A 115343-nucleotide genomic window follows, 5' to 3' on the forward strand; every position below is an offset into this window, starting at 1 on the left:
CTTTCTTTAATATCTACAGACATTGTATAATGAATAGCTTAATTCAAGCAAGAATACTTTGCACTGTATATCCATTATCTTGTCACTTGTTGAGTTACCCCCTATGCTATGTTGCGTTAAACTGCCCGTTAGCGTAATGAACTCTGTCAAATGCCCCGAAGCGTGAACATGGTGTTATCTGAAGAATACGACTTTCTATGAAACACCAACACTTCTTTTATTTAACTTCTTAAAAGCAGAGTATTCACTATTTGATCTAATAAAATTTAATATCAAATTGGCGCATTCGTTTGGTCTCAAGGTTTCAGTATTTAGTTCAATATCATACTCATTAAGGCAATAAACTATATCATACTGTGAGATTGCTAATCCACTCTCTCTATCTCCCCTTAGTTTTTCTCTTCTAATAAGTTCCTCTTGAGCAGCCGACCGACTGCCTTCAGTATTTGCCGAATCCATTGGGACCAATATATTGAGGTAATCTGTCCACGTGGAATCTGCAAATCCAGTTCCTTTACGATAAACGTGAAATTATAGGCAATATCGATTTGTTGCGCTGTAATACATTCCATAGCGTCCTCTTAATTGGCCTTCGCTAGTAAATAAAGAAAGTACGGAACACTGATGACCGTAATGACGATTCCCGTCGGCACATCTCCCCCCAGGCTAACCGTGCGCGTAATCGTGTCAGCCAGCACCACGACTAATCCCCCGGCCAGGCTGGCAGTCGGAACGAGTAATTTGTGATTGGGCCCGACAAGCTTTCTTGCCATATGCGGAGCGATCAAGCCAACGAAGAAGAAGCTTCCGCCCACGGCCACACTGCCAGAGGATAAAGCAACAGCAGCGATCGACAACCCCAAAAACTGCCGCTTCACGGCAAGACCCAGTCCTTGTGCCGTCTGATTGCCCAGATGGAGGGTGTTCAGCATGCGAGCCTTGTAGAAAATATAGCCGAGTAAAATCAAGACCCATGGTGCCAGTACTGAAATATAGCGCCAATCAGCGCCCCACAAGCTTCCCGCCAGCCAGTGCAGCATGAAGTTCATCTGCGAATCATCCAGCTTGAGTGTCAGGAAGGTGGTCAGCGCCCCATACCCACTTCCAAGTGCGACCCCGGTTAAGATCAAACCGATTGGCGAGATGTCTCGCCCACGGCGATACGATAGTAAGAAGATCAATCCCGCTGCCAACAGTCCGCCAATAAAGGCCAACAGTGGCAGGACAATAAAGGAGCTCTTTCCTGTCGATGCGATGAATACGACGAAGAACAGGACAAACAAACCCGATCCCGAACTAATCCCCAGTGTCCCCGGACTAGCCATGTCATTGCGCAGCAAACTCTGCATCACGACCCCAGCCGCTCCCATTCCCATACCTACCAAGATCGACAGTGCGATTCGTGGCATTCGAAAATCGAACACGATCAGATTTTGCTTGTCAGTACCGTTTCCCAGGAGAACGTTCAGCACTTCTAGCGGTGAAAGATTCATTTTACCAGAATTCATGCTAATGACAGCAAACATAAGGATGAGCACCATAAGTACTACATTGACGATGATGCCCCGTTGCACCGTATAACGCTGATTGGTCATTCAAATTCCCTCCTTTGCCTGCGAGCCAGGAAGAGAAAGTACGGCACACCAATGATAGAAAATATAATGCCAATCGGTGTTTCGAACGGCTTATTGATCAAGCGTCCAACCAGATCGGCCGATACGGTCAGCAACGCTCCATATAGCGCAGCCGCCGGAATAATGTACCGATAGTCGACACCGACCATATATCGCACAATATGCGGGGTAATCAGACCAACAAAACCGACCGGGCCAACCACGACAACAGCCAATCCAGTCAGCACTAGCACGATAATCGTTGATAAACCCTTGACCAGTCCGCTGCGAATACCGAGTCCACTTGCCACATCATCCCCCAAACTGAGCAGTGTAATGGAAGGTGATAGCGCCAGCGCCAGCAGTACACCACCAACAAATAGCGGTGAGATAATCAGCAATTCCCCCCACTTGGCCCCGGCTGTACTGCCTGACGTCCAGAATGCCAATGCTCGGCCAAGGTTGTAATTGATCGCCAAATACTGACTGAGTGCACCAAACAGCATGGAGATGGACAGTCCTGCTAGTACTAACCGCTGAGGTGTCATCCCACGCTTGCCCAGTGACGCGATGAAGTAGGTCATCCCGGTCGCGAACGCTGCTCCCAGACAAGCAAACAGTATCATCAGCCCATACGAATAACCCGGCAGAAAGGCCAGGCAAAGCGCAATCGCGAATCCTGCCCCAGAGCTGATCCCCATCAGCCCGGAGTCGGCCAGCGGATTGCGCGTCGTCCCCTGCATGATGGCACCACAAACCGCAAGGCTGCACCCGACGATCAGATCGGCTACGGTGCGCGGAAGACGTAAGGCTTGAATTATTTGATGTTCAGTGAGCGTTGGATCAAATCGGAAAATAGCCTCCCATGCAGTCGCTAACCTCATATCGGCGGCGCCGAAGCTAATCGACGCGGCCGACATGAGAACCGTTAATCCAAGCCCTACTACCATGTACATGGTGAAGTTCACCGCCCCACGGCGTTTTTGTTCAGGCTTGTTTTTCATCGCGGCTTCCTTACCTCACCTATTCACAGTCTAGTTGAACCCTTATTTAGCTAATGTTATCAATTGATTGACAATATGATCAATCAGAGCACTGGAAGTCATTATATCCGTGGACCAAGATAGCGATGAACCCACCGTTACAATCCGATTATGTTCCACAGCAGGTAGCGATTTCCAAACCGCATTATCAGCAGGAACTTCATTATCTCCCAAGGAGATCAGATAATCCCCCACGTAAGCGGCCAAGACCTCCATAGAGATATCTCCCCAATATTTATTTGCTTCAATAATATCAGTTTGAACTTTTGGCGGTGCCTTCATTTGAAGCTGATTATAAACAAGCTCGCCAACCGCATGCTTGTCTCCAGCGACGGAGTTATTTTTATCACTGAATTCTCCCATAGTAATCGTCATGTCTGAAAGACCTGCATTCTGAAGGGATAGCTTCGCTTCCTCGATTTTTTTGGCATAAGCATTCAAAACAGCCTTAGCCTCTTCCTGCTTATTCAAAACATCGCCTATAAAATGGATACGCTCTTCTGTAGTCATATCACCATAAGGGACATAAATTGTCGGGGCAATTTTGGATAAATCTTCATATTTTTCATCGCCCCATGCTAATATGATCAGATCAGGCTCAAGAGTCATGACATCTTCCGGCTCCATAGCGATTTTAATGGAGTCTGTAATTTGCTTAGCAAAAACAGCCTCTGTCTCGGTGGTCCTTGCCGCTCTGGACACACCTAGAGGAGTTACGCCTAAGGCAACCACATCACCAACCAAATAATCAACTACAATACGCTGAGGGTTGTTAGGCACCTCAACATCACCAAATACTGTGGATATCGTTCTGGTCTGCGAGACTGCTTCCGATACTTCCGGTTGTGTCGTCTGTTGTGTCTGCGCAGGCGTTGGATTTACTGTTCCCCCGTTATTCGCTGGCGTCCCTGACGTACATGCCGACAACAACAGCATCAAGCTCATCGCCGCTGCCAAAATCATTTCTTTACTTCTTGCTTGTCCAAACATTGCTGATTCCCCATCTCTATAAGACTTGACTAGACTCGCTAGTTCCCTCTCATTGTAATGAATATGAGAATCGTTATCAATACCATCAACCTGCATGGATAGTGCGTTTATTTTCCGATAATCACTTGGCGTCATCTTGTAATACTTCTTAAACATCCGAAACAGGTTTTTCTCATCTGCAAAACCAGATCCTGTTGCGATCTCTTTAATGGTTGCTTCTGTATGCTTCAAGTCATGACAGGCAGCTTCAATCCTCCTCCGAATGAGGTACTCCTGTAAGCTCATCCCTTCCTTCTTTTTGAACAGCCGCGTCAATTGCCCACCACTGATCCCAAACGTATCGGCAATTTCTTGAAACATAATCGGCTCCCTGTAATGTTTATCGAGATATATCTTGGCAGAACAGGCTGGATCTGGCTGGAGATACCGAATCTCACCACCCTCAAAATCTCTGTACACCCCATGAATCAATTGATATAAAAAACTTTTGGCCTGTAGCTGATCCATCGCATTGCCGCGGTTCCAGCCTTTCAGCATCAGTTGAAACCAATCAAGTAGCAAGATGGGATTACTTGGTGTATAACCAAACTGTTGAACAAATGGATTCACTTGCTCCAGTAATTGCTGCAGGTACTTCTTGAAAAAAAGAGGTAATTCTGCTTTATAAAACACCATAAAGGCCTTCACAGGCTCCCCTTTAGGCGAAATACTGAGCAGGCTCCCTTTTCCGCCGTGAACTAAACCGAAGCGTTCCATTCCAAATGTGGTTTCATTCAGTTGAATTTGCGCTTCTCCTCCACATGCATAGATAAGCATGCTACAAGGCATTTTATACTGCTCCAACGGGTATTGGGATGCTACATTCTGAAAGCGTACATCTATTAATGTAATGATCGAACGTGTCCAAATTCGGGCCATCGTATCGATCATCTCCGGTGTAAATACCTGGCGTGCTTCTGCTTCTTCTTGCATCTATTCGCGCTCCCTTATCTCACTTTTTTCCAATTTATACACCAGTCATAAATTGATTTTGATTATCAATATCATAATTCATGAGGTAAGTATATCATCATTAAGTGACATTGGGGAACAGGCAACAGGCAACAGGCAACAGACGTTATACTTTTCATTATCCGGCTAATGCTAGGAGTGGGGTTTTCTATCTAAAAAAGGTTCATCAGATATAGTAATCTAATGAACCATTAATTGTTTTATTGGTACCGGCGAAAGGACTGGAACCTCTTTCCCACTCGATTTTGATATGAAATGAACCAGAAAGTTCATTTATGTTGGTCACATTGCTCTTTAATTTTAATGGATTGACGGATTCAAGTGAGACAAATATAGCTCTACTTGTTACATTTCCAACAGCTTTACGTATTAACAAGGGAAATACTTTACTGTGTTTATTCATTAAGCTGAAGTAAACGTTTGTTATACAATTTTAGGAGGTTTGATATGCCTGATTTGTTGTTGTTGCTATTCTTGTTTAACTTGTCCTTATTTCTTCTGCACGAAATGGATGCAATTCGACGTTCGGAATGGAAACTATTTTTCGTTCTACGAGATATGGATGATGCAAAAGCCTATAAAGTGTTCACCTTTATCCATCTCCCCCTGTACACCATCATACTCGCTTTACTTTTTAGCCAATATCAGATAATTACGTTTTGGGTGCTAGACATCTTTCTCATGATCCATGCGATCCTGCACTTATTTTTCGAAAAGCACTCCCGCAACGAATTTAAAAATACATTCTCTCGTTTCATCATCTATTCGATGGGAATTCTTGCTGCTATCCATTTATTATTGATTGCGAATCCGTGATTTTCTCCCTTAACTTCCATCCAAATTGATTCTTGGCGAATGTACAGGATAGTAAATACATTCTTAGCCTGCTTTTTTTTGTCATTCAACTATCGTATCCCGTTAGCGTAACGAACCAAGTTGGGTGCTCTTAATGTTCGTCATGCCTGTATATCTGCCCATCAATAGAATGTTGTAGCTGCCTCACAGCGCCCATTGCTTGGTTGGCGTCTAGCGTCGCGGTCAGTCGATCACGCGGTAGTGAAGATGAACAACGCCGCTTCGGAAGCGGCGCTCACCGAGCAGCTCGAGCCGCATGCGGAGGTTGTCCGGCAATGCTCGCTTACCTGCACCCAAGACGATCGGATTAAGAAGCAGATGACACTCGTCAATCAGTCCCGCTCTCATCGCCTGCCCAGCAAGCTCGGGGCCGCCAATCATGATGTCGGCTTCTAAAGACTCCTTCAGCCTCCGGATCGCATCAGGATCGAATTCACGCTCGATCCTAGTCCTGGCGCTAGAAACCGCCTGAAGCGTTTGGGAATACACAATCTTCTCAGCCGCTCTCCAGATCTGCGCAAATTCCCACATTACCTCCGGTTGCTCGCCGCTGGTGCTCGCCGTCTCCCAGTACACCATTGACTCATACATTCGACGCCCATATAGGTATGTGCCAATCGGCCGCTGGAAGTCAGTCCAGAACGCATACGTCTCGTCATCGGAGATCGTCCACTCGATATTGCCGCGCTCGTCCTCAATGTACCCGTCCAGAGATAAGTTAATAGGGTAGATCAGTTTAGCCATTTCAATAACGCCCTCCAATTTTCAGTTTCCAATAAGACCAAGGGGTGCTTGTTCTGCCGATTCAGATTGTGATGAACGATTTGTTTATTGAACTAAATACTCCTGTTAGTTAGATGACTTTAGTCAACTTGATGTCCATCCATTGTACCCAATTCTTACCGTCGTTGGACAGCTCCCAACTACCTGTTAAGGTGTTGCTATCTTCGCTAAACATTCCTGTGAATCGCTCCGATTTCCCCGAAATTGTCCAGGCACGGTCGAGTAGGTTCGCTTTGTATGTACTGAAATTGCCTTGGTTGTCATATGAGTGTGTGATGTAATTCTGACTGGAAGCATCATAGCCAATGATCTCAATAGCCTTAACCTCATCTTTTCCCATATGGCCATCAACATGATGAATAAGAAAATAACCACCAGGCAACCATTCGTAGGTATCTACTGCTACCAGCTGATCAGCTGGCCCGGACGGACCCGCTATAATCACACCCTCTGTATTCCATTTCCCTACGAAGACATTCAAGCGTCCCATTGCAGGATCAGGTTTAGACGGATTTTGTGGAGTAAGGGCATTATCATTCTCGGGTTCACTGATATTGTTTGTTGCCATTTTGATTTCTCCTTTCATGCGAAGTTCCTTATATCATAGCATGTAACAAATGTTATGATTTCTTATCAATTGCTCAATTTATTACCCAGGAATTTTTGTGATCGTATTCTGGTGAATTCCCTTTCCATCTGGATCAATTTCCTTAGATTTAAGTGTGACTGTTCTGTAGGAAACAACCATAAAAAAAAGCCGGCAGCAGTTTGAACCGCAGGCTTTTTTATTTGCCAGTTAGACCCCCTCATAAGTGAAATACGATTGTGATTTTAAGAGTTGTCTTCATCGTACTTAGAGGGCTCAAGCTGAATAAAATTCAAATGTTTCATTCGGTTTATGACAGATAATACTTCATTAATTCTTGGTAATTCAAGCCATCTTTCGAAACCAGGAAAAAAGGAAGAAAATACAATATCTACTCCTTCTCTCTCCATATCTTCGAGAGCTTTTTTGATCTTTTCATGAAGAAAGATGAGGCGATCCTGATTACTTATAGCCATTTTTCGAATTAAAAAGGCAATAGCTGCAAGCTGGGCGTGTGATGTGATATTGTAAAGCCCTCTGATATCAATTTGTTCATCGCCTATCATCATGTATCCCATGGTTGAAACCATCAGCTTTTCTGTACCACTGCCCTGTGGATAGCTCGAAAAGTGATCGGTGGTTATTTTTCTTTCTATCTCCCATTTTGTAGGGGGGATACGTTCGTGTGGTTTGTCGTGTTCACATAAATTTTTTGCTTCCTGGGTTACGTTTTTTGGCACAAAATTGTCCATCAGGATGATTTGATCGGCAACGGATAAAAATTCACCGCTACCTCCAATAACAAGAACGGAAGATACGTGGGCAGCCTCATAAAGCTCCCTGACACGTTCCGTAAAAGGTGTAATGGGTTCATGCTTGATTAATGAACGCATTTTGATGTCTTGAATCATAAAATTCGTCGCACTTCTGTCTTCATCAATAAGAAGAAGCTTACACCCGACGTTGATTGCCTCCATAATATTTGCGGCTTGAGATGTGGAACCTGAGGCGTAGTCAGTCGAAAACTGTTCAGCCGAACTATTGGGTATCCATTTTATGAAAGGCGTAATATTGATATTTTTTATGGAACGGCCTTCCTCTGCAGATATTTCCATTGCACTTTGATCTGTAATCACAAATTCTCGCCCGTCGCCTATAGTGTGATTGTAAATCCCTGAATTTAGTGCATCCAGTAATGTGCTTTTACCCGAATAACCACCGCCGGTGATGACCGTCACACCCTGTTTTATTCCCATTCCCAGCAAACCACAAATTTCAACTTCATCATCTTCAGGGGATGTAAAAGGCAAGGCACCCTCCAGTGGCCCGCTGTTATCTTTATTTCTTGGCAAAATGCTGCCATTCGCAATAAACGCACAATACTCACTGGATTTCAGCCATTCGCGAATCATATTTTGTTTGTTTACCCATTCATAAGCAGTATTTAATTTGATGAGATCAAACTTGGCAATAAACTTCTCCACTTCTTTTGGAAGCATTTTGCAGAGCATACGCATAGCTTTATCATTATTCCTGAATGGAAGTTGAACTGTAATCATTAAGCATAGATACCATTTTTCCCAGCTGACTTCGACAAAGGATGCATTACGCTGCAACACCACATTGGTTGGACGAAAACAATAAAAAGCACCATTTTCTTTATCAGGACGTGACCGGTTATAAATCAATTCATTTAATGCCTCAATATGATCAACCCATTCTCTTAATGCAAAATCCGAGAGAACAACTTGATCCCTATTTTCATCTAAGCCGAGATGGTCAAAAGGTATTTTTATGATGATACATGGTTTATCCAGTGTGAGTTTATGTGTCCGTTCAATGTAATAGGCAACATCATTATTCCAATAGGCTAGATCTTCATAAATAAAACTGTATGATGACTGTCCAGATTGTAATGAGCGAAAATTTTGTTCGAGTCTTTTAATAAAGTATCATCCTTTCATATTTGGAAAGCGGTGAATAACGGGAAACGATGCCGAAGTTGAAACGATATCTCAAGAAGGGGGCCCCTTATCCTTTGGAACAAGATAACGACGAAACGGATCGACCCCTAATCTCCAGGTATGAGCCTGCTCAAACATAAACCGGCACTGTTTGAAATTTTCCGCGAAAAATGAATTCCATCCTAAGTAACTTAAGTTCAATACATATTCCCCCAAACCACTATTATTGCCTTGACCAACCCTTTTGTCCAAAAAAAATGACAGCCACTCCGTAAGTGGCTGTCATAGACCGGCAAGAAAGCTTAAACGCTCCTTCTGCCTAAATATAAAAGCCCTGAGAGTGAATCCTACCCTCAGAGCCTAGTGTATTCGTAAAAAATAACTAAAAAGCAACATGAGGATAAGACGTATATTTTTTTGTTTTTTTCATTGTCCTCACCTCGTTACGATTTATTTTACTGCAACATAATTATAACATTAAGATTATCCACAATATAAGGAAAGATTAATTATAATTAACTCAAACCCTGAAATAAGTAAAAAAGATGCCCCCATAGGATGAAAAAACAGGACACGATAATATGGTTTTATTAGTGTAAATTAATAAGTTCGGTTCAAACAAAAAAGTAAAGGATCAAATCGTTACTTTCTTTGCTGTAATGACACATGTACCTCCTTTGTCTCATTCATGATAATTCTCTTGCAGCGGTAAAGCACTTTTTCTAAGTAGAAGTTGTCCTATTTACTATACTATGTAATCTTGTAAAGGTAATTTATTCGCGTCAGGTTCCCCATAGTATGCTGATTCCTTGCAGGACTAAAAGTTCTGTCTTATCCAAGAACGTAATTTTTCGGCATAGAAAGAGCGTTCCTCTGGATCGGATCTGTAACCCTTTGTAAGATAAAGTTGATCGTTTTCATATCTCGGATAAACATGAAGATGGTAATGCCACACGTCTTGGTTGCCAGCAGGCTCATTATGTTGCCGTGTAGAAATCCCATCACAACCATACGTACTTTTCATCGCAAAAGCGACCTGCTGCGCTGCTCGATGTATTTCAGCTGCATATTCCACGGGTAGATCATATATGTTCTCGAAGTGTAGATTTGGCACAACTAGTGCGTGTCCCTTATTGTTTGGCCACCACTTACCCGCCATAAAAGCTGTTACATAATCATTCTTATAAATAATATCTCTTTCTCTTGTTTCCTGAGTTGCCCCACTACCAGAAATAATTCTACAAAATGGACATTCATATCCTTCAGGTTTATGTGTAAAAAGCATAGCTAACTTCATCAATCCCTTCGTCAATTAATTTAGAGTGGTCCAAAATATTCCATATATAATTTATTCACTACTTTACCATAGGCATATTTTGTTGTATATAACTGCCATTTAGTTCGACGCGGTTGCAAGACGAAGCGCGGCGACCTTACTGAATTTATGTGGAATGAAAGCCTCCCTTGAATCGTCAAATACAAGGCGGTATTTGCTGCTCACACCACCTTCCGGACAGTACACATAAAAAAAACGATGCCATTTTTTTCTACCCTCCTCCCATCATAATTTTCCACAAAAAAAGGACATTTCCCTTCCTCCGAAACGGATGTCCACATATGATGTGTAGCACTATATGAAAATACAGTAGATTCGATCTCAAAAAACTACTCCGTCGGACAGTCTCCTAGGTAGTGGCTTAAACGTGGATGTTAAGTATATAATGATAATTGATAAGGAGGTGCTGTATCTAAATGGAGTTTATAGAAACAGGACTAAAACTATTTGTGTATATAATAGTTATTTCACTTTTCTTTGCTTTGGTAGGGTTCCTAGTCCAAAAATATCTAATTGACTTCTTCCAAGGTTTTTCTAAAATAATAATAAAAATATTTAGTTCTATGAAAGAAATTTTTAGAAAAACGGGCTGATTACTCATCCCATGGGGAATGAAGGACATGATGGCAAAAGTTGGGGCGCTTATATCCCGGAAGAAGCAGTTCGCACACGTCGGCGTTAATCGTTCCGTAGGTGGTTTCCGGTTTGTGTTTGAAGCCTTCCAAGAATGCATGTAAGATGTTGTGTTTGAACTTGTTGCGAGGAAAAGCCTCGATGACTTGCTGCCGCGCTTCTGCTGAAATGAAATCGAAGTTCTTCCCGACCACATCATAACCGACGCCAAAATTCATAAGCGCCGCTTCGGTTTCCTTATACTCGACGATTCCGATGCTTGTATGCAGGGCAACAGCATCCCATACAAGCCGAATGGAATCTTCTGGGATGCCGCGACTTTTAAGAAAATCGCGGTAGCCGAAAACAGAAATACCCTGTTCGAGTGGTTCCACAGAAGGTCGTCGGCATGCTCACGCAATAATTCAGCAGTTTCAACGGCTAGTTTACTATCGGGAATCTTTATATCAGCAATTACATTCGTCATCGACAACTTCCCCCTTATTCATTCGTTAACATATTATAGGACTGGATTGTTGCGAGATCAATGTGCAAGTTTCTATTACAATGATAGATCAACTAAATGAAAGCTTGGAATGCCGCTCAATCACGGCTATTTTATTCATATACCATAACCCAATATTTTTCTTCTGAATTACCTTCTTCAACAACTTTCTTCCAACCATTATTTTCATAGAATTTCATGGCCTTTTGATTTTCAGACACACACTTCAATCTTATTGGTTTATTCATTTTTTCTATGGAGGCAGTAACCAACTGACCACCAACACCCTTGCCTGAGAAATCAGGGCGAACAAATAAATTATGTATAAAATTATCTGGCAAGTAAAAAGAAGCAAATCCAAGAATTTCAGCATCTTCCTCTGCTAAAATTATATACTCTCCAATAGTATGCTTATCAAAATCTTCTAAAGTCATTTCTTCTATATCCGCCCAATAAAAACTTTTACGACGTGATTCTAAGTATATACGTCTTAAAGCAGGGTAGTCTAATTCACTTGCTACTCTAATATTCATAGTTTTAATCTCACTTTCTTTACACAGATAAATAATAACGTAATGATATAGAATTATTCCATCTATATATTTTCCGGTTAAAATTTAGGTTGCCTCCTTCCACTAAACTACCCGTTAGCTTTATGAATTATTTAGCGGAAAGGTCATCAATCGCTTGAACAGCTAGTTCCAACGCTTTAATTCTTCTTTCTAAAAGCGTTCTTTGGGGGCTACCAGCCTTTGACTTAACATAACTGTTTTCAATTGATGGAAATAAACCAGTAATAACATTGCGAGCATCTGCTAAATCATCCTGGGTGTAGAGATGGGGTTTTTGATTCCAAACGTTTTCTAGCGTGGCTAAGCCGATATAAATAGCTGTGAGTCGTTTCTTTACTAGGCTAGTATTTGTTCCATTTTGAGTCATCTGGGACAAAGCATTCTCGAGTTTACTGATGGTCGATTGTAATGATATTATTGATTCCGTTTTATCTAACTCTGTTGTGTGATTAATTACAATATCGTCTTTGTTCACCGCTACGAATCCTCCTCTAACCCTACTTTTTTCACTTCGTAAACACTATACCACATATTGGAATAGCCTACCCTTTCGTATTATGAGATTGACCAGAAATTCAAAGTTATAGTTTACCATCACCCGCACCCTGAATGTCCGCCGCGAGCTCGTGTGGCGCGCCTGGACCGAGAAGGTATGCATTTAGAGAGAACAAGCTCCTTTATCTAAATTAGATAAGGAGCCTGTCGGTTTTTCAGATATTATTTATTTACTGCTATTGTTTAAGCCGGAATAAGCCACCATTCGCTTTGATGAACCGGAGATCCCCATTATTCGGCTGCGGGATGTCATCCCATGTTTTATTCTCACCATTGAATTGTGGCAGCCATGGGCTTAGTGCCTCAAGCATTTCATCAACCATTTGCCAGACTTGCTCTGTTGAGCAGACGGCCGCCGTCAGCGGATCGTGCAATACGGCCTGCTTGAGCAACTCACGATTGCCGGTTAAGGCAGCTTCAACAGTCATTTCCTGAACGTTGATGCTAACTTTGCATGTGGCGGCACATGCAAGTGGGAGCTTGCCAACCGTCGTAGGATGGATACCGCTGCGATCAACATAACACGGGAGTTCTACTGTTGCTCCATTCGGCAGATTTGTAATATTCTCGCGATTCTCAATATTGAAGTGGCCCCGATATACCTTGCCTGTTTCCAGCGCCTCGATAATATAGGAGCCATGCTCCTCGGAACGCTCCCCTAGCGTAATGAACTCCAATTCACCGTTCATCCATTGTGGATATTGCTCTTTATAGATCTCATTGCGCTCCAGACAATACTCCAAATACGCACTGGTTCTACCGCCAATCCATTCGTCGTGATAGATCCACTTATCGATTTCGAGCGGGTTTTTACGGTACCAAGGCAAATATTCGCTCAGATGGCCGTTTGATTCTGTCGAATAGTAGCCAAACCGGCGCAGCACATCAATCCGGCAAGGCTCGGATTTGGATAAATGCGGATGCTTCTCAAAACCGTCCAACAAGTACGGAAGCATATCTTGTCCTTTGTGTGATACTTGAATAAACCAGGTTTGGTGATTGATTCCTGCACAGATGAAATCGACTTCATCCTCAGGCAGCCCAAGTACATCCGCAAGCTGTTGCTGGCTGTGCTGCACACCATGACATAAGCCAATGACAGGAATGCCGCCCGCTCTACGTAAGGCCCATGTATTAATTGCCATCGGGTTGCAATAGTTAAGCAAGAGAGCGCCGGGAGCCAGCTCGCGCATATCCTTGGCCAACTCCAGCAATACCGGGATAGTTCTCAGCCCGAAGAATATGCCTCCGGGTCCGAGCGTGTCTCCAATGCATTGATCAACGCCATATTTTAACGGAATCTCGACATCATACCGATAAGCCTCGAGTCCACCGACACGGGCCGTGCACAATACGTAATCCGCATCTTTAACAGCTTCACGTTGATTCGTTGTGGGTAATATTGTAGCTGGAAGACCGTTTTTCTCGATCATCATCCGGCAGAGATTCGTGACCATATCCAGATTTTCCTGGTTAATATCCATGAAGCGGAATTCGGTGTCCCGAAATGCCTCCACGGCAAGAATATCCATTAACAATCTGCGTGTGAATCCGATACTTCCAGCACCTATCATCGCAATTTTCAACACAAATAATGCACCTCTTTTCATTAAATGGACAATCAAGTTCGTGAAATCTTATCAATAAACCTAAGCCAACTCCAAGCCTAATCCCCTTAAATCAGCAAACGTATTATTCTGCTCAGCTTCGTATAGTTTCCAAATCACCCTTAAACCCTGCAAGCTTCTAGGACCATCCGTGTCTGGTCTCGTTCCGTGGATGATACAATCCAAAAAGTGCTTGGTTTCATACAATGTCAGCTTTCCGGGTTCGATATCCATAAGAATTTCAGTTGTTGAACGATTCTCTAGATCACCATGCTCCTCTTTGATATCCGAGTGCAGATACATCTTTCCTTCTCCTAAATGGATTTCGATCAGCCCTTTCGTACAATGAGCGTGGATACTGTAGCCGAGACGCGTACCACGTGCTCCCCATGTTCCAAAATGATACCCCATCACTCCATTCTCGAACTCCAGCACTACGTTGCTTGTTCCTTCTCTTTCCATCCAAGGTGTCCCGAAATTCGTCCCCAAATGGATCCCTTTGACTGGATTTCCCAGCATCCAAAGCATAAGATCAACGTAATGGCATCCATGGCTGAAAAACTGCCCTCCGCCTAATTGTCGGGCCGAAAGTCCCCAACTTCCTTCCGGAGGACGTGTATATTGCTCTGTCCATATAGATAGTTGGAAGATATCTCCGTGCGTTTTGTTATCGATCAACTCTTTCAATTTTATGATGACAGGCCAGAAACGTACAGGGTATGCGGTCATGAGCACCTTGCCCATCCGGTCTGCCATACTAATCAGTTCCATGCACTCCTCTTCCGTATTGCACATTGGCTTCTCCATCAATACATGCTTACCCGCTTCTAGGCAAGCCATTCCTACTTCAAAATGCAAATCATGTGGTATAGCAATTAAAACAGCATCGACCTGATCCAAAAGGTCATGAAAATCCGTAACCGCCACCTGTACATTTAACATTTCAGCCATCTTCTGCGCCTGCTCTAGCACGATGTCACAAGTTGCTGTTACAGTCATCCATTCACTTAAGGCAAGTAATCCACTTGTATGCGAATTGCTGGCCATTCCACCGCAGCCAATTACACCTAATCTTATTTTTCTCACTGCCATCGTCCTCCCATAGTCCATATCTAAATTCCGAATTTGATTTATTTATAAAAATTTGCACAATCGACTAATGCAGCATCCAGTAATGACAGCAACTCTATTATTCAACCTCATGTTGTTCTTTCCAATTCCAATCAAAATCATCGTAAGGATACATCGGCCTTTGAATGTGCTGAAAGGAAAGCGACTTCAAATTAGCGGTGCTTGCCCCCGGCGTATCCAGGATGTAGATTTCGTTGGAAATTTTCTCATATGACGAGCGGAATTGCGTAGCTGATTTCACAAGCACCAGATTATGCTCCAGCGGTTCCAGCCCTACACTGAGATACATTGCGGGATCTCCCGTGTGTACAGCGTTCTCCATTATGAGCAGTGAAATTCGCCCAATCGCTACGACGGCGTTACAGCCCATATTCGCTTCCAGATTCTCGATAAAGCCACCCCCGTACCGGAATTTCCCATCGCCAATGAACGTGACGACGACATCTATTTCCAGCGGCTCTCCCATGTCATAACTGATGCTGTGCCCTAACTTCAGGCGCACTGTATTGCCTATTCCTGCTGCTACAGCTAAGTTAGCCGCACGGGCATCCACCATCGAAATAAGAGCAGAATACATGGTTTCGGCACCCTGTTTAAGTAATTGCCGTAATACATAATTGCTGTCTCCCGGAGATCCCGCACCTGTACTATCCGCAGAATCCGAGATGATAATGGGTCCGGTAGACGGCCTTTTATTCAAAATATCCAGTATTTCCGGCACACTCAGCAGGTCAACTTCGAACTGCTCCCTCTTGTTCCAGAACAATTCTGCCAGCCTCTCCGCTTCGCTTTGTGCCTCTATCGCATTTTCGCCGACCGTAACGATCGAACATCCCATTTCCTTTACATCTAACCAAGGCTGAACAGCAAACAGGGATGTATTAAATAAACCTAATCTTTGCTCCCCAGTTTCTGCCTCACTCCATAGCTCTGCCATTGGTCCTTGGCAAGTCTGATGATTCTCTGCCTGGACAATCATGGGTATTTTCACAAAACCGATAAACGGATTGCGTTTCCCTCGCACAATATCGAATAACAGGTTAGCCGCTTTGTATCCTGTCTCCAAGAAATCAATATGCGGGAATGTCCGGTAACCAATAATTCCGTTACACTCCTCACCATTTTCTTGGTAAGATTTGCATGCGAGTCCAAAGAAATTACGATCGGCGTCACAGGGCCAACCATCTCCCTCAGTTCGGATAAAATTTCCCCCGACGCATCATCCTCATCTTCGGCTACCCATGCCCCGTGCATGGCAAACAATAATCCGTCGCATGGCAAATATCGTTGTACACGTTCATATAATTGGTTCTTGAGTTCATTTAACGAAGCACGGCTAATTTTGCCGGATGATACCGTTTGTGTGTAAACAGTTCCCAGCAGCTCTGCCCCCTGTTCATTGGCGGCTTTGTTGAATCCGCTTAATTCATTTATTTCCGTTTGCACGGCAAGCAGTTGCTCGTCAACCCTGTAATAGTTGCGACGGAAGTCTTCGATTGTGCTCGTTGCCTTGCTGAAAGTGTTGCTTTCCTGTATTATCCCGCCTACAATGACTCTCAAGAATAGGTATTCTCCCCTCAACTATTTCAACTATTTAATCTACAGCCCGCAAGCGAAAAGTTTCAAAAGACAAATGCTGAGGAACACTGCTGCCTTTAAGTGTTAAACGAATACCCCCGTCCGGATGATCGCTTGCCATGTAATCGGCCAATTTCCATTTCCCGTCATGTCCGAGCTGCTCTAGGGAAACGATTCCTCGTTTTCCGGGCAGCCAAAGTACCACTTGCGGAAACTCCTCGATTCCGAAATAACAAAGTCCGAGAACGGATTCATCGCCATCCTCCCACCATACTGGATATAACTCCAATATCCCTTCGACCATAACCGGGAAATTACAACGGGTGACCTTTTGGATCATCTGTGAGAAGATCCATTGACGCCCTGTGTCTTTCATTGGTTTACCATTGTGGGTTACAACCGCAATAGGATATGGCGCTTCTGCTACTACTACACCATCGGAAATCCAATTACCCTGCGTATCGTAAAGCGCTGACAATACCTCTCCGCCATGCCCTGCCTGTATCGTATTCATTGTGTTGTACTCTACATTCCATCTGGTTACCAGGTTTTTATCCTTCAACCATTGGGGTGCATTGCTGGCCAAAGTCCTTTCTGTCTGTACCTTGCTATGAAACGGTTCTGCCTTAACTTGGATCGCCTCGCCCGTAACAATTCCACGTTCATGTAATGACCTATACGACTCAGGGTCCATAATACTCCCACGCTGCAGTAAGGTTTTTAGCTCTTCATCGCTATAGAGCTCTGTCGTTCTCCCTGTAAATATCATCGGGGAAGCATCCGTTGGGGCTTGCGGGATTCCCATTCGTGCCAAATTCACATTCCAATGCGGGCTTAACCCCTCTTCAGTCAGATCCTGTACCTCGGTAAGATGGGCAGTAAATGATAAAGAAGCACCTTTTCGTACCTTCCCTTTCGTAACGGCTGCGACTTGAACCAGATAGGGCTTCAGTTTCCTTAACATAGGTACGACGTTTCCTGATGGGTCATGCATTCCAAAAACATTATCCAGGACACTTAAAGTCAGCAATCCATTGGTTGAAATGGTATTCAGATATAACTCCAATCCCAGCGCACGTGCTGATTTAATACCGGTTGCAAAAGGGTAATTCTCTACCTCGCAGCAAAGTCGTATCGGCACATCAATCATTGCTGGAATAGGATCTGCGACTGTAATGATCTTATGGAGCAAATCGAGTGGCCGCTCGTCACGGTACCCCCCATTGCCGCCAGTACGCAGCCAAGGACGTGGAGAATTTTCAGTACTAAGTGAAGACATCACTTGATTCAAGTTGATTCCACTCAATTGAAAGGAATAGGGTGCACAGAACATCACACCCATTCCCACGTTGGGATTAACCTCAGCTACGGTGTCACGCAGCTTTTGGGTAAATTTCCGCATGGATTCCCCCTGCACTTCAAACCATGTTCTGCGAAAATCCCTATCTGCCTGTTGTTGAACAAGCCGTTCGTATACTTCATGTCTCTCGTAACGGCGACCAAGCTTCGCTGCCAAGCGTTCCATATGTTTCTCACAGAAACACTGCAGCGTATCTGTACCTTCTCTTTGAAACAATCGAAAATCATCATCGATCCAAATCGATTCAACATCTAATTGCGCATACATTGCGAAAGCTTTACTAATATACTCATGGAAGCTTACATCCAATGGACAAGGACAGCCGACTGATTGGTTACCGTGACCGTCCATGATCCAGCGGAAATGATCCATGCCTGCAGCCGGCTTAGCTTCCCCATGCCCAAGCGTCACAAAATAATTCAGCATAGGTATCATCCCATGAGCACGCACTTCAGCAAAGCGCTTAGCCAGCAGCTCCACGATCTTTCTAATAGCCTCCTCATTCGGATGAGGAGGCATCTCTCCGTGGCCGTTAAAGGCCAGAATTGCATCCACCTGTGTATCTTTTGCAAACTGCAAAGTTTCCTGCCAGAGCCTCTCATCTTCAAGTAGCGGCAAACCCGGACGCAAAATGTATTGAACTAGTTTCTTTTCCGGATCCATAAGCATGAATGTAATCACCTTCGTTTTAATTATTTTCTATTAACCGCATTAACAGGAGCATCCGTATCAAAATGGCTGGAGCGATTCATGATGTTAATTTTGATTTTTTTCTTCAAATATAGTCTCATTATAAAAAAAAATAGACTCGATAACGAGTCTACAATCTGCTGAAATGTATCATTATTTGACGAATTTCATTTATACTTCCTTCTTTATATTGGAAATCGACCTGTTAAAATCATAATGAAACCCCCATAGGTAAGGAAACCCTCGACGTGACTCGCTAAGGTTTCCTTACCTATACTCTCAACTAAATACAAAATACAAAACTAACTATACACTAATTGGATAACTAACCTGCTGCCCGATACTTCAATGAAGTACTTCTTTCAGTAAAACCCTTATGAATTTAGAAAAGACTTCTGCTTCCTCATAGTGAGGCATCTGGGTCCAGTAGTTTAGGATTTATTGTTCCTGAGTCGCTCGATCAGATCATTAATAACTAGATGATTTAAGCCAATTCTCCCACTGTTCACTAAGGTTGAAACGCCTTTGACTATGCATTTCCATATCAGAATCGATAATCTGAAAAGGAGGATCCGGATTAAAGGAATGATTCGTCACTTCCTTTAACGCAATTATTCTTCCCCAGAAATGTATGTCAAGATTTGCTAGGGAGTCTCTTCGCAGGCCCATAACCAAAGCAGAAGTGAAGGAGGAGAGTTTAGTCATTCCGGCTATTTGTATGGCTAGCAGACTAACGTCAAGGTCCTTATCTTCAAACCTTTTGATGATAGCTTGGATATAAGTGCCCCATAGTTCTGGATGGTGAAGTATGTGGTAAAGTGCGGCAGAACGAACTCTAGCGTCGATGTCCTGTAAGGCATTCGTCAAATAAGCAGCATCCAAGTAATATTGTTCCTGTGCTGTTTTACATAGTGCCACAGATCGTACGATTGGTGATGTATTGACAAATGCATCGCTCAGTAGTTGCAAACTTCTTTGTGAAAATGGTGTATCAAGTGAAAAAATAACATTCATTGCGTTATCTGCATCGTATTCTGATAATTTCTTCTCTGGTATTGAGCATACCCCCTGCCAACGGGAAAAAGGCGATGACCTATTATTTAATACAGGTCTGCACGTAGAAACCGAAGCCCTGACTGAAACGACTCCTGACCGTAAATCCGACCAGCGCTCATTTTTGAATGAACCACTGATCAACGCATGTTTTACTTGCTCATTTGTCCACTCTGGATGTGCCTGCCAAAGACAGGCGGCAGCACCGAGCACAATTGGTCCTGCAAAAGAAGTGCCATCTATACGGGCATAGCCTTTAGGGACGTTATCAAAATTTTTGAATGGATGCGCAGCTAACATTTCAAGGTCTCCCCATGGAAGTACCAAATTTTCTGCGGGAGCTAATATTTCTGGGATCCATTTTCCTTCAAAAGTTACGCCTCGTGCACAGGGGTATGAATACGCATCCGCTAATCCACCGACATTAGGGATGACAACTCCGCCTACAGATAACACAGATGGGGCACAGGCTTGCGAACATAGACTCGCTGCATCTGTAGAATTTCCAGTAACGGATATTACAAGCATACCTAACTCCGATAATTGCTCACAGAGGACCATACTCTCCTCCAACTGCCATGGCAGCAAAGGATGATGCGGCCTTGTATTGAAGGCAACGAAAAGTCCCTGGATACCGAGTTTCCATCCGGTATCCCTAACCCATTCCAACGATTCCTTAAGAGCAAAATCCTCTACTCCTGTCTTGTATGCAGAAATTAGATAGAGCTCTGCATGTGGAGCCATGCCTGTATAAAGACCATCGGAGAGAGTCCCTGTACCAGCGGCCGCCGCCGCCGCCCAAAGCCCGTGGATCCCTTTCTTCCAGGGACCAGTATAATCGGCTACGATTAACTCAGGTTCAGTAGCACCATGTGCGATACGGACTATAAAACTATTACGCGTTTCGTTTGCAGATATGTCTGGATGGCTAGGGAAATTTGCGTCTATAATAGCAATTTTTACTCCTCGCCCAGTAAGATCACTTGGGACATCCAGAAATTGACGAATAGATGGCCAATTATTTTGCGTAGTCCATTCCTCCATTCAAATGTCAGCATTCTCCAACCAATTAATAACAGTTTATCAGGTTAATCGGATAAATGTCATAGAAAGAAAGATTATAATTAAACTATGCTGCCGTTAGCTAAATGACGCTATAGCCATACATCACGTAGGAAAATCTCTAATTAATCAAGTCGAGATGCTAGCAGCCACTTACCATTAACATATTCAATTTTTATGGTTAATGGATCAGCAGGATCGTCAAGTACTGTTCTATTTAGCTCGATTTCTGCAACACGACCTTTTTGTCCCTTTAGCTTGGCGGAATCAATTAGAAATGTTGTTGCCCATCCACGTCCACCAGTTTCTATGTCTACATAAAGCTTTCCATCATAATCCTTATATCGAGGACGGTCTCCTTTTTCAGGTGTAAGGTAACGAGAATAGAATACTTTTTGGGCGATATCTTTCGTAAATACTTCCTCGACCGTTTTTTTTAAATCCGCTACTGTTTTGACTTTTTCGTCCAGCACCAGGACATACCCAACGTCACCTGGAATCGTTTTCGTCTCATCGACTTTGAACTCATTAGATGTGTTAAACAATCCAACATGTATATTTAATGCCTTCGGTATAAGCTGGTTGAGAATATCCTTTACCTCCTTATCAGACAGTTTTACTGTAGAGTCTACTTTAGTATCTGTTTTTGTGACTTCAGTGTTATGTTCCTTGTCTCCTTTTTCAGATGCCATTTCGCAACCCACACAACCAATAAGTAATACTAAAAGTACTAATAATAAAAAAAGTTTAGTCTGTATTCTTTTCATAAAAACCACCTCTTCCATAATTTATAATGTTACAATTTTCTTGTTTACTAATAAAGAGGGAAAATCGCAGTGAGATGGCTTAACTGGCACATCGGCGCATAATCAAGCAGCCATAGTAAATGCTCCCAACTAAGCACTTTTCAAAAACGCTTAGTCAGCCTGACGAGAGCTTCTGTCCGGTTATACGCCGGCATTGGAGCAGCCAAAGCTCTCCTTCTGCGAAGGCCCATTCAATATCGATGTCCGGGCCAAAAGTATCCTCGCACTTTGCAGCCAGACGGTTCAACTCGCTGCATTGCTTGGCGGTCAGACATAGCGAGTACGCGGCATTGTCTGCCAACTTATGTTGAATCGTACCTTCGTACTGGCCTAATCGAACCGCAACCTCTTTCATGCTAGCCGTCGCTTCCGTAATTCCCCCATTCCGGTTCATTCTGAAGTAATCCGGCGTCACATATCCAGAAGCAACCGCTTCGCCTAGTCCCCAGGTTGCCTCTATTACTCGTTCATCCGCATTCGTGACAGGATTGCGTGTAAACATTATTCCCGACACGTCGGAAGCGATCATTCGTTGTACGATGAGCGCTACTTGTACAGCAGCCACAGCCGCAGTCCCAGCCTCGTCTTCATCTACTGCAGTTGCTCCCTCTCCTCGCCTCATATAGTTACGCAATCGATTCGATTGTGCCGAATTCCAAACGTACCGAATCGCTCGCTCAATTCCTTCGGCGGTCGTCACGTTCAAGCAGGAATGAAACAGTCCAGCATAGCTGGACAGTTCACCATCTTCTTGACTAGCGGACGATCTGACGGAAACTGCACCTAAGGAGTCTAACATAGTCCGGATTTCGCTTTCCAAATTCAGCTCTCCCCTTGCAAATTGCTGAACGGCGGAAGCTGACAACAGATACCCTGTTGGCACCGGCAAACGGTGTTGAAGCGCCTTACCCAAATTCACCGCTTTACGCCCGAATAAATCAACCTCGGTCGCCTCATATAAATGTATCAGATTCATTCATTATCACATCCCATAACGATGCCAGAGATCGCATCTATACGAATTTTTTGACCGTTTATAACAGCTTCTGTTGCATTTCCGCAGCCGACAATACACGTGATGTTAAACTCCCTCGCCAAAATAGCAGCATGGCAAACGATGCCGCCTCGGTCCGTGACAAGTCCTGCAATAAGCTCAGCAACCTCGATGAAATCAGGTGTCGTCATCGTAGTTACGAGAATATCACCCTGTTTTACGTTCCCTAGCTCATCCTTCCTCACTATGACTGCAGCTCTCCCTTCGGCATGACCGGGACAGGCAACTTTTCCGCTCGCAAGAAATAATTCTTCTACAGAGACATTGCTATCTGCTGGTTCAATCTCTTGCCGCTCATTCAAGAGTGCGCGAAGCTCCTTACTCCAAGGCGCTTCGTTGGCATATTTCCCAATCGATTTGCCTAACGCTGCATACAAATGCAATTCGTACATCGCCCGGTCAAAGCACATAATCAATTCGGATGACGTGAGTTGCTCCTGTCTGCCAAGAACTTTGATATAGCTGCTTTTATACGCTGGAATATGCTCGATAAAAACTTCCAATACCGGCGTCGTCTGAGCAATTGCTTCGCGCATCTGCAACTCAAACAGCGACGTCCGTTCAAGCTGATACCTATGAATTTTTTTGTATACATCACGTACCAAAGGCTTAAGCAGTTCAATCTCTTTCTGATACCATATTCTGACTCTGTTGAAAATAACCATCTCCTTTTCATACTTCCAATTAAATCAAAACAAAAAGCCACTGAAAACAAACCAGTGGCTTTAGCGCGCGGAATCACTCTATACTCCAGAGTAGACCCGCACAGATATAAAGCCCTGAGGACAGGAATATCCTCAGGGCTTATTTCGAGATAAGCGAATTAGTTAAATAAAAACATCGCGAGGACCTAATATGATGTTGTTGGCGCTTCGTTTGAAGTTTTTCATTGACCTCACTCCTCAGGGTTAAATTTTTATCAATACATGGCATAGTATACACTTCCAAATATTACCTTGTCAATAGATGCCCCTACTCTCCGAAAAAGGCTGTAAACCAATGAAGCCTGCTCCACCTATATCAAGCTATAACTACCTGTTAGCGTAAAAATAATGGCCGCTCTACAGAAGAGCGACTATTTGAACTTACTTTTTCTCTCTTCAATACAATACAACTAAAGTAACATAAAAAAAGAACCATCCCTAGAAACCCTAGAACGGTTCTTTTTTAATCCCATCTAATATCATAACGTTCATTAGGAAGGTTTAATATATGGCCATTATTGCTGCTAACCCTATCATTGTTTAACCATGTTTGGCCGGTTTCTCTAGTGTCTCTAGTTCAAACTGTTTCACCACTAGCAAAGCATTGGTGGAAGTATTGACTTTCCCTATTCACCTTGTGATATTGATTCGATCTTTGGGAGCTTTCAAAGGAACAATCAGCTCATGTTCGACACCTCCGTGTTTAGCGCTGTGAATGAACAAGATTAGCATCAAGTTAGACTGCGAGGCTTTTTCATAACTGACATCGAAGCGAAAACGGCCCCATTCCGGCGCGCTCACTCCAGCCATCTCGTTCCCTTCGGCAAGTATGGTGTGTCCGTCTTCTAGCGTCCAGCTAAAAGCGGCTTCGAATACGCGAGCTTCGCCCTCAACTGTGAAAGTGGGGCCAGCTTCTGTCCCCAACTGGGGCGAAAATACGCGAAAAGCATCATTTTCCACCACAGGAATCGAGACGGATTGTCCGGAGCGGGCGTCAATTTTCAGGGTGACGAATTGATCGACCATTTCGTGCTGGACGAGTTCTATATTCCAGTTTCCGTTCTTCGCATCGAGTGAGACTAATTTGATAGCCCTTGCAGCGGTCGGCTCGGTCAGTGATTGCAGTGCGGCTTGTACGGCTTCAGATTGACCGATCATGTCTTCTGGAACCACTTGCGTAGCATCATGCATGATGATTTTGGCGGCAGTGGTCTGTGCCGGGTACGATTCTTGGACTGCCCCTGAGTGCCACGCTTCCACTTCTGCGCCGATCGCCATATTCTCAGGCTGAACGTTCTGGCCGCCGCTGTTCTGCAGTACCGTCTGCTCGTTCACCGTGAACCAAAAGGCATCGATATAGGCAGAGCCATTTTTTTCAACGTAAGCCGTGATTAACCAACGGTTCCCTTCCTTTTGAATAATGTTCCCCTTGTCAAACACTTTGACCGATTTGGTCTCCTTTACGGATACAGGGCTCACTGTAGAGTCCCCCGAAACGCTTCCCTGGCCACATGATGCCAATAGGGTAGCCATACAAATCAAAACGAGAAAAAGAAACCCTTTTTGTTGTCTCATGTTCCTCAACTCCTTTGAAAGTCAGACGTAGCATGATTCTCAAAAGTTTCAGAATCGCTAATTCTAAACGATTATTACAGAATTCTGCTTATTAGCAAGGAGAAAGTAGCTAGTTTATATATTTTACATGAGTACCCTTATACAAAACTGATATTGCCGCTGCTATAAGGATCATACCCATAAAAGCAGGTGCAGCATGACCAAGTGATACATAGATTTGACCTCCAATGATAGGCCCAATCATTCTTGCTAAAGCCTGAATAGATTGGCTACCTCCTTGAATCCTTCCTTGTTCACTAGCATCGACAGACTTGGAGAGCATCCCATTGAATGAAGGGCCAAAGATCGAATCACCAAAACCAAATATAAACATTCCAGCGATAAGAAGAGGATAGAATGAGAACAAAGCAGATAGCGCAATAAAACTGTAGCCTACAATCTCTGAAACCATTCCAAGAATTGCTATCTGTTTATCACTAAGTTTTATCAGAAGCTTTGGCATTATGAATCCTTGTGAAATGATGTCTTGGATGCCCATAATTGAAAACATAAGTCCGATTAGTGCAGGCTTCCAACTAAAAGTATCCATTGTAAATTGCGAAAAAACTGCCTGTAAAGATCCGTTGGGTATCCAAAGTAAGAACGCTGAGATAAGTAGCCTTTTTAAGTTTTTCATGGAAAGTATGTTTACAAGCTGTGTAAATGGATTCAGTCTTACGAAGGTAATCTTTTTCAGCCTATTATTCCTGTCAAGGCTCTCAGGCATAAAAAAGAATCCATAAACAACATTCAATAAAGTTACTATTGCTCCAAAATACATGGGTACAGAATAACCAGACTTGGCAAGTAATCCGCCTAGAGTTGGGCCAATGACGGTGCCTACCCCTACTACCGCACTCACCCATCCAAAGTATTTTGTTCTCTGTTCTGGAGGAATGATATCTGCAAAATAAGCGAAGATAGTGCCTATGCTGCCGCCTGTTATACCTTCTATTATGCGTCCAGCAAATAGTGCCCATAGAGCTCCTCCTATGCCAAAAACAATGTACCCGATTGCGGAACCCAAAAGGCAAACTAAGAGCAATGGACGACGGCCATATTTGTCGCTCAAAGCTCCAAGTCCGGGGGCCGCAAAAAACACGCAGAATGCATAAACAGAGGTCAGCAACGTAACAACTATAGCTTGTTCTCCCGGATTGCTTGTATAAGGCTGTACTAAGAACGGAACGACAGGCATTATGATACTGAAGCCTATTCCGCAAAGAAACACAGAGATAAGCCCGAATATTAAAGCGTGTTTATCTATGGTTTGTTCTGTGTTCTGTTCATTGTGGGATCTAGATATGGACATTTAAATTCTCTCCTCAAAGGTTGCATTATTGATTCCTTGGCAACAAAATCATCGTATTACAATTTTGTTTCCTTGTCAACAAATTAATGCCAATAAAAAGGCAGCCCGTTCTCAATAGAGCCCGGCTGCCTGTGTTTCATTTTCAGTATTCAAATTTATTCCGACTTCATATCTATACCCAGTTTCTCTATTTCTGTATCCAAATGCCTACTATACTTTTCCATGAAGCTAAGCATACTGTCAAATTGTTCCTCGGTCACCTGCTCAAATATGGCTTTATCCCGCTCTTGAAACTCTTTGTGCAGGTCCTCATGGATTTTATAAATTGCTTTCCCTTGCTCAGTAAGACTAAAATAGATTTCTTTCTTGTTATCCGACTTCTGGTAGCTGTTGATAAGGCCTTTTTGTATGAGCTTCTTAGTTAATTTACTTATGGCACCGCGAGTCATATAAAAGGACTCCGCAAGTTTTGTCACGTTGGATTCTACATTTTTTTCAATGTATTCGATGCAATGAACCTCAGAAGACTTATAACCCTTAAGACTGTCTTCCATCTTATCCTTATTAAGCCAAACCATCTTGTTATATAAGTCCCTAAACCTCACTATGACCTGTTCTTCTTTGTTCATGGCCTGTCCTCCCCACTTTTACAGAGTTCAACTTCCTATATCAATTCTATAGTGGAAAGCCGTATTTCTTTGTCGCTCACATAAATCCCTCTTAATTATAACCTCCTTATTATAGCATATTTTGTTATGTTCATTATTGTTGAATGTCGATCTACCCCTTTCTTTCGCATGGTGGAGAGCTACGTGGGTTTCATAATTGTGAAGAATACGCTAATCAATTCACTTGGGGTTGAACCTGTTTCAGTAAGGTTGTTATCTTTTCAAAATCATTCAATTCCCCTACCAGCATCTCCTTAATGATTCCATTCTCATCGATAAGCAATGACAAAGGCAGACTAGTAACTTTATATGCTTTTTTCACGTTCTCCTCTAGATCTAACAGGATCGGGAACTTCAGATCATAACGATTTGCAAACTTTTGTACAGTTTCATTTTTTTCTCCCACATTGACAGCTACAATTTCCACACCATCAATAAGCTTATAAGCCTCATTCATAAGAGGCAGTTCATTTACACAAGGATTGCACCATGTTGCCCAGAAATTTAGGATAACTCCTTTCCCCCTATAGTCGGTTAACTGTATTTCTTGACCATTCAATGAGGTTAACGCAAAATTCGGGGCGGTTTGGCCTACTTGAATCACTTTGCGAACCTCGCTCTTTGTCTGCAGAATTGCATAACCAATAGCATAAAGAACAAGGATAAGCAGAAATGTTTGCATGCCTTTTGACCTTATTATTTTCTTCATCTTAATCCCCCTCTGTCCCAATTTTCACAATTCTGTCAAACGCATACCTGAGAATGAGTAATTAGAGTCATATGTGATTTCACAAAAGTTACCTTATAATAAAAATTATTTTGTAAAAATTGTGTAAAAAGGGAGCCGTAAAACATGAGCGCTAGGCCAACTGAGCATTTCAAGCCTTCAACACCACAAGCCCGCAAGAAGACTGCAGCCAAATGGCTGCCTTACCTTTATCAATCCGTATGGAGGTGGCATTTTTACGCCGGAATCATTTTTGCACCGTTCCTGATCATTCTGGCATTCAGCGGATCCATGTATTTATTCAAGCCGCAAATTGAGGGATATCTTTATAAAGATATGCTGACCGTACGGGAAGTGGGCTCGGCGGCTATGCCGTATACAGACCTGATCGAGAAAACCGTTCGTGCCTACCCTGGAACGAGCATATCCTCTATTACGCTTACCGATAATCTGGAGTCTACGATCAAACTATCCGCCAGCCGAAACGGAACTGCTACGACGATGTACGCCGACCCATATACCGGAAACATTACCGGAATGCTGAATAGCGACAAAACCTTCTCTGCTTTCTTCAAAAAAATGCATAGCCAGCTTCTCTTGAAGGGTACCTGGGCGAACCGACTGGTAGAGCTTTCCGCTTGTTGGGCGGTCATACTGACGGTTACAGGACTATATTTGTGGTGGCCGCGAAACAAAGCTGCGATCTGGGGCACCATTCTGCCCAGACTCGGGAAACGTGGCAGTCGTACTTTCTGGAGGGATATCCATGCCGTCCCCGCTTTCTGGCTCTCGCTCTGTATGCTGGTTCTGATAGCCAGCGGCCTGCCTTGGTCTGGTGTCTTAGGCGGACAAATCGACAGGCTGGCAAATGCGACAAATACTAATTATCCGCCATTCGCATTGAGTTTTTTGGCGAAGCCGGAATCTGTGACCGTTGCGAAAGATATAGCGGACGACGTACCCTGGGCTGTGGAGAATGTCCCTGTCCCCGTTTCGGCAAGCGGTGGTTATTTACCGCTGAATGTCAACGAAATTGCTTCCATTGCCGACAAGCAGAGTGTTCGCAAGCCTTATACTATCTCCATGCCGCAAGGCGAAACTGGCGTGTATACGATCTCTACCGCCCATGAAAGACCCGGACGGGACGCCACACTGCATGTCGATCTATACAGCGGAGCTGTGCTCACAGACGTCCGGTATGGAGATTACGGCATCATGGCCAAAGTCATTTCGTTAGGTATCGCTCTGCACGAAGGCAGATTATTTGGAGTCGTCAATCAAATGCTTGGACTACTGACCTGCATGGGAGTGATTCTTATTGCAATCAGTTCCTATTTCATGTGGCGAAAGCGCAAGCCTGACGGCAAGCTTGGAGCTCCAGAAAAGCCAAAGGACAAGCGATTTACAATCGGTGTACTGGGTATCATGCTGATCTTTGGCATCCTGATGCCATTAGTAGGCTTATCTATTCTGGTCATTCTGATATTGGATTTGTTAGTAATTCAAAGAATTCGGCCGCTTAAGCAGTGGTTCTCAGCATAGGAGGAGATCATTTCATGTTACCCATACTAAAACGCACTGCAACTGGTCTAGGAATGTTCGTGATTGTGGCTATTCTTGGCGGTTGTACAGCTAATGTCAGTTCAGCAGATAAGAACGGCCTTATCCCACACTTGACAGTTGATCTGCAAGTTGCTGCGAACATCGAGTCTGGAGATGTCAGAACCTTCTCGATTGAGGTTAAGCAGGGTGACCAGCCATTCGAAGATGCCGAACAGGTTGAATTTGAAGTTTGGCCTGAAGAAAACAAAGAAGCAACTATGATCTTGTCAGGTCAAAAGAAAGGACCTGGAATCTATTCGGTGAATCAAACGTTTGCTGAAGAAGGGCTATATATTGTAAAATGCCGCGTAACTTCAAAAGATTATCAGTTGATGCCATCTAAACGTTTCGCGGTTGGAGATGTGGCTTTACAGCAGTTGGTTATAAAGGAACAACAAAGCGAACCTGGAGCGCTTGCTCCCACCGAAACCGGTGGCCATCATCATTAGCATCATCATTAGGCCTGGAAGTATGAAAACGGGCAAAAAGGCATTAATGAGCTGCACTTGAAGCCAAGTAGAGCCGCAACGTGCGCAGGGAACTGTGCGTTTAGCGGCTCTTTTCTGTTATTTGCGTTTACTTGTGATACCAAACAATTCGGCAAATGCATCCTGTAAGCCCGTCGAACCAAGTTGTCCGCGTATTTCCTCCCCTGTACCCTCCAACTCTACAGAACCTCCGCGAAGGAAGACGATATGATCGGCTAGTACCTCTGCGATTTGCAGCTGGTGAGTTGAAAATAAAACCGTTTGTCCATTAGCGGCCGCTTTGTGAACGAGTTGAACGAAAGTTTCCATCCAATAGGGATCCAGACCATTGGTCGGTTCATCCATCACAAGAAGCGGGGAACGGGACAATAAAGCTTGAGCAAATAAAATCCGCTGCCGCATTCCCTTGGAGAAGGAGGAAACAGGCTTGGTACCGGTCTCTTCAAGTCCGACTTCGGCCAGCACCTCAGCTGCGCGTTGTTCAGTCAGTCCTCTTAATTTCGCCCAAAATGTCATGGTCTCTTTGGCAGTAAGCCCTGCGCTGAAGCGATAGTCATCCGGCATATATCCAATCAACTCCGCAAAGCGTTTACGGTTATCCTTCCAGCGCAGCCCGCCTACTGTTATATCGCCCTGATCAGGCTGCAGAATTCCTGCTATCATACGCAAAATCGTACTTTTACCAGCACCATTTCCTCCACACAAAGCAAGAATCTGCCCCTGTGCAACCTGGACATTCAAATCTTGGATAATGACTTGTTTTTTTAGAATTTTCTGAACGCCTTTTATCTGTACGAACACTTCAGACACGCGTCCTCCCCCTTTCCCACAACCAATTGGCCGTACCTGCTGCGATACCGATCCACAGAATAGAGACCGCGATGAACCCAAGAGTTCCGGCTGGACGGCGAATCCATTTGATCCATTCATAATATTCGGGTCCAAGTACAGAGCCTCCTCCGAGCTTCACCACAACAAACAAACGCGATAATTCAGCCGGGTTCAGTAAGGTAAGCACGGAAATGGCTGGTTTGACCCACAAATAAGGCATCATGCCCAGCGAGGCAATAAGCAGCGGCGGCCAGCCGATAATGGCAAAAAACCATATGGCCACAGCAACCGTCAATGCTTGCCACCGATTTCTTGCCAAGGTGCCTACCAGAAAGGAAATGGCCAGAAAGAGCAAGGCGAGACTACTGGAAAAGACCAAAAGCAGCAAATAAGTCTGGATTTCGAAATCGCTGCCCGTGATCCAGCCGACTAATCCTGCGAACCCAAAGCCGAGGGCGACGATGGCCAGGAGTACAACCGCAAGACCCGCATATTTGCCGGTCATAAACGCCCCTGTGCTGATTGGATAAGTTGAAAGCAGCTCCCAGTTGCCATCCTCCTTTTCTCCAGTCAAAGAAAAAGCTCCAAGCATTAAGGTCATTAAAGGCAGCAGATATAAAATAAGGTTGAGCATCGTACCGGTAACGCCAGAATAGCCCTGTACGTAGCCTTGCGCATTTATCAGCAGCAGACACAGCATAAATAGAGAAAAAAGACCCATAAATGAATAGGCCCATGGATTGCGAAATCCCATTTTAATTTCTCTAACTGCAACATGTAGGATGTCATTCACGATTGATTTTCCTTTGTACCGTGATCCTTCTCCGCATCTTTTCCTTCATTATGACTGCTGTCAGGACTCTCATGGCTGCCTTCCGAGGATTCATGCTCGCCCATATCCATCATGTCACGATTAACCTCCCACTTATGGGCGGCGAGTTCTTCCGCAGTCATCATCTTTCCTTTTCCCTGTTCGTCGATAAATGCCTTGGCAGCGGCCTCTTCCTCAAATGAAATGATACCGTAGGCCATCGGTGTTTTGTAGGAAGCATCGTAGACATAATATGCCTTTTCATAGTTCAGCCATTGTCTGCTGCCGTAATCGCGAACAAAGGAAGCGCCGATCGTATCTGTGCCATTTTTAACCTTCCATTCATTCATACAGCCGATATCATCAAACTTGAGCGACTGGCCATCCTTTGTAATGATTTGTGTGGCAAAAGCATCATCTTTAATGGCCATGTTGCAGATCACACAGCGATCCGTGTCTTCATTGATGGCTTGTGGTTGATATTCCTTTTTCCCGCATGCGGCAATAATCACTGTGATTAATATCAGGAACACCAACAAGCTTAACTGTTTCATTTTCATATTTTTCGTCTCCTTGCTGCTAGTAGAAGTGAGATTGTTGAGCTCGAGAGCAACATTCCGATCAAACCTGTCTGGACGCCAGAGGAGCCCTTGTCATCCAAACGTGTGGAAACGGGCGGCACCATTAGTGGTGAATAATCTGTTGTCCATAAGCTTTGCTTCGATTGATACAAGCTTTCAAGAAACATCATGCCAGGCGATTGAAAAAAAAGCTGAAAGGCAGGTCTTTTCTTAATTAAACCCTGAAAAAAAGGGTTAATGCCATAGCTGATGTCGCTTTTCCCGTCCCCGTCCGTGTCAATTCCGCGAAACGAGTCCCAGAAGTTTCCCGTTATGTCGTTGTTCGTGCTGTTTTGTGCCTGTGCATCTGCGACATTTCCTGAAAAAAGGTTGCCGTTAATAGCATTCAGCTCGGAACCAAGGAGCTGAATGCCGATAAAATTATCGATGACCTCGTTGCTTTCAATACGATTGTTTGCTGATTCTTCAACAAACAGGCCAACACGGTTTCCTTCTACAAGGTTCTCCCGGATTAAAGTGTTATGTGCATCGTAAAGCAGAATACCTTGGGAGTTGACGTTCTCATTTTGTTTCGTAAAGGTATTGTTCACTACTTCTACATCCTGGGTTGCCATGACCATGGCTCCCGTGATGTTCATATGACTGGAATTTTCACGAATGATAGTCCCCTTCGTATACATACAGTGAACTCCGTAGCGCGATAGCTCGATATGATTTCCAATCACCATATTTTCATCGCTGTTCTCCAGATAGATCCCATCATGCACGCGTTTGATGATATTACCGGTCAAACGGTTGCGATGTGCGTTATACAGATCGATGCCATTTCCTTTATTGGACATTTTGACAGCTTCTCCCTCTTCAAGAAGACTCCATGCTATGGTATTCTCAAGGACTTGTCCTTCATTTGCATCCTGCATCACAATTCCATAGGATCCGGTTCGAATATCCAACTGCTCCAGCAGTACTCTATCGCCTGTAACCAGAACGGAAGGAGCTTGTTTAATAGCATCATCTCTGATGTGAAGACCGACAACTGCCACGTTATCGGTGTCGATGTGAAGCGCAGGCTGATCACTGTTATTGGTCAGAACAACCGTGTTATCCTGCTCTGCCTCCAAACGAAGCGGCTTGGTAATGACCAACGGCCCTTCATAAGTACCCGGAGGCAGAGTAATCGTTTCTCCGGCCTGCGCACGATCGATTCTTAGCTGCAGCTTCTGCTGATCAGCCGCCGTTGTCTTAGAAGGGATTCCGCTAAACACGATGCCTGTCAGGAACAGAGCTAGTACCATTTTCTGAATACGTATCATTGCACGTCCACCTGTTTTTTCTTGGTGATATGAAGGTCGTCTACATATAAATGGAGATATACCTCATAAAGCCCCGCTTTTTCGAACGTGTATGTTCCCATAAAGACGCCATTACCTTTGTTTTCTGCATCTACCATCTTAGGCTTGTCATCCACCCGGATATCAAACGTGACTTGGGTCGAATCGGCAAACTCAGCTCCCGTGAAATCTGCTTTAAGCTCCACCGGTTTTCCAGAGACTGCAGGAGCAGGTACGGTTGATAGCGATACCTCTATGGCCGAAGGATCGATTGGAGCTGGCTCTGAAGAACACGCGGTTAGCAATCCGATAATCAGCAATGCGGCCAAAAGCAAATGGAGTGTCTTGGTCATCCACTCACCACCCCTCTGAACAATATTGTCCGATCTAATTATATCAAGTGGATATGATTCATCCAATGACTACATCGGGCTATATCTATCCAGAAAAAGCCATGAGTTTTGACAAAGCAGCAACAATTCTTGGCCCTGCGGCGTGTATGTTGGATGGAATATTATGGGTGGATTTGTATATAGACGGCTCATATTATTTATATTTGGGGAGGGCTTCGACATGGACAAGAATTCTGTTTATAAAACAAACAGCTTCTATTGGGATACAAAAGGAAATGACTTCTTAGAAGCAATCGTGCTTCCTTTTTATGGAGCATATGTCTCAGAAGAACAATGCCAACTTTTTGGCGATGTCTCAGGGAAAAAGATGCTGGAGATAGGCTGTGGAAGTGGCCAATCCTTGCAATATCAGGGGGAACGCAAAGCATCTGAACTATGGGGTTTGGATTTATCTGAAAACCAAATCGAAAAGGTAAGGCAACATTTGATGGCGTGCGGTCTTTTCAGCAAAATTGATCTGTTCTCCGATAGCTTAATCAATGACTAGCTTTAATACATTGCCATTCAAATTCAACATTTCCCATAGTTCTATCTAATCTTTATCTGAGCATCCAATCGAAATATTATAGACATTCAGTTAAACATCCAATGCCATAAGTTCCAATTTAACCGGGAAGCTATATCCCAATGACGCTAACAACATCATAGCTTCCTTATCCTGTTCATTCACCAACGTCTCAACTTCGTTTCGACCGTTCTTAATGTGGTACTCAAAACCCTTTGTTATGAGAAACTTACCCAACCCTTTATTACGCCATCGCGGAATTACGAATAATCTATCAACTGCACCAGTTTGCCAACACATAACGCTGCCAACAAGTTCATCGCCTTCAAATGCAGAAATGGTATGTAACTCTGGACCACCCATCATCCATTCCAACATATTTACACTTCTGTATACAACACCTTGATAAAATTGATTTTCTAATTCGGTATATTTAATTCTTTCCTCTTTGGATTCCATCGGATGGAAATTGACATTAACTCCAACAGGTGTTCTGACTTCAGGTATGGGTTCTTCAAGTGAACGCTGTGCTTTATAATATGTTTGATAAGGGAGAAAGCCCTTTTCTTCGCAAAACCCTCTATCACCATAAAAGTCTTTCCACGCAACCAACTTTGTTTTCTTGTTTAGATTACGGAATTTTTCACAGGTATTTATGAATATAGGGTAAAGAGCCATTCTTACGTCATTCATACGATTTAAAGCTAATTCATTAGTAGGCATTTCGATTTCGAATACATCATGATCATCAGCTATCCCATGTCGTAAGTATCCCACACAAATTAATATACCGTCCTCATTAAATACACAACTCATTCTTTGATGACTGTAATCTTTATTGTACTTAAAAAGTATCCACGCTTTGTGACTTAAATTTTTAACGGTATCCTCTAATTCAGTACAATATGGACGAACGTGTAATGCCATCCTAATGTCCTCCCTGAACGGTGTTTTTTCAATCATAGCAAAGGAAACAGTTTAAAAAAATATAAAGTATAATTCTGAATCATTTATTACACAAAAAATCACACCATGAGATCTGATGTGATTTCTATGACCTATTTTTTTGAATAAATGATCTTTTTAATACTATCGTTGGAGAGACAGAATTGTTCAGAGAGTTCATCTATCGTTGCACCATCGATATAATGTTGACGTATTGCTTCATTTCTGAGGCTTAAATGTTTTCTACTTCCTGAATTTTCGCCCCATTTCTTTCGTTGTCCTTCAGGGGTTGGGATGTAAACCATGCTTCCGTGGATATATTTCTGTATTTCCTTTAAAAGTTCTTCTGGAAAAATGATATCTGCGTTTACATACTTCATGATAGCTCTGCTCCTTAAAATTAAATATAATTTAAGGTTGCAAAGTCTATCCTATAAACAATTATCACAAACGCTGATATTAAGGCGGTAAAATAAATTCTGGCTCCACACAAACAACCGCCGTTGTTTATAGATCAAGACTTTGCATGGAGCAGATCGTAAATTTACCCATAATCTGAGACCTCTCTTTCAAAAATCAACAGTGTCTAATTCTATGCCAAATATTACATTCGATAATATTTGACTGATTCCTGCACCTAATGTAAATGTTACTATTTTATCATTGAAATTTCTCAAACTCGTTTTTTAGCCAGATCTGATTTAATTGAGCTTCTTGAGATACAATTACTGTTCAAGTCCTTCAAAATTACATCGCCAATCAGACACCCATGCGGGAAAATACCCTAAACGTTGAGCTACTCTCTGTGAAGCAATGTTACTGGCGATTACGTCATAACTAGGTATCTCTCCACGTTCCAAAATTTCAAAAGTTAACCTGTTTACAAGATAACTAGCTAATCCCAAATTACGATATTTGGGTAATACTTCTATGCCAATTTACCACAGTTTTGCACAGGTTTTGCTTGCTCCTGCCACACCAACAATTTCCCCATCTTGCTTTGCAAGCATAGCTAGATCAGTCTGCCAGGGAAGATTCGTATCATATATAATAGCTTCATTGAATCTTGTAACATCAAATAAACTGACCACTTCTTCTCGCTTAATCAGTTCAAATGAAAAAAAATTCGGCGGTGACATCGGCTTAATTCTTTTTACATCAGGCAGAAAATGCAAGTAGAGACCTCTGATAAATGGTAAGGAGAACTGCCCTTTAGCTTAACGCCCCACGAGCCTAAGACATTTATTCAATTATCGGTCCGTGTTAGCGGAACGTTTAAGCTATCTCTCCTCAGTTCTAGGGTTTGTGAACAAACCGATAATTTCTATAATCTCGGCTTCAGCAACACGTCTTGGTCCCTCCATGAAATAACCTTTTAGTCCTACTTTAATATCATGAATATGCCTTTCCTCTCGTGCTTTAGGAAACATTATCCACATCCTAGCGGTACCTAATTCTAATACTGAACGTGACTCATTAATAATTATTTCTCCGTTCTCGTCTTCGAACTCTGGGTGAATCACTCTCAACTCTATCTTTGTCTTTAAAAAATCACCTTCTAAAGCAAAATCACTTCTATAGCCTTGTCGAGGAAGTGTTTTCCTACCTCCTTCTTCTTGCGTAAAAAATCTATACTTCACTTTAAAATCAGGTGGAAACCCGCGAATTACTTCATTCGATACCCACAAATGAATACCCCCCAAAATGTTTTTAATAAGTTATTCTCTGCATTAGAGTTATTTCCTTTATTTGTAACCTACCCGTTAGCTTAATCGCCGTTTTTGTCATTCTCACAAATAGATCTTCAATAATCCCATCGCCATCTTCATCAACCCAGACCATGATGCTTTGGCCTCTTCCCTTACAATAAGGGGTGTTACCAGCATACGTATGAATATAAATGTAAAGAACCCTCTAATTTCGAGAGTTCTGTTTTATGTGTGAGTATAATTTGTTGAACTATAGTTACCCGTTAGTGCAAAAATTTTTAAAACACGAGCCCTCGTACAACTAAACACGCCTTTGAAGCTTGACATTACATTCTGACGTTGTCGCAGTGACGTACTCTATATAATTCACAGAGCCGTTAAAATTTAAATAAGCTTCATAACGCATGCGGATAGCGGGTAAAGTAATCAAATCCAGAACATTTTCCTTTGGAACCCACCTGCACTCGCTCGTTTCATCAGAAGTAGTTAACTCTCCACCCACAGCTTTGCACACGAAATCAAACATGACCTTCGTAGGAACATCCGTCACACCGTCATACCACTTATGGATCGCTGTATTCGAAACAACACTAATTATATGGCTAACAGTGGCGTCTATTCCACTTTCCTCTTTGATTTCACGAATCACGCCATCAATCAGGTTTTCTCCAACTTCAGTTATCCCACCAGGATACACCCAACCATCGTCATGGGCTTTTACTAATAGGATATTTCCATTTCCATCTTCTACAATTCCGCCTGCCGATACAATATGTGTCGGAAACGCCATTTCAAGACCCCCTAATACGGTATAGTTGTATATTTATTCCACATGTTTCCTGTACTTTCCTGCTTTCGTGAATTTATATGCTTGAAAGTACTCACGAAACGATTGAACTATCCTGCCCGTTAGTGGAATGCATCGCTAATAACTCTTTAAAGCTTTGTGGGAATAGAACAATCCGATCAATACTCCCCCCCACAGTCAGGCTGCCGGAAAAATAAATTCGATGGCCTTTTTACTTATTTCACTTTTAAAATCTAAGCTGAATTATAATTTATCTAACAGAATATCTCATGTATTTACCTTTTTCTAGTATTAGTATAAAATATTTTTATATCAATACAAAAAATAAGCCATGCGAGGGAAATCGGCACACGGCTTTCATTATTATATGTATTATTAATATTGAAAACTAATTGCCGGGTAGTTGGATGCTGCTCCAGCCGCTTACATTGCATTGGCCTTCATTATTTCGACCCACAGCAACCACCGTGCCGTCCGATTTAAGCCCGACGGTATGAACGCAACCCGCCGCAACCGCCACAATATCGCGCCAGCCACTTACATTGCATTGGCCATGCTCATTCCATCCGACAGCCGCCACAGTACCGTTCGATTTAAGGCCGATGGTATGATTACTACCCGCTGCTATCGCCACAATACCGCGCCAGCCGCTTACATCGCATTGGTCACGCTTATTCCAACCCGCAGCCACCACCGTGCCATCCGTTTTAAGCCCGACGGTATGAAGGTAACCAGCAGCTGCCGCCACTATGTCGCGCCAGTCGCTTACATTGCATTGGCCATACCGATTATTACCCACAATCGTCACCGTGCCGTCCGATTTAAGCCCGACGGTATGCCAGTCGCCCGCCGCAAACGCCACCATATCACGCCAGCCACTTACATTGCATTGACCTTCATTATTTCGACCCACAGCAACCACCGTGCCATCCGATTTAAGCCCGACGGTACGACGCCAACCCGCTGCAACTGCCACCATATCGCGCCAGCCGCTTACATCGCATTGGTTATGCTTATTCCAACCCACAGCCGCCACCGTGCCGTCCGTTTTAAGCCCGATTGTATGAGAATTACCTGTATGAGCACTACCCGCCGCAAGCATCACAATACCGTGCCAGTCACTTACATCACATTGGCCATATTTATTATCACCCACAGCCGTCACTGTGCCGTCCGATTTAAGCCCGACGGTATGACGATAACCCGCCGCTATGGTATCTTTGGGAATTGCTGCAAATACCTTGCTGATCCGAACTATGTCGTTAATCTGGCCTTCCTCGCACAATTTTTGGATGCGCCGTTCTGAAGTGCTCCACTTCAACGAAGCTTCTTTCGGTGAAATGTAATCCATGGTTTACCTCCTTGAAAACAATCGATTAAATGTCTTCTAATAAGACAATATACAACAGGGCTCAAATCTCTAATAAACCGAAGAGTAGTACTTCATAATGAATAGTGTGGTGTATATAGAAAGAAAGCGAGGAAGTTAAAAACCATGAGTGAGCAAAAAAACAGAAGCAGACATTTGATTGATCCAGAAATTATCCGTGCTGTTGATTTATTTCCAACCACTGATCTTTATGAATCATTGTTAATGGAATCACTGAAGGCGCTGAATTTACTTTAAAGAGAATGAATAAAAAAGGATAATTAGTTAAAAAGCGAATTTTACCGCAAACGGCTTGCAAAATCAACACCGACAGTGGCCAGAACGCCTACGGCGATTGTCCATACCAAGACACCGATAGTCATCCATAATGTCACATAACGCCTGGATGCTCCCGATACGAGCGAAATAAACGCCCCAATATGATGGCCGAATACGAGAGGCCCAATCAGCGCAACACCAGGCACGCCGTATTTATTGAATAGCTTGCGAGCGAGTTCCATTCGCTTGCCGGAACGTCCTTCCTTCTGGTTAGCATTTCGGCGATGACGTAGTTTTTCGTACAAAACTATAATAGCCATAATAGACAGCCAGTTTCCAACCGATGCTGCTATGATCGTTGGAACGGCCGGAAAACCGACAACAATCCCTACTGAGGCCGCAATATAGCCTTCCAGAAAAGGCACGAGCGAGATCAGAAACACAGCCCCTAATTGAATAAAAATATTCGCTTCCTTTACTCCTTCTAATAGGCTCCCAATATCCATCTTCCACTTCCACCCTTCGAATGCTGCCAGTATAACAGCACATATGTAGTATCGACCTCGTTCCTTCCGGTACGATCTGTAGCCGATTCAACCAAAATAAAACAGTTCTTCAAACTTCTTGCCCAAAGCTATACAAAGAATCAAGGCCAGTTTTGCTGTTGGATTAAATTGTCCTGTTTCAATGGAACTAATGGTATTCCGAGAAACGCCGACTAATTTTGCAAGCTGTGCCTGGGATAAATTTTTTTCAGTTCTTACTTCTTTCAAATAATTTTTCAGAATCAATTCATCTTCCATCGGCTCACCCTATCTAATTTGCATAAGTTGTTATCAATTTAAAAATATGGGCAACCGATAAAATCAGCGTTACAAGTGTATAGATAATTGAAAGCACAATATCGCGTCTGCGTTTCATACGGATTGCTTTGACGATGAAACCGGCGGCGGAAATAGAAAATATAATGGCATATAAGCCAAAATCAAAACCATCTCCAAGCAGACTTTGCGTCACAAAAAAGATGGTAGCCAATATTATCGCAGTAATAGAACCAACATTTCCCGCATTTATCTGGACTTCTATTTTAAATAAATCCTTATCCTTGTTTTCTTTTCTGCTTTTCGACAAAATTTCATCTTTGTTAATGAGAATCCCTCCTAAAATATTTGCCAAGTTTTCTTGGCATACAATAAATATATACATGCCAAGTTTACTTGTCAAGCGTTTTGTAGGGTTTCCGCGTGTAATACGGCGTAGCTGTTCCAATTACCTTTTCGTCTTTACATGCAACTGCAACATAGTAGTTTGGCTGTGTCGAAATATTCTCTAACTGATTTTGCATCTTTTCAATGTTGGAATCAGTTCAATAAAATCAATGAATAATTCCGAACGAATGCTGTGATCGGTCAAGTATCTATGTTCTTGTCATTTTCGGATCGCATGGGTGGAGAAAACGATGTCCCGCGGACCGATTGAATTATCACCAAAAATCCCCTCTACCTGAGGGGATTTTTTCTAGTGCAATGCATTACGTCTCTCCTAACATTTTCTACAAACGCTAATGATAGATGAAGATGACGGAGAGAACGGAGTTTTATCCCAGTCAGCATATTGATGTTCGACGCGAAAGCCGTGATGGGTTAATAAAGAATGCAGCGTATCCTGATTCGTGAACCGACAAGCAATTCGGGAAGTCGTTCGCTTATACCCCCAATCCCGCATCGTGACCCAATGCATGATATGCTGGCTAGCATCGTAACATTGTGTGCCTGATACCTTGACGTTATTCCCATCCTTATCAATAAATGATCCCCATTCTGTCTCTTCTTGATCGGATAAATCCGTTCCCTCCGGATTACGGGTCTCAAATGCAAAGATTCCATGGGGTTGTAAATGTTTGTGAACGGTTGTGAGCAAATCGATTTGATCTTGATCACTTAAGAATGCCTGAAATGCATTACCAGTCAAATAAATCATCGAAAATCGCTTGTCCGATTCGAAGGTACGGGCATCGCTTTCCATAAAAGTAACAGTCAACCTTTCCGCCTTTAACCGCGCATATGCGAGCATCGCTGAAGAGATATCTACACCGGTCATCGTTATGCCGGCTTTCGACAGGGGTATTGTTGTTAAGCCTGTACCACAAGCAAGTTCTAACACTTCCCCAGGACTCGATCTAGCAAGCTCAAGATAGAACTGATATTTGTCCATTTCACCGTCAAATTCAAGATCGTAATTTACAGGATCTTGATATTCTTCAAGATTGCTATGTTCAATCAACGCCATTCCCCCTTTCATTTCTTGTCATAACATTTCGAATTGCAAAAAAAGAATCTATTGAATAAAATAAACAAAATGTTGCATTGAGGAAAATAATTTCTATAAGGAAGAACATGTGTTTATATAGACGCAGAAAGGATAATCGAAATGAAAGCCCTATCGCCAGACATCGCGCTTAACAGTATTATTTTACTATTTTTTTGATAATCCGTTTGGTGATAAATGGTTATAATCAATTTTTATCGAACCTTACATAACTATTCTTTAAGTCGATAATCACTACGCTATCCTGCCCGTTAGCGTAACAACAGGCTGCCGCGGCAGCCTGTTGAAGTTGAGCTATCGTTCCCAGATAGCTTAAGCTACAATCAGGACAATCTTAGTATAATTCTCCTTCATCCCCTTGTACTTTTGCATTAAGTTCACTGGCAATTTCCTTCATCTTATCAATCACATCGCCTTCATCGGCTCCTGAGACTGTAAGTTTACCATTGGAATAACTGAAAGGAACCCATGCATCATCAGCTTCCCAAATAAAAAAATCACCGCTTATTGAAATTTGGATTGGACCAGATTTTGAAAATGTATTTGAATACTCAAAATCATTTTTAGCCGCAAATATAGTCTTTAACTCATCAAGTGAAATGGGGATTTCCGTACTCTCTGTCCAATGATTTGCTCTCGTAATATGAATATCATAGCTCATAAACTTATTCTCCTTTGGATTAAACTTCACTTTAATTATAACTATATAAAGTAAGTATTCAATCAAGACTACTGTTACACTAAACTGCCCGTTAGCCATCCATGCAGCGCAAAATCAGCGCTGCACCACAGAGGATGAAAATACTATACTGGAAGTACTGCTAGGAGAGGAAGGTCGATGAACTATGGTGCGTTAGAGCCCATCCGTTAGTCTGGCTCCAGCGACCACGGGCACCACTGAATGTTGCTCCCTAGCGGGAAGCACTCATAGTAGATTAATCCTATTCTGGTTGTTGCACCAGCCTCCAATCTTGACAGCCGAAGAAAGGAGTGCTTGGCATGGATGTAATGTGAACGGTCGTGCGGTATGGATGTCCATAAGGACAATATTACGGCATGCATCATGACACCTGAAGGAAAGGAGATTCAAACATTCTCGACTACAACTGTTTTCCTGCTTAAGCTAGTGGATTGGATAAAGCTGCACGGATGTACATGTGGCCATGGAGAGTACGAGTGTATACTGGAAGCCAATTGTGAACTTAATCGAAGCAGAGGACACCTGAATTTTTAGTTGTCAACGCTCAGCATATGAAAGCAGTACCTGGGCGTAAAACCGATGTTAAAGATGCAGAGTGGATTTGCCAGCTCCTTCGTCCTGGATTGATTAAAGCCAGTTTCATTCCAGACCGTGATCAACGGGAGCTAAGAGAGCTCGTTCGGTATCGCAGGAGCATTATCGAAGAGCGTGCCCGGCATCAAGCTGGGCTCTGTTGTTTCAGATATTATGGGCTTTTCATCCAAAAACATGCTTCGCGCGATTGCCAGGTGGCATTGACGATCCTGAAGAACTTGCCGGCATGTCCCGACGTACGCTGAAACGGAAGAAGCCTGAACTCGAACTAGCTCTTCAAGGTTACACAAGCCCCCATCAGCGACTGCTGTTAAAAACCATTTTAGCTCACATCGATTTTCTAACGGAACAAATGGATATGCTGGATCAAAAAGTTGCGCGGCGTTTAAGTCCATACTAAGAAGACATCGAGCGACTGGATTCAATTCCCGGCATATCGACACGCATGGCTGAACAAATCTTAGCGGAAATCGGAACAGATATTAAAAACCAGTTTCCGAGCGCGGCTCATATGTGTTCCTGGGCAGGACTTGTTCCTGGCCACAACGAAAGTGCGGGCAAAAGGAAATCAGCTAAAACCAAAAAGGGCAATATATATTTGAGATCAGGCTTAACGGAAGTACAGCAGCGCGAAAAGGAAGGAAACGAGCAGGAATTGGAGTCGCTCATGCCATGTTGAGAATCTCCTATTACCTTCTAACTCGCAAAGAAATGTATGTTGATCTAGGGGGAGACTACTTTGATAAGCAAAGGCAACAGTCCATTGCGCGGCATGCTTTACGCAGACTTAAAGGACTAGGCTACTCCGTTACCATCACTGAACCCGAAGCCTCTTGAATCTATATAAAGCTGCAATCAAAAGATATTCAGGCGCTCTCCCCTTTTAAAAAAAATGAACGAGCTGCGTCTTCTTTAGTGCTGCCTTTTTCCATACTTTGGTGCAATGAATTTTCATAGTAGTTCAACGGAATCCGCCGTGTGCTTTGTTAATCGTTATTCCAAACAAGCTGCCCTTTTCTTATTTTTGCAGCATATATGATTTGTCCTGTATGAAAATGGACCTCTCTAAACATTGCCATTATAAGATTCAAAGCAGTCGTCTCGTTACTCACTTGACTGAATGTAAGGGGGGGCAGATTAAGGAAGGGTTGTGACATTAGTAACTCAGGAATGGACTTGAGATGTTCAAGATATTGTATAAGAATATCAAAAGAGGCTCTGGTCTTTGTTATCGCTTGCTCTTTAGACATTTTTAGCCCTTTTTCAAATTCCTTATCTCTATCTCTTGTGTCAGGAATATCTAAAAGAATTGTTTCAATTCGTGAGTGTACCGCACCTCTAATATGAGCAACTAAGTTAGCGATGCTGTTACTTTCTGGTGTCGGGGAAGAATTAATATCATCTTCAGACAACTGTTCAATCGCTTGGAGAGTCCATTTCTTCTCTGACCTGAACTTAACTAACATGCTTTCAATAAGCTCTAAGGCAATTTCCATTTAACGCCCTCCTAGTAAAAGTTTCCATCTGTTTAATACTACCAAACAAACGCTCCCCGACACAATGGTCAATTAACATTACCGTTACCACGCTAAACTGCCCGTTAGCTTAAATGGCTCTATAACAATACACTTCGGCAATCGGTTTATATTCTTGGTATGTATCGGCAATCGGATCATATTCTTGACATGGAGAAATGACAAGAATATAATCCAATAAATTAAAAAAGCAACCAAAATTATAAGTTTCGGATCGATCACTCTCCGTTCTGTTCCCACTGGTGCCAGTTAAGAAAACAGCAGCCGGTCAATGACCGACTGCTGTCGAATGAAGCTCATAGCGGCAGCTTCATCTTATATTTCCTTGACTGCTTAATGAGAAAAGTGAAGTTATACATCTAGTCCTAACTTATCAATGAGAAAATCACCTTGCTCGATTTTCAATGTCTTCTTTTCAATGCTATATTCCCATCCGGTTTCAATTGCATATATTATTAAACGTTCACAGTTCTTTGGCTTATGTGGAATGAAGTGCCAGCTGCCTTCCCATGTAAATAATACTTCGAAATATGAGGTTTTTGATGAATAAACCTTGAAATTCACGAATTTATTACTAGGGATTTCATTAATAACGCAGTGGAATTGAGAACCATTTACCATTATCTTTTTAGTTCTTTTGCAGAATGTCTTCCCCATTAATATGACCCTCCTGAATACGACATTTTTCAAACATGACGAGTCATACTGTTACTTTGAAAGTATAGCACACATGGGAACTGCCCTGCACTTAATGAATAGGCAGCCGATCGAATGGCCGGCCGCCGCTATGTCATGATTAAGCTATCGTTCCAGTTAGTTTAATTGGTAATCAGCCATTTCCTACTCTTAACTGATTCCTAACTGAAACATTAATTAAATGCTATTTCCTTAAAAATATCAGCTACCGCATCCACAGTGCTATTCCAGAGTTTCTCGCCTAGTACCTCTGTTGCCTGAGTTGGGTCGCCAATAACACCCGTTTTAGAGTATTTATAAAAATCAAGATTAGGGTCTTCCCAATCTGGCTCATCACTGTAAGGGTTGTATATTTTGTCCTCCCTTACAGTTTCTTTCCGCTTAAACATTGCCAGCGACGTAGTAAAACTATCCGCATGTCCTCCAGGTAAATTTGGGTCTCCATATTTGCACCAGACATCGTAAAATGGATAGTGCGGAATATAAGTGACTGAAACCCCATTAAAATCGCTATTAAATTTTTCTGCTACATGGTCCAAATGATGGCCCCCGCAACCTCGAAAAATCACAATTTTCTTGAATCCTTGCTGAGCAAGTGACTTTAGTACAGAATAAATCAAACCTTCATATAAATCCTGTGGAATATCTATAAAGCCATATCCGTAATTTCTGTGTTCTGGTGTTGGACCAAACGGTAACGTGGGAACAACCAGATATTTCGCACCATATTTTTCGTATGCTCTTTCTGAGGCAGAGATTGATAATTCAGATGCAAGCCAGGTGTCGAAATCAACACTTGTGTGTGGACCTTGTTGTTCGGTACATCCAGTAGGAAGAACTGCCATGTAACCTTCTTCAACCATTGCTTTTATTTCTAAATATGTAAGTTTACCATACTCAAAAGTCATCTACATTCCCCCATAATATCAGTACACTATACCATAATTATACAATTACAACCACAACTAAACTGCCCGTTCGTTTAACGGTAAATTCCTTGTTTCATTTTGTTTTTATTAAAAAAAGTGACAAGTCATCATCAACACAAACTTGACTTCCAGGTTCAACAGGCAAGTTATTGTACATTATTCCTCTCCCATCGGGGATAAAACCACGCTTCATGTACAGTCTTTGTGCAGTTCCATAGTTAGCATAAAGTCCAAATCCAATACCAATAGTATTTGACATAGCGAAAGCATCTTCTTCAAGAGCCTCAATTAATACACTTCCTATCCCACGTTTCCTGAATGGCGGGATGATGTCAAAGTTTTGAATTTCAGGTATGTCGTTTTCAGAAAAGTAAGGATATTGCGATTTATATACTACATGTCCCCATCCTACAAACTCATTCTCATAAAACACTAAGAGTGTAACTCTTTCTTTATTTTTGTTTTCTTCCCAACAACTCTTTACATAATCAAGAGGTTTGCTTATGTCATTACCAGATAACCCCTTATGTATAATATCAATATCGCTCTGTGTCATTCGACGGATTTGTAAAGGTACACTCATAGTGTATTTTCCTCCCAAGTAATTAGATGAATCCATTAATATAGTAACATACTAGTTAGGACTAAACTGGTAAAGAACAAATATTGTTGAACTATCCTGCCCATCAATTTACTGATTTCTGCAGCTCTGGATCATACACCTCACATGACTGCGCCATTCCTAGTGAATAATTTGTATGTATAATGAACTTGACAAAGGATCTAGTTTTGATTACATTATGTATAGTTTAGTTTACATTTTATGAATTATACATTAATTAGGAGGTCAATATGTCCTATCAAGAGAAAAAAGTTTATGTTTCCATCATCAGCAGTATACTCATCTTCACCCTCTACACTTTATACGCGATAAAAAATGCCGAGGAAGGCAGCATCACTTCGGCCAGCGACTTCAGTTTTTGGGGTTCCTTCATTCTCGTGCTGCTCCCGGTGTCGATTGTAGCTAAGGTTATCATTCATATTGTGTTTGTCATCTTCAATAAGATCGCCACGAATGAAGATGAGCCTTCTTTTGAAGATGAGTTTGATAAGATCATCGAGTTGAAGGCAGACCGGATTTCGCTTTATGTGTTTTTCTTCGGGTTTATATTATCCATGGTTCCGCTCGTTACAGATATTCCAACTTACTTAACGTTTCTTGTGTTGATCTGCTTCGGTTTTTTATCCGATCTACTGGGACGTATCGCTCAATTATACTTTTATAAAAAAGGAGTTTAACATGGGAAAGGATTCGATTAGCAATCATATACGGAATCTTCGCTTTCATCATGATGAGATGACCCAGCAGCAATTAGCAGATAAGGCCGGGGTCACCAGACAAACGATTGTTGCTATCGAGAAGGGGAATTATTCACCTTCATTGGAGTTGGCTTTTCGCATCGCGCGTGTTTTCGGAAAGTCTATTGAAGAGGTCTTTCAATATGATGATAAGCAATAAACGTGGATAGCCTCTTAATTCGCACGTCCCGCAAACATCCGCCAAGGGTAGGTATTATTTAGGAGGTTAATTATGTTGAGGAAGAGTACAAATTCAGGTAGAAGGTCTGCAGTAATTACTGGGGTGTTATTAATAGCCGGGTTGGTTACAGGTATATTTAGTGTTGTTCCGGTTATAGATGGAGCAGACTACCTTGTCAAGGCCTCTACAAATGAAAATCAAGTACTAATAGGAGCGTTTTTCCAGTTGTTAATGGTTATTGCTTATGTTGGTATTCCAATTTTGATGTATCCGATTCTAAGTAAGTATAATAAAGGTTTAGCTCTTGGATCTGTTGCTTTCGGCATCATTGCGGGTGTGTTCATTATTATAGGTGTAATCATTCTTCTGTTGCTATTGACATTGAGTCACGATTTTGCAAAAGTTGGAACTTTGAATGTATCGTATTTTCAGGACCTGGGTGAATTGTTACGGGAAGGCCGTGATTTGGTGAACCATGTGGCAACGACACTGGCATTTGTTGTGGCTATGTTCTTATTTAACTGCATATTTTACCAAATAAAATTAGTTCCACGTTGGTTGTCAGTTTTGGGTCTTATTGGGTCTACTTTGTCCATACTCGCAAGCTTATTATTTATGATTCGCTTTATCGGCTTGGATGCAACCTATATGATGTTGAACATTCCAATAGCCTTTCAACAATTGGTTTTGGCTATATGGCTAATCATTAAAGGATTCAACCGGGCGGAACAGGATTCTATTTCCAATTAAGATGAATGCACTAGAAAAGAGGTGTAACTGAAATGAATAAATCAGAAAAATATTGGGACAAAACAGCAAGTAAATATGATCAATTAGAGATGAGGGATGGAAAGACTTACATCCAGATAATAAAAAGAACGAAAACGCATCTCAAAATAAGCGACTTTGTTTTGGATTACGGCTGTGGGACTGGATTGATATCAAATGAAATTGCAGAATATGTGAAAGGGATTCATGCTATTGATATATCTTCTAAAATGATCGGAATTGCTGAAAAAAAGGCGGAAGAACGAAACATAGCAAATATAAACTATTCTCATTCGACCATTTTTGATGAAAGGTATAAGAAAGGCTCATTTGATGTCATCCTGGTCTTTCATGTCCTGCATTTGTTGGAAGATGTACATATCGTTCTACAAAGAATTAATGAACTGTTGAAGCCAGGAGGATTATTGATTTCTGCAACACCATGCGTGGGAGAAAAAATATTTCTAAGAAACTTGTTATACTTTGCAGGTAGAGTTGGTTTAGTGCCGAATATAAGATCATTTAAAATACGCAATTTAGTCGATACAATTGAGGAAGGGAATTTTTCAATTGTCGAATCGGATTGCTTGAAGAAAAGTACTCAGGAATATTTCATTGTTGCTAGGAAGACTCACTGAATCACCGTTATTGTTCGTCCGCGCTGGGGCCGTACATCCCTGGAACGGATATTCCGAGCAGTCGGAGATAGACCGTCAACTGTCCCCGATGATGATAAACATGATTGAACATCAGCGTGCGCGCCATGTCGATCCGGGGCGCTTCCAGGACGGTCTCCCCCTTACTGACGAGTTTCCAGTTATCCCTTAGTCCGTCTTCCCCCCACTCCCGAAGCTTGCTCTCGGCGAGAGACACGCTCCATTCCAGCGCTTTGAGCAATTCTTGGCGAGTGGTTGGCTCTGGCAGCGGAACGACTGGAACTTCGCTGACCGCCTCGTCCAGCAACAGAGCCAGCCCTCCGGGCACTCCCGCTGCGTGTAGGGCGAGCTGTCCTAAAGACATCGATCTCGGGTGCGGTCTCCAAAAGAATTTGTCTTCCGGGATCCTTTCGAGAAGCGACCGCATCGATTCGGCTTCCCTTTTCAATTCGCCGATCCAATCCTCAATAACATTCATGGTGATCTCCTCCTCTGGCCAAGGCCGTTTATCACCTTAATCCTATCACGTCATGCACGCGAACGTTTCTTACGGATTGCGGAAATCGAGAAAGTTGTTGTTCGAGGAGTAAGCTCTTAAATACGTTCAACCTATTTGTTCTCGACATGTTCCCTTCGATTATAAAAAGCGAGATAAAAATCGTGACTATGCACTTTGGCTTGGTTTTTTGCGTATACTCGTTAGCTCAAAAGCCTCTTTAGGAATCCCCAGTTCTATGGCTTTCTTCTTTTTTATCACCATGGCCTGCTGTAAGCTAGTGGCTTGAAATTCAATTGTGTTACCAGATGTATCCTCGAATGCATAGTAGCTCTTTTTATTTGACATTAACTAAGCGCCTCTCAATCTTTTCATATGATTTTTGCACGGCAATGCTCGCAGTTCATTAAATCATTATATCCACGCATCCTGTTTATAAACACGAATTGGGAATTATTGAGAGGTGTACTACAGAGTTTGTACAAAATCAGCCTTTCAGTAATCTCTCTGCAAAATTATCTTTAAAATCAGCAACTCGTTTAGATATTCCTGTAGCAATTTCAAGCATAAATAAAAGTACCTCAGTGGGTGCTAAAGTAATATCCTGATTTATTTTCTCATTATCTAGAATCCATTCTACTGCCTTGGTTTGTGGTAAGCCTGAAGACAGATGTAAGATTTCATTGAAATTGCGTGGATAGTTGTCGATTATTATATATCGCTCAATTCGCAAAGCCACACATAACGGCTTTAACACCCATCCTTTTAATCGTCCATCCACTAAATTTTCTACTGGCTCCTGTGCAGTTATGTAATGACGAATACTCATTATAACTTCGGAAATTATATTTTCAAATAAAGGAATGAATTCTTCTTTGGAAGGTTTTGTGCCAAAGTCTTCACCATATAACACTTTTGACTCAAAGTATTTAATTGGAGTAACAAAGGCTCTACCAAACCCTTGACGAGTATATTCATCCAGCGTCAGACATTGGAGATTTAATTCAAATTTGCTATATAAAGAAGGAAGATTTCGAACGATCTTACCTGTTGCAATTAATTCCCATGATGATAAATTTTCAAATAAACAATAAACATCCATATCAGAATCTTCTGTATTGTCTCCACGCACATAACTACCACACAAAGTGATGGACTTTATGTTATTGCCAAAAGTCGCCGTCATTTGATTAACAAATTGAGTAAGTAATTTTTCGGCGTCCAAATAATCCCTCCTTATTCTTCCATCGCCGTATTTTCAATTTTGTTCTCTTTTATTATTATTCCAGCGATTTGTAATTTTTGAGACTAACTTCTTTTTTTGGGGTTGGAGATAAATATCTTGGAGTGAAATAATGGAATGCCACGAATAACAATCACTGTCCCCAAATAAACAGTCATCATATATTAGACTAATAAGTAATTCCTGACTATATTCATCATTAAGGTTGATCATATTAGAAACCTCATTATATATATCCATTTCATAATATAAAATATGGTCCGCTGCTCTTTCAATGGTTATTTGTCCTGTTAAGCTAGAAAACCAAGCATAGAATGATTTCCTGCTTTCCGCAAACCCTTCTACTCCTTGATTATCTGGTTTAAATAATTTTTGGAATAGTTTTTGCTCAGTTTCTAAAATCCCATTATGATCAACCAAAAAGCTCTGTGATATCCGTCGAGTCATTTCTGCCCATATATTTTTGTAAGCATCACAAAAAAGCTGCTCTTCAAGAAGCCCCCAATGAGAAATATCGAAAGATGGGAATTTACTGTTTTTTTGCTTATTGCTGAGAAATGCATTCTGGATATAGACCAAGTAGTTTAGTGAGTATGGAGCATTAGACTTTATTGTAAAGTTGTTCAATTTAAAACGTGCCCCCTTTTTTATTTCCATCTTACATTTAGTGGATGATAATATTCAACTAAAAAGCGTACGCTCAAAACGTCCTAATTCCCGAAGCGCCAAAGCTAGCTCGTTCTGACGTGGGTAACTGCCGGAATCTCAAGCATCTGAGAGGCGGTAATGGTTACGCAAATAGTTTTTCCATTGAAACCTCCGTATCTTTTTACGGTCTTGGTTCGTTTACAAAGAGAATTTAAGAAAATACGAGGTGATATCATGTTAGCAAGCTTACAAGGCAAGGAAGTAACTATTCATTTCATAGATGGGACAAATGTATGCGACGGGGTATTGGATCAGATTGATGACAAGTTCGTTAAATACCTTACGCAATATCAGACTCTGTTTATTCCTATTACGTCAATTCGCACCGTTTCCATTGACATTAAAGAACGGCAACGCTTAAGAGTTGGATTCGCCCCATGATCTTGTTATAGCATTTGAGGAATTTAATATTATTTTATGTATAAATTTCATTTTACGGAGGCCCGATATTATGGAAATTTCAAAGGGAGTAGAAATGCTTCATCTAGATTTTCATGGGAATATTATTCACCCAATTCTTTTGTGGGATCGAGAAATGGCTGTTTTAATAGACACAGGATTCCCAGGGCAAATTGAAGATTTGCGTGTGGCAATGGAAACGGCAGGAGTGTCATTCGACAAACTAAAAGTTGTGATTTTGACGCATCAGGATGTGGATCATATAGGCAGTCTTCCTGAGATTTTGCAGGAGTGTGGCCATAATATTAAAGTATATGCACACGAACTGGATAAGCCATATATCCAGGGGGAGATCCCTCTTTTAAAAGATGGTCACCTTGAGAATCCCCCGAAGGGCAAAGTGGACGATACTTTAATAGATGGTCAGGAGCTGCCGTTTTGCAGCAGGATTCGCGTCATCCATACGCCTGGGCATACTCCTGGTCATATCAGCCTTTATTTAAGACAAAGTAAGACTCTTATTGCCGGGGATTCGATGTACAGTGTAAACGGAATTCTCGGGGGAATTCATGTCCCGACCACACCAGATATGAATGCAGCCCGTCTCTCATTGAAAAAGTATTTAGATCTCGATATTGCATCCGTGGTTTGTTATCACGGGGGATTAAGTAATGTAAATGTTAATGATCAGATATTAGGACTTAGCCAGGGATTATAAAGTTAAAGTATCAGCAAATTATCTTTTCCATCAAGTGAGTCTTTGCTCAGTTATGTTACTGCGGGTGAGAAACATACGGAATATGTCTTGTCGACGGTTTCTCACAAACATGGAGAAGGAAACAATGAGTTACTTCACTATCCTGCCCGTTAGCGTAACAACAGGCCGCCGCGGCAGCCTGTTGTTTAATGTTGAACTATCGTTTCCCGGTAGCTCAATTAAATTCTTTTTACAGATTCCTTTATTGTTATTTTTTCGTCTTGATCATATATTTCATAAATTTCAAAAGTACCTGCTTCAAAAAATAATGGAAATCTTCTCTTGAACCAGGATTGCATGGGATAATTTAATGCTTCGTTAATCGCTACCCATTTTAATTCTCCTTCAGGAGGGTTTTTTAGTAATTCTCCTTCAAATGAAGTGGCCAGATAATTAAAAACCATATATCTAAAGTTTTGTTTCGGATCTACATACTCATCTATCCCTTTATAAACTAGATCAGTTATTCTTAAGCCTGTTTCTTCCCAAACCTCTCGTATTGCACCTTCAGTTAAACTCTCGGGAAAGTCTATTTTCCCCCCAGGACCAATCCAACCAGGAAAACCAAGCTTATTGGGACGGTTCACTAATAGTACTTTATCGTTGTACTTCACTAAACACATTGTATAAAGTACAACCTTAATGTCATTCGATTCCTCTGTTATCATTGAAAAATCTCCTTCTTGATGAAATCTTACAAAATCACAATGCATTAAAAGAATTCGATAACTGGTTAAATTATCCTGCCCGTTAGCGCAACGAAGGCTACCATTTGTTATGGCAGCCCTTTTAGCATTGAATTATCATTTCGGTAGCGTAACAATTAATATTGAAATCACCTGAAAAAAAGTCAGATGCAATCTTACCCCATTGATTCAGCTAGTTGTATCATCTCATCTTTCGTTAAACTAAAGCTATCCATCTTTATATAAGTACCTTCTTGAATCCAACATAAAAAACCACCATTCTCCCCCCTAGTTTTCCACCATGGACTAAATCGCCCCAAATGATTATTAATAAATACCTTTTCTACAATATAATCAGGACTCGTTGATTCTTTCTCAAGAATGGTGTATCTCGTTGCTTTAAACTGTTGGATACCAAGCATAAACTCAGCATCTTGATAAAAATAATGTAGTCGAATATCCAAAGAAAAGAACTACTATTAATATCAATTTTCTTTTCATTATACTCACCCAAACCTAGTTTTCCTTTTATACCAATTACTATGCAACTATATCCGTTACTTCAATGAAAAAGAGGAACTGCCAAATAGCAAGCCCCTCCTCTATATTTTGTTCTTCAGACAATCCCAACATCAATTCATCACAAAATAAGAAACCGCATTGTATGATTCAAAATTGCTTCTCATTCCCAAAATGGCGTGCCTGTAAATAAAAACTCTTCCCCATTTGCATACCTGCCAAATTCACGAGCTGCAGACTTTTTCACATCAGTCGGTAGCCAATTGTTCGCTCCAGGCATACCGAGTGCATTTCTTATCACAACTAGCCGCAATGCAATAAATAATCCATCTATTTGTGCCACATAATCATTCGGTAGCGGAAAGTGCATTCCATACCAATCCATGTAATGCTGTCTGGTATTGGGGTGAATAAAAAAGAATGTGATGGCCAAGTCAGTGAGAAAAAAACCGAATCCACTCGCGCCAAAGTCAATGGGATTGGCAACACCATTTACAAACACGATATTGGGAGGGACGATATCACCGTGCAATACGCCCCAAGTCAACTTATTTATAGGGAGTGTGTCAAGCAGGGACATTGCTCTTTCCCCAGCGGCTTCAAGTATCTGAACATCATGTGCATCTAATAATCCATCCCTCACCTGCTGCTTAAGCAAGTCCAGAGCAGTCTGTATACGTGCACTATTAATCGTTGGACGGATAAAAGATGAAGGGGGCTGCCACTTACTGGCATGATGGTGCAAAGCTGCCGTCATTTCAGCGGTGGATTTCAATTCTTGTTCATTGGTAAAGTATGGATTTTGCTCGCCTGTCACCCAACTGAGCAACGTGCAATTCATATCGCCTACTTGCGTAACATACGACCCTTGCTGATTACGGTTTGGCACAGGAAGGGTCAGACTAGTATCACGATTAAGCGCATCCAGCCATACCAACTCAGAATCCAGCACATCTGGGCTCGTCCATATCTTTTCAAGCGTACTGCTTTTAGATTCGTGAACACGAAGGCTGTATAATAACCCACGATTGTCTTCAATTTTGAAAACCGCAGCACCACTTTGAGCTAATGGCGATACGGATACAACGTTTATATCGTACTGAGCAAGCGCATGCTGCGCAATGATTGCATTATCCATTCTGTTCATACTTTCCATAGGAAATCGCCCCCTAACACTAAGGTAATGATATGACACTTCAGGGGGAAGAGGTTCTTCCCCCTTTATGTAGTTGAAAAATTGTAACTTTGCCTTCTCTTAATTGGTCCTCAGTATAGATTAACTCCCCTAATGTCCAAAAACCCTTTTGTATGCTTCCATCAGAATAGGTTTTGACACCATATCCGTGCTCCAGATTATCCTGCCAGTTACCTTCAAATTTTGTTCCATCGTTCCATTCATAAGTCCCTTTTCCATGGAACAGACCTTCTTTCCATTCCCCTCGATAACAGTCGCCGTTAGCGTACTCCTTAATACCAAAACCGTATTCGCTATCTTTGTACCATTGACCTTCATACTTAGTCCCATCTGACCAACGATACACACCCTTACCAGACTTCATCCCATTACTGATTTGCCCTTTATAAGTCTCATTTGCTTCCAATTCAATATAATATTCATCCTCATTACCATCTACCCAAATTCCTTCGACTATCTTATCTTCGATGTGAGTGATGGATTTTCTATCATTAGTTTCGTTCTCGGCATTGGATAGGGAATGCAAGGTTGTAATTTGAGGTCTAAGCAGTAAAGGAGGAGGACTGAATTGGTCGTTAATGTAGGTTTTGATATACCATGAAGTTAAATCATAAATGTTAATCATAAGTTGATTCACTTTACTTGACTCCAATAACATGGCACTTTCTCTTGTATCAATAAACTCAAGTTGCTTCAAAGTAGACACTAAATGTTCTGGTAAGATTTCTATATTCAATATTGCTTGAAGGTTTAATAACGGCTCTGTATGTATTAGTTTAACCTGTTCATTCATGAGGATCTTCTTAATGAGCAGCCTTCCTATTTCCTTCAAATGTCCCAAAGCAATACCCAGGTCGAAGCTTAATGCTCGATCTGCATCATCAGCTAAGATGTAGATATCCGGCATTTCTTTTTCAAATGCTTTAAAGTTCATTTTGCCTTGCCTCCTTTAACTTAAAGACAGTTTCAACAAACTCCAGAAATACCTTCAGACTTTTCCGCATAATATTGAGCCTGTGCGTTCCACAACTCAAAATATTTACCGCTTGAAATTTTAAGTAATTCAACATGTGTGCCTAATTGAACAATCTGACCATCATGAAAAACAGCTATCTGATCACAAAACCGGCATGATGAAAGTCTATGTGAAATAAACAAAGCCGTCTTACTGCCAATCATTTCGTTGAATTTTGAATACACTTCAAATTCAGAGATTGGGTCGAGGGCGGCGGTAGGCTCATCTAGCACAACAATCGGCGCATCCTTGTAGATGGCGCGTGCCAAGGCGATCTTCTGTGCCTCACCGCCTGAAATGTCGACTCCGTCCTCTTCAAAGTTTTTATAAATGGATTGTCCTACATGTAATGGAAGTTCGCGTACTCTATCGGCAATTCCTGCTTTTTCAAGTGAGCGCCAAACTTTTTCTTCATCGTAGTCTTTCGATACCGCCACATTTTGCCCTATAGGAAAAGCAAGCAGCTGAAAATCTTGGAACACAACTGAAAAGAGATTTACGTAGGCGTTATAATCATATTTCTTTATATCCTTCCCATTAAGGGTTATGTATCCCGAACCCGGACTGTAAAGCCGGCAAAGCAATTTAATCATTGTTGATTTTCCAGAACCATTCATTCCTACTATAGCAGTTCGACTGTTTGATGATAGCTTTATTGTCAGGTTTTTCAGTGCATATTCTTCACAAGATGGATAACGGAAGCTGACGTCATGAAATTCAATCTCCCATCCTGCATCTGAGATGACAGGAATTTCTTTGCCTTCATGCATGTCTGAAGGTAAATCAATAAATTCATAAAGCAATTCAAGATAGTTATTGTTACTTCTTATTTTTGAAAGCGAGACCGACAGACTTCCCACTGCAGAAACAAGCCTGAATATTGCAGCATAACTTTGTGTAACACTTCCAATACTTATCGTACCTGAAAGAGCTTTGAGACCAATGAAAATATAAATAAAACCACCGATAAGAGCCGATATCGCCGAATTTAAGCTGAGATATTTTTGATTAAGACTGTATGTGCCATTCACTACATTTAACCAAGGCAATCGTCCCTTTGTAAGCACTTCATCTATAATAAGTTTCCGCTGATCAAATATTCGCACATCCTTACCTGCCTGATCATCTTCAAGGTAAAAATAATTATAGTATGCGATGTATCCATTAATTTTTGCTCCGTTTTGAAACAACTCAAATTCTTTCATTTTAGCTGATCTTGAATTTTTCACTGTAAGCACAATACAAAATATGATTCCTGCAATTAGCAGCAAGGAAAACCAAATCGAATTCACTGCGCCTGTAATACCGCTACCTGCAGCAGCAGTTGCTGTAATAGCGCCAGCTGATATCATGATGGCAATGATCACTGAAATTGAACTTTCGACAATGGATGCTATATGTTCAATTATTGCTTTAACCCCTCCTCCCGCTGCATACATATTTCCCATGATTTTTTCCCGCAACTCTGTGCACTTGGGATCTTCCAGCTTTGTAAAATCCATTGTTAGGGTTTTGTCATTAAGAAAGTTTTGAAATCTCGCCTCAAACATTTCGTTCATGATCATTATTTGTTTCGATACCCATTCAGCTATTACGGTCATCAGTAGTGTCCCACCGATCGTTACTCCTACATAGAAGGCAAGTAAATTTAGATTTCGATTGCCCAGCAATTCATCAATGATTACAGCTAACATGTATATCGAAATGTAAGGAGTAATGGCGTTGAACATCGACTTTACAATCGACAGCTCTAAAAATCCCGGTGAAATCTGCCTGATAATCGTACATCCACGTTGTATGAAATGCAGATCTTGTTTTATACTTCTCCGATCGGCTTTGCTTATCATATGGCTTCCTCCCCTACGCTGTTTTTATAATACTGGCTTTGAATATCAAAAATTTCCTTATATTTTCCGCTGAGTGCCATAAGCTCATCATGTGTCCCGGTCTCCGCAATTTGTTTATCGTTGATAAGGATGATTCTGTCGCAAAAGCGTGTGGAAGAAAGCCTATGTGAAATAAAAATCGCTGTTTTGTTTTCTGTCAGTTCATCGTATTTGAGATACATATGATTTTCAGCTATCGGATCCAGTGCTGCCGTCGGCTCGTCAAGTATAATCAGTGGAGCATCTTTGTAAAGCGCTCGCGCCAACATTAGTTTCTGGTTTTCTCCTCCTGAAAGTTCAACACCATGATCGGTCACTGAAGGTACAAGATTGGTGTCAAAACCATTTGGAAAGCTTTCAATTTTTCCTTTGATATCTGCTAGTTCCGTGCATTTATTAAGTTTTTTCCAGTCGATATCACTGTCAGAACAAAACGTAATATTTTTGGCAATACTCACAGGCAGCAAACAAACATTTTGATATACGGCAGTAATAAGGGAATAATATTCGTCTCTGTTAAATTCCTTTATATCTATTCCGTTCATAAGGACACGCCCTGAAACAGGTTCCAGAAGACCGCAAATCAGTTTAACTAATGTTGTCTTACCCGCTCCATTTGTGCCTACAACCGCAAGCTTCTCTCCTTTACGAATTTTCAAGTTTATATGGTCAAGAATAAGTTCATTACTGCCTTCATAACTAAAACTGACATTTTCAAGAACAACTTCAACCGGCTCGCTTACAGGCGGAAGCGATGCCCCTTCATCCCTTCTCATCTTATCCATTGTATCTATGAAATACCGATAATCGTATACCTTATAATTTGCTGTTGAAAGTCTTCCAATTCTGCTTACGATTTGCTCAAGCCATTGTCCAAATCCGGTAATGGCACCAAAGTAAAGCACAAATTCCCCAATAGAGATCTCATTATTAAGCATCTTCCATATAAGAAAAATATACGCACCTCCGTTTCGCACAAATAGTAAAAGAGCTTCAAACAGTACCTGCATAAAACGCTTCGATGCAATTTTTTTCTGCCAATTGTATTGCTCCTCCATAAAGAACTCAGACATACTGTTTATCCATGTCTTCATGTTATACATCCGTATATCTTTTGCAATAGAACTATCACTAGTACGACTTACAACATAATCAAGTTGACGATCCATTTTTGCCCGCTCATCTTTGGTATGGTGCTGCCATTTTTCTATATTTAAAACAAGGAGTACGTTAATAACATAACTCAATATAAGCAAAAGGATGATAACGGGGTTGAGCATGATAAGAATGGTACAGTATGAAAAAAATCCAAAAATGTTTTTCATCAGTTCGATAAAATGCGGATAAAATGAAACCATATTAACGTTGATATTCCTGCTTAATGCCTGGTGGGATCGCTCAATGTTTGTTTTGCCTGCCGGGGAAGCGAAATGAGGATAATCCATATCAACAATTTTCCATGATTTTTTGATATAGAAATGCAAATTCCATATTCGAACAGAACCCATAAAAATGCTTTGTTCCATATAATAACTAACATACATCAGAACCATCATGGCAATCGTCAATAAGCTTAGTTGCATAACGAATTCATAAACCGGAACAGAATGCTCAATTGCGTCAAGCACAATTTTGGGGATCCATATGCCCAGGAAAGATACAGCAATATCTGAAGGAATTCTAATAAACGGTACAAAAACTCCCTTTTTTTCAAAGTTCCACAGCTCACGAATCATAAATATCAAATTGCTAATAAAGCCGTATGTATGCTTTCGCTTTTCACTTTCCATATTCTCCCTCTTTTCGTTTGTCGATTTCTTACTAAAGATAAGGGAAATTTCGGAAAAAGTATAGACTAATAATTTTCTTTCAGTTATAATAATATTATGGATGACGAGGTCATCTGCGTTGTATTAAATCGTGTCAAAAACACACTTACAAATGAAATTGCAATGCCTTAGGCAGTGCATTTTTTTATTTTCCGTAAACCCATAACCTTAGAAAAATACGATATTATTGCGAAATTATACCCACACATTGATTAACCACTAAATGGTAGAAAAAGAGTCGCCAACCCGGTAAAATGTTTGTACCCCTACACCATTTTACCGGGTTGGCGACTCCATGAAAAAATCTATCACATATCCGATTTATTCGCCTTGTTTGTTCAACTACAGTATCCAATAGTTTAAGTACATTCCTTCAAATGTTAATTAATACACCCCTTTTCAATAATATAGTTTTCATTGGAATTCTTTAAAACTAAATCGAAATTTCGATGATAGGGATGCATAAATAAATCATATTGAATTCTGCGCTCTTCATGGGATTTTCTTAAATAATTTATATCTGTTCCTCTTTCAGTAACATCACGTATACCCCTTCTCATCAGCTCAGTTTCCCCATCTGTATAAAAGTAAATTTTTAAGTCATACAAATTGAGATCTGTAAAGGCAACGGACATGCCTTCTACAATATTTATTTTGTTTTGTGAAGTGATCAACATACTCTTTGTAGAGTTCGTGCCTATAGTATAAAAATCTAAACCATCTCTCACCATATGAATGTCTCTCTCTAAAGCGGCTATATTATGAGCAGCAGGATGACAAGCTGTCATTTTCTCTTGATGTTGCTCATTCTTGTATTCATAGTTGATTAAAGTGTACTTCCTCAGATGTGAGCCGATAATATAGGGGTCCGTATTGATATAATTGACATCGCCATGACCCAGAAGTTTTAAAAGATTATGAGCAAACGTTGTCTTTCCAGATGCACCATGACCCGAAATCCCAATGGTGAATCTTTTATCCGCATTTCTACAGTAAGTGGCTATCTCATGTAAAATCCTGTCCATATTTCCCCCATTTTCTTTATTTATATTAGATATCCCATATATATTCCATAATACTGTTGTGTTATCCTGCCCGTTAGCGTAACGAAGTCCACCACTGCAGCCTGTTCTTTAATGTTGAGTTATCGTACCCGATAGTTGAAGAAAGTAAGTGGCTTTATTAAACTAACACGAATTACGTCATCCCAAATTGGTCCACGACGAACCTCTTGATATCCAATTTTTTTATTAAGTTCGATGACATGTTGATTTTTTTCTTCTGTATGTGTGTAAATTAAATTTACTTTGTGATAATCTGCCTCCTCTTCCAACTTAAGTTTAAGTTGAGTCGCCAATCCTAATCTGCGATAATTTGGATGATTCCATAATGAAAATATTTCCATGAACCGACCATCGCTTTGAAATAATGTACGGTCTAATTCATTGGAAATTGTTTTCCAAGGATAAACGAAATCCCTATTAGCTATGGTATACACGAACCATTTTTTCTGAAAAAAATCCGATTAAGCTTCCTGCAAACCAATAATTCTTCCTGTCGGATTAATCGAAGGACAATCGTCTTGTTCTGACTTCCACTATATTTAAGTTCCGGCAGAGTTATGCCTAAAAATACCTCTAACTAGAAAAACCCGCCCATCCCGGTTGCACCAGGATGAAGCGAGTATAAAAAATGGCAGAAAGTATCGTACGTTTCGATGCAATGGCTTACACATCAGCAGCTTCGTATACGGGCAGCCAAATTGAAGCTACGACCCTAACGTCGTCCTGCGCTTCCACGTCGCCGCGGTTCCGCTCCCGGCAGTACATACCCATTCGTAGTCGGCTCCCGGAACGGCAGTTTTCAACCGGAACACATCGTGCGGCAGCCCAGGCACTGACCGGGATACGGGAGAACTGTCCCCCAGGATGAGCCTTCCGCCGTCATAGCTGACAGAAGTCGCTCCGCTTCCGAGGCTGTGAATATTTTCGCTTTCGGCCATGACGATGTTTTTCGTTGTCAACTTGCAGGAGCTGTTGCCCGTTGCGATCTCCAGCAGTTTCGTATAGTTTTTGCTGATCGTTCCGTCGAGTGTAACGTCGTAGTCGTATCCTCCCGAAGTAACCCCGAAGTAGAAGCAAGTCGACGCTTCCACGTAAGTATTCCGGACGATTGCCCGGCCACCGTATTTCCAGTACAGCCCGTAATTGAACCGGTTGGAAATGCTGCCCCCTTCAACTATGACCCGATTGTTTTTGTCCAGCTGATCCCCCTCGAAATAAAGGGCGTAAACTGTATCGGCCGCCCCGACGGAGCCGTCCACTTTAAAATCACAATCGAGGAAGCGCAGCGTCTGATTCGAGTTTCCAAACTGGAACAGATGGATGCAGGCGATCGAACGGTTCCCTTCTGTGCCTGCCGGTTTGTGGGCATAGAACGTGCAGTTTTGAAACGTCACGTCATACGGGCTGACGATCCGGTCCAAGTAATCGTCGAGCACGCCGATGTGAAAGACCGAGTTCATTATTTTCACCGTCGAATTATCGGCGTACAAGTTGAACGGCGATTTGTTGACGATGATGTTTGAACCGGTAAAAGTCGACCCTTGCAGCACTCCCACATCGAATTCGCCGTCGGGCAAATAAAGATTGTTCATCGTTATGTCCGTTTTCAACGTATTTCCGTAGCCCGGACCGTCGAGCTCGACGTCGATGCCTGTCGCGTGAACCACTCCGTGTGCTTTGAAATTGTTCACATGCACATTGGAATAACCTCCGGTAATGACAACCCCGCCGCGAAAGCAGTCGACAGCGGTGCAATTGGATATTTGCACCGATACGTTAGTGTAGACACTGATTGCGTCGGCAACGCAATCTTTAAAATAGCAATCCTCGATGACGGCCCGCAGCTTGCCGCTGTTGGTGGCATCTCCCATCAGAAAGATGAGATGCGCTTGCTCGAGCTCATAATTCTCGTAAGTCCCTTGATTTTGCAAGTTGCCATCGATCGTCAGTCCCTGAAAAATTAATGGCTTCGAGTCGACCGAACTGTTATACAAGTAACCCGCTACCGTCGTCGTGAACGTCCTCGTCCATTTTGATTGATTGGCCGGCCTTTTAATAGTGGCGCCATACCCTCTGATAATCAAACCTTCCGACACATTCAGTTGTGAGACGATATACGTTCCCCCCGCCGGGAAGAAGACGATGCCTCCTCCCACCGCAAGCGCGGAGTCGATGGCCGACTGGATCGCGGCCGTATCGTCGGTCATCCCGTCTCCCGTCGCTCCGTAATGTACTATGTTATATTCCATTTCAAACCGCTCCTTTCGCAAATTGAATTGATCTTACCGAAACCGCTGACGGACCGAGCCGCTTCCGGCAAAAATGCGGTACGTCCCGGCAGAGATAGTTGCCGCGATCGTTACGGTAACTCCTGCATCCGGAGCTAATAGAGCACCTTTGTCAAAAACGAGATGTGCATTAGCAGGAATCGTCAAATTAGTTCCAATCCGGTATGTTCCCTGTGGCAAATAGACAGTTCCGCCTTCCTCAGACAGACGTGTGGCCAGCAGCCGGGACAGCGCCGGAAAATCGTCCGAACTTCCGTTGCCGCGGGCGCCATATTCTTTGACATTATGCCAATCGACGGCAAAGGGCTCTTTTACGGGCGGTTTCTTTTTCTCTGCGTCTGAGCCGTACACTGCTTCGCTTACCGATTCGTTATTCGCATGAACGGTAGTGGCTTGAATAAGCCCGCCGTAAGCGAGCGCCACACCAGCTGCGCCCATCGAAGCAAGCAGCTCCCGTCTACTGATGATCCGCTTTTTATTTTTTTCCTCCGACATACAGGTTCCTCCTAGTAATGGTTTGGAAGGTTCAGTGCCCGAATTAGGGCTACAGAGTGCTCTTGATCAAGTTATAGACCGCCTGCGCGCGTCGCCGCCGCTTTCGGGAAAAACTTGCCGGCTCGGCGAATTTCTTTTGGATCGCAAGTCACCTCCAATCGATGAATTGTTTATGAAAGCGGTTTATTTCATCTGAACTCCAGTATATCCGGTTCCAATTCGGGTTTCTTTGGATTTTGAGTCACCTTTTTTGTTCTTTCGATCAGAAGGGAAAGCGCTGAAAGCGAAGAATATATACTTAGTAAACGTTAAATCGGAGCAGAAAGGGGACTTCGTTCATTGGAACTGAGAATGTTGAAGTTGCGGGAGAAAGTCGTCGTCGATAAAATCGTAAGCTTTCACTACGAAGAGCTGCCTAAAGATCACGTTGAAGACGTCGGACTGGACTACTCATTTTGGCAATTTCTGTACGTGGACAAAGGGGAGATCGAACTGATCACGGAGCAGAAGGAATTTCATATGCGGCAGGGCAGCATTTTGTTTTTGCCCCCGTATCAGCTTCGCAGAGGAAGAGCGAATCCGAAAATCCCCCCGAATCTGCTGATCGTTTCCTTCGATTGCCACTCCTCTTCCTTGGTACGTCTGAAAAACAAATGCTTTCAGGTCGACGACGGCAAAAGGAATTATTTGACGCAGATGATCAAAGAAGGACGGAACACCTTCGATCCTTCCCCGCTCGAGAAGCAGAAGGAATCGATCGTTAGAAGAAAAAATGCGCTATTCGGCTGCGAACATTTGGTGAAAAACTATATGGAAATTTTGCTCATCAGTATGATCAGAGAAAGCGAGTCACACCTTCCGACTGGTAATCTGACATCAACGCAAAGGGAAAAGCAGGAAAAGGAAATCGCCGCCCGCGTAATGGCGCACATTGATGTGCACCTTCAGGCCAACCTTTCCATAGACAGCATCGTCGGTGCGTTCTACATCAGCAAGACAAAGTTATACAACATTTTCAAGAAGGAAATCGGCTGCGGCGTTACCGAATACATTAAACGGAAGAAGATCGACAAAGCGAAGACGTACATACGCGAGGAGAAATACAATTATACGGAGATCGCCGATTTGATCGGTTATAGCAGCGTCCACTATTTTTCCAAGGATTTCAAAAAGACGACGGGCATGTCTCCTTCGGAATATGCGAAAACAATTGTCGCCCGTTAACTGAACAGGCTGCCTACTGAGGCAGCTTGTTCGTCATATTTAACTAATAATCTTATATCTGTCACAAACCCAATATATTACCATGCTATATTCTCCCACCCCTTCTGGCGTTCTTCCCGAAACCTTTGTACCCACTGCTCAGCAACATCGTCTGCTAGTCGATCCAGAGACGGCTGAGATACATTCACATTGCCCACTGGAATATTTAAGAACTCTAATACTTTCAAGACAGTTCCCTCGTAGTCTAGAATAAAATCCTCGTAGACAATCGTCAGAGGCACGATCCCCTCCTCAGAGAAAAATTGTTCCATAGCAGCTTCACGAATCGAGCATTCTATAAACAAATGATTAATCGCATCGAATTTATATTCATCGGCAATATCATGCTCTTGCGGCTTTTCACCATATTTTCTATGCCACTCCCCAGATACGATTGCGCGCCACCAAGAAACAGCCAGCCGTACTTTGTTTCTACGTGTCATCCAAATATGCTTGTTGCAATGTGGAAAAGCTTTACGCCAAACTTCAGCCTGCGTCGCTGTTTCCGGCATTTCATAAAGCTTTCTAAATGCATGAATCCACTTAGCATCGAGAGGCGTCTTTACCCCGAATACCCCGTTCGAAGTTGAACCTGCTTCCCACATGTATTCGACATCTTCTTTACTAACTGTATCAACGGCTCCCCCATACCCCCCATGCATCCACTCACAAGGATCTCCTGCCACTCCAGTGGAAGCTAGAGCATGGTTTAAAAAGGGTTTAGGCGGTCTTAACTTATTAGCTCTATACAAACAACCGCCGTTGTTTATAGTGTAGACTTTGCATAGAGCTTACTCTCAATCTCGACATCATACATAGCGTGTGGTTCCTCCTCCCTAAATTTAACGTTCAAGTGTCCTGTCTTAATAAATTATTCAACTTTTCAGAAAAACTTTCCCAGCCTCCTGAATATCCGATATTCATTCCCCAACCTACTTGTCTTAAGTCTTTTGATAATTTTTCAAGTAATTTTCTTTCATCTGTACTTAGAGTTTTATTAGGGAAACCAGAGTATTCAGGGAACTTTAACAAATAATTATACAAGTTCCACAAATCTTCTTCTTGTTTTCTTGATAATCTTCCAATATCTTTGCCTATTGTCTTTAGAGAATTTATATCTTCTTGAACGTCTTCAATTTTCTCTAAAACAAGATTTTCTTCTTTCCAATTATGATCGCTTTGATAAGTAATTGAACTTTCTAGTTCCACTAAATCTCTATGAATTTTGAATGCTTGTCTTGAAATAGTATCATCGATTCTATTGTTTGTCATAATCCAATTAGTTATTAAAATAACGTTCAAAAAACAAGAAAATGCAATGATAATTTTGATGTGTTTCATTTTTGTTCTCCTACGTTTTATTCGCGTCAATAGCCTTAATCACATCATTGTATTCATTAGGAACAAATTTCAATTCACTCCGAGCCATGAGGACCTCCTTAATATCTTTTGCTATCATTATATCCAAATCCGAATCTTTTAAATAATGGAATATCCACCTAAGTCAATGGATCTAACCTGTGCGTTAGTGTAATAAGTACACTTACTTATAATGATGCTACTTTTTTTTGATAATTGCATTAGACTGCCCGTTAGTTCAATTCTTTTTGCCTAGGATTTTGTAACACTAAGTTTAGTTCTTCTTCGAGCTTATTAACAAAATCCCTTAATGAAGTAATAGTAACAATAAATCTAAAGCCCCTTTGAACATCGTATATATTTCCATTTGTTCTAGAAGCTTCAAATGTCCAAACAGTGCAACTAATCCAGTCATCTTCGGTTAAGTCAACGAATTCCAACTCATAGTAAAACTCATACGTAGAAATCTCTACTTTTTTGAATTTATTCGTTAACTGCATTTCCCTAATGCTTGATTTCAATTTCGAAAACATCAAATTAATTTCAAACAGATTAAGAGATGGATTTACTTCAGGATAAATTTTATAAGATTCCTCAAATACGTTTACTTCGAAATCTATGGGTATCCAATTATTAATGTCATCCTCGTATTCAGTAATTAATTTACTTCTCTGATGAAATGAAAGGACTAAACTTATTTTTCCTGATGTGTCTACTAACTTTGCCATCTAACACCTCCAAGTCTAAGAAACATTGTTTGACGCACTAATCTAACTTGCATTATTCTTACTAATTCTAATAAAGTGATTTAATTCCTTCTCTACTATCCTGCCCGTTAGTTTAAAAAAATGAAAAAGGAGCTGAGGTAATGCAAGCTCCTCAACTATCGTTCCCCGTTACTGGTGAATTAAAATTAAATGAAATAACCGTTTTCTTTCAATAAATTATTTAATTATTCTATCGGTATTAATATCTCAACTTTTTCTTCATCAACATTATCTTCATAGTAAAAAACTTCAATAGCACTTGAACTACTGCTATTTTTTTGTTTGTATCCCTTTAAGTTAATCCACTCAAATATTTTAGAGTATCCATCACCAATCGTTTTATTTGAACAGCTAATTTTTGCATATTCTGTTTTTGGAAAATTAATACTAAGCATTCCATCTGGAATATGTCCAATATCACTAACTTCAAGACAAGCAAAGTAAGTCGCTACAATGTTATTGCACATATATGGAGAAAATATGATCTCATAATTTTCCGCCCCTTTAATTTCAGCTTTTCTCGATCCAAACTCTGTATGTATTTTTATTGCTGCATCTGGAAATGAATTCGGGAAATTTGCCGTAATACTTTGTCCAATTAGATTATACTCCCTCGTTATTACTTCGCATTCGAAGGTGGCGATTTGACTCATGACAACTCAATCCTCTCACATTGGTTTTATGAAGGAGAAAAACATCATCTAAATTGGATGCTGTGTTCAACTTACACAGATTTAAAGATTAGATACAAGTAAAATAATCCCTCTTTTTCCTTGAAAATAATATCCAAGTAATCTGCGTTAGCATAACGAAGGTTTTCATTCGTTTTGGCAGCCCTTTAAGCTTGGAACTACCGTTCCCGTTAGTTGAGAAAGATTCCTCGATTTATTCATTTGAGGTAACCAGTCTCAGTTGAGTTACTGACCGAATCCAATCGTAAATCCTGCTGGATCCTTGATAGCGAATTCTCTCATGTTATATTCGTTCGTTTTAAGTTCATAAAGGAACATTGCTTCTTTGAATTTGAACAAAGTGAACAAATCATCAATATTTGAAACCATAACAAATGCGTCAAGTACTTTATTTCCAAATGTCGGATTATTCGGTGTTGCAGGTATAGTTTGTCTCTCATGAACGATGAATCCAATCCCATTCCATTCGACAAATCCCATGTCGTAATCGCACCAGAAACCTAGCCGTTTATAATAGTCAAGCACAAGTTTACGATCTGTGACATAAAAAATCGGTGCAATATTACGGAATGTAACCTGACCTTTAACAACATTCTCCATAAATAATAATCAGCCTCCTTAGAATATTAATCTACATTCTAATAATAGAACGTTTGTTCGATATTGTAAATCTTTTATTAATGGCTTTAGCTCATTACTGCTTCATATTTCAATCATCTGTTCGTAATCAATTATTGTCATCTCTCTGATTGTACTCATATAAATCCCCTTTTTTATATAAAATTCATAATCTTATTGTTCGTAAGAAAACATTAAGATTCCTCTTCGGGAATTAGATGATATTGCGCTAATCTGCCCATTAGCCGCAATAAACTCATTGACTTTACTAGCTTTCGAAATATCTCTCTCCCCAGGCCAGCGGCATCTTTGGAATCTCCCATTCGGTCGGGGGCCCCCATCTCTTCCAAGTATCGTAGAATGATGAAGGGCCTTCTTTCATCAATTTAATCGCCCGTTCGCCTTCAGATCGAATGGCACGCGCTAAGTCAACGGAAATATTGCCTGCTTCAACCGCATCGTTAAAATCTGCTTCATCTTTCCAAGACCATTCACACCGATCTGGACTTACCTGAATATCAAGCAAGTAATCCATTGTGTCAAAGCCAATTGGAGTTCGGCGAAGCGGTTCTTGCAGATTGATATACCATCCCCAAAATGTATGATCATCGCCCCACATAGCGTAGACGGCATGAGCTGCTCCCGGCGAAACAAGCATCAGTAGTTTCGATGCCCCCCATGTATGATCACAAAGGTCATTCAAAGGACCTGAGGTTACAACGAGAAGGTTTTTTGCTGACTTGAGAGGATAGCCTGGACCCCAATACAACGCGATCAATTCAGGGGTATCCTGTACTATTGTCGCTGCAGTGACCCTACATATTTTATCTTGCCATACTCGTCGCAACACGACTTGATCTCCTGGACTATAATGGGCTTTGCTCAAAAAAGTCACTCCTATGTGCCCAACATTGCGAGCTGTCAATTTGAAAAGCATGTGCTCCAGTGGCAGCCTTTTTGTTTAACTAGCGTGTCCCGTTAGTTTAAGGGATGAACACTTCACATTAATCCTCAGCTATCATAAACTTTCCCTACAAATGTCCTGGACAGTATTATCACAAAAGAAGGAATTATATAGGTTACATCGAAAGGCGATTTTGATTATTTTCAGAGTTATTCAACACTCTCAATTTTTGAAAGATAAAAGTCTTCCCAATGATCTCTTGTGTTCTGTGAATGTGGATTAGCAGGAATGATAATTTTTTCCGTTGGCAAGTAAAAATAATTCTTTTGGGTATGTTTTTGCAATCCTGAAATTTTCTTTAAGTCCCTTTGAAATATTCGATAAAAAGATTGTATCTGTTTGTTAGGATTCTTTGAAATCATACGCATTTGTATAAGTTCTCGACTTTTATCGGTTTCTCTGCCGCCTTTAACTTCAATAGAATAGGAGCTTGGTGTATCATAAAAATATCCAAATTCTTTGATTTGTGTTATGCATTGTATGGGGTAGCAGGAAAAGAAAAAAGAGTTATATGCAGTATTATTAAAATAACTGGCGAACAAATCGATTTTTTCAATTTCAAAAGATGAATATTGACGTTTACCCTGTGCGTTAACAAATATTTCGGCAAATAGTTTAACTTCATGACTCAGCATTGCATTATGGCTCTCAGTAAGAAAATCCATAACAGGCATTGAAATATTAAAATAGATAGCTATACAATTTTCCTCCTCATCCAAAATATAAATTAATAGTGCGTTATTCAAGTTAAAATTTAACCACACCTAATGAATCTTAAACAGAATAAATCACTTATGCTTCACCTGCTCGCCTCCCCATAGTTACATATAATTCCATAACTAATAGACGCACATAATAACCAGTATGTTGCGGTAACCTGCCCTGCCTGTTAGTTTAGCAACAGGTTACCGCAGCAGCCTCTTGTTTAATGTTGAGCTATCGTATCCCGTTAGTTTAATGATTTTACCTGATTATGTGCTGCCAACTAGGAGGCAGTTTGTAATCTTCAATTTGAGTGTTATTGAAAATTTTTACTCTTCCAAGATTGTCTATTCGAAACTTCAGGATCGGTCTGCTATTGGGATGCCATCGCCGCGGTCAACACGCCTACCGAGTTACGTGGCTTTCCCGGTTCGCTGAGTACGGCAGCCCACTCGATGCAGCGGCGATAACCGAACGCCGCGACGCATTCCTGCAGACGGCACTTGATGGCTTTGCAATCTGACGCCCGAGATGCCCGGTGAACGCCAAGGCCATAGACGTCGGGCTTGGTGTCACGCGTTCTTGGCCTTCGACCGCGATGTTTTAGCGTCCAAACGCCCAAGCAACCATCAGCGGGAACTCGCCTGCCCAAAACGGGTCGCCGTGATTCCCGACCCGTTCCACCATCACGACGTCCGCGCTCGCATCGCGCAGTGCGGACGCCCACCGGGTCGCGTTCTCGAGGAAGAACGGCTCCAGAGTACCGGCAACGAGGTAGGTACGCGGTAGCGGGCTTGGCATCATGGTAGGCGGTCGGTAGCCCCCGCCTGGCGACGAGGAGAAGACCGCACCGAAGATGTCAGGATGCCGAAGCCCCATGGCGAGTGAGAACTCTCCACTCGCCGACACACCGCATACCGCAGTTCGCTCGGCGGGCAGCGCGACACCGAAGCGCGACCTCACCCATCGGCGGACGTCCTCAACGAAGAACCTCTCGTGTGCCGCGAACCGTTCCTGGTCGAACGGCGGTGAGTACTCATGGATGCGCACCATCTCATCCTCATCGGCCGTCCGGTAGACACCGACGATCATCGTGGGCGGCACTTCGGCGGCCTCGAGGTACCCGCCCCACTGCGAGATCAGCTGACCGTCACCGGCGAACACGACTGCCTCGGTCGGATCCGGCGGCACGTACACCGTGACCTGCCGTCCACCGTCGTACTCGAAGGTCTCGGTGACGAGCTCTCCCGCTATTTTTGAAATCACCAAATCTTCTTGTAAATTATCATTCATAATATTGTCCTACCTTTCAGAAATGATATATTTGTTTTACATATTCGTGAATCGAATATACTATCCTGCCCGTTAGCTTAATAAAAACAAGGTGCAACTGCCGCGGCAAACTGCTCCTTGTATCGTTCAACTAACGTTCCCAGATAGCTTAAGCTAATATCAGGACAATCTTAGTATAATTCTCCTTCATCCCCTTGTACTTTTGCATTAAGTTCACTCGCAATTTCCTTCATCTTATCAATCACATCGCCTTCATCGGCTCCTGAGACTGTAAGTTTACCATTGGAATAACGAAAAGGAACCACTGCATCATCAACTTCCCAAATAAAAAAATCACCGCTTATTGAAATTTGGATTGGACCAGATTTTGAAAATGTATTTGAATACTCAAAATCATTTTTAGCCGCAAATATAGTTTTTAACTCATCAAGTAAAATGGGGATTTCCGTACTCTCTGTCCAATGATTTGCTCTCGTAATATGAATATCATAGCTCATAAACTTATTCTCCTATGGATTAAACTTCACTTTAATTATAACTATATAAAGTAAGTTTTCAATTAAGACTACTGTTAAGCAAATCTGCCCGTTAGCTTAATAAAAACAAGGAGCAGCTGCCGCGGCAAACTGCTCCAAACTGCTCCTTGTTTCGTTCAACTATCGTATCCCGTTAGCATAACTGTTAAGTTATGAGGTTCAAAATATCATCCATTTCAATCAATGAAAGATTGTTTTCCATATTATTTCTCGCACGCTTCAAGAACTCCTGAGACCAATCATCGAGTGCATCCATATTTCCGTTTCGATAAAGAGCTGAATAAAGTATAGCTTGTCTCATATCCAGAAATAGTGGTAAGTCTCTTAACAATGTTATATCAATTGCGTTTTCCTTTACGTAACCTTTTAAGAAAGATGTCAGATACCTTTCGACAAAAGTTAGAACATCTCCATCAGGTCTAGGTACTGCAATTCCATAAAATAAGTTAACAGAAATATCTTGCACGAACCAACCGTACTGGCATTCATCGAAGTCAAATACAGTGATGCGTCCATTGGGTTGAACTGTATAATTACCAAAACAAAAATCACCATGAATAAGACCATAACTATTACTATCACGTGATAATTTGTGGACCTTCTGCATCAAAGATTCAAAATGAGTAATTACAAGGTCTTGGGAAGAGGGAATATTAGTGGCGAAATCTCTAAGATAATTATTTTTTTGCCAATCGTATCGTTTAATCTCTCCTGTACTAGGAATGTATTTTTTAGTGAGTGCATGCATGCTTCCAGCAATTGCTCCCAATTTTTCGAACTCTTCTATTTGAGATATTTCATCACTCCAAGGGGCACCAAGAGCTTTTTGGAATGCAACGACAAAAAAACCGTTCATCTCTTCAATTAGCTTACCGTTACTTGATTCAACTGGACATGATACAGGAACATCATTATTCGAAAGATATTGTATCCATTCTAGTTCAGCTTGTATAAGCTCTAGAGACCTGTGAGATTCATGAATTATCCGAATGACGAAATTCCGTGTTTCGTTGTTACTTCCATAGGTGAAATTTTGGTTATTCCCCAATAGAATCAGCTCATCAGGCACAAGCCCATACCTTTTTGCTGCTTCAGCTAGAATCTTATCTGTAAATAAGGATTTAATTGATGGATTCATAGTAAACCTCTATCTTTTGTATTTAAAAATATGGTTTCACTTCTAATTGAATTGACTAGACTATAAAAAGAAAATACACTAACAAGTCTCTTTTGTAAATAAATCCCACACTAATCTGCCCGAGAGCACAACGAGGCTGCCGATTTTATGTCAGCAGCCTCATCTTGTTTCATATTGAGCTATCATTCCGGTTGAATAAATAATTGAGTTTACTACCTTATTAAAAGCTGACAAGCAATCTGCGCGGGTGTCTGCTATTCAGTAGTTAATGCCAATTTTATTGCTTACAATACGGGAACTCTTTTAATAATAATACGATACGAAGCTTTAAAGTTCCAATTGATAAATGCATTCATCAGATCCTTTGCACGGTCTAATTGTGCCGCTCGATAAATGCAGGATAAGGCCTTCCGCTAATCAAGGTCTCGCCGTCCGTAAACCGTTCGGGGCGATCCCGCAGTTTTGCGATCAATTTTCTTCTCCAGCCTGCTACAGCTTCCCTGTATTGTTCGGAATCGATTAAATTCCGGCACTCTTGCGGATCTGTTCTAAGATCGAAAAACTGCTCTTCTCCACTCCGTACAAACCAAATGTATTTTTCGATCCCGTCCGTCAACGTATTGTGAGGTTGGAAGCTTCCGGTTCCCTCTCCATGTTCAATGTGGACGCAGGAACGCCAGGAAATCTCCTCTTCACGCATTAACGGAAGCAAGCTTGATCCTTCGACCGTATTCGGAATCTCTACGCCGGACAAGTCCAATATTGTAGGCATGATATCTTCGAGTGATACGGGCTTGCTAATGACTTGACCTTTACTTATTCCGTAACGGGGCGGAGCCGAAATGAACAGTGGAACGCGGACTGACGGTTCGTAAGGAACGCTTTTGCGAAAGAGGTAGTGATCCCCCAACATTTCGCCATGATCGCTTGTAAAAATGATGATGGTATTATCCGCGCCATCCGCTTCGACGCTTTTAAGCAGACGCGAAAGTTGATCGTCGATATGATTAATCAAGCCGTAATAGGCGGACCTGCATGAAAGCAACTCTTCACCTGACAGACATACTTCGGCCGAATCGGGCCGACTTCCCTTCCCCCCCGCTGCAGGTGCTTTAGCCCATTCACCGATCACTGGATCCGGAACGCCTGTTCTCATATATCGTTCCATATAAAATGCGGGCGGTATTAGTGGGGGATGCGGCGCAAGAAAGGAGACGGTCAAGAAATATGGACACGAAGGATCACGATTTTGTAAAAATCGCTGAGCCTCATTTACTGTCCAGTTCGTATAGTGCAAAGATTCATCATGAGGCCATGGTCTGGCTGTCCTGTCGTTGTGCATGACGCCGCTAGCGTAATAGTGTCCGGAAGGTTCATAGGTGGTGTAAGTTAACCTTTCGTTCAACCATTCGCAGTAATCCGGATAGCTTACAGTATGATCGTAACCGTATCTTTTGTTCTGAGGAAATTGGTGCATATCTCTCCCGACCAAATATGTGTGATAGCCAACATTTTTCAGCGCCGTCGGCAAGGAGATCGATGCATCCCACTCCGCTTGTTGATAATATCCGACAATGCCGTGGGTATCGGGGTATTGTCCCGACAATAACGACCGCCTGGCCGGGATGCAGACAGGACATGTCGAATAACACCTGTCAAAACGCACCCCTTGTGCAGCTATGCTGTCCATATTTGGTGTCAACAGCACGGGATGTCCTTCAACGCTCAAACAATCGCCGCGCTGCTGATCAGTCATGATTAGTAAAATATTCGGTCTCATTATCAATGTATCTCTCCTTTCTTTTCGCTGTTAACCTTGAATCATTCCTTCTCGCTCGCAGCCCCTGCGTTCGTCTGCTGATCCAGCGTCAAGTTGACGACATCGGCCAGTCCCAAGAAAATGTTCAGCGCAGTATCGGATGGAGCATATATCCAAGGTTGCAGCGAGACGCCTTCGCGGTGCAAATTCAATTCGTTCTGCACCATTTCGTATGCATTGCGGAAATGTTCCATGCATTCAGTATTTTCACCTTCCCGAAATAACAGGTCGATGCTTGCTTGGATCCTACAGCGAGCATCCAACAGCTTCCAGCGCCAGCCTTGCCTTGCCCAATCTTCCATTTGTCCACTAATTTCATCGGCTTGCAGTACCAACCGTCCGGCGGTCTCTCCGTTTTCCCCTCCTAGGATGAGGTCCTCTAACCTATAAATAAATCGTTCAGCCTGCCGCGCCGTCCCGGCTCCAAAGTAGTATCTGCAGTACTCTTGCACGATCTGTTCGATTTCCACTTCGCCATACCACATTAATTGCGACCAAATCACTTTGTTCATATCTTCATAGATACCTTCCGAATACGGAAATGCTCCAATGATACTATCGCTTAATTCCGCATATTCGGCAGCGAAACGACGCGGGGCCGGGTTGCCTCCTTTTCCTCCCCAGGGTACACAGTCGAACATGCTGATTTCCGGAAACAGCACGGGAGGATGACGCTTCGGTATGACTCTGTCATTCTGTTTCCATCTTTTCGCTTCGACCGCCCCAGCCAAAATGTATTTGAACCACGACGTCGCCCGCTTATTGAAATGCTCCAGCCACCCCAGTATCCGCCGAAGGAAAATACGCTGCCTTTTCCGCCCGGTCCGTCTGGAGGCGTCAACGAGTCCACTACCGCGCTGCTGTTGACAGCACCGATTTGCTTAATGACACCGTCCGCTTTCGCACCACTGTTCGTAATCATGACTCCCGCTTTGCCGGAGTAGAAAGCTTCCTCCTTCTGCGCGTCATCGTTCAGGTAATATTCCTTCTGAATATATCCGGCTTTATACTGCTCCTGCATCCAACCCAGGAATTGCTTGTAGGCTTCAGTCGCATACCCTGGCTCAAAGACGCCATTCGCATTTTTGTTCCATTCCGGTTTCACACCAAAGCCAGCAAAGATGATGTTAAACCAATCCCTGATTTTGGAGCCAGTCAATCCCACAGTATCCTTTTTATTATTGCCGTCAGGATCGCCTTCCGTAAACGCTTTCAACATTGCCGTAAATTCCTCGATATTGGTAGGCTCTTTCAGGTTCAACTTGTCCAGCCAATCCTTGAGAAACTCGCACAAAATTTGAATCAACAAGAGTCTAAGCAGACTGTTGTTCAACGTATTCCATGCTACCGTTCGGAAATACGGATCTGTAAACAGCTTGTCGAAATGCTTGGTTCCAACTGCCCCCCTTTCTTTTTGTAGACTATTGTCTATAGAAAGAGTATAAGGAATGCTTGCTCGGATAAATAGACAGCAGTTATTATATTTTGTGTCTTTTTTTTTGGTTATTGCGAAAACGGGATAAATAGGAGCGTCGCCCTTATTTACCCCACTGTTTAAAATTCTTGTGCGTAATGCCCACTAACTTCTTGAATATTTTACAATAATGTCTGTAATCGTTATTGCTGAGGAACGCGTACAAGCAGGAATGAAACAATCCAGCATAGCTGAACGGCAGAAGCCGACAACCTATAAACTATTGACCGCTGAGCTTAAAGGACACCAGGGTATCGATACCTTCTAATTCTTTTAGGCTTTCAAGCGCTTCGGAAGCAAAGTGTTACAGTCATATTTGTTTCCTACGTTTTCCAATGTCCGGTTATAATTATACCCCAGGATCCACGTAGTGGCTTAGACTTGAAAATCAATTATTTGGGATTGATAGTTGACTAATAAGCTGTAATAAACATCCGTGGAAAGTCAGAATCTTAAGCAGTTAAAAAAAGCTAAACAACCTCAGCCCGGTAGAATACCGAACGGAGGTTGTGGCTTTAAGGGCTTTAATAGATGTCTACTTGACGAAGGAACTTCATTACGTGTAGCCTCTTGTCATGGTCATTGAGCTCCTAATCCTAGGATGGATCCTCATCCATACCGACGGCTGAATCAAAGACATTGTCCTGCACTATCGCCTGAAGTTCATTATTTGTTTTTTACAAAGTAAAAAGAGTCTATATGTATAGCGAAAATGAATCAATTTTACCAAACAATGGACATGCTACAATTGAACAAACATAACCATATGATAAACTAGGGAGACTATTATGAATGCAATCAATCAAGTGCGTTTATTTGTTGCTGTGCCGGTCCTGTCAGGGATTAAGCATGCGGTCGCCGGCTGGATCGATGAAATCAAATCGCATCTGCCTTTTCGCAAGTGGGTCCATCATGAGGATTTGCATATTACGTTACAATTTCTCGGAGATACACCATCAGAGCGTGTCCCTCACATTACTCAAGCACTCGAGGAAATATCGGCAGTATCTACTCCTCTCTCGCTGCGTGTGGAATCCCTCGGCTTTTTCGGCCGACCGACCCAGCCTGCTGTGCTGTGGGCCGGAGTAGGCGGCGACGTAGAAGGGCTTCACAGCTTACAGCAGCGAGTAGTCAGCGCACTTATGCCCCTCGGCTTTATGCCTGAAGAACGCACCTTTCACCCGCATCTGACGCTTGCACGCAATTACACGAGTACGGCTCCATTTGATCTTAATAAGCTGAGTGATTTTCCGATACCTCCGTCTCTCCAAGGAGATCTTCTCGAGTGGAAATCCAAAGAAGTAACACTTTATCGGAGCCATTTGAACAAGCTACCGATGTATGAAGCAATTTCGGTGATTTCAGGTTAGACGAAACCTAAAGAAATCATAGTTCACTGGCAGATTTGGCTCCTTGACTACGCAGCCATTGAATCAGATCAGTAGCGGAACTACGCTGCGCTGCGTCCAGCGGGGTCAATCCATCCCAAACCGAAATCCAGTTCAGTTCAGGACCCCGGTCGAGAAGGTACTCTGCAGAGCATCGCTGTCCGCCGTGGCAAGCACACCAGAAGGCGACGGTAATATTGTCAGGAGGTGAAGAGTGACTTGATCCCCAAGGATATCGCTCCGAAAGTGTGGCACCGGCAAAGTAGGCCTTAATTGCATCCATTTGTCCTAGCGCAGCCGCATGCCAGAGTGTAATCTGAGCTCCACGTTCAACTAGCCTATGCGCTGCTTGCCACTGTGCGAATGCTACTGCATCGTCTAGTGGTGTGCCACCTGCGATCACTGCACCTGACGCTTCGATGTCGGCGCCAGTATCAAGAAGCGCATCAAGCACTTCAATGTCATCGCAGCTCGAAGCCCAATGAAGCGGTGTCTCGGAGTGTGATCCAGTAAACCGAGCGATCACCTCCGCACCGAACTCGACTAACGTATGCACAGTAGTAGCACCATTAGGAAAGTGTCCGGGCCAGTCGGTCACCACATGCAACAGCGTTCTAGACATTCCGTTGTCTCTTTGGATAATTCTTACCGTAGCCAAGCCCGGATTCTCTTTAAGAATTTGTTTCAACGATGGGACATCGCCAGTGCGGATCGCCTTAACAATAGTTACTGCCAGTGTTTCATCTTCGTAAATAAAGTCCATGTCCAAATCTCCTCTCTCATATACAACCAATTCCATGCCTGTCCTCTCTCATGAAACATTCAAACCATATATAGTTTACAAACTACACTGTGTTCTATACCAAATAAAAATGAAAGATCACCTTTACTCATTTAACATTTGAGGAAGCCATTTCCTTCTGTTTAATCACTTCAAGTGCTGCTAAAATGATTAGTTTGAACCCCGAGGCAATAACAATAGAATTCCGAGTACGATGATAATAATAAATAAGTAACGCTCGAAGTTTCCAGCATGAATTCGCTTATTCAAAAAAACACCGAGTGCGGTAGCTAAGAGAATAGCCGGCAAAGAATAAGCATAATAAATTAATGCGTCAAATGTCCATAACCCGCCGAGTGCATGTCCTGTAACGACAAGAACACCAGATATAAGAAAATGAGCTTGCAATGTTCCTCGAAAACGATCCGGGTTCCATCGCTGTAAGGTGCCATAGACAACAATCGGCACACCATTAAAGTTATAAGCACTGCCAAGCACCCCGGAGGCAAACCCGAACGGAAATACCCATCCGCGATTGTTGAGTAGTGGACGTTCGATTGCCCGAGAGAGAATCTTTTTGACCAAAGAGTAACCTCCAAAAGCAATCAGAAAAATACCAAGTCCAAACGTAATCACGATTGCAGAAGCAGTATGAAGCAAAACAAGTCCGAAGGGGATTCCGATTACGGTGGAAACTGCTAAGCGGATCAGGACAGCGCGTTCAACGTGACGCCATCCGCTGAAAACGGTTAGTAAAGCAACGGTTAGCCCCGCCAAACCAATTAGAGAAACTGAAGTTTGTAGAGTGATCGGAAGTAGTGCAAGTAAAGGCATGCTCACCATAGCTTCCCCGAAGCCAAACATTGATTTCATCAAAGCACCAACAAAAACAGCAACAACGACCATTATGATAAGCGTGATACTCATTACCCTCTCCTTTTAAATCTTGTTCAAATAATAACACATAATAAACTACTATAAAACATGTGTTTTAACGCGCTTGAAACCATCTTAATTCAATTATATTCACCACTATTAGGTGGTGCACGCATTTTATATTAACGAGCATTAAAATTGGATTTAAGGAACCTGAGACGGTCTGTGTTCAGTCATTTTTCGATCATTTTGTCGTCAGCGGTCATATATGTATCATTAACACGGCTAATCTTATCTCAATATCTGCCCATTACTTTAACAAATAAAAAAGGAGCCGCCGTTTGGCAAGCTCCTCCGCAATTGTACCCGTCAGTTGAATTACATTTTTTATTACAAGGACTGAATCAATCAGGTTTAATCTTTCTCAGTTTGATTGAAGACAGGACATCATCGTTCAATGCTGGAGACAAATCACAGTTAGAACCTAGCCAAAAGTCGCCATAGCGCTCCATGACCAGCACGTCCCCACATCGGTAAAATGTATGAGTAGGTCCCTCTTCTTTGGGGCTTATATAGTAACCATTTAGCCACACATCTTCAATCGGCTTATCAAACAACTTCTGCATATTATCTAATTTATCTTCTATCATATAAAGATGTTTGCAGCCCAGAACAACCTCCTGTAAACAAAAACTTTTTAGAAAATGATATAAAGAGTCATTTACGATGATAGATCCCTCTGCATTGTCATCCCAAAGCAAGTGCTCGTCGCAGTAGACAGGAGAATCGTTGTTGCCTGCCTCCACTTGGCAAGTCCAGTTTGCTTGATTTTCCTCAAGAAACGTAACCTTATCCTGATCCTTCTTGAGTCGCTCCACCGAATAAAGACAATCCTGTTGTTGAAATATCTCTGGAGAATTCTCGAGGTGATTGTCCGAACCATCTTTCCAGCGTCCTGCAAACGTATATAATTCATGCAATGCCTTTGGCAGATATGCTGGAATCTCGTCCACTGGCACACCATAGGAGCTATCATACCTTCCGTACCAGTTGATTAGAAAATCCTTTAGATCGTCCAGTTGATTTGTATCTTTCAGAAGCAATGTAATTCCTCCTGTTTAACTTTTCATTTCTCACTTACGTTCACTATGCCGACTTACAACTTATCAAATTCTACTCCGTATTTATTGAAGATAGCCTTGTATTTATTTTCGAATATGGTCCAACGATTTTCTGTTCCGTACTTTTCCTGCAAAGCCTCCCAATAATGTTTAGCCGCGGTTACATCCTTGGATTGTAATAATAAATGAAAGCTCTCTTCGCCCAGATGTAAAAATGGACCTGAGGTGTAATAATCAACAATGGATCTGGCACTGGTCATAGTATCATAGAAATGAATAACCTCTTCTAATGCGCTTATCATCGTTTTTCTTAAATCATCCATATTCGTATCAGGAGTGATTGAAAATCGATCTGGAACAGACTTGGCAATTTCCCCGATTCTTGCTCTGAAGTGACACTCCACTTCTTGGGGTGCTGTCAGAATCTCTTTCGATTGTATTTGAGCCAACTCCGCAGCATAAATACCGCAATTCACATAAAACATTACATTGTCTGCTGAATTGCCAGAGGATTTCTGGAAATTGAACATGTAGATGAGGTTTTCTGTTATCTTATTGAAATTCAAACTCTTCTTAGTGAAGCCGTGCCTGGATAGGAACGGTTTTACGTCCTGCTTAATCATATCGTTAAAAAGCTGCTGCAACATGATCCCTCCTAGAAGATATTTTCATTATTGCTACTTCTAAATATATACTAGCTCGCATTCCCTAATTTGTCCAAGTCGTTGAGCTTACTCTAACCATTTGTCTATTTCGTTTTTCATTTGATTTAGATAATCCTCATCCAAGTTAAAATACCAAATCCCATCTGCTCTTTTCCCACCAGTACCTTCAAGCGTGTAATTTGTAATAAAGTCTTCGTCATGTTCTAAAAAAATCTTAGCATTATCGATAATTTCACTCGAAGTCATATTTGTTCTAAGAGTCTCTCCTAAGGAATCCAGGATGGATGGTATTTTGGTTACATTCCCTAGTTCAATCATTCTTGAAATGGAAGCTTTAATAAAATCGACTTGCCTATGTGTCCTATTTATATCTCCACCAGCATCTTCACGATAACGAACATAGTTTAATGAATCCTTCCCGTTATATAGTTCTTGTCCGCCTTTAATTACGAATTTCTCATGGTCTATATCATCATTTACTAAATCTTCAGTTATTGGAAGGCGAAGACCTCCCAAAGCATCTACAGTCTCTTCTACCCCTTTAAAATTAATTGTGGCATAATAATCGACTCTATGATCAAACAGATCCTCAATAGTTGAAACAGAGGCACTTGCTCCGCCAAAAGCATAAGCATGAGTAGCTTTGTCATGTGTTTTATTTTGTTTACTAGCCCCTAGAATTTTTACGTATGAATCTCGTGGTACTGATATCATTAATATTTTCTTTTCCTTTGGTCTTACAACTGAATAAATTATCGTATCAGACCTGCCATTTTCTTTATTTCTTTGGTCAATTCCTAACAATAAAACTGTAAAAGGTTCGGAGTTATTAATAACTGTATTTACCTTAGTCCCTAGAGGCTCATAAGTCTTGTCTAGTTTTCTTTCTATTTTTGGAGCAACGATGTTATCAAATAGAAATAGCCCAATTTCTGTTCTCATCAAGTATCCTGCTATAAATAAAACAATGAACGTAAATAGAACTAAATATCTAATTTGCTTTTTATTAAATAACCTTTTCCTTTGTTTGCTGCGTTCTAAACGATTAGTCATTAAACAAATCCTCCATTGTTAAATGATGTACATTTAGTTTAGACGTAAGGCTTTGGATAATCGTTCACATTTATCTTTTAATGGGCATTTATCTAATGAACGAAAATTCCATTTCGCACATGAAAAAAAGAGGCATCTCCGCCAACTCTTTTAACGGGGAGCCTCTTTTTCAGTTGTTGTTGAGTCGTCAATTCTTTGCTGAAGGCTCTCCGCCGCTGTCTGCCATAGGGGGACAGATGTCGAATAATTCCACTAAGCTTGTGATTGTATACGTACTTTGAATTTCTGCAGAATATTTTTGTGAGTTTCTGTTAATCCAGCAAGTATCAATTCCTGATAAAAGGCCACCTTTGATGTCGGTATTTAATGAATCCCCGATAATAAGTGCATTATCTATATTAAAATCTTTAATTTGACTCATCACATAATTGAAAAATTCTTTTGATGGCTTTTGAAATCCAATGCTTTGAGAATCAAAAATATTTTCAAAAAAAACATACAAGCCTGACTGCTTCAATCGCTTTATCTGAGTTTGGGTTATACCATTAGTGATAACAAACAGCCTATTGGATACAGATAAGCGCTGACACACTTCTAAAGCTCCATCCATAAGCAGCTGACTTCCATTGTTCAAAAGCTCTCTATATAGATTTTCCCATTCAATACCATCCACAACTTTTTCAAGTCTTAACATAGTTTCTGAAAATCTTGAGTTTAGCACAACATCTAATACAATATTACCATTTTCATAGTCAGCCCATAGTTGTTTGTTGATGGAGTTATATACTTGAAACAACTCATTCGAAAAAGTATATCCGTGATGCTGAAACAATTTGTTTAACGATTCAGTTTCATTAGCGCCAAAATCTAATAATGTATCATCTAAATCAAATAGAAGTATGTTATAACTCATTGTTCCTCCCGGGGATATTGCAAGTCTTAGACTAAAGTCAATCCCCGCACATAATCGATGTACGGGGATTGAGCCTGCCCAAATGACATCATTATGGCCAATCGGCAGTTCACTCCTTTTCAGGGAACATCCCCGTGGAGATGGCGATTCGATTCCATGCATTAATTGTATTGATGGCCATAATAATTGTCACATATTCTTCCTCATCCACATGTGCCCGAACTTTTTCATACAAATCCTGCGGCACGCCTTGCTCGGAGATACGGGTTACAGCTTCCGTGAGCTCAAGCACCACTCTTTCTTTGTCAGAATAAAAGGGTGCTTCACGCCACGCGCTAAGTAAATAAAGCCGCTGCTCTGTCTCGCCCATTTTCCGCGAATCTCGTGTATGCATGTCCAGACAATAAGCACATCCGTTAATTTGTGATGCTCTGATTTTAATCAGTTCATACAGTTTTGCATCCAACCCACTTGTCTTAATAAATCCTTCCAGCTTCATCATCGCTTGCATAGCACCTGGATTTGCACTGGCATGAATTAATCTTACCTTCATAGTGATCTCCTCCGTGAACAATATTTTTTATCTTGCCTCTATAGGTTAATGACGACAACATTAATCGACGATTAACCTTATCGTTAATATATCTTTTTAATTCATAGTTGTCAACCAAAAATCATGAGTCATTTAAAGGAAATACCCAAAAGCCATATTTGACAAGGGATTTAAATCCACCTAATATGATTAATAACAACCTTATATCAATATCTAGAAAGCTGGTGTTTGCATGCAGTATAGTATTGGCGTTGAATATGGACTGCATTGCTTGGTATATTTAATTGATATTCCTCCTGATTCTACTATTGGGATTAAAGAGCTTTCCGCTTTTCAAGGCGTTTCGGAGACTTATCTTTCGAAGATTTTTGCTAAATTAACAAAAGCCGGTATCGTAAGCTCTGTTCCTGGTGTAAAAGGCGGCTATAGATTAGCCAAGTCTCCTGCGGATATTTCTTTTTGGGATGTAGTTGTAGCTGTTGAAGGTGCTACCCCCATTTTTCAATGTAAAAACATCAAAAATAATAGCTATCTATGCCGTGATGAAGACTATGCAGCATGCGCTCAAGCCTCTCCCTGTGTGATTAACTTAACTATGCTCGAAGCTGAAGATAGTATGCGCAATGTTCTGCGTAACAAGTCACTTACATGGTTGAATGAAGAGCTTGATCGCGTATTAACCCCTCAATCGCGTAAAGATACTCGTGAATATTTTGCTAATAGCAACAATGTTTAATCGTGAATTTAAAATAATAACTTCTCATGCCGAAGACGCAAAAACAGCGGCAGCCTTGGAATTAAAATCCCAGGCTGCCGCTGTTTTTTTAGGAGTGACACGTCGTCGAAAGTCATATGTTCCGCAACTTCTATTTTACCCTCGATTATTTGATACCTTAGCATATTTATTTTGATCCATATAAAATAAAACATGCTTATTTAATGGACTGTCCTTATCAACTTTCGGGTGATGGAAATTTTTAATAAAATTCATACCGATTTTTACCATTACGTTTTTCGAAGGCTCATTAACATCGGCAGTAAAACTATAAACTTCACTAAACTTCAATTCGTTAAATCCATATTGTAGACAGGCTGCCGCCCCCTCAGTTGCATATCCTTTCCCCCACGCCTCTTTTTTCAGTCTCCAGCCAATCTCTATGCATGGTGTAAAATTTGCTTCAAATGTTGCCTGATGAAATCCAATAAACCCTATAAACTCATTATTTTCCTTTACATCTACCGCATAGAACCCAAACCCGCATTCTTTAAACTCGGATACAATTGATTCATAGAACACTTTTGTTTCTTCGGGCGATAAGGATTTAGGGAAATACCTCATAACTTGTTCATCCTCATTTAGCCGACTAAATGGCTCTAAGTCAGATTCTTTCCAGTCGCGTAACTGCAATCTCGATGTTTCTAAATATATCATTTCACACCACCTGCCCTTTAGCATAATGAAAAAGGAGCGGCTGCCGCGGCAAACTGTCCCCTTAGTTGATTAAACAATTATATTACCATATTATTCAGCGTAACGAAGTGCTACCTCGCGGCAACCCTTCTAAAAATCGTCGATTAACGAAAGTCCATTGATGATCCGAATCCGACTATCTTGAAGAAAATCGCGAGTCCAATCGTCCGGCTGACGTAAATCCCAGCTCCGGTACATACCGATGACTACAACATTTAATAAATGGGCGCCTGGTGACATACGCAAACCTCACTTCAACGAAGCATTATTTTTCATAGCAATCATAACCACCCAGGTTTTTACAGTCAATGGAAAGATTACTTATAATAACAATTACGCTATCCTGCCCATTAGTATAGTGGTTACCTGCCGAAGCAGCAGAATGGATAACTTAATAGATTGCTTTAATTGACGAGGCGCATTTTGTTATAATGGTCACAACGCTAGACGAAGCTGCACATCACCAGTGAAATGAGGAGGTTGTCTTTTTGAACAAGAAGCAATTCATGGCAAGATGGGACGACGAGCAGCTCGCTGAAGCGAATCGAGCATTGGCCGCTGTTACTGGCAAACAAAACCTGCACAAAAAAGAACGTTCCTTTCCTTCCTCTCCCTTTGGACAGACCGATACAGGACTAGAAGATTTTCGGGGAGTCGTTTTGACAGAGACAGTTCAGTACCTAACTTTACATCAAGTAGATTTGTCTTATGCGCGTTTCGTGGAAGCTACAAGTTTGAACACCTCAAATTTCACGAATTGCTGCTTTGATGGGGTTAAGCTGGATGGCAGGTTTATGACACGTCAATTCAGCCACTGTTCGTTTCGAGGGGCGAATCTGAGTAATGCCAGGATTAGCGAGCAATTTGAGGATTGCGATTTTACAAGAAGTAATTTAAGCAAAGCAATAGCAAGGGATGTATCTTTCACACGATGCCGGTTTTCCAATGTTAATTTTCGCGGCGCCATGTTTATGTATTGTCGGTTTGAGGAATGCAGCTTTGATGGGGCTGTTTTTCATTTCAGCTCATTAGCTGGAAGTCGTTTTGTGGGAGAGACAGATTTGCTTCCTGTATGGGGGAATACGATAATGGACGGTGTCAAAATCAATGGGGAAACTCTTGCTAAACCACCGGAATCGGAGAGCATGTGAACTGTGATGGAGCGAAGATGTGATACATATATTTCTATAGAACCTTCCTCCACCACTTCTACAGACCACCTTATAATGGCCCGAATTTACTATGAAATGTAATTATGTTTTCTTTCTTTCCTTAAGCGAATATTCAATGATAAAATCCAACAGTTGACTGAATGAAATCCCCGCCGCTTTGGCACTTTTGGGCAGGAGGCTATTTTTCGTCAGGCCAGGCAGTGTATTCACTTCCATTACATATGGAATTCCATCTTTAAGAATCATATCAATTCGGGCGTAAACGCTGCATTTCAATGTTTTATAACAGCCTAGCGCAGAAGCACGGACCTGCTCAAAAATATCGGGAGGCAATTGGATCACTTGTTCATCGGCCCCGCCGTCGTCATACTTGGAAGAGTAGTCAAAAAATTCGGATTTAGACCGAATCGCAATGATGGGAAGAAGTTTTCCGTTTAAGATGGAGCAGGTTATCTCTTCACCACTAATATATGGCTCGATCAACACTTCATCATCCCATCGAAAGGTTTCGTGTACCTCAGGTACTAACGTTTCTTTGTTTTTTATAATTTGGATTCCTATACTCGAACCGCCTGAATTTGGCTTCACAATAACCGGATATCCCAGCCGTTCGACGGCTCCAATAGATAATTCATCTATACTACTCAAATGAATCCAATCAGGGGTGGGGATACCTTCATTGCGAAATAGTTTTTTGGAAATATTCTTATCCATGCTCAGGCTGCTCGATAAAACGCCGCACCCGGTATAAGGAACGCAAAGTGTTTCAAGTGCTCCTTGAATCGTTCCATCTTCCCCATACTTTCCATGAAGCGCAAGCAGTGCCACATCAATATGTTTCACTTGTTCAACGAGTTCATCTTTACTATTGATTTCAATTGGATACAACTCATATTTTTCTCTATCCAAATTAGCAATCATTTCTCTCCCAGTCATAAGGGATACCTCTCTTTCTGATGAAGTCCCCCCCATAATCACACCAACTCTCATAGCTGTACCTCCCTCATCATTCGTTTAGCTGTGTCACCTATGATTTGAATCCCTTTTATGATGTCCTCATCTGTGACTCGTGAGAAACCAAGACGCATAGTATGGTGACCTTTGTTATTCGTAAAGAAAATGTTGCCCGGTGTAAATATGACCCCTTCTTGACGACAGCTTTCTAGCAGGACATTGGTATCAAAGTTATCATCGAATTCAATAAACACGTGAAGTCCTCCGTCGCCTGAAAGCCGCTTTAACGGAATAAACGCTCTACAACACCGAATGACTAATTCACACTTTCGCTTATATTCAGATTTGGCTTTTTTCAAATATTTCTCGAAGTTGCCATTATGAAGATATTGATAGAGCAATGATTGATCTAGTGTGGAGGTGTGAATGCTCCGCGCTCTCTTGACGCTTTCCAGATAATAAATGAACTCTTTTTCGGCCAAGACCCACCCAACCCGGAGGCCAGGGAAAAGGATTTTAGAAAAACTGCCTAAATATATGACACTGTTTCCATTACCGTTGCAAGCAAATAAAGGCGCAATGTGGGATCCGGAATACCTTAGTTCCTCGTTGAAACCGTCTTCTATAAGCGGGACTTGATATTTATTCAACAGCCTGATAACTTCCATTCGTTTATGGGGAGACATCACAATACCAGTTGGATTATGATAAGAAGGCACAAGGTAGGTTAAATCAAACGGTCGTTCGGACAATGCTCTCTCCAGTTCCATCAGATTGATCCCGTCTTGCTCCATCTCGATACCCGTAATATCAAATCCATGCATTTTAAAAATTTTAATTGCTGCATGATGAGTAGGATTCTCGCAAATAACACGCCCATTTTTCTTGATTAAAGCCGACAAAATGATGTCTAACCCTTCAGTAAAACCGTTCGTAATCAGGATTTCCTTACCCTCCAGATTAACCCCTTTATTCTTCATGTATCGAAGCAAATATTCCATTAACGGTTTGTAGCCCTGCGCATATCCATAATTTAAGATGACTGCACCTTCAATGGACATCCGATCTAGAAATGCTCGTTTGACATTATCGAGATCAAATAAATTTTCATCCGGTGCATACATTTAACAATAAAATAAGAACCACGATGTGTGATTTTCTACCCACTTGTGGTTACTAACAAGCTTGCTTGTTACAATAGATTATCAATTAGCCAGGGCTTTATTATAGGTAAAACTGTGGCGGGTTGCATTGCTTTTGTATGATTCATGTCATTTCCTTTTAATATTTCTACATCCCAACTGAGATGCTCCAATTCAGTTTTATTTTTTTGTAATAATCCGACTATATCTACAGTAACACTCCCGAAATTTTCTCCGTAAATAATGGTATCTTTTTCTCCTGCAAAAGCTAGTTTAGGGATAGTCAACATATCTTGAATTTTTTTATCATCAAAATCCATTAAGCTTTGATACATAGTAAAAAACTGCTTAGTTTGATTGGAATCAATTTTCACCTGTACATGATCCCAATTAATTTCTTCAGGATTAGTATTTATTTCTTGTCGGTATTCAGACGTATTTTGATTATTCATGTTTTGATTTTTCAAAGTTTGCTTGTACGTCATATTAGTTACTATCATCATTTCTTTATAAGGCCCTTCATATGGTGGGTATCCCCCCATTATCAAACTTTCTAGCCTATTAGTTCTGATTGCCAATTGTAATCCAACTAGAGCCAACCATGAGTAACCGTAGTAACTAAATTTCCTAACATTCATTTCATCAGCTATCAGTAATAAATCTTTTGCAATGTTTTCAGGTGTGAGATCATCTGGTTGGGGATTTTCAAGAAGGTGACCTTCATAATCAAAGTACAATACTTGAAACTTGTCGGAAAGTCCCTCCACCAAATTTTTCCCTAATTCAGGGTCTACCCCCCACAATCTCAAGCTTTCAGCTTCCTGACCATAAACGGACTTTTTCGCTACCGGTAACATAATTACTTTATTAGAAGTATTTCCAGTCAAACCAACTTCTATTGTTGAGCCACCACTTAATGTCACGATTTTTTTCATTCTTATCACTCCTAATCTGGTTATACTACTATCATATAACATTGATGCAATATTTCGGTTTTAGCATTCTTAACGTTGCCGCTATGCGCTTTCTAACTTATTATGTTAATGTAGCACTTGAAGGTATCACTTTAATGAAAGGGAAGAAAATGAACACGACATATACACCTAAACAAATTGCTGATAAATTAATAGTAAGCACAACCACGTTAAGAAGATATGAAGAACAGAATTTAATTCCCGAGGTGCCAAGAAAAAATAGCAGTCATCGCTACTACCAACAAATCCATTTTCAAGCCTTTGTTACTATTCGATCTTTACTAAAAGGATATGACATACCTGTTGTTTATGAAGTGATGAGAAGAGTTAAGTGCGAAGATTTTGAAGCTGCTCTTTGGCTAGTTAATAATCAACAATACAAAATTCAAATAGAGAAACATAAAGTTGAAGAAATTTTGACCATGATAAAAAGTGCTGATTTTAATAAATATAGAAATGTTAAAATATCCGACAATATGAGTATTCGAGAAGTAGCAGAAATTGCTGAAGTAAACACTTCTGCCATTCGGCATTGGGAAAAGGAGGGGTTAATTCACTCAGAAAGAAATAAAGAAAATGGGTACAGAATTTTTACCGTAGCTGAATTAAGAAAAATACTGGTTATTAGCAGTTTAAGAAAAACAGTCTATTATATTGAAAATATGAAAGAACTTTTAAATAACTTAGACAAACAAAGCTATTCAAAAATAGAACGATCTTTTCACCTCGCCCTACAAAATTTGAATAATCAACTTATCACACAATTCAGAGGAATTACTGAACTGATGAACTATATAAATTTTTATAAAGAGTATGAACCAGTAATCTAATTAGTTAATTTATTTTCGCAGTCGCTTCGGCTTACGTAGGCGTTGTAGAATGTTGGTTTACAAACGAGAAGCCATTCTCACATGAAGAGTTGGATAACAGCTTGGGACATAGTTGGAAAGGATATGTAATTAACCCTCGATCAGAATTCCCCTACAATGAAAGCCGTGATAGCTGTTAATGCAGCTTTTACGGCTTTTAATGAGAAGTTACAAACTCGCGGCTACTTTTATATTATTCCTGCATGAGGAAAGTACTGGACTCTCTGAACTTGGTCGGTTTTGGAATTAAGCATCGTTTGGCAGTATTTGATTTTTTCTCATGTCCTTTTCTTAACCAACAAGCGTTTCTTTCTATTCTGCGCACATCTGATCTGTTTCTTTGTTCAGGCGAATGTATAATACTGCTTCTTAGCTGGTCGTTACCTTTTCGTCATTGTAAGTTGTGACCAGGTCACTCCAAGGTTAGGTAGCACGGCACTGACACGACAATGCTAATTGTGAGAAGATTTGAGAGAAATGCCGGGAGTCATAAAGGCATTGATTGCATTTAGGGAGGTGAGACATATGACAATTGAAATACGTGAAGTGGAAGAGCTTGCACCAACAATGTCTAAGACAACCGATGTTTTTGAAGGCGACGGACATTTCGTTTAATCTTATTGAAAAGGAAAAGGTCGTACATCTCTGTACGATCTTTTCTAACAAGGAGGTAACCATGATTTATAAACTAAAGGATCATTACCGTCGGGTAATGACTTATCAGAAAGATACCATTCGAATCGTGACGGAGTATGGACCGATCGAAATTCCTGACTCAGATGGCAAAATTGTCGCTTTCCTAAAACTGCTTGACGGAAATAAACGTATCGAGGAGTTGTCCAAATTCCTTTCTATATCTGTTGCGGAAATTGAATTGGGGATTCGTATGTTACTAAAATTTCGGTTATTGGAATGCCTTGATTCAGATAAAGACAAAAGCGTATTTAGCGATAGTGAGTTGCTAAGGTACAAAAACAATTTGAGTTATTTTTCCCTATATGAAACCGAATCGGAAAGCCGATACACTTTTCAAAGCAGATTGAAATCCACCACTGTGGCCATTATCGGCCTTGGCGGTGGGAGCGTGATCGCCGCATGGCTCGCCTCGATGGGAGTTGGAAAAATTATTGGAATCGACTACGACATCGTGGAAATCGGCAACTTAAACCGACAAATGCTCTATACGGAAGCTGACGTCGGGAGGCTGAAGACGGATGTCGTCAAAGAGCGTCTCCATATGCTCAATAGCGATACTGTAGTCGAAACGATAGATCAGAAGGTCGATTCCACGGAATCCATCCTAAAAGTCCTTCGAGGGGCCGATATCGTCGTTGGTGCGATCGACTGGCCTCTGCTCTATGGCTCCCGATTTGTGAATACCGCCTGCCTTCGGGAGAATAAGCCCTTATTTTTTGCCGGACTAAGACACGGCTCCGCATTCATTCACCGCATTCTTCCATATCAAACGGGTTGCGCAGATTGCTTTTGGATAACTTCCTTGCGCTCGAACGAAAGCACCCTTTCGTTCGTAAACGATGTCATCAACGGGGTTCATACCCCTCAAATAAATCCCGCCTTTGCGCCGAATATTGCCTTACTAACATCGCTTGTCGGATCGGAAATCGCCAAATACATCACTAAACACAGCCCGATTTTCCCGAATCCCTATACGAGAATCCGACTTCATGATACCGAGATCAGCCATCATGAGGTACCTAGGCTTTTGGAATGTCCCAGCTGCGGCAGCCATGTCGCGAATCTAAATGAGCCAACTGATTTAATGACATTAATAACCTTGTCGGTCCAAGATGATCCAAGATAAAGAAGTTTCAGAAAGGAGCGGAGTCATTTGATGGACATTAAGCTTTCGTTGTTTTCCAAAGTTTGCTTGAGTCACTTGTCGATCCAAAAGGAAGGGAACGAGTACACGATCGGGGATCCGAACATCCCGAAATTTATTCGTGTGCCCGAAGCTGCTGTTTTCGCCGTGAACGATGCGGACGGATTCAGAACGATAGAAGAGATTAAAACAAATTTGATGCGTGAACATGGAATCGATGTCGACGTCTTGGATTTTTTCTCCAAGCTTTTAGCAATTGGATTTGTCAAAAGCGTCGATGATATCGTCCTACTATCGGATGCGCCACCCTCATCTTCCCACGAACGGATTGTCAAGGTTTCAAAAATATTTTTCAATTCGTGGACGGCAAAGCTGTTCGTGTTCAATTTTTTTGCCGTCCTGGTTTTATTTTCGATTAAACCTGATCTGCTGCCGCATTTCAAGGATATTTTTGTTTTGCCGGCTGTTGGGATTAATGCTTTCGTGGTAATTTGCTTGACCTATTTCTTAATCTTTCTCCACGAAATGGCACATTACTTTTGCAGCTATAGCAAAGGAATAAAAGCGACGATCCGCTTATCGCGCAGATTTATCTTCGTCGCGGCCGAAACGAAAATGACCGGGTTATGGTCCAAACCAAAAATAGAGCGATACTTTCCTTATCTTGCGGGCATGGCGCTGGATGTTACTCTCATCTTCATCTGTTTATTAGTTCAGGTAATGATGCCGGAAAATTCGCTTTTCGTTACGATATCTCGTTTGGTGGCGTTTCTTTTGTTTACGGGTATTTTAGGTCAATTCATGGTTTTCTTGCGAACTGACGTTTATTTTGTTCTAATCAACGCGACCAATTCATCGAACCTCTTTCAAAACGGAATGCTATTCCTAAAGAGCATGACTTTAAGGAAAAGACAAGAGAATCGGAGGATGTGGAACCAGTTGCCTAAGACAGAAAAAGAAGCATCTATTTGGTTTAGCTTGATCTACGTCTTCGGTATCGGTATCGTGCTCGTTTTGTTTGTTTTTTTCACGTTTCCAGCGTTTTTGACAGTTGTTTCCAGGGCATATAATGAGACAGTAAACTTTTCGATGTCCCATTATAGGTTCTGGGATGGAATTGCAAGCTTCACGGTGATCGTCCTAAGATTGGCTCTACTTCTAATAGGGTCAAGAAATACGTACCTGGATAGAAAGAGGCGACTACAATCGGAAATTGGATAGGGAAGCAACTCGTACATGACCCATTTAAAAGCGGATCGAGATTCAGCCACCGCCGCCTTTTAATAGACTGTCAGATTTCGCCTTCAAACCTGCTTCCCACACCTTCATCAACACCAGATTCGGAGCTTTTGAGTTCAAGATAATAACGAAACAATTTTTCATTCATATGAGAGTCCCCCACTTTGAATCTTAACCCATGCCCTTCTGGCTTCATTTTGGCCGACTCTCGACGGTCTTGGTTCCTAACAGAAAATTCGGATCTAACTAATCGCTGCTGACTGAAATAATACATTCAAAGCGTTCAACTCCGGGATACTTTTCTCCCAGACTTGTTATCGTAAAACCAATTTTTTTATAGAAACCAACAGCATCTCTATCCGTTTCTGCCCTTATTCTTGAGATTTTTTTGGTTTTTATAAACTCATGTATCATTTCACTGCCTATACCCTTACCGCGATAATCGGGTTTAATCGCAATATGTTTTAGTTCTACTTCATCATTTAATTCGTATACGATTCCGATTAATCCTACTTGCTCCTCATTAAATATACTTCCTAAAAGTTCCCTTGAATTATCTTTTAAGTATTTGTTCAGCTCATTAGAAATTTTTTCTTCATCAGGCCACATGCATTCTGCCAGTAGATGCTTCACTTCTCCTAAGTCCTTATTGTCCTTTAAATTAATCAAGGGAAACACCATCCTTATACGATCAATATAAGTTATATAATTCTTCACTGTATGATGGATTATGAAATATAAGTATGCTCAGCAAAACAAGAAATTTCAATAAAACTATTTTTTTCATAAAATCTTTTGGCCTCAATATTAGTTTTAGCCACACGCAGATAAATATTTTCCATCCCATGCAACCTCATACGGCTTATACAACTTTTCAATATGATACTTCCATATCCAAGGTTTTGATATTTGGGATCTATAACAAAATCGCGAATATACGCTCCCTTTGTAACATAGGCGCCGACCAATTGATCGCTCAGCCAAAATGATTGCACCTGTTTTTCTAAATTATATCCATTAAATGTTCTCAGGAATTTTTCCGGCGCTATTTGGCAACTATCTGTTCTCCAACCATTATCTTTGTTTAATTTATAATACGCTCTATCAAATAAATTAATAAATTTTTCGAGCATATCTGGCGTGAATCCTTTTTCCAAAAATAGTTGCTGATCGGAAAGGCCTACTCCATTGTTGTTGGAATACTTCAACTGGAAACCTTCCATATCTGTTGTGAATCCAAGTTCTCTCACGAATTCAATTATTTCATTGTTTTTTCCATTTACATTAAAGCAGACCTCTCTTGTTTCGGTAGCCTTTAAATAAGGAGTGATTTTGTTTTCAATTAATTCTAATAATGAGTCGCTCATTCTGTATTTGATGAAAGAAGCAAATGCTATTATACAATCAGAATTCTCCACCAAACAAAAGATACCATGATTTTGAATGGATTCTTCATAAAAGACGACGGATACCGTTTTATTTGCGATTGCAGCTCTAACGTAGTTTTCTGCGGCAGTCGTGACAAGAGATATTAAATACAACATTTTTTCTTCAGTGTATCTTTTCAATCAACAACAGCACCTTTTCAGAAAATTCATCCATACTACTGCTAATTGTCTGCGTTATGATATTTCCAATAAAGCAATTCTGTATCGCTGTGGTCAATAGCAGATTAGTTTCAAGTTTCATAGTCATGCCTCCCTCCCCTATAGCGTACAATATTTTACCACACAGCTTTTGGTTAAGTACATGTATAACTAAACTATCCTGAACGTTACTTCAATTGGAAAGAGGAGCTGCATTTAGCAAGCTCCTTCACTATAGTTTCACGTTAGTTATATGCTGCTGGTTTAAATCACCAGGCTATGTTCTTCCAGCCCGCTTGCCGCTCCTCCCGAAAACGTTGCACCCAGCTCTCAGCGATTTCATCGGCGATTGGGTCGAAGAATGGAGAGGCTACCTGCACAGATTCCGTCGGTATATTCAGAAAGTTCAATACTTTCATAACCGTATCTTCGTAGTTCTGGATAAAATCTTCGTATACGATCGTCATAGGTACAATACGTTCCTCTGCGAAAAACGCTTCCATGCCAGCTTCACGCAACGTGCACTCCACAAGTAAATGATTGATCCCATCAAAGGAATACTTATCCGCTATCTCCTCCTGATGTGGTCTTGTGCCATGAACCCGGTGCCATTCTCCGGATACGATAGCTCTCCACCACGACACCGCGAGCCTCACTTTATTGCGACGGGTCATAAAAATATGTTTACAAGCGGGGAAGGCTTCTTCCCAAATCTGTGGCCTCGACAGACCTGCTGGCAGATGTAACTCTCTTTGGAACGTATGCAACCAGTCATCCAGCTTGACAGACGAGGTCTTGAGCCCGAATACGCCATTTGGAGTCGTGCCATTTTGCCACATTTGCCGTATGTCCTGGATGCCGAATGTGCCGGGATCTGGCTCGGTCAGCCACTCTCTTGGAATTCCTGCTACCTCCGTCGATTCGAGTGCTTTATACAACAATGTACTTCCGGTCCGCTGTGAAAACCAGATTGTGTAACTGCGTACAGGTTTCATCGAACATTCCTCCTTATGTATAGTTTTTTGTTCTTAATCATAAATAGTTGGCGAAGTTGTCGACGCAGTACTAAAATGTAATCTCTACGTATCCGAGCATAAATATAAAAAGCCATGAATGAACAAGCGTTCACCCACAGCTTCCATTAAGTAGGAATGCCTAAACAAGACAATGCCTTGTCCCAAGCTACGGAAGCAGTGATGATGTTATGGTTCATTACGGAGTACATGAACGACGACACAACAAAGCTATCCCTACCTAGTTAAGTAGAGTAACCTCGTTTACGCTCATGTGCTATTAGGTTAGATTAACCTTTATTTCCGTCAGAAACACCATCATCATCACTGAACATATCCCACCATTCAACTATTTATTACCAGTATAAACCATATGTTGGATTAGTCAATAACATTCCGATACTAAGGATGTATATACTTGTTCCACTCTCAACCTCATCTGTGTTGATCTATAAGAATGGGATTACCATCAGGATCTTCAATTGTAAAACTGGCAGGGCCCTCGCTTGTTTCATCTGCTTCAGACAGTAATTTAATTCCTTTTGCTTTAAGCTGTTTTTGAATATCTCGAATGTCCGTAAACGAATTAAGATTTTCGCCATTTTCATTCCATCCGGGATTAAAGGTCAGAATATTCTTTTCAAACATTCCTTGGAATAGACCAATTATACAACTTTCATTCTTCATAATGAGCCAATTTTGGGTAATGTCGCCTCCTAAGACTTGAAACCCCAGATTTTCGTAAAATAATTTTGATTTGTGAATGTCTTTTACACTTAGACTTACAGAGAATGCACCCAGTTTCATATTTCCTCCAATAAAAAATTATTTGGTTTATAGCTTAAAGTATACAACATTACTTTGATGAACACATGTTTCACCCAGTATTGTAACCACGGAAGCAATTATTATTATACAAACAATGACCCTCAAAGTTGTTTCACTAACATGTCTGTTAGCTTAGTTAGCTTAACAGGCTGCCGATACTCTAGCCCGTCTACCGCAGTGGAGCAATGTTTCTCCGTTAGGAAAAACGTAATGTTAATTGATGCTGGGCTGATTTATCACTTTAAGTTTTCTGGGTTTAATCCTTGTAATGCGTCAGGAATAAAAATTCCATCTTTCCGGATTAAAATATCGTCAAACCACATTTCACCGCCGCCGTACTCAGGCCTTTGGATATTCACAATGTCCCAGTGTAGTTCGGACCAATTATCATTTCCAGGAGAACTTACAGGAACACATCCAGGCGTAAAGTGAAAACTCCCCCATATTTTTTCATCAAATAAAGTATCTTTCATTGGTTTCTCAATATAAGGGTTTACACCGATCCCAAATTCCCCAAAATACCTCGAATTCTGGTCTGTATCCAGCAGCTTATTGATTCTCTCAGAATCATTTGCGGTAGCTTGTATAATCTTACCGTCCTTAATTTCAAAACGAATATTTTCGTAAGTAAAGCCCTCTTTTAGTGAGGGTGTATTATATGAAATAATACCATTGACGGACTCTTTTACAGGCATTGTATACACTTCACCATCGGGAATATTCATGATTCCTGCATCTTTAATTGTAGGCATGCCTTTGATTGAGAATGATAAATCCGTTCCTTCTCCCGTAATTCTAACTTGATCTGTGCGATTCATTAAATCGACTAGATTATCCATAGCTTTATCCATTTTTGAATAGTCCAGATTGCATACATTAAAATACAAATCCTCAAAATCCTCAGTCGACATGTTTGCCTGTTGTGCCATGGCATAGTTGGGATATCGAAGAATACACCATTTCGTATGGTTATAACGCCTGCCATTAATCTTCCCGTTAGCGGAACGAAGGGTTACCACACGGGAGTCCTTCTGGTATTAGCGCGTCCCACTAGCGTAACAACCTGTTAAATAATTCGACTTTAAGACCTCAAGATAGTCTGGAGGAGGAAGCACAAAGACTCTTCACTCAACAGGAGTGATGCTAATTAGTTTAACTGCGAACGTTTTATAATTTGTTATATCCCCTTTTGCTATAAATGGTATTGATTCACCAATAGGATCGGTGATATTTGGGTCTAACGGTCCATTGATACTAGGTGCATGGATTCGTGCACTTCCGAGGATTTCACTCTGATTTCCATAGAATGTAACTACGGCTTCGATATTGTTCATACCTTTAACAAATGAACCAATTTGTAAAGTTCCAGTAGAATAATCCCCAGATTTTCCAAGAAGTTCGAGTCCAATCATGATTTTGCTTTCTGCATCCTTGGTTGTCATAAATGGCCTATACGTATGTAACAAATGTATTGGAGTCGTTCCCTCCAGAGTAACTGTTTCATAATCCGTAACATCAGATTGAGTCATGGTATGGAAGCTTACAATCTGATCCTTTCTCGTATTAATGTTTACAGCAAACGGTGCTTTATCAATAATTTTTCCTTCGGAGTTCCAAAAGATGAGTTCGCCCTCTGATGCAGTAGTGTCGGTTGTAAAATCAAACATTTGCAAAGAATTCCCGCTAAAATACAATTTACCGTCGATTAAAGTTCCCTGCGTATTCTTACTAGTGTTTATGTAACCTGCTCTAATGAAATTGCGGGGATCGATGATTGTAAAGCCGTTGTCCAATGTGATCAATTTGCTATCCTCGTCGTATAAAACAGCGGCACCTAATTTATCCGATATGTAGCGAAGAGGCAAGTAAGCATGTCCATCAAAATTGAGTGTCCGATAGCCATTCTCTATCGGATTTTCCTCTTTTCCGTTTATGATATACTTTACTGAATAAAGTACAGCTTGAATAGAATCAGACGCATAGGTAGCAGTCGATGCTGTTAAAATTCCACCAATCAACATACCGATAACAAATTTTTTCATCTTACACACCTCCTATTTAATTAAATTGTCCTGCCAGTTAGCGGGGAAAAGGCAGCCGATAATATTGGCACCCTTTCCTAATGGTTATTGCGGTATAGTTCTCCGTTAGTAGAGTCCTACAACTTTTTCTTTAACAAGAGCTCATCATCCTTATGATAGTCACATTGTTCATAGGTTTTAATCGCAGCATGATTTCTTCTTCCTGTTAGTACTTTAACACTTTTCACTCCGCGTTTTTTAAGGCATTCTTCCAAATAAAATATCAATGAAGTCGCAATGCCCTTTCTTCGTGCAGCTTCCGCAACATACAATTCGGTAATCTCTCCTTGAAGTCCGCTATAACAGAATGACCGAAAACTCTGAGCACAACCAAAACCAACGACTTTGCCACCTATTTCTGCTATAGCAATCAATTCAGCGCTATCATTTAGGCTCTCAATTATGTCCGCAGCTGGCCTTTGGTCACCTCCGTTAAACTCTTGATTAAGCCTTGAAAGTTCATTTGCATCACTTGGGCTCGCCAGTCTTATCCTTGCATCCAAAATCATTCACCCCTAATTAAATCATAGATTACTGATACGTTTCCCTTTATTTCAACAGGCTGCCTAATATTGGCAGCCTGCACATGTTACCCCATCAGCTTAATAAGCTAGGGGTTTTATCAACTCAGAATCCAAAATGTTCACGAATTAATCTAAATTGCTCATCAACACTTAACCTAGGTGATCTTTCAAGTGTTTTAATACCATTTTTAACACAGGCTTTTCTAATTTCATTTGAGAATTTTATCATAGTTTTGTTGCCATGTTTAATCGTTGCCGCTGGATTTGATGTATGAGTGTTAATGACATCCAAAATCATCTTATGGTCATCTCTAAAAAAATATAACCTTTCTATTTCTTCATCTGACGTATAAAGACATATCATTCTTTCTTTGGGGATAAAGGGTAATATGTGTTCGGGCATGATTCCTAAATCAATAATGATTGGTTTATCAGTAGGCATTTTCAACAAATCAACTACAAAAAACTCCATCATCTCTACGACTATTTGACAAAGCCACTGATATTTTACATCCGTGGGTCTATTAAACCACTTCTCCCAGTTTAAATTGGGATGAGGATATTGAAGGGCTGGGTATTCAACAGGTTTAGAGAATGGTCTATATTTTAAGACATCATCTATGAGTGTTTGAAATCCTAGCTCCTCAACAAATTTCTTTGTCATTGTGGTCTTCCCTGCGCAACATCCGCCATTCAACCAATAAACATGTTGTAATTGTTCTTTTAAATAATTATCATTTATTTTCATATTTATCCTCCTCAATTTGTTAAGATTGAGAGAGGTGGCGGATTCTTATCGGCTTCTTAAAACAGTGAAAGTACATATTCAATCCTCCTTTCTTTTGGTATAGGTAGAAATATTCTACGAGTTGGGGTTTATTTCCTTCTTCATTGCCCGTTAACGGAACGGGCTGCCGATTAGTGTCTCGTTAGTGTAACACGGGTTCGCTTAAATTCAGTTCAGGAGTGTATAGTTTGTTTTCCTCAAGAAAGTCTTTTAGTTGGTGGTTTGCGATATGGACAGCAATAAAGTTGTTTTCTTTTGTGAATATAAGCAATGTTGGGAAATATGTACTTGACCGACCTATAAACATCACAACTTCAGTAACTGTACCATTTACCAATTCATGATGTATACTGTAAGGAGGGGTTACTGGGATCTTTATTGCTAATCCGTCATTCGGCTCAATATTAAAAGATCTTGCGATTCCAATTGCTGAGGATAGCCATTCTTTCACTTGGCTCTGTAATAATTGAGAATTTTGGATTCTCTGGACTATTTCCCCCCTCTTAATATCGAACACTTCCGCTCCGTCAGATGCATGTACTGCTTGTACAAATGACAGACCAATTGTAATAACCGTCAATATCAGTAACGAGCGAACCAACAGTTTCAAAACAGTATTCCTCCGCCATTATTTTCAATATAATATTCCCCGTTTCATGGAGTTTACCCTGTTTAAGTATGTTATTCTTGTAAGTATTTTATTAGAAAATCCTTATCCTCTGGGTAAGCATGCATAACTCCATCTATTTGTTCTAATGATAACCAGCCAATATTGTGTATTAATCCATCTGGGTCATTTATATTGGCAACACCACCGATAAGCTTTACTTCGAAATAGTAGGTTTGATAATTAATTCCTCCCACTGTTTCTCCTTCCTTAGTGAAGAGTTTTTTATAATTTGAACATCATAGCCTGTTTCTTCTTTCACTTCTCTAACGCAACAATCTTCTAAGCTTTCATTTTCTTCTAATCCACCCGATGGAACAGCCCATTCAACTAAATCCTTACCCTGTATCATTAAAATCTGTTTTTTGTCATTCACACATACAGCTGCACTTCCAACCCACATCAAAGATTCCTCCTTGTTGGCATAGTTTAGGTCTTATCGTTAAAAAAATGGGGTATTTAGATTTATTCTCCCATAAATAACCATTGGAATGTGTGACATATTTTTGAAATCGTATTCAATTTACTTTCAAGCGTTATTTCATTGCACTATCCTGACCGTTAGTGTAAAGAAGGGCTACCACGCGGCAGCCCTTCGTCCTCTAGACATAAAACAATTCCTTTATACTACTGTCTATTTCATAAGCAACTTATAACAGCTCATCTGCGATCATTTTTGCATTTTCCGCAAGCTCCCTCATATCATCAGCCGGAACAAGCGCGGCTAAATCGTAAGCCAGCGGATTACGAGAAAACTTGTACAATTCATTCCGAAGCAGGTTTCTTTTTTCTTCGGATGCATCAATATAAAGTTTGCACGGCTGCCTGGCCTCATCCAAATCATGCAAATCGACATAGCCTGATTTATGAGACTCCAACACAATGGCTGAAAGATCGATTAGAGCACCACAGGCAATATCAAGTTCAATCCGAAATATGCCGTTAGCGCTTTTCATATCAAACCCAACACTTCCGCCGTTTCTCAAGTCTGCCTCGGAAAGCAGAACGTCGAAACCCAAGTCCTTTAATATCTGATTGAGCGTAACAGCCGTTGTGTCCAATTGTTCCAAATAGTCTATTAATGCCAACGAATCATCGGAACCGCCAATTAAATCTCCCCACCAATTGCTTATGTACATGCTCTTCTCCCACTTTCTTTTAGGCACTATAGTTCTCCAAATTGATTGATGTAGGTTTCCCGATAATTATAGGGAATAGCCTTTTCATCCACAATCCAATTTACAGTTCTGCCACCATATCCGCCTCCATCTCCACTGTACTTCTGATTATCAAAAGTCGCAGGAAATTCAAACGAATGGATGACATCAAAATCGAGCATGCCTTTTAACTCATCACATTCTTCCTTTGTTATTTTTTTAAAACTGTCTACTAAAAATGAACAGTACATATCATAAACAATATCCGCATATTCTGCGGGCGGCATTTTTTCATTAAAACCATTATAACTGCACGATATACTGATATCCTTTAGTTTACTCCCCCTCATTGCTGGGTGGAACTTCTTGGTCTCTGTGTTATATGCAGAATCATAAAAGAATTTATGATGTTTGTTTATCGGCCTCATAAATAAGGTTATCGCCATACTGTTTTTTTGCAAAATCTTTTTTGGCAATAACAGCTTGCTTTCCAAAAAAGACCATATATATTCGCTAATTCTGTAGTCCACACGTGGTCTTCTAAACATGATATCAGGTTTGCATATTCCATCGTCTTCATCTTCGTGACTCCAAAATCGGCTGATCGTCATAGTTTTTGTATTATTTTCTTCACTGTAATCGCTGATTTTCGTTAGTAAAAGCTCTCTGACATAGAGAGATACTTTTTGTAGCAGCGTTCTAAAATCGTTTTCGTTAAACGTTATCAAAACACAAGTTTCCGATTCAGAATCGCTTTCAATGGTATCTTTAAAAGCAATTTTATCTTGTTTAAGTTTATCAAGAATGTACTGGGTCCAGCCGTATCCATCAGAAATATACGGCATTTCCTCTAATTTGCGATTAAGTTTTTCAAAACCACCGGTTGGCGAAAACTCTAGTGAATAACTCAATGTTTCATTTCCCTTATTTATAACGCTGGCTATATGTATCACAAATGGTTTATAGTCGAGACATTCCCATGTACCCTCTTCCATATACTCGATAATATTGTTTGGGATTTTGACTTTTTCTAAATGCAATTGTTCGTTTACACTGCTTTTCATCTATAATGTACCCTCCATTCGTGTATATTGATTAGCCTTTCTTCTTTCAAAACAACTTCCTGTGCATGTCTAACTAATTGACTTCCTTCCAAACACCATCATACAATAAAGCGATCGCCGCGGCTGAATACCATCCCATCCTAAATTCAAAACTATCCTTGGAACCAATGTAAAAACTTATTTCAGTGTCCGCTTCTCTTATTTTCTTATCAATAGATCTCAATGGTTGTTGTTTGCCAAATATCTTAGTGAAAATGGTTCCCATCTTACCCTTTACTTCAATACGTCTAACAGACAATTCAAATCCAGTCGTTAACTCGATATTATTCAGACTCCGGTTAGGGCAATCATAGATGACAACTTTGAAGGGAAGAAATCCTGAATGATTATTGAATGAAAAACCAGGATTTATTTCCACATCCATATTAAACTTTCTTATTTCAGACAACCATTCAGGTATAATATTGTCATTTAATCCCTTAAGGTGGACAGAGAGATCATAACTCATATACTTCTCCTTCTAATTGATTAATGTTGTATGTAATGACGAATGAATGCCACTCCTTAGCATATATCGTTACAAGATAACGTAATTTGTAGATAAACATATAGAATCTTATTTTTCGCTGTCTGTTACATAACCAAAGGAGATTTTCTGAGGTAAATCCTTACCTCCAAGCCGTTTATGCGCTTCATGTATATTTGGAACGTTTTCTTTTGTGAGAATGATACCATTTAATGTATTTTTGATAGTCTTTATTTCATCTTCACTATATAGAGATAACCCGCTTGTAGAAATTTGTAGTGGTTTTCCCAAATGCCTTGATAACCCGGATATCAATTGTTGTTGTTCCTCATCAGTTAGCCTTTCATATTGAGATATAATTATTTCAACAGACTCACTCATATAAAAATCCTCCCGTTAAGTATTGTTTCATCACTTATTTCCATAAAAGTATTACATTATCCTGCCCGATAGCGTATAAACAGGCCGCAGCAGCATCCTGATTATCGTTACTCATTAGATTAACAACCCAAGACTAGGAAGTAATACCGTCCGTCTAGTGCCCATCTCCGTGTGATGCCTTCGCGAGGTACCCCATTATGACAGAAATAATAAGGAAAACACTCATTAATATAAGTGCGTAGCCTATCAAACGAATTGTCAAATTGCCAGCATACCTTTTAGATTTCCGTATAAAGACCACTCCAAAAGCTAGCAATAATGTAATGATTATTCCTACATAATCGTTCAATAAATCACTCCTAAAATTTTTTTGTTTCTGTTTTTATTGACGATAAAAAATGAATTTAGTTTCACTATCTTGCCCGTTACTTCAATTAAATCAAAAAGGAGCTGCCGCAATGCAAGCTCCTCTACTATCGTGTCCCGTTAACCTTTTGTCGTAAGTTCATTTTCAATTCTCTCTGCTTTTTGATTCCTTATGTTTCTTATAGCGGATAATAGCAATGGGTAAATTTATGATTCCCATAAGAAAAATCGAAAAAAATGGTATTAATTGAATTATGGTAGGACTTGTATTACCATCGCCTACTGGTCCTATTTTAGGTTGATTGCTATCCCATATTCCATACAATATACCGATTATTGGCATGACAAGACATGCAATACTAGCAGCTATATAGACTACAAACCTTTTCAAATTCTACCCCCTCTTTATCCTGTGTCTTTGTAGTTTATCTCCGTATTTCCATATCATAATTTTCCATAAATATATACTTGCTTAGGGACTTTAGTGGTACGTTCCTGTTATATTGTCCTCGCTATCAATTAATAATTTTGTGAGAACTACTACTTGTCCAGCATGATAACTATAATGCTCGCAAACTTGAATAAGTATTGTTTCTAGATCCCTCGAATAATTGGACATTGTTTCGAAAACCGGGCGTACAATCATTTTATTCCAATCTTCGTTTGAATAATGTATGGCGATGCTTGTTTTTAGATCACTTTCCGTAATAACTTCAAGTATGCTTGAAGACTGTCGTCTCACGTCTTTAAGCAGTTTTATTAATTCATTTCCGGACTTACCAATGTCTATAGAAAACTCCTCTGATCTCGTTCGATTAAAAGATGTCTTACCCAAACCGCTTACAAAATGTTGATATTCGTTACCCGTCAAATGCATACATAAGTTGCCAATGCTATTCATGTTCGGTTTCAATCTGTGCCATACTTGTTCATCTGATAAAAGGTTTAAACATGTTTCTATCCGTTGTAACTGTTTGTTCATTTCATTTAGAACTATATAGTTTAATTTCACTTTAATAACCTCCTTTAGTATATCAAACTATTACCTTCGTCGAATCCAAGCATGAGATTCATATTTTGAACAGCAGCACCTGATGCCCCTTTTCCTAAATTATCGTATCTTGAAATAATATTTATCTTGTCTTTTTGTCCAAAAACAAATATTTCCAATCGGTTCGTATTATTACACTCTGATATCATAAAGTGCCCTTCATCGAGGTAAGATTCTGAATCGTACGGCATCACATTTACAAAACGCTCTGTTTCAAAGTAAGTTGATAATACTTCATGTACATCTTTTGCGGAGGGGTTTTTCGGCATATACCTACTCATTAAGGGAACTGACATCGCTAGTCCTTGCGCATAATTAGCTTTAATAGGTGTAAATAATGGCTCATATAAAAGTCCTGAATACAACAATATTTCGGGGATGTGCTTATGATTGAGTTGTAACGAATAATGTCTCGGGACATTGAGTTTTTTTTCAGTAACTAATGTTGAATTCTCATATTCCTCAATTCCACTTCTTCCAGCTCCAGAATAGCCAGTCACTGAAAAGCATGTAACGGGATAATCTTGTTGAAGAATACCTGCTTCGATCAACGGTCTAATGGTAAGGATGAAACCGGTAGCATGACAACCAGGGACGGAAACTCTTGATGCGGTGCGTATTAAATCTCTTTGATTTCTTAACTCAGGCAAACCATATACCCAATTATTATTAGTTCTAAAGACAGTGCTGGTATTAATGATTTTGGTTTTTTCATTTTTCATCAGAACAATGGACTCTTTCGCAGCCGAATCGGGAAGACAAAGAAAAACAATATCTGCTGCATTAAGGAATTTGCTTCGTTCTTTAGGATCTTTTCTTTTATCGTAGTCAATCCTGAGAATCTCTATGTCTGATAGTTTTGATAGATACTCAAAGATCTTCAAGCCTGTTGTACCTTCTTGTCCGTCAACAAATACTTTATATTTCATTATCCAATCTCCTTATCATGCATAAATATTCTTTTTTAAGTATAATTATACACATTTTTTTGTTTCAATCAAATCCCATTCTAAAATTAAGATGTTGAAGGGCATCACAATCCCGCAATCCCTTCATTTCCAGTTTGGTTAAATCCCGTAAGGCTTCTCCGGATGCTGTGATAATCAGTGGATGCTTTATTACCACATTCATTTGGGTACAACTCATTTACCTACATGCTTCAGCTTATCTGGGTTTCGGACAAAATAAAAGTTGCGAATCAAATGATTTTCAACATGAAACATCCCTACCGTATGAATGCCCTCGCTTGATCGAAGAATGATGCCGTATTGGCCATTAATCCGCCCCATTTCAATAACTACTTCTCCTCCAATAGTAGAAGCCTGGCGTACAGGACCAAGAAGAAACCGTGCAACATGACCCCGTGTTACAATCGGATCAACGGCAGCCTGAACTTTACCTCCTCCATCGGAGACCAATACAACATCCTGATCAAGCATAGATAGGATTTGGTTCATATTACCTTGTTTGAGCGCTGCCAAAAAGTCTTGAACCCACTCTTGACCTGCTCCTTCATGCGGAATGAGCTCCTCTTGGCTAAGCCCCATCTTTGCGCTCGCCCGGCTGAACAGTTTACGACAATTCGCCTCGCTTTTTTCAATGAGCTCGGCTATCTCGAGATAATCAAAACTTAAAGCCTCGCGCAAAACAAAAACGCTCCGTTCCGCTGGCGATAATCGTTCCAGCAACACAAGCATGGCATAAGACAAGAGATCGTCAAGGACGACCGATTCCATCGAATCATCCTCCGAACTGAGAAATGGCTCTGGCAGCCATTCTCCAAAGTATTCCTCTCGTTTCTTGCGAGCTGCTTTGTTTAAATCCAGACAACGATTCGTTACCATTTTGCAAAGATAAGCTTTGGGGTTGGCCAGACGCTCCCGCGGCACGTCATATGCTTTGAGAAAAACATCCTGAACGGCATCTTCAGCATCGGAAACCGATCCGGTCAATTGATAAGCAAGCTTGAAAAGCAGCCCTTTATACTGACTGTATAACTCCTGCATCTATCCACTACCATCCTTGCTTTATTATAATTTTGTTTTTGCTTAAAGAAAGCCTTAATAATAAGACGAGGAGAGATGTCGTTTTGTGACACAGCCTATTTGTACTGTGAAGTTTAACTTCCTTGTATAGTTTCATACCAAGGTATCGATCGATTAAAATCGCTTGCTGAAATGTTCAGAGTATCGATTTAGCCTGCTTGTACATGTCACAGAATGAATCCCTACCTCGTTGTATGTATGAGGCCCGAAACACAGATGAGGTGATGAAAAGAATGAAAAGAATGAAAAGAATGAAAAGATGAATGAAACAGCAGCCTTATGATGATTTATTGATGTGTCGGTTGATCTGCGATTCGATGGATATTCAGTGAGTTTATCGCTTCATACAACCTAAAAAAAAGAAAAGAGAGGTGTCACGATGACACAACGTATAAATTATATGCAACAATCGCCGGAGTTTTTTAATAAGTTAATGGAATTCAGCAATGCTGAGAAGGAAAGTGCTATTGAAGAGGGAATTCTTGATCTTGTTCATATCAGGGCTTCGCAAATCAATGGATGTGGCTTCTGCCTGGACATGCATGTAAAGCAAGCCAAAATCCATGGCGAAAGCGAGCTGCGCCTCTACCATATTTCGATTTGGAGGGAGTCGACTCTGTTCCTCCCACGTGAACGGGCCGCGCTGGCATGGACTGAGATTCTGACTAAATTGCCCGAGCACGGCGTTCCCGACGACGTCTATGATCGTGTTCGAGGCCAGTTGTCTGAAAAAGAAATCTCAGACCTGACTTTCTCGATCATGGCGATCAATGCTTGGAACCGTATAAGCATCGGCTTCAAGAGCGTGCCGGGTTCGGCTGATGCTGCGTTCGGATTGACGAAAGCAGGACTGAACTAACTGAAAATGAGCATCGCCTTCCTTGAGTATCAGCATTATTACCAGTTAAAGTCTAGTTAAGACGTTTCCAGAATTGTTTCTACGTGAAAAATGACTAAGGAAGCTGGGCAATCTGGGCTATGACAGATTGTCCGGCTTCATTAGCATTAGACATTTCTATTTAGAAGACTGGTCGGAATAAAATGCTATAAGCGATCTCTAAATACAGATGTTTTTTGATTGAAACAATATGATAGAGAACAATAAGAAATGATCTCAGAAATAATCAAAAATCGGTTTCGGATCAAATATCATCCCCTGACTGGTCTGCTCATATGTATCACTTTATCCTGCCCGTTAACGAAACAACAGGCCGCCGCGGCAGCCTGTTGTTTAATGATGGGTAGCGTGTCCCATAAGTTCAATCACGAGTGACTTAAAAAGCGAATAAATCTATTGTGTTAATATGTTTAATTTCAGATAGACTGTTTTGCTCACTTGTAAGCATCTCATATAGACCATCGGGTACAAGTTTATATTGAGGATTTCCCTTAAAATCACTCAGGTTCTTCCAAACAGCTAAAAACCGTTTGTCTCCTTCAACCCCTTCAAATACATCCTTTTCATAATCATCAGAGCAGATAAAGCTCGCTTCATAAATAAAGTCATATTCATGCCCAATTTGATCGTACCATGGATAGATGTTCTCGATAATTCCAATCAATTTTGCTTCAATGATATCCATATTAATCTCTTCTTTTACTTCCCTTATTACAGCTGATTTACTATCTTCTCCATACTCAATGGTGCCCCCTAATGGGCGGAATGTTATGACATCGTTTTCTTCAGGGAATTGTTCAAGTAATATTGCTTCTCTTCTTCTAACGATACAAAGAGAAGATGCCCTATAACGCATATGTTTTCCCTCCTCAAGGTATTAATATCCCATGTATATTCCATAATACTGTTGTGTTATCTTGCCCATCACTTCAATACAAAGAGGAGTCGCCACTTAAGCAAAATCCCATACTATCGTTCATTCTTCATTCATTATCCACTTTTCTGGAAAAGCTTTATTTGTATCAGCGTGAATGTCATTGATTACATTTATTCCACGATACCATGCCGTCTCAGTTGTTCCATTAAATTCATAAGTTATTTTATATATTGTATTTGCCTCTCCAACTTCCTTTTTAAAAGGGGTATTTGGATCTCCCAAAAATCCATTTTTTTCAATGCTCATTACTTTTCCACCCATTGAATGGATAACCCTATTTATTTCATTAGCATGTTTTTCTTTTAGGTTAGATGTTAATGAAATAACTGTAAAAACAATTACTGATATTAAGATTATCAATGATACACTCACTATTGATTTGTTTTTTTTAAAAGCCACTAAAAAAGCAATACTAAATACAAATAAAAAGAAGAGAATAAATTTAATAATACCACCTGCTTTAAGTTGTAGTTTGCAGCCATTTCATCTAAAGTTTATGTATTCACGACGTCCCACTACTTTAATGCCACAAAGTGGCTGGCCGCAGTGCTAGATAATGCAGATGTGTCCCGATTATCTCCCCTGGTACTGAAAATGCATCTCAGAATCCACATCTAATTCTGCTGGATCGAAGGGCGAATGCCCTGTGCGTGAATGCGGTGTTATAAGTATCTCTAGAATACCTTCATAATCTCTATTTTAATGTTCCAATATATCCTGTTCCAGTTGAATAGTTTCTTTCATTCATTAGTGGGTCAATCGTCCATTTCTTCGCAATCATTAACACATCTTCCTCATTTGGCAATACAGGTTCTTCAACATTCAGTTCAGTAAATATCAGCTTATTTTCAATCTCTTCATGACTTATCTCACCTATATTTACGATGGTTTCTCCACTTTCTCCTACATATCCGTAAGCACGTTCTACTTTCCCTTCAATTGCCTTCGCCCAGCCATGGTACTCAACAATACGATGCGTTCCAAAATAATAAGCTTCCCCGAATATCGTACTTAATTCTGTAATAATCTTTAATGGTTCCTTTTGCACACTTAGATCAGGCATGGTCGAATTAATTATTAATGTCCACCCGTCCACTGGCGGTGTTATGAAATAATATCCCTTATATGCCCCTGCAATACCTGACTCCCAATTGGAGCTTTCAGCATTCCTTAGTTTAAATTGATTTTTTACGCCTTGAGTATCCATCGTCTTAATAGCAAGCCATTGACACTTATAACCAAAACCGACAGGGAAATCTGGTTCAGTGTTAAATTTCACTGGTTTAAAGTTATCCAAGTTTGATGCACTTGCCATTATTTTATTCTTACTTTTCTTTTGGATCATAAAATAAATCACAAATACAAGGATAATTACGAGCATTACTCCAATTAATATCTTCATGCTATCCCCCTTTAACGTCATTTATTATAATGGTCTGGTATTCACGAACCCGAGAAGCTTAGACCGCGGTTAGGTTTCCAGAGGTTGTATGCCTGACTCATTTCGCTGCCAATGCATCTAGCGGACCAAGGAGTGTTAGCGACGCAGCATGAATGGTGTTAGATAAGGTCAGGACCTTCTCGAAAAAATAATTAAATGATCTAATAAAAATATAATTTACTTTATTTCAATATGTTTTAAGTAAAATAAAATTCCTGCTCGGTCTACATCAGAAAATTGTAGAGGATCGTCATTCATTAATCGTCTTAATTCGACTACTGTGACCCATCTTGGATTCTTAGTTTCATCACCAGAATTCAATAATTCCCCTTGTGCTTTGCATCGGAAGTATACACCAACCGAATCAAATGGACCTTTAATGGTCTGATATGCACCAAATGGTTGTATACATTCCACTTCAAAGTTCGGGTCGATACCCACTGTATCAATTCTTGTATCTTCACCTTCAATTTCCACTACATCCAAACCAGTCTCTTCCTTTACCTCCCTAATAAGAGCCTTTACTAATGATTCATATTGATCAATTCTCCCACCTGGAAGTTCAATCCGTTGAGGTCCATCTGGCTTATTGCGTGTCTGAATTACGATTTCGGTTAATCCATTTAGGGTTCGTTCAATTATTGCTCGAGAATTAACGAAAAACATTGATTTCACAGCACCCTTCTTATATTTGCAATAAGTTTAGTATTCGGTATTAAATAAATAATCCCTCTCTATTAGTTAATAATCCCTGTAAATTCCACCTTATGCTATTGTACTAATCTGGCCGTTAGTTTAATAAAAAGAAAAAGGAGCTCCGGCAGTGCAAGTTCCTTAACTATCGTGTCTCGTTTGTTTCAGTAAGCAGATGAAGTCTTTACCTGCTGCAAATGATCCGAAAGACGTTCCAAAACGGAGATCCCGTTATGCTCGTGATCACACGCATCTTGAAGAAGCACTATCGCCCTATTAGCCGTATCTGAATCATTAGGCGTCGACCGCTCACCATCGAAAGGAAACATTTCGCATAACGACTGGAACGATTCTGCGCAAAGGGCATAATGCCGGGCGGCCTCGATAAGAAGCTCCACGGTTTTGTTATCTTTGGTACCTTCCCATTCGGAAGCCGTCTCCTCAAGAAACCGTACCGCATATCGCCTTGCATCATGCGCTAGTTCCGTCGTATAGGAGTTGCCGTGCTTGTCTACCGTCCGATTACGAAATGCGTCAATCCAAGCTTCATAGGCCGACAAGCCATTTGCGCAGCTTTCTTCTACCGATTCCTTTCCATTCGCATGGTCGAGGATGAGTCGAAGCGCTCCGAGTAGCGCCCCTTCTTTTGTCACGGGAACGGTTCCCGTGATTGCCATGACGAACAACTCGCCCGTCACCGTTCGCCCGAGCCGGTTGTATGGCAACCGCTCATGTTCATCAACCTTGCGGTGAAAACTTACATTGACATCGCCGACATAGAACTCTCTGGAATTATCATCGTATCCATATATGATACCGAACTCCGGCAGTGTCAAATCGAAGGATAACACATAACCCCCTCGATCCACCGTTTCCTGGATCAGCTTGAACGCTTCCTCCAATGTCTCGGAGGCGTGTGCGGTAGGTTCTGCCCCCTTAGCCATTGCAGCGGATCCGCCGCTCACAACGCGGCATTGAAAGCCCAAATTGTACATAGCCTTCGGTAATATGACGTTCCAATCGTACCTGGTCGCACCGGAAGTATGAATTGAATTCCTTACGATATTAAGCCTGAACGCTTGACTGGTCAATCCCAGTACCTGGGAAATGCTAAGTTCATGTTTGTCGGTCGTCTCCAGTATGCCATACATGTTGAAGCCCGCCGTTGTCCAAGGTTCGTACGACCATGAGAACGGCGATTTCCAGTGCAATACCCGCGGCTTCTTTAAAATCATCTTTTCCATTGTTCCACCCAGCCTTCTATGTGAAATATATCGGTCGAGATCGCGGCGGATGCGTTCTTCCATCAGCTTCTTCTTGGATCTGGACAACACCATGTACACGTTGCCAGTGGTCGTCCGATACAGATCGGCAATTTCTTTTGGCGACAATTGCTCGAAGAAGTATGATTCGAAGAAGGCTCTTTCTCTTTTGGATAGACATAACAACAGTTGTCGGATCGTCTCATACCATTCGCAGCGCGCCAACCGGACAGCCGGGTCTGTCTCATCGGACGGCTCCAAATCCCTTCGCCGAAGCCGATCAATCAGCCGCTCCATCTCGCTCGCACCAAAGGAGTCATCGTCTCTTCCGCTTGCGGGTAAGCCAAACATTCTCGTCAACGGCTGCTCCCGCCACAATGTCTTCAGTCGGGTGTATGCTTGATTCCGCACGATCCGATGCAGCCAAGGCAAGAACCGCTCGGCATCCATTAGCGTACCGAGATGAAGGAATGCTTTGATCAAAGCCTCCTGTACGATATCGTCGGCAGTATAGGTATCCTGCACAATGGATCTCGCCACGCCGTAAGCTTTGGCATGATGCCTGCGAAACAGCTCGCCGAAAGCCTCACGTTCGCCATCCTGCGCCTTCGCGATCAACTCCGTATCCGTCAAATCTTCGATTAGATGTACCTGAGGTACGCCATTGTCCCTGAACAAAATAACCCTCCATCGCGCACATGATCACAACCTAAAGCATAGACATCGCAACTAGCGGAAACCTAACAAATTGAAAGATTTTTTTTAGAAATTATTTAGCATCTATATCCAATAAATTTAAAACCTCGTTTAGCTGTTTTTGAAATTCTTTAATTTTCGATTCTTCTTCATCTTCCTTATTTCCTTTTAGATTTATTTCGAAGTTTTTGTATATTAAATCTAAATAAGTAAGCGATGTCTTTATCATTAATTCTTCACTACTTTCAGTAGGTGTTGATCGATAATATCCTAATAGATACTCATTATCTTCATTTGTATATAAGGTTTTGGTTTCAATCTTTTTAACATAAAAATTCAGAATCTCTACAGATTTCTTATAGAAACTTTCGCTTACGTTTTGTGGCGGGCTCTCATTAGCCGAATAACTATCGTTCTTATTATTACAACCAACTAAAACAAATGTTAATATAGCAAAAATAAGAAAGACAACGAATTTGAACTTCATATGTTCTTATTTCCTTTCGTCTTTTTACTACTAAAGGCGGATTATTTGACGTTGTGTTTTCGCGTTCCTTGCTTTATACTCATTATAGAACAAATGTTCCTGTTTATCAATTATCAAAAAATAGGGTCTAACTTAGCCACGTTTTTTGATATTTTATTAACTGAGCTGTGTCATCACCAGCGGTAAGACGTGGCAGACGAAATCCCGATTCCTCTTCCACCTCCGCTATCCAGTTCTCTTCCGCTCCATGACTGGAATACCATTTCAAAGCGGCGGTTTTCTTCAGCTTTTGGCCTAAGCTCATTCAACATCAAATTAGTTCTAGCTTCAACTTTTTGGCAAAAAACTTCAAGGATTTATCAGAACAGGTTTTGGATAATTCCACTAACATCATATTTTTCGCCTCCTCAATGGATACATAGTCCATATTCCCTTTGACCGAGTTTAACCATAAGTCTGATGGCTCGTAACACATGCTGCTCCAACCTAAATCATTTTCACTTTGTTTTGCTGCTCCAGTGATAACTACATAACCATTATTCTGAAGTTCAACAATTGATTTTTCATATTCTTTTTTATTGTCTTTTGCATTCAAGCCTGCCTTCACTCGTAAATTTCGAGAATCGATGTTTCCATGCTCCATCAAAACTTTATAGAGATGAAAAGCCGTTCTTGAAATATGACCATCATTATATCTTTCTTCGACCGTTTTGTTGAATGTAAGTATAGTTTTCACTATGGGAAAAAGTTCTTTATGAATAAAACATGCTTTGTCACCGAAAAATTTTCCGTAAGCAGCCACGCCTTCTTGAACGATCATAACTCGCCATTGCCATGGGTCGGTCTCGGTTCCTGTGTGCCACTGATCGTTTGCAGTCACAGCTGTTAGCGATGGATATTCAGGAACAAAGCTTGAAAAAGGAAAAATCTTATATTTCTCAACCAATTCTACAAATTCACTGTAGTCTGAAACTTCCATAGTCATCAACTCCTTTATTCCATTGTTCTGTCCTTCTCTGTTATATCTTGTAAACTTTAACCCAATCCTTAAGCATGCTTATTTCATCATTCACATTATGGACGAATATATCATGCCCCCAACTTTCTGCAAAGCGTGCATATAGACTGCCAATATTGAAAATCCGACGAAATGGAGCGAACAGGTAAATAGAGTTAATCTCTAAGTCAGATAACCCTCTAGTTCTTAGGTAACCGTTTAAAAATACTTCTTTGCGTCGTTCTCTTTCCTCCATTGCTTTTGCATCCACTCCAGAGCCAAAGGCACTTAGAAAAAGCGATATGTCATATGCTCTCCATCCATACCCACATAAATCGAAGTCGAAGATTGCGGGATTAAGATGTGAATCAAAGCGAACATTGGCCGAATAAATATCCCCATGACAAAGACCATATGTAGGCAGACACTTT

127 protein-coding genes and 8 pseudogenes (1 of these 135 running past the window's edge) are annotated in these 115343 nt (G+C 41.1%); 22 read left to right on the forward strand and 113 right to left on the reverse strand.

The genetic code is table 11. The annotated features are described in order from the left end of the window. Positions 1-195: 195 nt before the first annotated feature. The 5 genes from J2Z66_RS05275 to J2Z66_RS05295 are packed head-to-tail and all read right to left on the reverse strand — an operon-like array spanning position 196 to position 4618. Positions 196-459, reverse strand: a complete 264-nt coding sequence (locus J2Z66_RS05275) for a phosphotransferase-like protein (protein ID WP_209970341.1) — start codon at positions 457-459, stop codon at positions 196-198. After that, positions 390-572, reverse strand: coding sequence for a hypothetical protein (locus J2Z66_RS05280; RefSeq protein ID WP_209970884.1), 183 nt, complete (start codon positions 570-572; stop codon positions 390-392). Before J2Z66_RS05280 ends, J2Z66_RS05275 begins: the two co-directional genes overlap by 70 nt. Before the next feature lie 9 nt (positions 573-581). Then, positions 582-1595 carry a FecCD family ABC transporter permease gene (locus tag J2Z66_RS05285; protein WP_209970342.1) on the reverse strand — a complete coding sequence of 338 codons (1014 nt, stop codon included), beginning with the start codon at positions 1593-1595 and terminating at the stop codon, positions 582-584. Further along, the gene (locus J2Z66_RS05290) at positions 1592-2617 is read right to left on the reverse strand and encodes a FecCD family ABC transporter permease (protein WP_209970343.1); all 1026 of its coding nucleotides are present in this window, start codon (positions 2615-2617) and stop codon (positions 1592-1594) included. Before J2Z66_RS05290 ends, J2Z66_RS05285 begins: the two co-directional genes overlap by 4 nt. Positions 2618-2659: 42 nt before the next feature. Further along, entirely contained in the window at positions 2660-4618 is a 1959-nt protein-coding gene (locus J2Z66_RS05295; RefSeq protein ID WP_209970344.1) for an AraC family transcriptional regulator, read from the reverse strand. A 486-nt stretch (positions 4619-5104) separates the two neighbouring features. On the opposite strand from J2Z66_RS05295, the gene J2Z66_RS05300 reads away from it, so the two are divergent. After that, a complete protein-coding gene (locus tag J2Z66_RS05300; protein ID WP_209970345.1) occupies positions 5105-5473 on the forward strand; it encodes a DUF6713 family protein in 369 nt (122 codons plus the stop codon). A 222-nt stretch (positions 5474-5695) separates the two neighbouring features. Here J2Z66_RS05300 and J2Z66_RS05305 read toward each other — a convergent pair whose 3' ends face one another. The 4 genes from J2Z66_RS05305 to J2Z66_RS05320 form a co-directional block, all read right to left on the reverse strand. After that, entirely contained in the window at positions 5696-6256 is a 561-nt protein-coding gene (locus J2Z66_RS05305) for a dihydrofolate reductase family protein (protein ID WP_209970346.1), read from the reverse strand. 109 nt (positions 6257-6365) lie between these two features. Further along, positions 6366-6863, reverse strand: a complete 498-nt coding sequence (locus J2Z66_RS05310) for a DUF1579 family protein (RefSeq protein WP_209970347.1) — start codon at positions 6861-6863, stop codon at positions 6366-6368. A gap of 263 nt (positions 6864-7126) precedes the next feature. Further along, positions 7127-8569 carry a P-loop domain-containing protein gene (locus J2Z66_RS05315; protein WP_312894396.1) on the reverse strand — a complete coding sequence of 481 codons (1443 nt, stop codon included), beginning with the start codon at positions 8567-8569 and terminating at the stop codon, positions 7127-7129. 1093 nt (positions 8570-9662) lie between these two features. After that, positions 9663-10142 (reverse strand): HIT family protein, encoded by a 480-nt coding sequence (locus J2Z66_RS05320; protein ID WP_209970348.1) that lies wholly within the window; start codon positions 10140-10142, stop codon positions 9663-9665. Positions 10143-10597: 455 nt separating this feature from the next. Between J2Z66_RS05320 and J2Z66_RS05325 the strand changes: the two genes are divergently transcribed. Next, positions 10598-10774 (forward strand): hypothetical protein, encoded by a 177-nt coding sequence (locus tag J2Z66_RS05325; protein ID WP_209970349.1) that lies wholly within the window; start codon positions 10598-10600, stop codon positions 10772-10774. Here the strand turns inward: J2Z66_RS05325 and J2Z66_RS05330 are convergent. The 16 genes and pseudogenes from J2Z66_RS05330 to resA form a co-directional block, all read right to left on the reverse strand. Then, positions 10775-11280 (reverse strand): annotated as a pseudogene (locus tag J2Z66_RS05330) (phosphohydrolase). A gap of 131 nt (positions 11281-11411) precedes the next feature. After that, positions 11412-11831, reverse strand: coding sequence for a GNAT family N-acetyltransferase (locus tag J2Z66_RS05335; RefSeq protein ID WP_209970350.1), 420 nt, complete (start codon positions 11829-11831; stop codon positions 11412-11414). A 127-nt stretch (positions 11832-11958) separates the two neighbouring features. Further along, a complete protein-coding gene (locus J2Z66_RS05340; protein WP_376774362.1) occupies positions 11959-12345 on the reverse strand; it encodes a hypothetical protein in 387 nt (128 codons plus the stop codon). A 256-nt stretch (positions 12346-12601) separates the two neighbouring features. Beyond that, complete coding sequence (locus tag J2Z66_RS05345) at positions 12602-14014, reverse strand: alpha-glucosidase/alpha-galactosidase (protein ID WP_209970351.1); 1413 nt, start codon at positions 14012-14014, stop codon at positions 12602-12604. Between the two features lie 60 nt (positions 14015-14074). After that, on the reverse strand, positions 14075-15118 hold the full coding sequence (locus J2Z66_RS05350) for a Gfo/Idh/MocA family protein (RefSeq protein WP_209970352.1): 1044 nt from the start codon (positions 15116-15118) through the stop codon (positions 14075-14077). 103 nt (positions 15119-15221) lie between these two features. Then, on the reverse strand, positions 15222-15884 hold the full coding sequence (locus J2Z66_RS05355; RefSeq protein ID WP_376774366.1) for an MlrC C-terminal domain-containing protein: 663 nt from the start codon (positions 15882-15884) through the stop codon (positions 15222-15224). Between the two features lie 42 nt (positions 15885-15926). Then, positions 15927-16744 (reverse strand): annotated as a pseudogene (locus tag J2Z66_RS05360) (M81 family metallopeptidase); the annotation flags it as partial. Positions 16745-16757: 13 nt separating this feature from the next. Next, positions 16758-18770, reverse strand: coding sequence for a hypothetical protein (locus J2Z66_RS05365; protein ID WP_209970355.1), 2013 nt, complete (start codon positions 18768-18770; stop codon positions 16758-16760). Positions 18771-19259: 489 nt separating this feature from the next. Further along, on the reverse strand, positions 19260-20888 hold the full coding sequence (locus J2Z66_RS05370) for a S8 family serine peptidase (RefSeq protein WP_209970356.1): 1629 nt from the start codon (positions 20886-20888) through the stop codon (positions 19260-19262). A 143-nt stretch (positions 20889-21031) separates the two neighbouring features. Next, positions 21032-21673 (reverse strand): hypothetical protein, encoded by a 642-nt coding sequence (locus tag J2Z66_RS05375; protein WP_209970357.1) that lies wholly within the window; start codon positions 21671-21673, stop codon positions 21032-21034. A 154-nt stretch (positions 21674-21827) separates the two neighbouring features. Continuing rightward, positions 21828-22688: a PEP/pyruvate-binding domain-containing protein gene (locus J2Z66_RS05380; RefSeq protein WP_209970358.1), complete on the reverse strand. Its 861-nt coding sequence runs from the start codon at positions 22686-22688 to the stop codon at positions 21828-21830. After that, a complete protein-coding gene (locus J2Z66_RS05385) occupies positions 22685-23431 on the reverse strand; it encodes a PEP-utilizing enzyme (RefSeq protein ID WP_209970359.1) in 747 nt (248 codons plus the stop codon). Before J2Z66_RS05385 ends, J2Z66_RS05380 begins: the two co-directional genes overlap by 4 nt. A 669-nt stretch (positions 23432-24100) precedes the next feature. Further along, positions 24101-25045, reverse strand: coding sequence for a Gmad2 immunoglobulin-like domain-containing protein (locus J2Z66_RS05390; RefSeq protein ID WP_209970360.1), 945 nt, complete (start codon positions 25043-25045; stop codon positions 24101-24103). 109 nt (positions 25046-25154) lie between these two features. Then, positions 25155-26396 carry an MFS transporter gene (locus J2Z66_RS05395; protein ID WP_209970361.1) on the reverse strand — a complete coding sequence of 414 codons (1242 nt, stop codon included), beginning with the start codon at positions 26394-26396 and terminating at the stop codon, positions 25155-25157. Positions 26397-26551: 155 nt separating this feature from the next. After that, a complete protein-coding gene (locus J2Z66_RS05400; RefSeq protein WP_209970362.1) occupies positions 26552-27025 on the reverse strand; it encodes a MarR family transcriptional regulator in 474 nt (157 codons plus the stop codon). Between the two features lie 214 nt (positions 27026-27239). Continuing rightward, positions 27240-27773: a thiol-disulfide oxidoreductase ResA gene (gene resA / locus J2Z66_RS05405; protein WP_209970363.1), complete on the reverse strand. Its 534-nt coding sequence runs from the start codon at positions 27771-27773 to the stop codon at positions 27240-27242. 144 nt (positions 27774-27917) lie between these two features. Here resA and J2Z66_RS05410 point away from each other — a divergent pair, with 144 nt between their 5' ends. Both J2Z66_RS05410 and J2Z66_RS05415 read left to right on the forward strand, forming a co-directional pair. After that, complete coding sequence (locus J2Z66_RS05410) at positions 27918-29333, forward strand: PepSY-associated TM helix domain-containing protein (RefSeq protein ID WP_209970364.1); 1416 nt, start codon at positions 27918-27920, stop codon at positions 29331-29333. 14 nt (positions 29334-29347) lie between these two features. After that, positions 29348-29842, forward strand: a complete 495-nt coding sequence (locus J2Z66_RS05415; RefSeq protein WP_209970365.1) for a FixH family protein — start codon at positions 29348-29350, stop codon at positions 29840-29842. Positions 29843-29959: 117 nt separating this feature from the next. Here J2Z66_RS05415 and J2Z66_RS05420 read toward each other — a convergent pair whose 3' ends face one another. Genes J2Z66_RS05420 through J2Z66_RS05440 form a run of 5 tightly spaced genes read right to left on the reverse strand, consistent with a single transcriptional unit; the run spans position 29960 to position 33788 of the window. Then, the gene (locus J2Z66_RS05420; RefSeq protein WP_209970366.1) at positions 29960-30691 is read right to left on the reverse strand and encodes an ABC transporter ATP-binding protein; all 732 of its coding nucleotides are present in this window, start codon (positions 30689-30691) and stop codon (positions 29960-29962) included. Then, positions 30684-31505, reverse strand: a complete 822-nt coding sequence (locus tag J2Z66_RS05425) for an ABC transporter permease (protein ID WP_312894398.1) — start codon at positions 31503-31505, stop codon at positions 30684-30686. The genes J2Z66_RS05420 and J2Z66_RS05425 overlap by 8 nt, the downstream gene beginning before the upstream one ends. Beyond that, positions 31502-32083: a nitrous oxide reductase accessory protein NosL gene (locus J2Z66_RS05430; RefSeq protein WP_245375305.1), complete on the reverse strand. Its 582-nt coding sequence runs from the start codon at positions 32081-32083 to the stop codon at positions 31502-31504. Before J2Z66_RS05430 ends, J2Z66_RS05425 begins: the two co-directional genes overlap by 4 nt. Beyond that, positions 32080-33417: a right-handed parallel beta-helix repeat-containing protein gene (locus J2Z66_RS05435; protein WP_209970367.1), complete on the reverse strand. Its 1338-nt coding sequence runs from the start codon at positions 33415-33417 to the stop codon at positions 32080-32082. Before J2Z66_RS05435 ends, J2Z66_RS05430 begins: the two co-directional genes overlap by 4 nt. Beyond that, positions 33414-33788 carry a FixH family protein gene (locus J2Z66_RS05440; protein ID WP_209970368.1) on the reverse strand — a complete coding sequence of 125 codons (375 nt, stop codon included), beginning with the start codon at positions 33786-33788 and terminating at the stop codon, positions 33414-33416. Before J2Z66_RS05440 ends, J2Z66_RS05435 begins: the two co-directional genes overlap by 4 nt. Before the next feature lie 163 nt (positions 33789-33951). Here J2Z66_RS05440 and J2Z66_RS05445 point away from each other — a divergent pair. Next, positions 33952-34318, forward strand: a pseudogene (locus J2Z66_RS05445) (class I SAM-dependent methyltransferase); the annotation flags it as partial. Positions 34319-34425: 107 nt separating this feature from the next. On the opposite strand, the gene J2Z66_RS05450 reads toward J2Z66_RS05445, so the two are convergent. From J2Z66_RS05450 to J2Z66_RS05475, 7 genes are all read right to left on the reverse strand, one after another. Next, positions 34426-35280, reverse strand: coding sequence for a GNAT family N-acetyltransferase (locus J2Z66_RS05450; protein ID WP_209970369.1), 855 nt, complete (start codon positions 35278-35280; stop codon positions 34426-34428). A 131-nt stretch (positions 35281-35411) separates the two neighbouring features. Next, on the reverse strand, positions 35412-35678 hold the full coding sequence (locus J2Z66_RS05455; protein ID WP_209970370.1) for a CD3324 family protein: 267 nt from the start codon (positions 35676-35678) through the stop codon (positions 35412-35414). A 345-nt stretch (positions 35679-36023) separates the two neighbouring features. Continuing rightward, on the reverse strand, positions 36024-36236 hold the full coding sequence (locus J2Z66_RS42430) for a GNAT family N-acetyltransferase (RefSeq protein ID WP_312894448.1): 213 nt from the start codon (positions 36234-36236) through the stop codon (positions 36024-36026). Next, positions 36237-36473 carry a hypothetical protein gene (locus J2Z66_RS42435; RefSeq protein ID WP_245375307.1) on the reverse strand — a complete coding sequence of 79 codons (237 nt, stop codon included), beginning with the start codon at positions 36471-36473 and terminating at the stop codon, positions 36237-36239. It lies immediately after the preceding gene. A gap of 105 nt (positions 36474-36578) precedes the next feature. Then, positions 36579-36986 (reverse strand): hypothetical protein, encoded by a 408-nt coding sequence (locus J2Z66_RS05465; RefSeq protein ID WP_209970371.1) that lies wholly within the window; start codon positions 36984-36986, stop codon positions 36579-36581. Between the two features lie 322 nt (positions 36987-37308). Further along, entirely contained in the window at positions 37309-37797 is a 489-nt protein-coding gene (locus J2Z66_RS05470; protein ID WP_209970372.1) for an NUDIX hydrolase, read from the reverse strand. 406 nt (positions 37798-38203) lie between these two features. Beyond that, on the reverse strand, positions 38204-39166 hold the full coding sequence (locus tag J2Z66_RS05475; protein WP_209970373.1) for an RCC1 domain-containing protein: 963 nt from the start codon (positions 39164-39166) through the stop codon (positions 38204-38206). A 144-nt stretch (positions 39167-39310) separates the two neighbouring features. On the opposite strand from J2Z66_RS05475, the gene J2Z66_RS43335 reads away from it, so the two are divergent. After that, on the forward strand, positions 39311-39442 hold the full coding sequence (locus J2Z66_RS43335) for a hypothetical protein (RefSeq protein WP_281068796.1): 132 nt from the start codon (positions 39311-39313) through the stop codon (positions 39440-39442). A 41-nt stretch (positions 39443-39483) separates the two neighbouring features. Here the strand turns inward: J2Z66_RS43335 and J2Z66_RS05485 are convergent, their stop codons facing one another. The 5 genes from J2Z66_RS05485 to J2Z66_RS05505 form a co-directional block, all read right to left on the reverse strand. Then, a complete protein-coding gene (locus tag J2Z66_RS05485) occupies positions 39484-39969 on the reverse strand; it encodes a small multi-drug export protein (RefSeq protein ID WP_209970374.1) in 486 nt (161 codons plus the stop codon). 87 nt (positions 39970-40056) lie between these two features. Further along, entirely contained in the window at positions 40057-40266 is a 210-nt protein-coding gene (locus J2Z66_RS05490; RefSeq protein WP_209970375.1) for a helix-turn-helix transcriptional regulator, read from the reverse strand. Positions 40267-40279: 13 nt separating this feature from the next. Beyond that, the gene (locus J2Z66_RS05495) at positions 40280-40732 is read right to left on the reverse strand and encodes a DUF6442 family protein (RefSeq protein ID WP_209970376.1); all 453 of its coding nucleotides are present in this window, start codon (positions 40730-40732) and stop codon (positions 40280-40282) included. A 273-nt stretch (positions 40733-41005) separates the two neighbouring features. After that, the gene (locus J2Z66_RS05500) at positions 41006-41746 is read right to left on the reverse strand and encodes a class I SAM-dependent DNA methyltransferase (protein ID WP_209970377.1); all 741 of its coding nucleotides are present in this window, start codon (positions 41744-41746) and stop codon (positions 41006-41008) included. 379 nt (positions 41747-42125) lie between these two features. Next, the gene (locus J2Z66_RS05505) at positions 42126-42452 is read right to left on the reverse strand and encodes a hypothetical protein (protein WP_209970378.1); all 327 of its coding nucleotides are present in this window, start codon (positions 42450-42452) and stop codon (positions 42126-42128) included. Positions 42453-42818: 366 nt separating this feature from the next. Here J2Z66_RS05505 and J2Z66_RS05510 point away from each other — a divergent pair. Then, positions 42819-43922, forward strand: a pseudogene (locus tag J2Z66_RS05510) (IS110 family RNA-guided transposase). A gap of 149 nt (positions 43923-44071) precedes the next feature. Here the strand turns inward: J2Z66_RS05510 and J2Z66_RS05515 are convergent. The 4 genes from J2Z66_RS05515 to J2Z66_RS05530 all read right to left on the reverse strand — a co-directional run bounded on the left by J2Z66_RS05515 (position 44072) and on the right by J2Z66_RS05530 (position 46828). Continuing rightward, positions 44072-44581, reverse strand: a complete 510-nt coding sequence (locus J2Z66_RS05515) for a DUF1572 family protein (protein ID WP_209970379.1) — start codon at positions 44579-44581, stop codon at positions 44072-44074. A gap of 390 nt (positions 44582-44971) precedes the next feature. After that, positions 44972-45277: a hypothetical protein gene (locus J2Z66_RS05520; protein WP_209970380.1), complete on the reverse strand. Its 306-nt coding sequence runs from the start codon at positions 45275-45277 to the stop codon at positions 44972-44974. Between the two features lie 212 nt (positions 45278-45489). Next, on the reverse strand, positions 45490-46224 hold the full coding sequence (locus J2Z66_RS05525) for a creatininase family protein (RefSeq protein ID WP_209970381.1): 735 nt from the start codon (positions 46222-46224) through the stop codon (positions 45490-45492). Positions 46225-46318: 94 nt separating this feature from the next. After that, positions 46319-46828: a GNAT family N-acetyltransferase gene (locus J2Z66_RS05530; protein WP_209970382.1), complete on the reverse strand. Its 510-nt coding sequence runs from the start codon at positions 46826-46828 to the stop codon at positions 46319-46321. A 269-nt stretch (positions 46829-47097) separates the two neighbouring features. Here J2Z66_RS05530 and J2Z66_RS05535 point away from each other — a divergent pair, with 269 nt between their 5' ends. From J2Z66_RS05535 to J2Z66_RS05550, 4 genes are all read left to right on the forward strand, one after another. After that, positions 47098-47544 (forward strand): hypothetical protein, encoded by a 447-nt coding sequence (locus J2Z66_RS05535; RefSeq protein WP_209970383.1) that lies wholly within the window; start codon positions 47098-47100, stop codon positions 47542-47544. Position 47545: 1 nt separating this feature from the next. Next, positions 47546-47764: a helix-turn-helix transcriptional regulator gene (locus tag J2Z66_RS05540; protein WP_209970384.1), complete on the forward strand. Its 219-nt coding sequence runs from the start codon at positions 47546-47548 to the stop codon at positions 47762-47764. A gap of 72 nt (positions 47765-47836) precedes the next feature. Beyond that, complete coding sequence (locus J2Z66_RS05545) at positions 47837-48535, forward strand: DUF4386 domain-containing protein (RefSeq protein WP_209970385.1); 699 nt, start codon at positions 47837-47839, stop codon at positions 48533-48535. A gap of 32 nt (positions 48536-48567) precedes the next feature. Next, on the forward strand, positions 48568-49191 hold the full coding sequence (locus J2Z66_RS05550; protein ID WP_209970386.1) for a class I SAM-dependent methyltransferase: 624 nt from the start codon (positions 48568-48570) through the stop codon (positions 49189-49191). A gap of 7 nt (positions 49192-49198) precedes the next feature. Here J2Z66_RS05550 and J2Z66_RS05555 read toward each other — a convergent pair whose 3' ends face one another. The 5 genes and pseudogenes from J2Z66_RS05555 to J2Z66_RS43990 all read right to left on the reverse strand — a co-directional run. Beyond that, a complete protein-coding gene (locus J2Z66_RS05555; RefSeq protein ID WP_209970387.1) occupies positions 49199-49687 on the reverse strand; it encodes a DinB family protein in 489 nt (162 codons plus the stop codon). A gap of 186 nt (positions 49688-49873) precedes the next feature. Continuing rightward, complete coding sequence (locus J2Z66_RS05560; protein ID WP_209970388.1) at positions 49874-50053, reverse strand: hypothetical protein; 180 nt, start codon at positions 50051-50053, stop codon at positions 49874-49876. 139 nt (positions 50054-50192) lie between these two features. Further along, positions 50193-50930 (reverse strand): nucleotidyltransferase domain-containing protein, encoded by a 738-nt coding sequence (locus J2Z66_RS05565; protein ID WP_209970389.1) that lies wholly within the window; start codon positions 50928-50930, stop codon positions 50193-50195. A gap of 33 nt (positions 50931-50963) precedes the next feature. Further along, the gene (locus J2Z66_RS05570; RefSeq protein ID WP_209970390.1) at positions 50964-51575 is read right to left on the reverse strand and encodes a hypothetical protein; all 612 of its coding nucleotides are present in this window, start codon (positions 51573-51575) and stop codon (positions 50964-50966) included. A gap of 60 nt (positions 51576-51635) precedes the next feature. After that, positions 51636-51739: pseudogene (locus J2Z66_RS43990) on the reverse strand (Tn3 family transposase); the annotation flags it as partial. A gap of 91 nt (positions 51740-51830) precedes the next feature. Between J2Z66_RS43990 and J2Z66_RS05575 the strand changes: the two are divergent. Then, positions 51831-52037: a hypothetical protein gene (locus J2Z66_RS05575; protein ID WP_209970391.1), complete on the forward strand. Its 207-nt coding sequence runs from the start codon at positions 51831-51833 to the stop codon at positions 52035-52037. Between the two features lie 70 nt (positions 52038-52107). Continuing rightward, the gene (locus tag J2Z66_RS05580) at positions 52108-52773 is read left to right on the forward strand and encodes an MBL fold metallo-hydrolase (RefSeq protein ID WP_209970392.1); all 666 of its coding nucleotides are present in this window, start codon (positions 52108-52110) and stop codon (positions 52771-52773) included. Between the two features lie 218 nt (positions 52774-52991). On the opposite strand, the gene J2Z66_RS05585 is transcribed toward J2Z66_RS05580, so the two are convergent. The 10 genes from J2Z66_RS05585 to J2Z66_RS05630 all read right to left on the reverse strand — a co-directional run bounded on the left by J2Z66_RS05585 (position 52992) and on the right by J2Z66_RS05630 (position 63789). After that, positions 52992-53480: an 8-oxo-dGTP diphosphatase gene (locus J2Z66_RS05585; RefSeq protein ID WP_209970393.1), complete on the reverse strand. Its 489-nt coding sequence runs from the start codon at positions 53478-53480 to the stop codon at positions 52992-52994. 194 nt (positions 53481-53674) lie between these two features. Continuing rightward, positions 53675-53962: a DUF4367 domain-containing protein gene (locus tag J2Z66_RS05590; RefSeq protein WP_209970394.1), complete on the reverse strand. Its 288-nt coding sequence runs from the start codon at positions 53960-53962 to the stop codon at positions 53675-53677. A 218-nt stretch (positions 53963-54180) separates the two neighbouring features. Next, on the reverse strand, positions 54181-55173 hold the full coding sequence (locus J2Z66_RS05595) for a phosphotransferase enzyme family protein (protein WP_245375309.1): 993 nt from the start codon (positions 55171-55173) through the stop codon (positions 54181-54183). Positions 55174-55213: 40 nt separating this feature from the next. Then, positions 55214-56146 (reverse strand): MORN repeat-containing protein, encoded by a 933-nt coding sequence (locus J2Z66_RS05600; RefSeq protein ID WP_209970395.1) that lies wholly within the window; start codon positions 56144-56146, stop codon positions 55214-55216. A gap of 32 nt (positions 56147-56178) precedes the next feature. Next, on the reverse strand, positions 56179-58074 hold the full coding sequence (locus J2Z66_RS05605) for an ABC transporter ATP-binding protein (RefSeq protein ID WP_209970396.1): 1896 nt from the start codon (positions 58072-58074) through the stop codon (positions 56179-56181). Beyond that, the gene (locus J2Z66_RS05610) at positions 58071-59903 is read right to left on the reverse strand and encodes an ABC transporter ATP-binding protein (protein ID WP_209970397.1); all 1833 of its coding nucleotides are present in this window, start codon (positions 59901-59903) and stop codon (positions 58071-58073) included. Before J2Z66_RS05610 ends, J2Z66_RS05605 begins: the two co-directional genes overlap by 4 nt. Before the next feature lie 419 nt (positions 59904-60322). After that, positions 60323-60967: a uridine kinase family protein gene (locus tag J2Z66_RS05615; RefSeq protein ID WP_209970398.1), complete on the reverse strand. Its 645-nt coding sequence runs from the start codon at positions 60965-60967 to the stop codon at positions 60323-60325. A 119-nt stretch (positions 60968-61086) separates the two neighbouring features. After that, complete coding sequence (locus tag J2Z66_RS05620; RefSeq protein ID WP_209970399.1) at positions 61087-61440, reverse strand: GNAT family N-acetyltransferase; 354 nt, start codon at positions 61438-61440, stop codon at positions 61087-61089. 270 nt (positions 61441-61710) lie between these two features. Further along, the gene (locus tag J2Z66_RS05625; protein WP_209970400.1) at positions 61711-63276 is read right to left on the reverse strand and encodes a glycosyl hydrolase family 28-related protein; all 1566 of its coding nucleotides are present in this window, start codon (positions 63274-63276) and stop codon (positions 61711-61713) included. A gap of 12 nt (positions 63277-63288) precedes the next feature. Continuing rightward, positions 63289-63789: a glycosyl hydrolase family 28-related protein gene (locus J2Z66_RS05630; RefSeq protein WP_209970401.1), complete on the reverse strand. Its 501-nt coding sequence runs from the start codon at positions 63787-63789 to the stop codon at positions 63289-63291. A gap of 339 nt (positions 63790-64128) precedes the next feature. Here J2Z66_RS05630 and J2Z66_RS05635 point away from each other — a divergent pair, with 339 nt between their 5' ends. Further along, positions 64129-65013 (forward strand): helix-turn-helix domain-containing protein, encoded by an 885-nt coding sequence (locus J2Z66_RS05635; protein WP_209970402.1) that lies wholly within the window; start codon positions 64129-64131, stop codon positions 65011-65013. A 77-nt stretch (positions 65014-65090) separates the two neighbouring features. On the opposite strand, the gene J2Z66_RS05640 is transcribed toward J2Z66_RS05635, so the two are convergent. The 13 genes from J2Z66_RS05640 to J2Z66_RS05700 all read right to left on the reverse strand — a co-directional run bounded on the left by J2Z66_RS05640 (position 65091) and on the right by J2Z66_RS05700 (position 76273). Beyond that, on the reverse strand, positions 65091-65714 hold the full coding sequence (locus tag J2Z66_RS05640; protein WP_209970403.1) for a Stf0 family sulfotransferase: 624 nt from the start codon (positions 65712-65714) through the stop codon (positions 65091-65093). 187 nt (positions 65715-65901) lie between these two features. Next, complete coding sequence (locus tag J2Z66_RS05645) at positions 65902-66393, reverse strand: hypothetical protein (RefSeq protein WP_209970404.1); 492 nt, start codon at positions 66391-66393, stop codon at positions 65902-65904. Positions 66394-66644: 251 nt separating this feature from the next. Beyond that, positions 66645-67139: a WapI family immunity protein gene (locus J2Z66_RS05650; RefSeq protein ID WP_209970405.1), complete on the reverse strand. Its 495-nt coding sequence runs from the start codon at positions 67137-67139 to the stop codon at positions 66645-66647. Positions 67140-67363: 224 nt separating this feature from the next. After that, the gene (locus J2Z66_RS05655) at positions 67364-67831 is read right to left on the reverse strand and encodes a GyrI-like domain-containing protein (RefSeq protein WP_209970406.1); all 468 of its coding nucleotides are present in this window, start codon (positions 67829-67831) and stop codon (positions 67364-67366) included. 264 nt (positions 67832-68095) lie between these two features. Beyond that, complete coding sequence (locus tag J2Z66_RS05660) at positions 68096-68470, reverse strand: VOC family protein (RefSeq protein WP_209970407.1); 375 nt, start codon at positions 68468-68470, stop codon at positions 68096-68098. A 286-nt stretch (positions 68471-68756) separates the two neighbouring features. Beyond that, entirely contained in the window at positions 68757-69338 is a 582-nt protein-coding gene (locus J2Z66_RS05665) for a ribonuclease FAU-1 family protein (RefSeq protein WP_209970408.1), read from the reverse strand. A 263-nt stretch (positions 69339-69601) separates the two neighbouring features. Further along, the gene (locus tag J2Z66_RS05670) at positions 69602-70198 is read right to left on the reverse strand and encodes a hypothetical protein (protein ID WP_209970409.1); all 597 of its coding nucleotides are present in this window, start codon (positions 70196-70198) and stop codon (positions 69602-69604) included. A 559-nt stretch (positions 70199-70757) separates the two neighbouring features. Next, the gene (locus tag J2Z66_RS05675) at positions 70758-71447 is read right to left on the reverse strand and encodes an alpha/beta hydrolase (RefSeq protein WP_209970410.1); all 690 of its coding nucleotides are present in this window, start codon (positions 71445-71447) and stop codon (positions 70758-70760) included. 170 nt (positions 71448-71617) lie between these two features. After that, positions 71618-71944, reverse strand: coding sequence for a hypothetical protein (locus tag J2Z66_RS05680; RefSeq protein ID WP_209970411.1), 327 nt, complete (start codon positions 71942-71944; stop codon positions 71618-71620). Positions 71945-72128: 184 nt separating this feature from the next. Continuing rightward, the gene (locus J2Z66_RS05685; RefSeq protein ID WP_209970412.1) at positions 72129-73121 is read right to left on the reverse strand and encodes a phosphotransferase enzyme family protein; all 993 of its coding nucleotides are present in this window, start codon (positions 73119-73121) and stop codon (positions 72129-72131) included. A gap of 373 nt (positions 73122-73494) precedes the next feature. Further along, complete coding sequence (locus tag J2Z66_RS05690; RefSeq protein ID WP_209970413.1) at positions 73495-74901, reverse strand: arylsulfatase; 1407 nt, start codon at positions 74899-74901, stop codon at positions 73495-73497. Positions 74902-74942: 41 nt separating this feature from the next. Continuing rightward, positions 74943-75452 carry a hypothetical protein gene (locus J2Z66_RS05695; RefSeq protein ID WP_209970414.1) on the reverse strand — a complete coding sequence of 170 codons (510 nt, stop codon included), beginning with the start codon at positions 75450-75452 and terminating at the stop codon, positions 74943-74945. Positions 75453-75502: 50 nt separating this feature from the next. Next, positions 75503-76273, reverse strand: a complete 771-nt coding sequence (locus J2Z66_RS05700; RefSeq protein WP_209970415.1) for a type 2 periplasmic-binding domain-containing protein — start codon at positions 76271-76273, stop codon at positions 75503-75505. A 271-nt stretch (positions 76274-76544) separates the two neighbouring features. Here J2Z66_RS05700 and J2Z66_RS05705 point away from each other — a divergent pair, with 271 nt between their 5' ends. Further along, complete coding sequence (locus J2Z66_RS05705; RefSeq protein ID WP_209970416.1) at positions 76545-76682, forward strand: hypothetical protein; 138 nt, start codon at positions 76545-76547, stop codon at positions 76680-76682. Between the two features lie 520 nt (positions 76683-77202). Beyond that, complete coding sequence (gene thpR, locus J2Z66_RS05710; RefSeq protein ID WP_209970417.1) at positions 77203-77784, forward strand: RNA 2',3'-cyclic phosphodiesterase; 582 nt, start codon at positions 77203-77205, stop codon at positions 77782-77784. Positions 77785-77800: 16 nt separating this feature from the next. Here the strand turns inward: thpR and J2Z66_RS05715 are convergent, their stop codons facing one another. From J2Z66_RS05715 to J2Z66_RS05745, 7 genes are all read right to left on the reverse strand, one after another. Next, positions 77801-78601: an ankyrin repeat domain-containing protein gene (locus J2Z66_RS05715; RefSeq protein ID WP_245375310.1), complete on the reverse strand. Its 801-nt coding sequence runs from the start codon at positions 78599-78601 to the stop codon at positions 77801-77803. 153 nt (positions 78602-78754) lie between these two features. Continuing rightward, positions 78755-79510 (reverse strand): sulfite exporter TauE/SafE family protein, encoded by a 756-nt coding sequence (locus J2Z66_RS05720; protein ID WP_209970418.1) that lies wholly within the window; start codon positions 79508-79510, stop codon positions 78755-78757. A gap of 353 nt (positions 79511-79863) precedes the next feature. Further along, complete coding sequence (locus tag J2Z66_RS05725; RefSeq protein WP_209970419.1) at positions 79864-80562, reverse strand: hypothetical protein; 699 nt, start codon at positions 80560-80562, stop codon at positions 79864-79866. Between the two features lie 53 nt (positions 80563-80615). Further along, positions 80616-81227, reverse strand: coding sequence for a DUF4304 domain-containing protein (locus J2Z66_RS05730; protein WP_209970420.1), 612 nt, complete (start codon positions 81225-81227; stop codon positions 80616-80618). Between the two features lie 84 nt (positions 81228-81311). After that, positions 81312-82298 carry an LCP family protein gene (locus J2Z66_RS05735; RefSeq protein WP_209970421.1) on the reverse strand — a complete coding sequence of 329 codons (987 nt, stop codon included), beginning with the start codon at positions 82296-82298 and terminating at the stop codon, positions 81312-81314. 187 nt (positions 82299-82485) lie between these two features. Further along, complete coding sequence (locus J2Z66_RS05740; RefSeq protein ID WP_209970422.1) at positions 82486-83211, reverse strand: YjjG family noncanonical pyrimidine nucleotidase; 726 nt, start codon at positions 83209-83211, stop codon at positions 82486-82488. 109 nt (positions 83212-83320) lie between these two features. After that, positions 83321-83764, reverse strand: coding sequence for a carboxymuconolactone decarboxylase family protein (locus J2Z66_RS05745; RefSeq protein WP_209970423.1), 444 nt, complete (start codon positions 83762-83764; stop codon positions 83321-83323). Between the two features lie 232 nt (positions 83765-83996). Between J2Z66_RS05745 and J2Z66_RS05750 the strand changes: the two genes are divergently transcribed. Then, the gene (locus J2Z66_RS05750; RefSeq protein WP_209970424.1) at positions 83997-84500 is read left to right on the forward strand and encodes an Rrf2 family transcriptional regulator; all 504 of its coding nucleotides are present in this window, start codon (positions 83997-83999) and stop codon (positions 84498-84500) included. Between the two features lie 135 nt (positions 84501-84635). Here the strand turns inward: J2Z66_RS05750 and J2Z66_RS05755 are convergent, their stop codons facing one another. Together J2Z66_RS05755 and J2Z66_RS05760 are read right to left on the reverse strand one after the other, a co-directional pair. Continuing rightward, positions 84636-85196: a GNAT family N-acetyltransferase gene (locus J2Z66_RS05755; protein WP_209970425.1), complete on the reverse strand. Its 561-nt coding sequence runs from the start codon at positions 85194-85196 to the stop codon at positions 84636-84638. A 129-nt stretch (positions 85197-85325) separates the two neighbouring features. Beyond that, the gene (locus tag J2Z66_RS05760) at positions 85326-85475 is read right to left on the reverse strand and encodes a hypothetical protein (RefSeq protein WP_209970426.1); all 150 of its coding nucleotides are present in this window, start codon (positions 85473-85475) and stop codon (positions 85326-85328) included. Positions 85476-85723: 248 nt separating this feature from the next. On the opposite strand from J2Z66_RS05760, the gene J2Z66_RS05765 reads away from it, so the two are divergent. Continuing rightward, positions 85724-86386 carry a pentapeptide repeat-containing protein gene (locus J2Z66_RS05765; protein WP_209970427.1) on the forward strand — a complete coding sequence of 221 codons (663 nt, stop codon included), beginning with the start codon at positions 85724-85726 and terminating at the stop codon, positions 86384-86386. 102 nt (positions 86387-86488) lie between these two features. On the opposite strand, the gene J2Z66_RS05770 is transcribed toward J2Z66_RS05765, so the two are convergent. The 3 genes and pseudogenes from J2Z66_RS05770 to J2Z66_RS05780 form a co-directional block, all read right to left on the reverse strand. Then, positions 86489-87397, reverse strand: a complete 909-nt coding sequence (locus tag J2Z66_RS05770; RefSeq protein WP_209970428.1) for a D-alanine--D-alanine ligase — start codon at positions 87395-87397, stop codon at positions 86489-86491. Continuing rightward, positions 87394-88479: pseudogene (locus tag J2Z66_RS05775) on the reverse strand (aminotransferase-like domain-containing protein); the annotation flags it as partial. The pseudogene J2Z66_RS05775 and the gene J2Z66_RS05770, both read right to left, overlap by 4 nt. Before the next feature lie 74 nt (positions 88480-88553). Continuing rightward, positions 88554-89438 carry an alpha/beta fold hydrolase gene (locus J2Z66_RS05780; protein ID WP_209970430.1) on the reverse strand — a complete coding sequence of 295 codons (885 nt, stop codon included), beginning with the start codon at positions 89436-89438 and terminating at the stop codon, positions 88554-88556. A 134-nt stretch (positions 89439-89572) separates the two neighbouring features. On the opposite strand from J2Z66_RS05780, the gene J2Z66_RS05785 reads away from it, so the two are divergent. From J2Z66_RS05785 to J2Z66_RS05795, 3 genes are all read left to right on the forward strand, one after another. After that, positions 89573-90307: a MerR family transcriptional regulator gene (locus J2Z66_RS05785; RefSeq protein WP_245375311.1), complete on the forward strand. Its 735-nt coding sequence runs from the start codon at positions 89573-89575 to the stop codon at positions 90305-90307. A gap of 715 nt (positions 90308-91022) precedes the next feature. Next, a complete protein-coding gene (locus J2Z66_RS05790; protein ID WP_209970431.1) occupies positions 91023-92168 on the forward strand; it encodes a HesA/MoeB/ThiF family protein in 1146 nt (381 codons plus the stop codon). A gap of 30 nt (positions 92169-92198) precedes the next feature. Beyond that, positions 92199-93407, forward strand: coding sequence for a hypothetical protein (locus J2Z66_RS05795; RefSeq protein WP_209970432.1), 1209 nt, complete (start codon positions 92199-92201; stop codon positions 93405-93407). A gap of 264 nt (positions 93408-93671) precedes the next feature. On the opposite strand, the gene J2Z66_RS05800 is transcribed toward J2Z66_RS05795, so the two are convergent. The 19 genes and pseudogenes from J2Z66_RS05800 to sigJ all read right to left on the reverse strand — a co-directional run bounded on the left by J2Z66_RS05800 (position 93672) and on the right by sigJ (position 107462). Continuing rightward, on the reverse strand, positions 93672-94103 hold the full coding sequence (locus J2Z66_RS05800) for a GNAT family N-acetyltransferase (RefSeq protein WP_312894450.1): 432 nt from the start codon (positions 94101-94103) through the stop codon (positions 93672-93674). A 50-nt stretch (positions 94104-94153) separates the two neighbouring features. After that, on the reverse strand, positions 94154-94993 hold the full coding sequence (locus tag J2Z66_RS05805; RefSeq protein WP_209970434.1) for a GNAT family N-acetyltransferase: 840 nt from the start codon (positions 94991-94993) through the stop codon (positions 94154-94156). Next, on the reverse strand, positions 94977-95114 hold the full coding sequence (locus tag J2Z66_RS05810) for a hypothetical protein (RefSeq protein ID WP_209970435.1): 138 nt from the start codon (positions 95112-95114) through the stop codon (positions 94977-94979). Before J2Z66_RS05810 ends, J2Z66_RS05805 begins: the two co-directional genes overlap by 17 nt. Positions 95115-95280: 166 nt before the next feature. Then, on the reverse strand, positions 95281-96006 hold the full coding sequence (locus tag J2Z66_RS05815) for a Stf0 family sulfotransferase (RefSeq protein ID WP_209970436.1): 726 nt from the start codon (positions 96004-96006) through the stop codon (positions 95281-95283). Positions 96007-96459: 453 nt separating this feature from the next. Further along, positions 96460-96831, reverse strand: coding sequence for a VOC family protein (locus J2Z66_RS05820; RefSeq protein ID WP_209970437.1), 372 nt, complete (start codon positions 96829-96831; stop codon positions 96460-96462). A gap of 257 nt (positions 96832-97088) precedes the next feature. Beyond that, positions 97089-97829, reverse strand: a pseudogene (locus J2Z66_RS05825) (aminopeptidase); the annotation flags it as partial. 147 nt (positions 97830-97976) lie between these two features. Then, positions 97977-98894 carry a stalk domain-containing protein gene (locus tag J2Z66_RS05830; protein WP_209970438.1) on the reverse strand — a complete coding sequence of 306 codons (918 nt, stop codon included), beginning with the start codon at positions 98892-98894 and terminating at the stop codon, positions 97977-97979. 116 nt (positions 98895-99010) lie between these two features. Next, complete coding sequence (locus J2Z66_RS05835) at positions 99011-99442, reverse strand: GNAT family N-acetyltransferase (protein ID WP_312894402.1); 432 nt, start codon at positions 99440-99442, stop codon at positions 99011-99013. 118 nt (positions 99443-99560) lie between these two features. Then, the gene (locus J2Z66_RS05840; protein ID WP_209970440.1) at positions 99561-100205 is read right to left on the reverse strand and encodes a DEAD/DEAH box helicase family protein; all 645 of its coding nucleotides are present in this window, start codon (positions 100203-100205) and stop codon (positions 99561-99563) included. 181 nt (positions 100206-100386) lie between these two features. After that, complete coding sequence (locus J2Z66_RS05845) at positions 100387-100854, reverse strand: hypothetical protein (RefSeq protein WP_209970441.1); 468 nt, start codon at positions 100852-100854, stop codon at positions 100387-100389. A 71-nt stretch (positions 100855-100925) separates the two neighbouring features. Beyond that, positions 100926-101314: pseudogene (locus J2Z66_RS05850) on the reverse strand (NUDIX hydrolase). Between the two features lie 247 nt (positions 101315-101561). Further along, positions 101562-102050: an imm68 putative immunity domain-containing protein gene (locus J2Z66_RS05855; protein ID WP_209970442.1), complete on the reverse strand. Its 489-nt coding sequence runs from the start codon at positions 102048-102050 to the stop codon at positions 101562-101564. Between the two features lie 26 nt (positions 102051-102076). Beyond that, on the reverse strand, positions 102077-103132 hold the full coding sequence (locus J2Z66_RS05860) for a hypothetical protein (RefSeq protein WP_209970443.1): 1056 nt from the start codon (positions 103130-103132) through the stop codon (positions 102077-102079). Between the two features lie 73 nt (positions 103133-103205). Then, positions 103206-103640: a hypothetical protein gene (locus tag J2Z66_RS05865; RefSeq protein WP_209970444.1), complete on the reverse strand. Its 435-nt coding sequence runs from the start codon at positions 103638-103640 to the stop codon at positions 103206-103208. Positions 103641-103748: 108 nt separating this feature from the next. Continuing rightward, complete coding sequence (locus tag J2Z66_RS05870; RefSeq protein WP_209970445.1) at positions 103749-104039, reverse strand: hypothetical protein; 291 nt, start codon at positions 104037-104039, stop codon at positions 103749-103751. A gap of 511 nt (positions 104040-104550) precedes the next feature. Beyond that, a complete protein-coding gene (locus tag J2Z66_RS05875; RefSeq protein WP_209970446.1) occupies positions 104551-104796 on the reverse strand; it encodes a hypothetical protein in 246 nt (81 codons plus the stop codon). A gap of 90 nt (positions 104797-104886) precedes the next feature. Next, positions 104887-105417: a DinB family protein gene (locus J2Z66_RS05880; protein ID WP_312894404.1), complete on the reverse strand. Its 531-nt coding sequence runs from the start codon at positions 105415-105417 to the stop codon at positions 104887-104889. A gap of 14 nt (positions 105418-105431) precedes the next feature. Beyond that, a complete protein-coding gene (gene argC, locus J2Z66_RS05885) occupies positions 105432-106385 on the reverse strand; it encodes an N-acetyl-gamma-glutamyl-phosphate reductase (protein WP_209970447.1) in 954 nt (317 codons plus the stop codon). 213 nt (positions 106386-106598) lie between these two features. Beyond that, positions 106599-107462: an RNA polymerase sigma factor SigJ gene (sigJ, locus tag J2Z66_RS05890; protein WP_209970448.1), complete on the reverse strand. Its 864-nt coding sequence runs from the start codon at positions 107460-107462 to the stop codon at positions 106599-106601. Positions 107463-107880: 418 nt separating this feature from the next. On the opposite strand from sigJ, the gene J2Z66_RS05895 reads away from it, so the two are divergent. Then, positions 107881-108360, forward strand: coding sequence for a carboxymuconolactone decarboxylase family protein (locus tag J2Z66_RS05895; protein WP_209970449.1), 480 nt, complete (start codon positions 107881-107883; stop codon positions 108358-108360). Positions 108361-108775: 415 nt separating this feature from the next. On the opposite strand, the gene J2Z66_RS05900 is transcribed toward J2Z66_RS05895, so the two are convergent. The 8 genes from J2Z66_RS05900 to J2Z66_RS05935 form a co-directional block, all read right to left on the reverse strand. After that, on the reverse strand, positions 108776-109255 hold the full coding sequence (locus J2Z66_RS05900) for an NUDIX hydrolase (protein WP_209970450.1): 480 nt from the start codon (positions 109253-109255) through the stop codon (positions 108776-108778). Positions 109256-109375: 120 nt separating this feature from the next. Then, positions 109376-109696, reverse strand: coding sequence for a hypothetical protein (locus J2Z66_RS05905; RefSeq protein ID WP_209970451.1), 321 nt, complete (start codon positions 109694-109696; stop codon positions 109376-109378). Between the two features lie 334 nt (positions 109697-110030). Further along, positions 110031-110738, reverse strand: a complete 708-nt coding sequence (locus J2Z66_RS05910; protein WP_209970452.1) for a FeoB-associated Cys-rich membrane protein — start codon at positions 110736-110738, stop codon at positions 110031-110033. Between the two features lie 216 nt (positions 110739-110954). Beyond that, positions 110955-111443, reverse strand: coding sequence for an NUDIX hydrolase (locus tag J2Z66_RS05915; protein WP_209970841.1), 489 nt, complete (start codon positions 111441-111443; stop codon positions 110955-110957). A gap of 191 nt (positions 111444-111634) precedes the next feature. Then, positions 111635-113410 carry an RNA polymerase sigma factor gene (locus J2Z66_RS05920; RefSeq protein WP_209970453.1) on the reverse strand — a complete coding sequence of 592 codons (1776 nt, stop codon included), beginning with the start codon at positions 113408-113410 and terminating at the stop codon, positions 111635-111637. A gap of 91 nt (positions 113411-113501) precedes the next feature. After that, a complete protein-coding gene (locus J2Z66_RS05925) occupies positions 113502-113915 on the reverse strand; it encodes a hypothetical protein (protein ID WP_209970454.1) in 414 nt (137 codons plus the stop codon). A gap of 310 nt (positions 113916-114225) precedes the next feature. After that, the gene (locus J2Z66_RS05930; protein WP_209970455.1) at positions 114226-114894 is read right to left on the reverse strand and encodes an AlkZ-related protein; all 669 of its coding nucleotides are present in this window, start codon (positions 114892-114894) and stop codon (positions 114226-114228) included. Between the two features lie 40 nt (positions 114895-114934). Next, positions 114935-115343: the final stretch of a phosphotransferase enzyme family protein gene (locus J2Z66_RS05935; RefSeq protein WP_209970456.1), read on the reverse strand. The gene runs 596 nt beyond the window's last position; the window shows 409 of its 1005 coding nt (coding positions 597-1005); its start codon lies beyond the right edge, outside the window; its stop codon occupies positions 114935-114937.

The sequence above is a fragment of the Paenibacillus eucommiae genome (assembly GCF_017874215.1).
Classification (GTDB): Bacteria; Bacillota; Bacilli; order Paenibacillales; family NBRC-103111; genus Paenibacillus_AI; species Paenibacillus_AI eucommiae.

Excerpts from the sequence above, each read along its gene's own strand:
- J2Z66_RS05275 (WP_209970341.1), bottom strand. The coding sequence starts at position 459 with ATGGATTCGGCAAATACTGAAGGCAGTCGGTCGGCTGCTCAAGAGGAA.
- J2Z66_RS05280 (WP_209970884.1), bottom strand. The coding sequence starts at position 572 with ATGGAATGTATTACAGCGCAACAAATCGATATTGCCTATAATTTCACG.
- J2Z66_RS05285 (WP_209970342.1), bottom strand. The coding sequence starts at position 1,595 with ATGACCAATCAGCGTTATACGGTGCAACGGGGCATCATCGTCAATGTA.
- J2Z66_RS05290 (WP_209970343.1), bottom strand. The coding sequence starts at position 2,617 with ATGAAAAACAAGCCTGAACAAAAACGCCGTGGGGCGGTGAACTTCACC.
- J2Z66_RS05295 (WP_209970344.1), bottom strand. The coding sequence starts at position 4,618 with ATGCAAGAAGAAGCAGAAGCACGCCAGGTATTTACACCGGAGATGATC.
- J2Z66_RS05300 (WP_209970345.1), top strand. The coding sequence starts at position 5,105 with ATGCCTGATTTGTTGTTGTTGCTATTCTTGTTTAACTTGTCCTTATTT.
- J2Z66_RS05305 (WP_209970346.1), bottom strand. The coding sequence starts at position 6,256 with ATGGCTAAACTGATCTACCCTATTAACTTATCTCTGGACGGGTACATT.
- J2Z66_RS05310 (WP_209970347.1), bottom strand. The coding sequence starts at position 6,863 with ATGGCAACAAACAATATCAGTGAACCCGAGAATGATAATGCCCTTACT.
- J2Z66_RS05320 (WP_209970348.1), bottom strand. The coding sequence starts at position 10,142 with ATGAAGTTAGCTATGCTTTTTACACATAAACCTGAAGGATATGAATGT.
- J2Z66_RS05325 (WP_209970349.1), top strand. The coding sequence starts at position 10,598 with ATGGAGTTTATAGAAACAGGACTAAAACTATTTGTGTATATAATAGTT.
- J2Z66_RS05335 (WP_209970350.1), bottom strand. The coding sequence starts at position 11,831 with ATGAATATTAGAGTAGCAAGTGAATTAGACTACCCTGCTTTAAGACGT.
- J2Z66_RS05365 (WP_209970355.1), bottom strand. The coding sequence starts at position 18,770 with ATGCTTATGGATCCGGAAAAGAAACTAGTTCAATACATTTTGCGTCCG.
- J2Z66_RS05370 (WP_209970356.1), bottom strand. The coding sequence starts at position 20,888 with ATGGAGGAATGGACTACGCAAAATAATTGGCCATCTATTCGTCAATTT.
- J2Z66_RS05375 (WP_209970357.1), bottom strand. The coding sequence starts at position 21,673 with ATGAAAAGAATACAGACTAAACTTTTTTTATTATTAGTACTTTTAGTA.
- J2Z66_RS05380 (WP_209970358.1), bottom strand. The coding sequence starts at position 22,688 with ATGAATCTGATACATTTATATGAGGCGACCGAGGTTGATTTATTCGGG.
- J2Z66_RS05385 (WP_209970359.1), bottom strand. The coding sequence starts at position 23,431 with ATGGTTATTTTCAACAGAGTCAGAATATGGTATCAGAAAGAGATTGAA.
- J2Z66_RS05390 (WP_209970360.1), bottom strand. The coding sequence starts at position 25,045 with ATGAGACAACAAAAAGGGTTTCTTTTTCTCGTTTTGATTTGTATGGCT.
- J2Z66_RS05395 (WP_209970361.1), bottom strand. The coding sequence starts at position 26,396 with ATGTCCATATCTAGATCCCACAATGAACAGAACACAGAACAAACCATA.
- J2Z66_RS05400 (WP_209970362.1), bottom strand. The coding sequence starts at position 27,025 with ATGAACAAAGAAGAACAGGTCATAGTGAGGTTTAGGGACTTATATAAC.
- resA (WP_209970363.1), bottom strand. The coding sequence starts at position 27,773 with ATGAAGAAAATAATAAGGTCAAAAGGCATGCAAACATTTCTGCTTATC.
- J2Z66_RS05410 (WP_209970364.1), top strand. The coding sequence starts at position 27,918 with ATGAGCGCTAGGCCAACTGAGCATTTCAAGCCTTCAACACCACAAGCC.
- J2Z66_RS05415 (WP_209970365.1), top strand. The coding sequence starts at position 29,348 with ATGTTACCCATACTAAAACGCACTGCAACTGGTCTAGGAATGTTCGTG.
- J2Z66_RS05430 (WP_245375305.1), bottom strand. The coding sequence starts at position 32,083 with ATGAAAATGAAACAGTTAAGCTTGTTGGTGTTCCTGATATTAATCACA.
- J2Z66_RS05435 (WP_209970367.1), bottom strand. The coding sequence starts at position 33,417 with ATGATACGTATTCAGAAAATGGTACTAGCTCTGTTCCTGACAGGCATC.
- J2Z66_RS05440 (WP_209970368.1), bottom strand. The coding sequence starts at position 33,788 with ATGACCAAGACACTCCATTTGCTTTTGGCCGCATTGCTGATTATCGGA.
- J2Z66_RS05450 (WP_209970369.1), bottom strand. The coding sequence starts at position 35,280 with ATGGCATTACACGTTCGTCCATATTGTACTGAATTAGAGGATACCGTT.
- J2Z66_RS05455 (WP_209970370.1), bottom strand. The coding sequence starts at position 35,678 with ATGAAGTATGTAAACGCAGATATCATTTTTCCAGAAGAACTTTTAAAG.
- J2Z66_RS05470 (WP_209970372.1), bottom strand. The coding sequence starts at position 37,797 with ATGGCGTTTCCGACACATATTGTATCGGCAGGCGGAATTGTAGAAGAT.
- J2Z66_RS05475 (WP_209970373.1), bottom strand. The coding sequence starts at position 39,166 with ATGGATTACATTTCACCGAAAGAAGCTTCGTTGAAGTGGAGCACTTCA.
- J2Z66_RS43335 (WP_281068796.1), top strand. The coding sequence starts at position 39,311 with ATGAGTGAGCAAAAAAACAGAAGCAGACATTTGATTGATCCAGAAATT.
- J2Z66_RS05485 (WP_209970374.1), bottom strand. The coding sequence starts at position 39,969 with ATGGATATTGGGAGCCTATTAGAAGGAGTAAAGGAAGCGAATATTTTT.
- J2Z66_RS05490 (WP_209970375.1), bottom strand. The coding sequence starts at position 40,266 with ATGGAAGATGAATTGATTCTGAAAAATTATTTGAAAGAAGTAAGAACT.
- J2Z66_RS05505 (WP_209970378.1), bottom strand. The coding sequence starts at position 42,452 with ATGAGCTATGATATTCATATTACGAGAGCAAATCATTGGACAGAGAGT.
- J2Z66_RS05515 (WP_209970379.1), bottom strand. The coding sequence starts at position 44,581 with ATGGAAATTGCCTTAGAGCTTATTGAAAGCATGTTAGTTAAGTTCAGG.
- J2Z66_RS05520 (WP_209970380.1), bottom strand. The coding sequence starts at position 45,277 with ATGGGGAAGACATTCTGCAAAAGAACTAAAAAGATAATGGTAAATGGT.
- J2Z66_RS05525 (WP_209970381.1), bottom strand. The coding sequence starts at position 46,224 with ATGACTTTTGAGTATGGTAAACTTACATATTTAGAAATAAAAGCAATG.
- J2Z66_RS05530 (WP_209970382.1), bottom strand. The coding sequence starts at position 46,828 with ATGAGTGTACCTTTACAAATCCGTCGAATGACACAGAGCGATATTGAT.
- J2Z66_RS05535 (WP_209970383.1), top strand. The coding sequence starts at position 47,098 with ATGTCCTATCAAGAGAAAAAAGTTTATGTTTCCATCATCAGCAGTATA.
- J2Z66_RS05540 (WP_209970384.1), top strand. The coding sequence starts at position 47,546 with ATGGGAAAGGATTCGATTAGCAATCATATACGGAATCTTCGCTTTCAT.
- J2Z66_RS05545 (WP_209970385.1), top strand. The coding sequence starts at position 47,837 with ATGTTGAGGAAGAGTACAAATTCAGGTAGAAGGTCTGCAGTAATTACT.
- J2Z66_RS05550 (WP_209970386.1), top strand. The coding sequence starts at position 48,568 with ATGAATAAATCAGAAAAATATTGGGACAAAACAGCAAGTAAATATGAT.
- J2Z66_RS05555 (WP_209970387.1), bottom strand. The coding sequence starts at position 49,687 with ATGAATGTTATTGAGGATTGGATCGGCGAATTGAAAAGGGAAGCCGAA.
- J2Z66_RS05560 (WP_209970388.1), bottom strand. The coding sequence starts at position 50,053 with ATGTCAAATAAAAAGAGCTACTATGCATTCGAGGATACATCTGGTAAC.
- J2Z66_RS05575 (WP_209970391.1), top strand. The coding sequence starts at position 51,831 with ATGTTAGCAAGCTTACAAGGCAAGGAAGTAACTATTCATTTCATAGAT.
- J2Z66_RS05580 (WP_209970392.1), top strand. The coding sequence starts at position 52,108 with ATGGAAATTTCAAAGGGAGTAGAAATGCTTCATCTAGATTTTCATGGG.
- J2Z66_RS05585 (WP_209970393.1), bottom strand. The coding sequence starts at position 53,480 with ATGATAACAGAGGAATCGAATGACATTAAGGTTGTACTTTATACAATG.
- J2Z66_RS05595 (WP_245375309.1), bottom strand. The coding sequence starts at position 55,173 with ATGGAAAGTATGAACAGAATGGATAATGCAATCATTGCGCAGCATGCG.
- J2Z66_RS05600 (WP_209970395.1), bottom strand. The coding sequence starts at position 56,146 with ATGAACTTTAAAGCATTTGAAAAAGAAATGCCGGATATCTACATCTTA.
- J2Z66_RS05605 (WP_209970396.1), bottom strand. The coding sequence starts at position 58,074 with ATGATAAGCAAAGCCGATCGGAGAAGTATAAAACAAGATCTGCATTTC.
- J2Z66_RS05610 (WP_209970397.1), bottom strand. The coding sequence starts at position 59,903 with ATGGAAAGTGAAAAGCGAAAGCATACATACGGCTTTATTAGCAATTTG.
- J2Z66_RS05615 (WP_209970398.1), bottom strand. The coding sequence starts at position 60,967 with ATGGACAGGATTTTACATGAGATAGCCACTTACTGTAGAAATGCGGAT.
- J2Z66_RS05630 (WP_209970401.1), bottom strand. The coding sequence starts at position 63,789 with ATGTCGGAGGAAAAAAATAAAAAGCGGATCATCAGTAGACGGGAGCTG.
- J2Z66_RS05640 (WP_209970403.1), bottom strand. The coding sequence starts at position 65,714 with ATGCATGGGGGGTATGGGGGAGCCGTTGATACAGTTAGTAAAGAAGAT.
- J2Z66_RS05645 (WP_209970404.1), bottom strand. The coding sequence starts at position 66,393 with ATGAAACACATCAAAATTATCATTGCATTTTCTTGTTTTTTGAACGTT.
- J2Z66_RS05650 (WP_209970405.1), bottom strand. The coding sequence starts at position 67,139 with ATGGCAAAGTTAGTAGACACATCAGGAAAAATAAGTTTAGTCCTTTCA.
- J2Z66_RS05655 (WP_209970406.1), bottom strand. The coding sequence starts at position 67,831 with ATGAGTCAAATCGCCACCTTCGAATGCGAAGTAATAACGAGGGAGTAT.
- J2Z66_RS05660 (WP_209970407.1), bottom strand. The coding sequence starts at position 68,470 with ATGGAGAATGTTGTTAAAGGTCAGGTTACATTCCGTAATATTGCACCG.
- J2Z66_RS05675 (WP_209970410.1), bottom strand. The coding sequence starts at position 71,447 with ATGAATGATAATTTACAAGAAGATTTGGTGATTTCAAAAATAGCGGGA.
- J2Z66_RS05680 (WP_209970411.1), bottom strand. The coding sequence starts at position 71,944 with ATGAGCTATGATATTCATATTACGAGAGCAAATCATTGGACAGAGAGT.
- J2Z66_RS05685 (WP_209970412.1), bottom strand. The coding sequence starts at position 73,121 with ATGAATCCATCAATTAAATCCTTATTTACAGATAAGATTCTAGCTGAA.
- J2Z66_RS05690 (WP_209970413.1), bottom strand. The coding sequence starts at position 74,901 with ATGAGACCGAATATTTTACTAATCATGACTGATCAGCAGCGCGGCGAT.
- J2Z66_RS05695 (WP_209970414.1), bottom strand. The coding sequence starts at position 75,452 with ATGAACAAAGTGATTTGGTCGCAATTAATGTGGTATGGCGAAGTGGAA.
- J2Z66_RS05705 (WP_209970416.1), top strand. The coding sequence starts at position 76,545 with ATGTCTGTAATCGTTATTGCTGAGGAACGCGTACAAGCAGGAATGAAA.
- thpR (WP_209970417.1), top strand. The coding sequence starts at position 77,203 with ATGAATGCAATCAATCAAGTGCGTTTATTTGTTGCTGTGCCGGTCCTG.
- J2Z66_RS05715 (WP_245375310.1), bottom strand. The coding sequence starts at position 78,601 with ATGGAATTGGTTGTATATGAGAGAGGAGATTTGGACATGGACTTTATT.
- J2Z66_RS05720 (WP_209970418.1), bottom strand. The coding sequence starts at position 79,510 with ATGAGTATCACGCTTATCATAATGGTCGTTGTTGCTGTTTTTGTTGGT.
- J2Z66_RS05730 (WP_209970420.1), bottom strand. The coding sequence starts at position 81,227 with ATGTTGCAGCAGCTTTTTAACGATATGATTAAGCAGGACGTAAAACCG.
- J2Z66_RS05735 (WP_209970421.1), bottom strand. The coding sequence starts at position 82,298 with ATGACTAATCGTTTAGAACGCAGCAAACAAAGGAAAAGGTTATTTAAT.
- J2Z66_RS05740 (WP_209970422.1), bottom strand. The coding sequence starts at position 83,211 with ATGAGTTATAACATACTTCTATTTGATTTAGATGATACATTATTAGAT.
- J2Z66_RS05745 (WP_209970423.1), bottom strand. The coding sequence starts at position 83,764 with ATGAAGGTAAGATTAATTCATGCCAGTGCAAATCCAGGTGCTATGCAA.
- J2Z66_RS05750 (WP_209970424.1), top strand. The coding sequence starts at position 83,997 with ATGCAGTATAGTATTGGCGTTGAATATGGACTGCATTGCTTGGTATAT.
- J2Z66_RS05755 (WP_209970425.1), bottom strand. The coding sequence starts at position 85,196 with ATGATATATTTAGAAACATCGAGATTGCAGTTACGCGACTGGAAAGAA.
- J2Z66_RS05760 (WP_209970426.1), bottom strand. The coding sequence starts at position 85,475 with ATGTCACCAGGCGCCCATTTATTAAATGTTGTAGTCATCGGTATGTAC.
- J2Z66_RS05770 (WP_209970428.1), bottom strand. The coding sequence starts at position 87,397 with ATGAGAGTTGGTGTGATTATGGGGGGGACTTCATCAGAAAGAGAGGTA.
- J2Z66_RS05780 (WP_209970430.1), bottom strand. The coding sequence starts at position 89,438 with ATGAAAAAAATCGTGACATTAAGTGGTGGCTCAACAATAGAAGTTGGT.
- J2Z66_RS05785 (WP_245375311.1), top strand. The coding sequence starts at position 89,573 with ATGAAAGGGAAGAAAATGAACACGACATATACACCTAAACAAATTGCT.
- J2Z66_RS05790 (WP_209970431.1), top strand. The coding sequence starts at position 91,023 with ATGATTTATAAACTAAAGGATCATTACCGTCGGGTAATGACTTATCAG.
- J2Z66_RS05795 (WP_209970432.1), top strand. The coding sequence starts at position 92,199 with ATGGACATTAAGCTTTCGTTGTTTTCCAAAGTTTGCTTGAGTCACTTG.
- J2Z66_RS05810 (WP_209970435.1), bottom strand. The coding sequence starts at position 95,114 with ATGAAACTTGAAACTAATCTGCTATTGACCACAGCGATACAGAATTGC.
- J2Z66_RS05815 (WP_209970436.1), bottom strand. The coding sequence starts at position 96,006 with ATGAAACCTGTACGCAGTTACACAATCTGGTTTTCACAGCGGACCGGA.
- J2Z66_RS05820 (WP_209970437.1), bottom strand. The coding sequence starts at position 96,831 with ATGAAACTGGGTGCATTCTCTGTAAGTCTAAGTGTAAAAGACATTCAC.
- J2Z66_RS05830 (WP_209970438.1), bottom strand. The coding sequence starts at position 98,894 with ATGAAAAAATTTGTTATCGGTATGTTGATTGGTGGAATTTTAACAGCA.
- J2Z66_RS05835 (WP_312894402.1), bottom strand. The coding sequence starts at position 99,442 with ATGATTTTGGATGCAAGGATAAGACTGGCGAGCCCAAGTGATGCAAAT.
- J2Z66_RS05840 (WP_209970440.1), bottom strand. The coding sequence starts at position 100,205 with ATGAAAATAAATGATAATTATTTAAAAGAACAATTACAACATGTTTAT.
- J2Z66_RS05855 (WP_209970442.1), bottom strand. The coding sequence starts at position 102,050 with ATGTACATAAGCAATTGGTGGGGAGATTTAATTGGCGGTTCCGATGAT.
- J2Z66_RS05860 (WP_209970443.1), bottom strand. The coding sequence starts at position 103,132 with ATGAAAAGCAGTGTAAACGAACAATTGCATTTAGAAAAAGTCAAAATC.
- J2Z66_RS05865 (WP_209970444.1), bottom strand. The coding sequence starts at position 103,640 with ATGAGTTATGATCTCTCTGTCCACCTTAAGGGATTAAATGACAATATT.
- J2Z66_RS05870 (WP_209970445.1), bottom strand. The coding sequence starts at position 104,039 with ATGAGTGAGTCTGTTGAAATAATTATATCTCAATATGAAAGGCTAACT.
- argC (WP_209970447.1), bottom strand. The coding sequence starts at position 106,385 with ATGAAATATAAAGTATTTGTTGACGGACAAGAAGGTACAACAGGCTTG.
- sigJ (WP_209970448.1), bottom strand. The coding sequence starts at position 107,462 with ATGCAGGAGTTATACAGTCAGTATAAAGGGCTGCTTTTCAAGCTTGCT.
- J2Z66_RS05895 (WP_209970449.1), top strand. The coding sequence starts at position 107,881 with ATGACACAACGTATAAATTATATGCAACAATCGCCGGAGTTTTTTAAT.
- J2Z66_RS05900 (WP_209970450.1), bottom strand. The coding sequence starts at position 109,255 with ATGCGTTATAGGGCATCTTCTCTTTGTATCGTTAGAAGAAGAGAAGCA.
- J2Z66_RS05910 (WP_209970452.1), bottom strand. The coding sequence starts at position 110,738 with ATGAAGATATTAATTGGAGTAATGCTCGTAATTATCCTTGTATTTGTG.
- J2Z66_RS05915 (WP_209970841.1), bottom strand. The coding sequence starts at position 111,443 with ATGTTTTTCGTTAATTCTCGAGCAATAATTGAACGAACCCTAAATGGA.
- J2Z66_RS05925 (WP_209970454.1), bottom strand. The coding sequence starts at position 113,915 with ATGAAGTTCAAATTCGTTGTCTTTCTTATTTTTGCTATATTAACATTT.
- J2Z66_RS05930 (WP_209970455.1), bottom strand. The coding sequence starts at position 114,894 with ATGGAAGTTTCAGACTACAGTGAATTTGTAGAATTGGTTGAGAAATAT.